The sequence below is a fragment of the Fodinibius halophilus genome, assembly GCF_011059105.1.
GTDB classification, from domain to species: Bacteria; Bacteroidota; Rhodothermia; order Balneolales; family Balneolaceae; genus Fodinibius; species Fodinibius halophilus.
In genome coordinates this window covers 1-115,343 of the sequence record NZ_JAALLS010000009.1, presented here as the reverse complement: position 1 = coordinate 115,343, position 115,343 = coordinate 1, and the positions used below count along the sequence as shown (strand labels likewise).

98 protein-coding genes and 1 tRNA gene (1 of these 99 running past the window's edge) are annotated in these 115,343 nt (G+C 41.5%); 68 read left to right on the top strand and 31 right to left on the bottom strand.

Annotated features, from left to right (window positions below):
* Positions 1–1,078, bottom strand: partial view of a proline--tRNA ligase gene (gene proS / locus G3569_RS08550; RefSeq protein ID WP_165268091.1) — the 5' portion only. It extends 389 nt beyond the left edge of the window; 1,078 of the gene's 1,467 nt are visible here — the first part of the coding sequence; the start codon lies at positions 1,076–1,078; its stop codon lies beyond the left edge, outside the window.
* 182 nt (positions 1,079–1,260) lie between these two features.
* Here proS and G3569_RS08545 point away from each other — a divergent pair.
* A tRNA-Met gene (locus G3569_RS08545) sits at positions 1,261–1,334 on the top strand.
* A gap of 353 nt (positions 1,335–1,687) precedes the next feature.
* Positions 1,688–3,427: a PAS domain-containing sensor histidine kinase gene (locus tag G3569_RS08540; protein ID WP_165268089.1), complete on the top strand. Its 1,740-nt coding sequence runs from the start codon at positions 1,688–1,690 to the stop codon at positions 3,425–3,427.
* A gap of 276 nt (positions 3,428–3,703) precedes the next feature.
* Here the strand turns inward: G3569_RS08540 and G3569_RS08535 are convergent, their stop codons facing one another.
* Together G3569_RS08535 and G3569_RS08530 are read right to left on the bottom strand one after the other, a co-directional pair.
* Positions 3,704–4,357 carry a response regulator transcription factor gene (locus G3569_RS08535; RefSeq protein ID WP_165268087.1) on the bottom strand — a complete coding sequence of 218 codons (654 nt, stop codon included), beginning with the start codon at positions 4,355–4,357 and terminating at the stop codon, positions 3,704–3,706.
* 114 nt (positions 4,358–4,471) lie between these two features.
* Positions 4,472–4,894 (bottom strand): hypothetical protein, encoded by a 423-nt coding sequence (locus G3569_RS08530; RefSeq protein WP_165268085.1) that lies wholly within the window; start codon positions 4,892–4,894, stop codon positions 4,472–4,474.
* A 100-nt stretch (positions 4,895–4,994) separates the two neighbouring features.
* On the opposite strand from G3569_RS08530, the gene aspS reads away from it, so the two are divergent.
* Positions 4,995–6,791 (top strand): aspartate--tRNA ligase, encoded by a 1,797-nt coding sequence (gene aspS / locus G3569_RS08525; RefSeq protein ID WP_165268083.1) that lies wholly within the window; start codon positions 4,995–4,997, stop codon positions 6,789–6,791.
* 11 nt (positions 6,792–6,802) lie between these two features.
* A complete protein-coding gene (locus tag G3569_RS08520) occupies positions 6,803–7,513 on the top strand; it encodes a DUF429 domain-containing protein (RefSeq protein WP_165268081.1) in 711 nt (236 codons plus the stop codon).
* Positions 7,514–7,559: 46 nt separating this feature from the next.
* Here G3569_RS08520 and sthA read toward each other — a convergent pair whose 3' ends face one another.
* On the bottom strand, positions 7,560–9,017 hold the full coding sequence (sthA, locus tag G3569_RS08515; RefSeq protein ID WP_165268079.1) for a Si-specific NAD(P)(+) transhydrogenase: 1,458 nt from the start codon (positions 9,015–9,017) through the stop codon (positions 7,560–7,562).
* A 243-nt stretch (positions 9,018–9,260) separates the two neighbouring features.
* On the opposite strand from sthA, the gene G3569_RS08510 reads away from it, so the two are divergent.
* The 5 genes from G3569_RS08510 (at position 9,261) to hflC (ending at position 15,351) form a co-directional block, all read left to right on the top strand.
* A complete protein-coding gene (locus G3569_RS08510; RefSeq protein ID WP_165268077.1) occupies positions 9,261–9,869 on the top strand; it encodes a superoxide dismutase in 609 nt (202 codons plus the stop codon).
* Between the two features lie 135 nt (positions 9,870–10,004).
* Complete coding sequence (locus G3569_RS08505; RefSeq protein WP_165268075.1) at positions 10,005–10,466, top strand: BrxA/BrxB family bacilliredoxin; 462 nt, start codon at positions 10,005–10,007, stop codon at positions 10,464–10,466.
* 304 nt (positions 10,467–10,770) lie between these two features.
* On the top strand, positions 10,771–13,308 hold the full coding sequence (locus G3569_RS08500) for a SpoIIE family protein phosphatase (RefSeq protein ID WP_165268073.1): 2,538 nt from the start codon (positions 10,771–10,773) through the stop codon (positions 13,306–13,308).
* A 77-nt stretch (positions 13,309–13,385) separates the two neighbouring features.
* Positions 13,386–14,402, top strand: a complete 1,017-nt coding sequence (hflK, locus tag G3569_RS08495) for an FtsH protease activity modulator HflK (RefSeq protein ID WP_165268071.1) — start codon at positions 13,386–13,388, stop codon at positions 14,400–14,402.
* A 1-nt stretch (position 14,403) separates the two neighbouring features.
* The gene (gene hflC / locus G3569_RS08490) at positions 14,404–15,351 is read left to right on the top strand and encodes a protease modulator HflC (RefSeq protein WP_165268069.1); all 948 of its coding nucleotides are present in this window, start codon (positions 14,404–14,406) and stop codon (positions 15,349–15,351) included.
* Positions 15,352–16,142: 791 nt separating this feature from the next.
* Here hflC and G3569_RS08485 read toward each other — a convergent pair.
* The 3 genes from G3569_RS08485 to G3569_RS08475 all read right to left on the bottom strand — a co-directional run bounded on the left by G3569_RS08485 (position 16,143) and on the right by G3569_RS08475 (position 18,925).
* The gene (locus tag G3569_RS08485) at positions 16,143–17,462 is read right to left on the bottom strand and encodes an ABC1 kinase family protein (RefSeq protein WP_165268067.1); all 1,320 of its coding nucleotides are present in this window, start codon (positions 17,460–17,462) and stop codon (positions 16,143–16,145) included.
* Positions 17,463–17,465: 3 nt separating this feature from the next.
* A complete protein-coding gene (locus G3569_RS08480; protein WP_165268065.1) occupies positions 17,466–18,164 on the bottom strand; it encodes a TetR/AcrR family transcriptional regulator in 699 nt (232 codons plus the stop codon).
* Positions 18,165–18,730: 566 nt separating this feature from the next.
* Complete coding sequence (locus G3569_RS08475; protein ID WP_165268063.1) at positions 18,731–18,925, bottom strand: hypothetical protein; 195 nt, start codon at positions 18,923–18,925, stop codon at positions 18,731–18,733.
* Between the two features lie 273 nt (positions 18,926–19,198).
* On the opposite strand from G3569_RS08475, the gene G3569_RS08470 reads away from it, so the two are divergent.
* Positions 19,199–19,645, top strand: a complete 447-nt coding sequence (locus G3569_RS08470) for a sterol desaturase family protein (RefSeq protein ID WP_165268061.1) — start codon at positions 19,199–19,201, stop codon at positions 19,643–19,645.
* Positions 19,646–19,648: 3 nt separating this feature from the next.
* On the opposite strand, the gene G3569_RS08465 is transcribed toward G3569_RS08470, so the two are convergent.
* Positions 19,649–20,215 (bottom strand): DinB family protein, encoded by a 567-nt coding sequence (locus G3569_RS08465; RefSeq protein ID WP_165268059.1) that lies wholly within the window; start codon positions 20,213–20,215, stop codon positions 19,649–19,651.
* A gap of 27 nt (positions 20,216–20,242) precedes the next feature.
* Between G3569_RS08465 and G3569_RS08460 the strand changes: the two genes are divergently transcribed.
* Complete coding sequence (locus G3569_RS08460; protein ID WP_165268057.1) at positions 20,243–20,401, top strand: hypothetical protein; 159 nt, start codon at positions 20,243–20,245, stop codon at positions 20,399–20,401.
* 195 nt (positions 20,402–20,596) lie between these two features.
* Positions 20,597–23,359: an alpha/beta hydrolase family protein gene (locus tag G3569_RS08455; protein WP_165268055.1), complete on the top strand. Its 2,763-nt coding sequence runs from the start codon at positions 20,597–20,599 to the stop codon at positions 23,357–23,359.
* Between the two features lie 38 nt (positions 23,360–23,397).
* Here the strand turns inward: G3569_RS08455 and G3569_RS08450 are convergent, their stop codons facing one another.
* Positions 23,398–24,516: a glycoside hydrolase family 3 protein gene (locus G3569_RS08450; RefSeq protein WP_165268053.1), complete on the bottom strand. Its 1,119-nt coding sequence runs from the start codon at positions 24,514–24,516 to the stop codon at positions 23,398–23,400.
* 3 nt (positions 24,517–24,519) lie between these two features.
* On the bottom strand, positions 24,520–25,965 hold the full coding sequence (locus G3569_RS08445; RefSeq protein WP_165268051.1) for a TlpA family protein disulfide reductase: 1,446 nt from the start codon (positions 25,963–25,965) through the stop codon (positions 24,520–24,522).
* Positions 25,966–26,222: 257 nt separating this feature from the next.
* On the opposite strand from G3569_RS08445, the gene G3569_RS08440 reads away from it, so the two are divergent.
* Positions 26,223–26,951, top strand: a complete 729-nt coding sequence (locus G3569_RS08440) for a tetratricopeptide repeat protein (RefSeq protein ID WP_165268049.1) — start codon at positions 26,223–26,225, stop codon at positions 26,949–26,951.
* A gap of 72 nt (positions 26,952–27,023) precedes the next feature.
* Here the strand turns inward: G3569_RS08440 and G3569_RS08435 are convergent, their stop codons facing one another.
* From G3569_RS08435 to G3569_RS08420, 4 genes are all read right to left on the bottom strand, one after another.
* Positions 27,024–30,257: a CHAT domain-containing protein gene (locus tag G3569_RS08435; protein WP_165268047.1), complete on the bottom strand. Its 3,234-nt coding sequence runs from the start codon at positions 30,255–30,257 to the stop codon at positions 27,024–27,026.
* 140 nt (positions 30,258–30,397) lie between these two features.
* Entirely contained in the window at positions 30,398–30,592 is a 195-nt protein-coding gene (locus G3569_RS08430) for a hypothetical protein (RefSeq protein WP_165268045.1), read from the bottom strand.
* 49 nt (positions 30,593–30,641) lie between these two features.
* On the bottom strand, positions 30,642–30,836 hold the full coding sequence (locus G3569_RS08425; protein ID WP_165268045.1) for a hypothetical protein: 195 nt from the start codon (positions 30,834–30,836) through the stop codon (positions 30,642–30,644).
* Between the two features lie 35 nt (positions 30,837–30,871).
* A complete protein-coding gene (locus G3569_RS08420; RefSeq protein WP_165268043.1) occupies positions 30,872–31,066 on the bottom strand; it encodes a hypothetical protein in 195 nt (64 codons plus the stop codon).
* Positions 31,067–31,520: 454 nt separating this feature from the next.
* Here G3569_RS08420 and G3569_RS08415 point away from each other — a divergent pair, with 454 nt between their 5' ends.
* Entirely contained in the window at positions 31,521–32,087 is a 567-nt protein-coding gene (locus tag G3569_RS08415; RefSeq protein WP_165268041.1) for an RNA polymerase sigma factor, read from the top strand.
* 49 nt (positions 32,088–32,136) lie between these two features.
* Here G3569_RS08415 and pdeM read toward each other — a convergent pair whose 3' ends face one another.
* On the bottom strand, positions 32,137–32,799 hold the full coding sequence (pdeM, locus tag G3569_RS08410; protein ID WP_165268039.1) for a ligase-associated DNA damage response endonuclease PdeM: 663 nt from the start codon (positions 32,797–32,799) through the stop codon (positions 32,137–32,139).
* A gap of 74 nt (positions 32,800–32,873) precedes the next feature.
* Positions 32,874–35,345, bottom strand: coding sequence for a ligase-associated DNA damage response DEXH box helicase (locus tag G3569_RS08405; protein ID WP_165268037.1), 2,472 nt, complete (start codon positions 35,343–35,345; stop codon positions 32,874–32,876).
* Positions 35,346–35,686: 341 nt separating this feature from the next.
* Here G3569_RS08405 and acs point away from each other — a divergent pair, with 341 nt between their 5' ends.
* Positions 35,687–37,585, top strand: coding sequence for an acetate--CoA ligase (gene acs, locus G3569_RS08400; protein WP_165268035.1), 1,899 nt, complete (start codon positions 35,687–35,689; stop codon positions 37,583–37,585).
* 61 nt (positions 37,586–37,646) lie between these two features.
* On the opposite strand, the gene G3569_RS08395 is transcribed toward acs, so the two are convergent.
* From G3569_RS08395 to G3569_RS08385, 3 genes are read right to left on the bottom strand one after another with little or no spacing between them, the layout of a single operon-like run.
* Positions 37,647–38,015: a hypothetical protein gene (locus G3569_RS08395; protein ID WP_165268033.1), complete on the bottom strand. Its 369-nt coding sequence runs from the start codon at positions 38,013–38,015 to the stop codon at positions 37,647–37,649.
* Entirely contained in the window at positions 37,993–38,385 is a 393-nt protein-coding gene (locus G3569_RS08390; protein ID WP_165268031.1) for a hypothetical protein, read from the bottom strand. Before G3569_RS08390 ends, G3569_RS08395 begins: the two co-directional genes overlap by 23 nt.
* An 18-nt stretch (positions 38,386–38,403) precedes the next feature.
* Positions 38,404–39,618, bottom strand: a complete 1,215-nt coding sequence (locus tag G3569_RS08385) for an alanine dehydrogenase (protein WP_165268029.1) — start codon at positions 39,616–39,618, stop codon at positions 38,404–38,406.
* Between the two features lie 166 nt (positions 39,619–39,784).
* Between G3569_RS08385 and rsmA the strand changes: the two genes are divergently transcribed.
* The 3 genes from rsmA to groL all read left to right on the top strand — a co-directional run bounded on the left by rsmA (position 39,785) and on the right by groL (position 42,857).
* Positions 39,785–40,561: a 16S rRNA (adenine(1518)-N(6)/adenine(1519)-N(6))-dimethyltransferase RsmA gene (gene rsmA / locus G3569_RS08380; RefSeq protein ID WP_165268027.1), complete on the top strand. Its 777-nt coding sequence runs from the start codon at positions 39,785–39,787 to the stop codon at positions 40,559–40,561.
* Between the two features lie 261 nt (positions 40,562–40,822).
* Positions 40,823–41,116 (top strand): co-chaperone GroES, encoded by a 294-nt coding sequence (groES, locus tag G3569_RS08375; RefSeq protein ID WP_138430614.1) that lies wholly within the window; start codon positions 40,823–40,825, stop codon positions 41,114–41,116.
* 55 nt (positions 41,117–41,171) lie between these two features.
* On the top strand, positions 41,172–42,857 hold the full coding sequence (gene groL / locus G3569_RS08370; protein ID WP_165268025.1) for a chaperonin GroEL: 1,686 nt from the start codon (positions 41,172–41,174) through the stop codon (positions 42,855–42,857).
* Between the two features lie 632 nt (positions 42,858–43,489).
* On the opposite strand, the gene G3569_RS08365 is transcribed toward groL, so the two are convergent.
* Positions 43,490–45,166, bottom strand: a complete 1,677-nt coding sequence (locus G3569_RS08365) for a beta-N-acetylhexosaminidase (protein WP_165268023.1) — start codon at positions 45,164–45,166, stop codon at positions 43,490–43,492.
* Between the two features lie 389 nt (positions 45,167–45,555).
* On the opposite strand from G3569_RS08365, the gene G3569_RS08360 reads away from it, so the two are divergent.
* The 7 genes from G3569_RS08360 (at position 45,556) to nagB (ending at position 58,286) form a co-directional block, all read left to right on the top strand.
* Entirely contained in the window at positions 45,556–47,379 is a 1,824-nt protein-coding gene (locus tag G3569_RS08360) for a sodium:solute symporter family protein (protein WP_165268021.1), read from the top strand.
* 230 nt (positions 47,380–47,609) lie between these two features.
* Complete coding sequence (locus G3569_RS08355) at positions 47,610–48,587, top strand: ROK family protein (RefSeq protein WP_165268019.1); 978 nt, start codon at positions 47,610–47,612, stop codon at positions 48,585–48,587.
* Complete coding sequence (locus G3569_RS08350; protein ID WP_205720099.1) at positions 48,584–49,744, top strand: carbohydrate-binding family 9-like protein; 1,161 nt, start codon at positions 48,584–48,586, stop codon at positions 49,742–49,744. Before G3569_RS08355 ends, G3569_RS08350 begins: the two co-directional genes overlap by 4 nt.
* Positions 49,745–49,759: 15 nt before the next feature.
* Positions 49,760–50,854, top strand: coding sequence for a family 10 glycosylhydrolase (locus tag G3569_RS08345; RefSeq protein WP_205720098.1), 1,095 nt, complete (start codon positions 49,760–49,762; stop codon positions 50,852–50,854).
* A gap of 367 nt (positions 50,855–51,221) precedes the next feature.
* Positions 51,222–54,392 (top strand): SusC/RagA family TonB-linked outer membrane protein, encoded by a 3,171-nt coding sequence (locus G3569_RS08340; RefSeq protein WP_205720097.1) that lies wholly within the window; start codon positions 51,222–51,224, stop codon positions 54,390–54,392.
* 38 nt (positions 54,393–54,430) lie between these two features.
* Positions 54,431–56,026, top strand: a complete 1,596-nt coding sequence (locus G3569_RS08335; protein ID WP_165268017.1) for a SusD/RagB family nutrient-binding outer membrane lipoprotein — start codon at positions 54,431–54,433, stop codon at positions 56,024–56,026.
* 337 nt (positions 56,027–56,363) lie between these two features.
* Positions 56,364–58,286, top strand: coding sequence for a glucosamine-6-phosphate deaminase (gene nagB, locus G3569_RS08330; protein ID WP_165268015.1), 1,923 nt, complete (start codon positions 56,364–56,366; stop codon positions 58,284–58,286).
* 325 nt (positions 58,287–58,611) lie between these two features.
* Here the strand turns inward: nagB and G3569_RS18385 are convergent, their stop codons facing one another.
* The 5 genes from G3569_RS18385 to G3569_RS08310 form a co-directional block, all read right to left on the bottom strand.
* Positions 58,612–58,767 carry a hypothetical protein gene (locus G3569_RS18385; RefSeq protein ID WP_205720096.1) on the bottom strand — a complete coding sequence of 52 codons (156 nt, stop codon included), beginning with the start codon at positions 58,765–58,767 and terminating at the stop codon, positions 58,612–58,614.
* Positions 58,768–58,797: 30 nt separating this feature from the next.
* A complete protein-coding gene (locus G3569_RS08325) occupies positions 58,798–59,820 on the bottom strand; it encodes a LacI family DNA-binding transcriptional regulator (protein ID WP_165268013.1) in 1,023 nt (340 codons plus the stop codon).
* 217 nt (positions 59,821–60,037) lie between these two features.
* Positions 60,038–60,982, bottom strand: a complete 945-nt coding sequence (locus G3569_RS08320) for a DNA-3-methyladenine glycosylase family protein (protein WP_165268011.1) — start codon at positions 60,980–60,982, stop codon at positions 60,038–60,040.
* Between the two features lie 271 nt (positions 60,983–61,253).
* Positions 61,254–63,104 (bottom strand): sensor histidine kinase, encoded by a 1,851-nt coding sequence (locus G3569_RS08315; protein ID WP_165268009.1) that lies wholly within the window; start codon positions 63,102–63,104, stop codon positions 61,254–61,256.
* Positions 63,091–63,783 carry a response regulator gene (locus G3569_RS08310; protein WP_165268007.1) on the bottom strand — a complete coding sequence of 231 codons (693 nt, stop codon included), beginning with the start codon at positions 63,781–63,783 and terminating at the stop codon, positions 63,091–63,093. Before G3569_RS08310 ends, G3569_RS08315 begins: the two co-directional genes overlap by 14 nt.
* Before the next feature lie 210 nt (positions 63,784–63,993).
* Here G3569_RS08310 and G3569_RS08305 point away from each other — a divergent pair, with 210 nt between their 5' ends.
* Both G3569_RS08305 and G3569_RS08300 read left to right on the top strand, forming a co-directional pair.
* A complete protein-coding gene (locus tag G3569_RS08305; protein WP_165268005.1) occupies positions 63,994–64,149 on the top strand; it encodes a hypothetical protein in 156 nt (51 codons plus the stop codon).
* A gap of 211 nt (positions 64,150–64,360) precedes the next feature.
* On the top strand, positions 64,361–68,434 hold the full coding sequence (locus tag G3569_RS08300; RefSeq protein ID WP_165268003.1) for an Ig-like domain-containing protein: 4,074 nt from the start codon (positions 64,361–64,363) through the stop codon (positions 68,432–68,434).
* Between the two features lie 17 nt (positions 68,435–68,451).
* On the opposite strand, the gene G3569_RS18750 is transcribed toward G3569_RS08300, so the two are convergent.
* The gene (locus tag G3569_RS18750) at positions 68,452–68,577 is read right to left on the bottom strand and encodes a hypothetical protein (protein ID WP_276611332.1); all 126 of its coding nucleotides are present in this window, start codon (positions 68,575–68,577) and stop codon (positions 68,452–68,454) included.
* A 32-nt stretch (positions 68,578–68,609) separates the two neighbouring features.
* On the opposite strand from G3569_RS18750, the gene G3569_RS08295 reads away from it, so the two are divergent.
* The 3 genes from G3569_RS08295 (at position 68,610) to G3569_RS08285 (ending at position 69,927) form a co-directional block, all read left to right on the top strand.
* Positions 68,610–68,825, top strand: a complete 216-nt coding sequence (locus G3569_RS08295) for a hypothetical protein (RefSeq protein ID WP_165268001.1) — start codon at positions 68,610–68,612, stop codon at positions 68,823–68,825.
* Positions 68,826–68,837: 12 nt separating this feature from the next.
* The gene (locus G3569_RS08290; protein WP_165267999.1) at positions 68,838–69,269 is read left to right on the top strand and encodes a hypothetical protein; all 432 of its coding nucleotides are present in this window, start codon (positions 68,838–68,840) and stop codon (positions 69,267–69,269) included.
* 163 nt (positions 69,270–69,432) lie between these two features.
* On the top strand, positions 69,433–69,927 hold the full coding sequence (locus tag G3569_RS08285; RefSeq protein WP_165267997.1) for a hypothetical protein: 495 nt from the start codon (positions 69,433–69,435) through the stop codon (positions 69,925–69,927).
* Positions 69,928–69,959: 32 nt separating this feature from the next.
* On the opposite strand, the gene G3569_RS08280 is transcribed toward G3569_RS08285, so the two are convergent.
* The 5 genes from G3569_RS08280 to G3569_RS08260 form a co-directional block, all read right to left on the bottom strand.
* Positions 69,960–71,672 carry an ATP-dependent DNA ligase gene (locus G3569_RS08280; protein WP_165267995.1) on the bottom strand — a complete coding sequence of 571 codons (1,713 nt, stop codon included), beginning with the start codon at positions 71,670–71,672 and terminating at the stop codon, positions 69,960–69,962.
* Between the two features lie 112 nt (positions 71,673–71,784).
* Positions 71,785–72,768, bottom strand: a complete 984-nt coding sequence (locus tag G3569_RS08275) for an MBL fold metallo-hydrolase (RefSeq protein ID WP_165267993.1) — start codon at positions 72,766–72,768, stop codon at positions 71,785–71,787.
* Positions 72,768–73,205 carry a hypothetical protein gene (locus tag G3569_RS08270; protein WP_165267991.1) on the bottom strand — a complete coding sequence of 146 codons (438 nt, stop codon included), beginning with the start codon at positions 73,203–73,205 and terminating at the stop codon, positions 72,768–72,770. The genes G3569_RS08275 and G3569_RS08270 overlap by 1 nt, the downstream gene beginning before the upstream one ends.
* Before the next feature lie 9 nt (positions 73,206–73,214).
* Complete coding sequence (locus G3569_RS08265) at positions 73,215–74,165, bottom strand: TerC family protein (protein WP_165267989.1); 951 nt, start codon at positions 74,163–74,165, stop codon at positions 73,215–73,217.
* 90 nt (positions 74,166–74,255) lie between these two features.
* The gene (locus tag G3569_RS08260; protein WP_165267987.1) at positions 74,256–75,194 is read right to left on the bottom strand and encodes a hydrogen peroxide-inducible genes activator; all 939 of its coding nucleotides are present in this window, start codon (positions 75,192–75,194) and stop codon (positions 74,256–74,258) included.
* 181 nt (positions 75,195–75,375) lie between these two features.
* Here G3569_RS08260 and G3569_RS08255 point away from each other — a divergent pair, with 181 nt between their 5' ends.
* The 38 genes from G3569_RS08255 to wecB all read left to right on the top strand — a co-directional run bounded on the left by G3569_RS08255 (position 75,376) and on the right by wecB (position 114,682).
* On the top strand, positions 75,376–75,651 hold the full coding sequence (locus G3569_RS08255) for an acylphosphatase (protein ID WP_165267985.1): 276 nt from the start codon (positions 75,376–75,378) through the stop codon (positions 75,649–75,651).
* The gene (thpR, locus tag G3569_RS08250; RefSeq protein ID WP_165267983.1) at positions 75,651–76,190 is read left to right on the top strand and encodes an RNA 2',3'-cyclic phosphodiesterase; all 540 of its coding nucleotides are present in this window, start codon (positions 75,651–75,653) and stop codon (positions 76,188–76,190) included. Before G3569_RS08255 ends, thpR begins: the two co-directional genes overlap by 1 nt.
* A 31-nt stretch (positions 76,191–76,221) precedes the next feature.
* Positions 76,222–77,067, top strand: a complete 846-nt coding sequence (locus tag G3569_RS08245) for an alpha/beta hydrolase (RefSeq protein WP_165267981.1) — start codon at positions 76,222–76,224, stop codon at positions 77,065–77,067.
* A gap of 1 nt (position 77,068) precedes the next feature.
* Complete coding sequence (locus G3569_RS08240) at positions 77,069–77,488, top strand: secondary thiamine-phosphate synthase enzyme YjbQ (protein ID WP_165267979.1); 420 nt, start codon at positions 77,069–77,071, stop codon at positions 77,486–77,488.
* Between the two features lie 2,113 nt (positions 77,489–79,601).
* Positions 79,602–80,507: a sulfate adenylyltransferase subunit CysD gene (gene cysD, locus G3569_RS08235; protein ID WP_165267977.1), complete on the top strand. Its 906-nt coding sequence runs from the start codon at positions 79,602–79,604 to the stop codon at positions 80,505–80,507.
* Positions 80,508–80,571: 64 nt separating this feature from the next.
* Positions 80,572–81,852 carry a sulfate adenylyltransferase subunit CysN gene (gene cysN / locus G3569_RS08230; RefSeq protein WP_165267975.1) on the top strand — a complete coding sequence of 427 codons (1,281 nt, stop codon included), beginning with the start codon at positions 80,572–80,574 and terminating at the stop codon, positions 81,850–81,852.
* 180 nt (positions 81,853–82,032) lie between these two features.
* A complete protein-coding gene (locus G3569_RS18380) occupies positions 82,033–82,443 on the top strand; it encodes a hypothetical protein (RefSeq protein WP_205720095.1) in 411 nt (136 codons plus the stop codon).
* Between the two features lie 1,208 nt (positions 82,444–83,651).
* On the top strand, positions 83,652–84,800 hold the full coding sequence (locus G3569_RS08225; RefSeq protein ID WP_165267973.1) for a Wzz/FepE/Etk N-terminal domain-containing protein: 1,149 nt from the start codon (positions 83,652–83,654) through the stop codon (positions 84,798–84,800).
* Between the two features lie 1,249 nt (positions 84,801–86,049).
* Complete coding sequence (locus G3569_RS18920) at positions 86,050–86,331, top strand: DUF4258 domain-containing protein (RefSeq protein ID WP_205720094.1); 282 nt, start codon at positions 86,050–86,052, stop codon at positions 86,329–86,331.
* 11 nt (positions 86,332–86,342) lie between these two features.
* The gene (locus tag G3569_RS08215; RefSeq protein ID WP_165267971.1) at positions 86,343–86,567 is read left to right on the top strand and encodes a type II toxin-antitoxin system MqsA family antitoxin; all 225 of its coding nucleotides are present in this window, start codon (positions 86,343–86,345) and stop codon (positions 86,565–86,567) included.
* A gap of 485 nt (positions 86,568–87,052) precedes the next feature.
* Positions 87,053–87,490, top strand: coding sequence for a type VII toxin-antitoxin system MntA family adenylyltransferase antitoxin (mntA, locus tag G3569_RS08210; protein WP_165267969.1), 438 nt, complete (start codon positions 87,053–87,055; stop codon positions 87,488–87,490).
* On the top strand, positions 87,483–87,884 hold the full coding sequence (gene hepT, locus G3569_RS08205) for a type VII toxin-antitoxin system HepT family RNase toxin (protein ID WP_165267967.1): 402 nt from the start codon (positions 87,483–87,485) through the stop codon (positions 87,882–87,884). Before mntA ends, hepT begins: the two co-directional genes overlap by 8 nt.
* A gap of 2,863 nt (positions 87,885–90,747) precedes the next feature.
* Positions 90,748–91,275, top strand: a complete 528-nt coding sequence (locus G3569_RS08200) for a winged helix-turn-helix domain-containing protein (RefSeq protein ID WP_138430279.1) — start codon at positions 90,748–90,750, stop codon at positions 91,273–91,275.
* A 166-nt stretch (positions 91,276–91,441) separates the two neighbouring features.
* Positions 91,442–91,948 carry a UpxY family transcription antiterminator gene (locus G3569_RS08195; protein ID WP_165267965.1) on the top strand — a complete coding sequence of 169 codons (507 nt, stop codon included), beginning with the start codon at positions 91,442–91,444 and terminating at the stop codon, positions 91,946–91,948.
* A 326-nt stretch (positions 91,949–92,274) separates the two neighbouring features.
* Positions 92,275–92,724 carry a type II toxin-antitoxin system VapC family toxin gene (locus tag G3569_RS08190; protein ID WP_165267963.1) on the top strand — a complete coding sequence of 150 codons (450 nt, stop codon included), beginning with the start codon at positions 92,275–92,277 and terminating at the stop codon, positions 92,722–92,724.
* A complete protein-coding gene (locus G3569_RS08185; RefSeq protein ID WP_165267961.1) occupies positions 92,721–92,921 on the top strand; it encodes a hypothetical protein in 201 nt (66 codons plus the stop codon). The genes G3569_RS08190 and G3569_RS08185 overlap by 4 nt, the downstream gene beginning before the upstream one ends.
* Positions 92,922–93,288: 367 nt before the next feature.
* Positions 93,289–93,621: a four helix bundle protein gene (locus tag G3569_RS08180; RefSeq protein WP_205720093.1), complete on the top strand. Its 333-nt coding sequence runs from the start codon at positions 93,289–93,291 to the stop codon at positions 93,619–93,621.
* A 96-nt stretch (positions 93,622–93,717) separates the two neighbouring features.
* On the top strand, positions 93,718–93,924 hold the full coding sequence (gene vapB / locus G3569_RS08175) for a type II toxin-antitoxin system VapB family antitoxin (RefSeq protein ID WP_165267957.1): 207 nt from the start codon (positions 93,718–93,720) through the stop codon (positions 93,922–93,924).
* Positions 93,924–94,310: a type II toxin-antitoxin system VapC family toxin gene (locus tag G3569_RS08170; RefSeq protein ID WP_165267955.1), complete on the top strand. Its 387-nt coding sequence runs from the start codon at positions 93,924–93,926 to the stop codon at positions 94,308–94,310. The genes vapB and G3569_RS08170 overlap by 1 nt, the downstream gene beginning before the upstream one ends.
* Positions 94,311–94,452: 142 nt before the next feature.
* Positions 94,453–95,667: a Wzz/FepE/Etk N-terminal domain-containing protein gene (locus G3569_RS08165; protein ID WP_276611334.1), complete on the top strand. Its 1,215-nt coding sequence runs from the start codon at positions 94,453–94,455 to the stop codon at positions 95,665–95,667.
* Positions 95,668–95,678: 11 nt separating this feature from the next.
* A complete protein-coding gene (lhgO, locus tag G3569_RS08160; RefSeq protein WP_165267951.1) occupies positions 95,679–96,869 on the top strand; it encodes an L-2-hydroxyglutarate oxidase in 1,191 nt (396 codons plus the stop codon).
* Between the two features lie 14 nt (positions 96,870–96,883).
* The gene (locus G3569_RS08155; RefSeq protein ID WP_165267949.1) at positions 96,884–97,903 is read left to right on the top strand and encodes an NAD-dependent epimerase/dehydratase family protein; all 1,020 of its coding nucleotides are present in this window, start codon (positions 96,884–96,886) and stop codon (positions 97,901–97,903) included.
* Entirely contained in the window at positions 97,896–99,047 is a 1,152-nt protein-coding gene (locus G3569_RS08150) for a LegC family aminotransferase (RefSeq protein WP_434084074.1), read from the top strand. Before G3569_RS08155 ends, G3569_RS08150 begins: the two co-directional genes overlap by 8 nt.
* A complete protein-coding gene (locus G3569_RS08145) occupies positions 99,044–99,685 on the top strand; it encodes a PIG-L deacetylase family protein (RefSeq protein WP_165267947.1) in 642 nt (213 codons plus the stop codon). The genes G3569_RS08150 and G3569_RS08145 overlap by 4 nt, the downstream gene beginning before the upstream one ends.
* Before the next feature lie 4 nt (positions 99,686–99,689).
* Complete coding sequence (locus tag G3569_RS08140) at positions 99,690–100,547, top strand: methionyl-tRNA formyltransferase (protein ID WP_165267945.1); 858 nt, start codon at positions 99,690–99,692, stop codon at positions 100,545–100,547.
* On the top strand, positions 100,534–101,193 hold the full coding sequence (locus tag G3569_RS08135; RefSeq protein WP_165267943.1) for a NeuD/PglB/VioB family sugar acetyltransferase: 660 nt from the start codon (positions 100,534–100,536) through the stop codon (positions 101,191–101,193). Before G3569_RS08140 ends, G3569_RS08135 begins: the two co-directional genes overlap by 14 nt.
* 24 nt (positions 101,194–101,217) lie before the next feature.
* Positions 101,218–102,273, top strand: a complete 1,056-nt coding sequence (locus G3569_RS08130; RefSeq protein ID WP_205720090.1) for a sugar phosphate nucleotidyltransferase — start codon at positions 101,218–101,220, stop codon at positions 102,271–102,273.
* 30 nt (positions 102,274–102,303) lie between these two features.
* On the top strand, positions 102,304–103,422 hold the full coding sequence (locus G3569_RS08125) for a glycosyltransferase family protein (RefSeq protein ID WP_165267931.1): 1,119 nt from the start codon (positions 102,304–102,306) through the stop codon (positions 103,420–103,422).
* A gap of 4 nt (positions 103,423–103,426) precedes the next feature.
* Positions 103,427–104,731, top strand: a complete 1,305-nt coding sequence (locus G3569_RS08120) for an oligosaccharide flippase family protein (RefSeq protein WP_165267929.1) — start codon at positions 103,427–103,429, stop codon at positions 104,729–104,731.
* Positions 104,731–105,921 (top strand): O-antigen ligase family protein, encoded by a 1,191-nt coding sequence (locus tag G3569_RS08115; protein ID WP_165267927.1) that lies wholly within the window; start codon positions 104,731–104,733, stop codon positions 105,919–105,921. The genes G3569_RS08120 and G3569_RS08115 overlap by 1 nt, the downstream gene beginning before the upstream one ends.
* Positions 105,922–105,941: 20 nt before the next feature.
* Positions 105,942–107,312: a phenylacetate--CoA ligase family protein gene (locus tag G3569_RS08110; RefSeq protein ID WP_165267925.1), complete on the top strand. Its 1,371-nt coding sequence runs from the start codon at positions 105,942–105,944 to the stop codon at positions 107,310–107,312.
* 3 nt (positions 107,313–107,315) lie between these two features.
* Positions 107,316–109,259 (top strand): heparinase II/III family protein, encoded by a 1,944-nt coding sequence (locus tag G3569_RS08105; protein WP_165267923.1) that lies wholly within the window; start codon positions 107,316–107,318, stop codon positions 109,257–109,259.
* Between the two features lie 3 nt (positions 109,260–109,262).
* Complete coding sequence (locus tag G3569_RS08100; RefSeq protein WP_165267921.1) at positions 109,263–110,141, top strand: sulfotransferase family protein; 879 nt, start codon at positions 109,263–109,265, stop codon at positions 110,139–110,141.
* A 6-nt stretch (positions 110,142–110,147) separates the two neighbouring features.
* Positions 110,148–111,167 carry a polysaccharide deacetylase family protein gene (locus G3569_RS08095; protein ID WP_165267919.1) on the top strand — a complete coding sequence of 340 codons (1,020 nt, stop codon included), beginning with the start codon at positions 110,148–110,150 and terminating at the stop codon, positions 111,165–111,167.
* 21 nt (positions 111,168–111,188) lie between these two features.
* The gene (locus tag G3569_RS08090) at positions 111,189–111,890 is read left to right on the top strand and encodes a WecB/TagA/CpsF family glycosyltransferase (RefSeq protein ID WP_165267917.1); all 702 of its coding nucleotides are present in this window, start codon (positions 111,189–111,191) and stop codon (positions 111,888–111,890) included.
* Positions 111,891–111,895: 5 nt separating this feature from the next.
* Positions 111,896–112,660, top strand: a complete 765-nt coding sequence (locus tag G3569_RS08085) for a methionyl-tRNA formyltransferase (RefSeq protein ID WP_165267915.1) — start codon at positions 111,896–111,898, stop codon at positions 112,658–112,660.
* 22 nt (positions 112,661–112,682) lie between these two features.
* Positions 112,683–113,552: a polysaccharide deacetylase family protein gene (locus tag G3569_RS08080; protein WP_165267913.1), complete on the top strand. Its 870-nt coding sequence runs from the start codon at positions 112,683–112,685 to the stop codon at positions 113,550–113,552.
* 26 nt (positions 113,553–113,578) lie between these two features.
* Positions 113,579–114,682 carry a non-hydrolyzing UDP-N-acetylglucosamine 2-epimerase gene (gene wecB, locus G3569_RS08075; protein ID WP_165267911.1) on the top strand — a complete coding sequence of 368 codons (1,104 nt, stop codon included), beginning with the start codon at positions 113,579–113,581 and terminating at the stop codon, positions 114,680–114,682.
* Positions 114,683–115,343 lie beyond the last annotated feature (661 nt).

Genomic DNA, 115,343 nt, shown 5'->3' with positions numbered 1-115,343 from the left:
TCAGTCTTAGTGGGATGCCCGCAGCTTCATGCTCATTGAACTTCCAGCCGGGACTCATATTTTCACGGTGGTCAAGTTTAATTCGAACATTCAACTCTTTGAGTTCATCCATGATTTCATGGCAGTAATCAAGCACTTGCTCTTTTTGCTCATCGCTTTTCCAGATGGGTACAATAAAAACTTGATTGGGGGCTAGTTTAGGAGGCAATACTAATCCTTGGTCATCGGAATGCGTCATTATCAAACCACCGATCAGTCGGGTCGAAACACCCCAGCTGGTTGCCCATACATATTCATGTTGCCCTTCGGAACTTTGGAACTTTACATCAAATGCTTTTGCAAAATTTTGGCCCAGGAAGTGTGAAGTACCTGCTTGCAGGGCTTTATTATCTTGCAGCAGCGTTTCGATACAGTAGGTATCTACGGCGCCGGCAAACCGTTCTGATTCTGTTTTAACGCCGGTAACTACTGGCATCGCCATATATTCTTCGGCAAAAGTGCGATAGACTTCAAGCATCTGCTTGGTTTCGTCTACTGCTTCTTCTTTTGTTGCGTGAGCAGTATGCCCTTCTTGCCATAAAAATTCCATGGTACGCAGAAACAAGCGGGTTCTCATCTCCCACCGAACGACATTCGCCCATTGGTTAATGAGGATGGGAAGGTCACGATACGATTGAATCCAGTTTCGGTACGAATCCCAAATAATAGTTTCAGAAGTGGGGCGAACAATAAGCTCTTCTTCCAGCTTTGAGTCCGGATCAACTTCTACGCCGTCATCAGAACTCTGTAGTCTGCTATGGGTTACAACCGCACATTCTTTAGCAAAGCCTTCAACGTGTTGGGCTTCCTTTGATAAGAACGACTTGGGGATGAAGAGCGGAAAATAGGCATTCTCATGGCCTGTATCTTTAAACATTTGGTCAAGCGCGTCTTGCATGTTTTCCCACAGGGCATACCCATTGGGACGAATTACCATACAGCCGCGAACAGGAGAGTGGTCGGCCAGCTTTCCTTCACGAATTATGTCTTGATACCATTGCGAAAAATCTTCGTCTTTACTGGTGATTTTCTTTGCCATGAGAAATAGAAATGTTCAGTGCTTATAGGTTTTCAAATTAATAAGCTTGAAAATAAGGTGATTTAAAGGAGCCTCAAAAAAAGATGTGTTATTTCTGAGGAGAAAGATTAAAAAAGCAGAAAAAGTACTTAATATTTATCTATTAATGCTTTATATTTGGCAACTCTTGATTTGATCGACATGCCGTGGTAGCTCAGTTGGTGAGAGCGTCGGATTCATAACCCGGAGGTCGGCGGTTCGAATCCGCCCCACGGTACTTTTTATTCTGGAGTATTTTTAAAAAAAGTACTTTAGAAGTCTTGGTTTTTTTGAAATAGTCTCTAAAGTGTTGAATGCCTCTCTCTACAGAACATTATTTGGCAATCATTGGAAAAATGTTGCGGGATATTACAAAGGCATTGAATATTTAATTTAGTTGCTAATAATTAGTACAATTATTTGGTAACAGAAAAGTGGTACGGTTGGGTATAAAAAATAGGGGTACTACCATATACATTTGCGAGGGGAGTATTTAATATTCCTCTCTTTTTGTGTAGCAATTAGCTTTCTTGCATATCAGGGTTTATATGTTAGTGAGCATTTCTTTGTTAAATAAGTAAAAATAACCTTATGGTTGGCTTATTAAATAGCATCAGCAATAATAGAAGTCGGATTGCTATTATTTTAGTATTTGTGGTACTGGCTTTGTTTATGATGGTCGGTAGCTATTATGGAATCAAAACACTTTCTTCGGTTCGTGCTTATATCGCCGGTGAAGGGCAGTGGACAAAAGCTCAAAAAGAAGCCGTTTCTTCATTATTAGAATACAGTATACATAAAGAACCTTCCTACTATAAAAAATTCCAAGATAAGTTAGAGCTACACCAGGGGTTTGAAAAGGCTCGCAAGACATTAATGTCTGATAATCCCCATTTGGATGTTGCTTACCGGGGCTTTCAGCAGGGTGTAGGCCAAGACAAAGATATAGATTTACTTATCTGGGTTACTCAAAATTTTAAGGATCTGGATCTTCTGCAGAAAGCAATCGGTATTTGGGCTAAGGGAGATACCCATATTGAAAAACTGGAAAAGCTGGGAGTACAGCTACATACTGCTATAAAAAAAGGGGAGCTTGGTGTCGAGAAAAGAGAGCAAATTGTAGCAGAAGTTTCTTCAATTGATCGTAGACTCACAGAGCTGGAGGGACAATTTTCGCATACAATGGGCGAATTGGCAAGTTGGGTAAGAACATTGATTTTTTGGACTATTACAATCGTTGGGATTACGCTTTTGTTGATTGGGTATTTGGTTGTCAATTCATTTTTTAGAGAAATAAATAATTTGAATGATAAGCTTTCCAAGAGTGAATCAAAATTTAAGAAGGTTTTGCAGCATTCTCGTGATGTTGTTTATCAGTTGGACATTCAGTCTGGGCAATACAAATACATAAGCCCCTATGTGGAAGAGATGCTGGGCTATTCTACTGATGTATTCTTGAAAAAAGGTCGATCTTTTGTATTAGATCATGTCCATCCGAAAGATATAAAGAAGATGAAACAAGAAATTATGGATATGGAAAAGGATGGCCATAGCGAATACTTCGCAGACGAAACAGAGTTTCGTATTAAAACTCATGAAGGAGATTACATTTGGGTTAATAACCAACGCGCATTGGTAACAGATGATTGTGGCGAGCCTGTTGGGGTTGTGGGAAGTGTAAGAGATATTTCAGAACGCAAGAAAAATGAGGTAGAGATTGAACAATCATTAAAAGAGAAACAAACTCTTTTAGAAGAGATCCACCATCGGGTAAAGAATAACCTTGCTGTTATATCCAGTTTGTTAGAGCTGCAAAAGCATGAATCTTCTGAGTCTCTGGTATCTGTTTTTGAAGATACGCAGTCGCGCATCCGGTCTATTGCAATGATCCACGAGAAGTTATATCAGAATGAGACGCTGTCAGCAATCAATATTCAAGAATATATCGAAGATTTTACGGGAATGGTTTCTGATGCTTTTAATTCTCAGCAAAAAAATATAGCAATTACAAAAGAGGTTAAGAGCTTTGATCTGGATATTACAAAGGCTGTGCCCTTGGGACTTATTCTTAATGAACTGTTAAATAATGCTTTTAAACATGGTTTTAAAGAGCTCAAAGAAGGGGAGATCGTAGTATCACTCGATGAAACAGATGGGATAGTGCATTTTTCAGTTGCAGATAACGGAAATAAGTTACCCAATGATTTTTCACTTCAGGAAAGTAGCTCTTTGGGGATGACGTTGGTGAAGACATTGACCCAACAGCTTGAGGGAGAAATTGATATTAGCCAAAATGGGTGGACAAAATTTGGAATCTCTTTTCAAGTATAAATTTGTCTGTATCCTTTTTGAGCTATCTAGATAGCAGTTACGTTTTTTTTGATGATTATAGCAGAGTTTCTGTAAACCTTAGGAGAAGAGTTGACGTGGTAAAGAGGTAATGACAGGCTTCAAAAAAATTAGCAGCTATCCTGTCACAGATAGCTGCTAAATATCATCTACAGACGGCTATTACCCCATTTGCACTTATAAAGTAATGGCCATGGCTATCAGCATCAATAGCGATAAATATGTATTTTGGTATACGTAAAAATACGTAGATGCTGATTATCCCACCGAAACCAAGTCGTGTTCTAGAGCATAGCGTACGAGTTCTGCAATATTTTTCAATTCCAGCTTTTCCATCAGATTTGCCCTGTGAGTGTCTACGGTACGGGGACTGATATATAATTTTTCAGCAATCTCTTTACTTGTAAAGCCATCTACAATTAACTGCAGTATTTCTTGTTCGCGGGTGGTAATGGAAAGCTCTTTGTGCTTATCTTTACTATTAGTTTGATTCAAAAAAGATTTTTTTATCAGATTGGAGATCGGGTCACTAAAAATTTGTTGTCCCTTCATAACCGCCCGAATGCCGTTTAGTATATCAGCTTTATCAGTATTTTTTAGCAAATATCCATTGATATCCGCTTCAAGAGCATCATTAAGTAGTTGTTCATCGATATGCATCGATAGGATGATGATTTTTGTATCAGCATCGAGGTTGCGAATGTTCAGTGCTGTTTCTATACCATTTTTTTTGGGCATGCTAATATCAAGGAGGCATACATCGGGTTGCTCTTTTTTGAATAGTTCAAGACATTCATCGCCACTAGATGCTTTACCTACAATATCGATATCTTTTGAAGATGAGAGGAATGTACTAATGCCGTAACGCACAATTTCATGATCGTCAGCAATAAGAACAGAGATAGATGTCATAGGTATCCCTCTTTTGGGCGATCCCGAACAACAATAGCCAATTTAAGTCCGGAGGTTCAGAATTAGTAAAGTAAGTAAAGCTCAGTAATTTGAGAAATAGTAATTTATCTCCTGTTATATAAGTAATATATATAGGCCAACCAATGATTTAAATGACCATAAAAAGGTTCGTATCCAGTTGGTGTAGACTAGTTTTTTAATAAGCCGGGGTTCAGCCAATTCTTGAAGACGCTGATGCATAGGGGCTTGTAAGATAAAAGTGGAGATCCAAATGAGAACTACAAGCACCAGACCGGCGATATTAAAATCCCATAAGGTTTTGAACGCTATAACAAGCCAGATGGAAGTTATAAGTTCAATAAGCATTGGTGGTATGACAACATAGCCTGTGCGTTTAATATGGTTTTTATGATATAAAGGAAGGTCTTGAGCGTTAATATCCAAGAAACTGGGATAATGAACAATCTGGACAAACCATATGAGCCCCGTCATAAAAAGGGAAGATGAAATATTTATCAGCAGAAGAAGATCAAACATAAATTATCACAATAACAGTAAGCGATTGGTCTTCATAATACTTATTTTCAACATTTCTAAAAAAGGATTTCAAATTTATTAGTAATAAGTAGTAACTCATATGACCTGGAAACGAAGCCATCATTGTTCTGAACTGACAACCGAAAATACAGGCGAAGAAGTCATACTTAATGGCTGGGTAGCAACACGACGTGATCTGGGTGGTGTAATTTTTATTGATCTCCGGGATCGGTATGGAATTACCCAGATTGTTTTCTATGAAACGGATAAGAACCTGCATAAAAAAGCCGAACAACTTCGAACCGAGTATGTTATCGGTATAAAGGGAGTTGTTGAAAAGAGAGGCGAAGAAAATATTAATGATGAGCTAACTACCGGTGGTATTGAAGTTCGGGTTACGGATCTCGAGATCTATTCTGAGGCAGAAACAACGCCTTTTGAAATTAAGGAAGGGATACCCACGAATGAAGAAACTCGGCTCAAATATCGTTATTTAGATCTGCGACGTCCTGATATCCAGGAAAATATGGTCGTACGATCAGATTTCTATCAGTCAACAAGGGCGTACTTTCACAATAATGAATTTCTTGAGGTGGAAACCCCGGTCCTTATGAAAAGTACCCCGGAAGGAGCTCGTGATTACTTGGTGCCCAGCCGAGTGAGTCCGGGCAAGTTCTTTGCATTGCCTCAAAGTCCCCAGACCTATAAGCAGCTGCTGATGGTTTCGGGATTTGATCGTTATTTCCAGATTGTAAAGTGTTTCCGGGACGAAGACCTTCGTGCCGACCGCCAGCCTGAGTTTACACAAATTGATGTCGAAATGTCGTTTGTGGATGAGGATGATATAATGGAGATGACAGAAGGGTTAATGCAGAAATTGCTTAAAGATACTGTTGATGAGGAGGTCACGGCCCCTTTTAATCGTATGACCTATAAAGAAGCGATGGAAACATACGGTACCGATAAACCCGATACTCGTTTTGGGTTGGAGTTTGCTGATTTTTCTGAACTGGTTAAAGATTCAGAGTTCAATATTTTTTCGAGTACTGTTGAGAAAGGCGGTGCTGTTCTTGGTATAACCGTTCCCGGACAAGGTGATATGGGACGCGGTGTTATTGATCGTTTAACAGAAAGAGTACAGAACGAGACCGGGGCTGCGGGACTTATTTACATTAAGTTAAATGAGGATGATGGCGTAAAATGCAGTGTCGAGAAATTTCTCAAAGATGAAACTGTAGATGCCATGGTAGATGAGGCTGACGCTGATATGGGAGATCTTGTATTGATTTTGGCAGGTGCTAGTCCTGATGTCTATAAGCAGTTAGGACAGCTTCGTTTGATGATGGGAGAAGAGTACAACCTTATCGATGAAGATGCTTATGAATTTTTATGGGTCACTGACTTCCCATTGGTAGAATACAGTAAAGAGGAGCATCGCTACCATGCCTTGCACCACCCCTTTACAGCTCCCCATCCTGAAGATCTCGAAGAGCTCGACGATAATCCGGAAGAGGTACGATCCAGGGGATACGATTTAGTACTTAATGGGTATGAAATTGGTGGTGGTTCTATTCGTATCCACGACCGGGAACTACAGACCCAGATGTTTGAGCTACTGGGTATTGACAAAGAGGAAGCCCAGAAGCGTTTCGGCTTTTTGCTTGAGGCCTTTAGATATGGGGCACCTCCCCACGGTGGTATCGCATTTGGTGTAGATCGTATTGTCATGATCTTAACCGGAGGCACAAGTCTTAGAGACGTTATCGCTTTCCCCAAAAACCAAAAAGCTCAGAGCTTAATGGACAACAGTCCTGACTATGTAGATAAAGAGCAGCTAGATGATCTGCATATTAATCTCAAGGAGTACGCAAAAGAAGAACAACAAGAACAAGAATAAAATCATCAGAAGTGAAAACATTAGGAATAGATGGCTGTCGGGCTGGCTGGATTGCAATTAGTTTGGATGAAGAGCATGCCGGCTATTGGCTGCTAGAGTCTGACAAAGAGCTAAAAGAGTTCTTAGAAGAGTTCGATCGCACCTTTATTGATGTGCCGATCGGGCTATCGCCCTCTGAATATGTGCGTAAGTGCGATGATGAACTGCGAGATGTATTGGGGCCGGATTACCAAGCAAGTGTCTTCAATCCTCCCATACGCCCGGCATTACATGCCCCCACTTATGGTGAGGCCTCTATGACCAGCTACGAAGAGACAGGCAAAAAAATATCTATCCAGGCCTGGAATATTACGCCTAATATTCGAACGATAGATCAATTTTTGCAGAACAGTGAAGAGCTGAGAGAGAAAGTATTTGAAAGTCACCCGGAACTGCTTTTTCGAATTTTAAATGGCGACAATTCTATTCTGCAGAAGAAGGCCACAAAAAAGGGACTTCGTCACCGTCTAAAACTTTTAAAAGATCAGAGTAAGTTTGCCGACGATTTCTTCCGTGATATCAAGGAAGAGTATCGGCGAAACCAGGTGGATGAGGATGATATCGTAGATGCAATGGCACTGGCATTGTTTGCACTCAAGTCTTTGGAAAAGGAGATAAAAACATTGCCTGATGATCCTCCGGAGGATGAAACAGGTTTACCTATGGCAATTCATTACGTATAAGAAAAAAGCAGCTTATTAACCAGGAGATGAGACACACATTCATCTATTATTGCTCCTGGTCTTCAAGGATATTTTTATATTTTACACCGGCTTTGTATACCCTATTTACGCCATTAAATGCCGCAATACGATATGCTTCACTTAGTGTGGGATAATTCATGACGTGATTTATGAAATACCGGATATCTCCATCGTAAGCCATTACCGATTGTCCTAAGTGAATGAGGTTTGCAGCTTCATCTCCGAAAATATGAACCCCCAAGAGCTTGAAATTATTGCTGTTGAAAACCAGTTTGAGTATGCCATTCGTATGGTTGGTCATATCCGCTTTAGCAATATTCTCAAAATAGGCACGTCCTACCGTTACATCCATGCCCATCTCTTTTGCTTGCTTTTCGGTAAGGCCGATATTAGAAATTTCAGGAATGGCATAAATACCATAGGGAATTTGGTCGGGAACTTCCAGGGCGGGGATGCCAAACATATTGCATGCAGCAAGACGACCCTGAGAAAATGAGGCAGAAGCAAGGCGGGGAAAGCCAATTACATCACCGGCAGCGTAAATACTATCAGTATTGGTTTTAAAAGAGTCGTCAGTAACAATGAAATTATTGTCGTCGGTTTCTATTTGTGCTGCTTTCAGGTTGAGGCCATCGATATTGGGCTTTCTTCCGCCGAGAAAGAGCACATGTTCGGTTTCCAGAACCTGTAACCGTTGATCTCCGGATTTTTTATTGAATTTGACCTCGGTATGATTTCGAAGAGCGTTAAATTCAACATCTTGGATAGCAACATCGGTTTTAATATTGATGCCCTTATCATTAAAATGTTGCTCGAGCTGTTCTTTTATTTCGTGATCGAGAAATGTAAGATAATCTTCACTGTCCGCTAAAACGGTAACACGGGTACCCAGAGCTGCAAAAGTTGTGGCATATTCAATAGCATTTACACCAGAGCCAATAACGGTTAATCGCCGGGGAATATGTGTGAGCTCAAGAATTGATTTATAGTCGAGTATCTTATCGTTATCTATTTCAAACTCTTTGGGCTGAACCGGGTTGCTGCCGGTGCAAACCAAAATGTATTCAGCGGTATACGTTTCGGTAGAGCCAAAATGTGTTTCAACTTCTACGGTGTGTTCGTCGACGAGTTTTCCGAATCCCCGGGCTACATCTACTTCATTTTTGATGAGGTCGTTTTTGACCTTTCGGTTTTCCTTTTCCAGAATCTCTTGCTTGTATTGCAAGAGATCGGCCATTCGGAACCGCTCATAGGGCTTTTTATTTTCGTGATCCCCGAACTGGTCATTAAATTCTAAAATGGTTTTGGCTGCCTCTCGAAGTGCCTTGCTGGGTACAGTTCCCGTATTTATCCAGGTACCCCCAAGATAATCTTTGTGGGATTCTACCACGAGGGCTTTTTTGTCAAATTTAGAACTCTGCATGGCACACGAAAAGCCGGCTGGCCCGGATCCAATAATAATTACGTCGTAATTGTGGCTCATAATAGAATATAAAAGCTAACAGCTATGTTTTAATTCAGTTCTTTAAAATAGGATAAAATCATCATGATTTCTCCTTTTTTCGAGACCTTATTTTTCGATACGGGATGGAACGAAGAGATCTGTTTTTTTGATTGGGACTGTGAATCTTAGATGCTAAATTTAAGGGTCTGTACCGTAATGAGTTAGCAATATTCATTATTATATTATTAACAACTATTTGAAATTTAAAACTAAAAATTAATTATGGCTTACGAATTACCTGATCTTCCGTACGATTACGATGCATTAACACCGCATATTGATGAACAAACAATGAGAATTCACCATGGTAAACATCACCAGGGATATACCAATAAGGTGAATGCTGCACTTGAAGGACATGAATTTGCCGAACTGCCTATTGAAGAAGTCTTGCAACGTATTACTGAAGTACCTGAAAATATTCGTCAGGCAGTAATTAACAATGGTGGTGGCTATGCCAACCATAAGCTTTTTTGGACTATTCTTTCTCCCAATGGCGGCGGTGAGCCTACCGGTGATATTGCTGGAGCAATTGATGAAGAGTTTGGCGACTTTGATTCGTTCAAAGAAGCATTTAATAACGCCGCAACGGGACAGTTCGGTTCTGGTTGGGGTTGGTTGTGCGTTAAAAGCGATGGTAGCTTAGAAGTGTTATCTACAGCGAACCAGAATAGCCCGTATATGAATGGGTTAACACCTATCCTTGGTGTTGATGTTTGGGAACACGCCTATTACCTAAACTATCAGAACGAACGCGGAACCTATGTTAATAAGTTCTGGAACTTGGTCAACTGGGATCAAGTGAATGAGTATTATAATGATGCTCGATAAGGCAAAGGGCACATTTTGGTAAATTACAGAAAAAGCACTCCATATTGTCATGGGGTGCTTTTTCTTCTTCAATACTTCATATTAGAATGTTATATTAACTTTTTGAATACTAAGCAGAAATAAATACGATTACTTATGCAATTTGGACTAGGAGCAGGCCCCGATGTCTCATGGATGCGCGAAGAATTAACGGATCTCGGAATTGAAGAGTTAGAGACAGTTGAAGATGTAGATCGTGCGATGGAAGAGTATGATGAGGGCACGATGTTAATGGTGATTAATTCGGTTTGTGGTTGTGCAGCCGGGAATGCACGGCCGGGTGTGAAGATTGCGCTCGATGAGTCGGACATTCAACCAGACAACATGGTTACGGTATTTGCCGGCCAGGACAAAGAAGCAACAGCCCGTGCACGCGAATACTTTAGTGAATACCCACCATCGTCTCCGGCTTTTGCATATTTTAAGGATGGCGAAATCAAGGCGATGATACCACGTCATCGTATTGAAGGTCGAACAAAAGTAGAAATTGCTGATGACCTTAAGATGGTTTTTAAAGCTTTTGACGGAGAAAAAGAAACTGAAGATGCTGAAAGTTAACATCTGATCTTTCTTTATTGATAAATGTTTCAAGCCGGTGAACAATCTGTTCATCGGCTTTTTTATGTTTATCTCAATTGTAATATTCGGGGTGGGTAACACCATATCTGTGCTCAAATAAAAACGAAAGCAGAATTAGAAAATTACAATAGAGGTAACAATTTGGCATGAGAAATCGTAAGGTTATCTCTTATGAGATTGTATATTTGAGTGTCACTTGATGGGATAGTTCGCACAGGTAAAACGAAATATACTATACAATGGATCTTGGTTGTAATAAGTACAAATATTTAAGGTCGGATTGATGGGGCAACGGTTAACATACTGGATCTTTCTTGGGGTGATGGGCTTTGCAGCTTTTTTCTTGTTGCATGCTTCTATTGCTTTTAATGCCAACGCTCCTATCGATCAAAGTAAATCTGCCGTTGAAGGGAAAACGGCACAGTTGGCAACGCAGTTGGGATTTACAACCGATAGCCTTCAGATGGTAGCTACGCGGACGCAGCATTTGAACTATTATGATGTATTAAGAGATTCGGCAGGATCCGATTTGCCACCGGCCGCGGTATTGAATGAGAGGGACGTTAATTTAACGGGCTGGCTGGTGCAAATGGGAACCAGGCAAAGTCCAGGCGCAAGAGTAGTATATGATAAAAATAGTTTTTTGTCGGAACTGGGTATCTTAGACATCCGGTACGATCAAGAGGGAAAGGTAAGACGCATTTCTGCGTATGCACAAAACCCTAACCCCACTTTTGTCGCAGGAGATTCGCTCTTTGCTATCGCAAATCGGATTGTAGGTGATATATTTGATTATGATCTGGGTCAGTACATCTTGAACTCCGTGGATGTACAGGATACCCTGAAGGGCTCAACTGAACCGGGCTTTGAAAAGCAATCCCTGAATATGTCTAACAGCAGTGTGGGCAATAATATGGTTTTCCACTGGAAGAAAAAGAATTTTGATAGTCCGGGACCACAAGAAATTTCCCTGGAAGTGGAACCTATGATCAAAGAAAATAATGCCTCCAACATGGCGAGGATCCAGTATGGAGTTGCCATTGAAGAGTTTAGAGCCTTAGACAAGTATGAGCCTGAACAACTCGATTCCGTTCAGAGCATTAGCAAATTGGATTTGGTAACGACTTTTGTATCGCTGGGTTTGTTAGCATTTCTGATCTTCTTTTTAGGCATAAAATATATCAACAAAGGTCAGGTTGAGTGGCGACGGGCCATTATTGTACTCGTGAGTATAATGGCAGCAGTTTTATTATGGCGAACCTTGTATCTGCTAAGTACAATAGATGTATTCCTGAGTATTACAAGCAAAGCTGTTTTTGTGCTTAATAACTTATTGTACGCTGCTGTCATGGGGTTATATGCGGCAATGGCTTACATCGGATGGGAGGTAATAGCTCGTTCACGAGATCAGGAGCAGCTAAATTTAGTAGATGCTTTTTGGCAAAATCAGTTTTTCTTTCGAGAAAATGGGGAAGGCCTTTTGCGTGGGTATGCAGTAGCAGGAGTGATGTTGGGTATTTTTTCCGTAGGATTGTACGCATTTGATACGCAATATTATCAAGCCGACAGTCAGTTTGGTTTTGCTGAAGCCAGCATGCAGCCCAAGTTATTGACGATTAATATTTCAATTTGGATTAATGCGGTACTGGTGGCCTTAGGCCATGTGGGTGTTGTTACTGGGTTTTTATCATCCAAGATTAATAACCGGTGGTTATACTATGGGGTTGGTACCCTTACCTTGGGTCTACTTTTTACAGGTGTTGCTAAACTCTTTGGTATCTTTGGCCCCGGCTGGTATGATTTGGTTATCTTTTCTGTTATCGGCGCGGTTGTATTATATGTGATGGAGAAGTCTGGTCTGCTCTCATTTGCAACCGGCTGGTGGGTATTTATGGCAATTGTTATGATTATGCCTTACTGGGGATCGTCAAGTATGGATGTCGCCTACATATCCTGGGCACAGTTTATCATTCTTGGGCTCCCTCTCCTTTATGGGTTTATCGCCTTTAAGTATGGAAGTTCTGTTCACGAGTTAAGTGGATATATTCCTGCATACCAGCAGCGTATGGCCGATCATTTGCGGGTGGAAAAGGAAATTGAAATTGCACGTGAAAGTCAGTTTAAGCTGATGCCTCTGAAGCCACCATCCATTGAGGGCGTTGATGTCTATGGTTTTTTTATGCCTTCATTTGAGGTCGGAGGAGATTACTTTGATTACATCGTTGGGCATAATGGGTCAGAAAATAGCAAAGTGCTGAATATGACTATTGTAGATGTTTCCGGTAAAGCGATGAAGGCCGCCATGCATGCGGTATTTACCAGTGGGCTGTTGTTGTCACGACTGCATCGTGATGCACCTGAATCTATCTTAAGGGAGATTACCCCTACTTTATATAGCCGTACTGATCCGCAGACATTTATCACCTGTCTTATTGCGCAGTTTCATTTGTGCAGTAAAATGTTAACGCTGGCCAACGCAGGACACTGCCTGCCAATCCTGAAGCGTGATGGTAAGGCCGAGTTTCTTAGTACCCCGGATCCCAAATATCCATTGGGTGTGCAGGAAGCTGTAGATTATAAAACGCAGGAAATACAAATGCATGAGGGTGACTTTCTACTGCTTTATTCTGATGGACTGCCGGAAGCGGTAAATCCTGAAGGAGAGCGTTTTGGTTTTGATAATTTAGTATCACTTGTAGAATCACTGGATACAGAAAGTCGTCCGAGCAACGAGATATCAATGGATATTAAGCGACGAGTTCAAAAATTTAGCGACTATCAATTGGCGGATGATACCACTATCATATGTCTAAAGGTTTAACAAATTATATTGGCAAAAAGTGTTGGTATATATATTAACATTTTCACAATTCTCTTTAATCAGAAAACATAATACGAATGGCTCAAAATAATTTTTCTGGCATGGATATGCCGCCACAACTTAAGAGTTTGAGTAAAAACATCCGGTACATTATTCTGGGTGCAATTGTACTCATCGTGGCTTTTTCCTCCTTTTTCACTGTTAATCCTGAAGAGGTAGGGATGGTGATGCGTTTTGGCGAATTTACGAGAACGGCCCAACCCGGCTTAAATTTTAAAGCTCCTTTTATTGAAGAGGTGCGGTTGGTTCCTATTCAGCGACAACTAAAACATGAGTTTGGTTATCGTACAACAAACGCCGGAGTGCGTTCTAACTATCAGAAACAAGGCTACAGGGATGAATCACTCATGCTCACCGGGGACCTTAACCTGGCCGATGTAGAATGGGTGGTACAGTACCGCGTTACAGATCCGTATAACTTTCTGTTCAAGATCCGTAATCCAGAGCAGACCCTGCGAGATATGTCTGAAGCGGCTATGCGACAGGTCGTGGGCGACCGAACGGTAAATGAAGTATTGACCGTGGGGCGTGCAGAGGTTACCCTCGAAGCCCAAAACCTGATTCAGGAACTTGCTGATGAATATGAATCAGGAATGCGCATTGAACAGGTTGTGCTACAGGATGTGAATCCGCCTGACCCTGTTAAAGCTTCTTTTAATGATGTTAATGAAGCACAGCAACAGAAAGAGACCCTCATTAACGAGGCAAAATCTGCGTATAATAAAGTTGTGCCTCGTGCCAAAGGAGAGGCCCAGGAAACGATCCAAAAGGCTGAAGGGTACGCTGTAAATCGTAAAAATCGGGCCAGAGGTGAAGCCTCGCGTTTTAACCAGCTTTATCGTGAGTACGTAAAAGCTCCGGAAGTTACCAAACGCCGAATATACCTTGAAACACTTGAGGAAATATTACCTAAAATAGGCAATAAAATTGTGACTGATCAAAATGGAAGCGGCGTGTTGCCACTGCTTCAAATGCAGATGGATGGTGTGAAAGTCAATCAGCCGAATTCGAACTCAAACCAACGGAATAATTAAGATGAAGAATTATAAAAGTATTGCATTATTAGTGATCCTTGGCCTTGCTGTTCTTATTGGTCTGGATGGTTTTTATATCGTAGATGAAACGGAGCAGGTTATTATTACGCAGTTTGGTGATCCCGTTGGTGATGCTGTCACTGAACCGGGTATGAAGCTGAAAATTCCATTCATGCAGACAGCCAATTATTTTGATGAGCGTTACCTGGAGTGGGATGGCGACCGCAACCAGGTGCCTACCAAAGACAAAAAGTTTGTCTTTGTGGATACCTATGCTCGCTGGCAGATTACGGATCCCCTTCAGTTTTTCAAACGCCTGCGTGACGAGCGTGGAGCCCAGTCGCGGTTGGATGATATCCTTGACGGGGAAACACGTAACGCCATTGCTTCTCATGACCTGGTTGAAGTGGTACGGTCATCGAATCGGGATCCTGAATCAGATGCAACAATTACTGATATCGTTGAAGATTCACTGGCAGAAATTGCTGTTGGACGTGAAGCCATACAGGAAGAGATACAACAGCTTGGTAATAAGCGCGCAGAAGATCTGGGTCTCGAAATCCTGGACTTCCGATTTAAGCGCATAAACTATGTGAAGGATGTGCGCCAAACCGTTTACGATCGAATGATCAGTGAACGTAATCGAATCGCTGATAAGTTTCGTTCTGAAGGAGAAGGTGAAGCGGCTCGCATTAATGGTGAAAAAGAGCGTGAACTAAATGCGATTCAATCCGAGGCATTCCGAAAGGCTGAAGAGATTAGAGGTGAAGCAGATGCAAAGGCAACAGCTATCTATGCTGGTGCCTATGATCAAAGCAGAGCTGCTCGCGAGCTCTATAACTTTACCCGTACCATGGAATCTTACGGCAAGACGTTTGATGAACAGACTTCGTTTATCTTGTCCACAAACAGTGAGTTCTTTAAATATCTGAACAGTATTCAGAATTAAAGCTTAAATTCATTTTTGAGGCCCGCAAGTGTCAAAACTTTGCGGGCTTTTTTATTTTAGGGCTATTTTGGATGAGCTCTCATCTCTCGTCGGGCGGCTGGGCGTGCCGTCCGGCGAATCATATAAAGCAATGTCACCTTGTCTCAATAGCAATTCGAGTTAAAAAAGCAATGTCATTCCGAGGGGAGCGTAGCGGAATCTTCCAGAATAAGGTTGTCTAGGAGTCTGTCGGAATTAGTGAATTGTAGCGAGAAGAAGTCGATTTGAGTCAGATTGTGGGGGGGGTGAGGCGAATAGTGGACCTATTTAACGATAAGGAGCTCACAATCTGGCCAAACTCGGATTTTTCGCAGTAGATTAGGCTAAGACCGACAGACTCCTAGCATCAAAAAAGAAGCCCTCATGCATTACCCAATCGTTTCCGGGAGTTTGCCACGTCGTACCGTCAAACCACGGTACTCCTCGCAATGACAGGCGTTGGTTTTAAAATTTAAAAGCAGTGTCACTGCGCCGAGCCCCGTTTTACGGGGAGGGATTCCGGCGATTTTTCGGAAGGCCGCGGTAGTCTCCTTTTCTTAGTTCGCGAAGTGCACCGAAGCCTTATGGCGTAGGTGTGCGTACCATCTAAAGGATATCCCTTAATATATCAAGTAGCTATATCAGGGAGATCGCCGCGCTGCGTTTCCCTCCGCTCTCCCGTAAAACGGGGCACAGCGCGATGACCACCATTTTAATAAAAGCCATGCCAGCCGTTGAAGGGGGCGAGACCAAAGCAGGTTATAACTCCCAATTTATTCTTCCATCACATCGATCATAGTATGAGTAAGCTTTTTACTGCGCTGAGTATCAATTTGGGCTTCAAGCTTCATCAGGATGTTATAAAGCCCTATATGCACTTTTGTGCTATAGATAAAGTTTTTATCGCCACGAGGTTCATTTTGAATTGGCAGTTCTTTGGCAAAGCGTGTTAATTTCTCTTTGAATTCGCGATCCCCAAAATCAAACTTATTACCCATATACGGTTGGGCAAAGATATCGCCGTAGCTCTTACAAAACTGGAAGAATTCCTCTTCTTTTTCCGGATCTTTTTGATCTTCTTTAATGATATCCAACCGCTTATAGAGATCGCGAATCTTTTGTTCATCCTGTTCAAGGTGCGTAGGCAAGAGTTTCATATAATTATGAGTAAATTCCTCTGAGAACTTTTTGACACACCCAAAGTCGATCACTCCCAGCTTATCATCTTCCCGAAAGAAGAAATTGCCGGGATGGGTATCGGCGTGAATGAAATCGCGCTGTTCAACCTGGTCATGGAAGAAATCCCACAGTAGCTGGCCAAAATTATTTTTCTCCTTTTGGCTGGGTTCGTTGGCTAAAAACTCTTTGAGATGCTGGCCCTCAATAAAAGTCATAGTGAGAACTTTCCCCGAGGACAACTCCTCGATATATTCAGGAGTAATGATCGATCCTCCTGAGAAGCGGTCGTGAAAATATTCTAAATATTCGGCTTCCTGGTGGTAATCTGTTTCCTCCATCAGGGTTTCTTCGATCTCTTCGAAATACTCATCAAAAGATTCGTTGCTATTGATAAATCTGTTCACCAACGTTTTAGCCATCGCCATATCCGAGTGGATGGTATTTTTTATATTCGGATACTGGATTTTAACGGCTACCTTTTGACCGTTTTTGAGGCGTGCTTCGTGCACTTGCCCGATAGAGGCAGCTGCAATGGCGTCAGAGTTAAACTCAACAAATAGGTTTTCGGGATAGTCACCGAGCTCTTTTCGGATAATAGAGCGGGCCAGTGCTTTGTTGATGGGGGGCACGCTGTACTGCGATTCGCTCATAACTTCAGCAAACTCTTCGGGTAGCATGCCGTCATCCATACTTAAAGATTGGGCTATTTTGAGGGCCGTACCCCGGAGCTTGGTAAACTCATTAAAAACGTGACGGGCATTTTCAGTATGAAATTCTTTACCTTCTTCTTTGGTCTCCTTCTTGCCAACCGACTTTTTGAGATATCGTTTTGCATAGTTCGTACCTACTTTGAGCCCGGTTTTAGCAAAGATCTTACCGCGCTCAAGTTTTGATGATGGAAAATCGTTACTCATAATTTATTTAATTTCGATTTTAGAACAGAGCTGTTTTACTATCGGAATATTTTTGAAAAATTCTTTACGGTTTGCATTCATAAATTTCAGTAAGTCAAAACTCTTATCAAGAACAGGATTGTATATCACCTCTTCGAGAACGGCTGTGAGCTTATCGGTGAGTTCCATGGAGAGTTCTTTATCCTCACTTGTATCATTAAGCCAGAAACGTACCAGCTCAAGGTATTGTCGGCCTAAGAACGAGTAGGCATAGGAATTAAGAACCAGTGTAGAAGCAATAGAGATCTGTGGATCATGTTCCAGAAACTGCTGGGTTAACCGTTCCACCTCTTGTTCATATTCTGTTTTGCTGTAACTCCGAATGATATACTCTTGAAACGTATCTTCGACAAAGGATTCTTTTTCGGCTAACATATCAAAGTTGGTGAATACAAAGTTTGAGAGTTTTTCTTTGAGCGTATACGAATCAAAATCGTCAATCTCACTGATCATCATTTCATAGCGAACAACCAGTGAGGCATAATAAAATTCAAGAATCGATTTTTTGTTCGGAAAATAGTTAAAAACCTCAGCAGGAGTGAGATCAACCGCCCGGGCCACATCTTTTATAAAAAACTCGCCATCACCTTCCATGTACAGATCTGTAGCGGCATCGGCCATCCGGTATTTCAATTCAAAGATTTCGGGATCAAAAGTATCCATAATTGAAGATAGCTAGGTTAATAAGGTCCTGATAGGTAGAGCCAGTTTGCGATCTTTTACTATCAACTTTGTTCCTGTTGTGAGCCTTGGGTTTTGTCAACTATTTCTTGTCTATGATATTGTAATATCAAGAATGAGCTTGCTTAAATATAACATATTGAACGATCTATAACGTAGATAAACGGCGAAAAAATCCCCTCTCTGTTATGGAAATTACCTATCGCTAAGATCATCAATCTCTATTATCCACCCGGTTCAGTCCCGTATTGTTTGGCTGGTATTAATTTTATTGATAATGTGTTTAAGGGTTGGAATATTCATTGTTTATTTAAGTGAGGAGTTTCAGATATTCCAAGTTTTTGAAACTTAGAATGTCTATACAATCTTCCTCTACTGTTAGTGGTCGGTCACGGTACCGCCGGTAGTTGCTCATGGCTCCAAGAGGGGGCTGAACCAAGTTCGTAATCCGACAAATGTGTCTTACCGTTGTGTTTCGGTTTCATCCTGATTAAAACAAAAGAAACCGCATGTTGGACGATTTGCCAAATCGTCCACTATACTTATCCTTAAGATTCTTTATGCCTTACCCCAAAAGGGCCAAGAAGAGTATCCACAAGCCAGCCCAAAGGATTGTCATCGTCAGGTAAAATCTCTGGGAGCTCGGCATAGGTCCAGCCTCCTTTGTCCGAAAACTTTTGCAGCAAAGCCTTCCGGTCCACTAATGGTGTTTTCTCTTCTATATCCAATTTATTGTCTGACATTAGTTATGCTAATGATAGTTTGAAAAAATGAAAAAGGTTGTGTGCTGGACGATTTGGCAAATCGTACGACATATTTATCCGTAAGAGTCTTCCCGCTTTATCCCAAAGGGAACTTTTTGTTCCTTAATTTGAACAAAGTGTTTTTCCTTGCAGAAGAGCTAGTCCGTCCACCGGTGGATTGATCTTCTTCTGGATTTTGTTAGCTTAACATGATTTCTTAGCCTCTTAACGCGCTATTAATAATATTCCTAAAGGACCTTTAGAAACATTGCCATGGACCTACTCATTTTTATTGGATGGATATTACTGGGTTTTGCCGGGATGGAAATTGTGTCATACCTGGTGCATCGGTTTATTTTTCACGGGCTTCTTTGGAGGATCCATCGATCGCACCACGAACCCACTCATGGTTTATTTGAGCTAAACGATCTTTTTTCTCTATTCTTTGCCGGAGTTTCGGTGTACCTGATCTATAGTGGAGTAGAAAATCCCCTTGCTTCTGCCAGCTTTGCGGTTGGAGTCGGTATTGCCGTGTATGGGATGCTGTACTTTATCATTCATGATCTTTTTGCCCATAAGCGGTTTATGCCATTTAAAAGCGACAGTAAAATAATGCGTCTTATCAGGTATGCTCACCAACGTCATCACCAGTCCATCGATAAAGATGGAGAAGAGCCGTACGGGTTGTTTTTATTTCCGTATGACAAGTACAAAGAGTAACAGCTAAACTTCAATGATTTGTAGCGTTTGTTGAGCCTGCCATTGATGCCTTCGTTGATGGGCTTCGGCAAGGGCAAAAGTTTCTGTCAGGCTCATCTTCAGGATAGAAATCAAGGGATGGTTCATCTTTGTTTGTTCAAGATCTGCATGGTTGTGCCGACCTTCTTCAAGCAGAGCGATAAAACGATCCTGCAAAGATAGATACTCATCAACTAACTGCATGCGATCAAAACCCGAGACCGGGCCTGGTTTCATCGCAGAAACTGTTTTAAGCTTGATTTTATAAGGCGGTTCGAACCAATGTACAAGCTTTCGCACAAGCCAACGAGGGGCAAAAGGCCGCTGTATCTGTTCGGTAGTAGCGGGATTTTTAATACCGGTTGCCAAATTATCATAATATAAGTTTCCATAGTTGATCAGATGACTAAAGCACTCAGCAATACACCATTTGCCTTCTGACGGTGGCTGGAGAAACTGTGTCTCATTCACAGAAAGAATGAGGCTTTCAGCATCTTTCTTGGCTTGCTGAAACTGAGAAATGTACCAGGGATAACTATATTTCTGTTCCATAATTAGGTCATTGGCTAAAAGGGACCTTTGCAAAACCAGGCAGTCATCCTGAATGTAATGAAGGATCTCCCTTTCAACGGCAGTAGATGGATACTGGAGATTCTTCGACAAGCTCAGAATGACGAAATCAAAGGTTTTGCAAAGCCCTCTAAAATGTATAAGGATGTAACTTCAAAATATGGTTAAAGGTTGAAAAACCTAACATGTATTGAGAGTACAGAGAGCATATACAGCTACGTAAAACTATTCAAAAAAATAACTAATCGGTTGCAATATCGATGATATTTGTTCTCTTTAAAAACTAATACCTTCCGTCAGTATCAGCTGTGATTATCAGTAACTGCAATAATTATAACAACTGAAAATAAATAGTAAGGAATCATGGGTTACAATAAATGGGGTTTTCATTATTTAGTTCTAGGGCTTGTCGCACTATTGGCCTTTCCTCTCATTGTCGGAGCACAGAATAAGAAGCTCACCTTTGAGGATGTGATGAAATGGGAAGATATTTCGGATCCTCAATTCTCCGATAATGGCGAATGGCTGGCCTACAGTGTTTGGCCGGATAGAGGTGATGGAGAAGTACGTATCCGCAATGTCGATAATGGGACATTTTATACTATTGAACTGGGAGATAATCCAAAAATAAACCGAACGGGCCAGTGGGTTGGGGCAAACGTAAAGCCTAAACTCGTTGATCAGATAAAGGCTAAAAAGGATAAGCCTAAGCAGGGGTTGGCATTGTTAAATACAGCCAATGGAGAAACAGTACAAAAAGACAGTGTAAAATCGTTTGAGTTTTCGAATGATGGGAAATGGGCTCTGATCCATTTCTACCAAAAAAAGAGTATAAAGGATAAAAAGAGCAAGAATGAGCACCTCGGTACCGAGATGGTGTTACGGAGTCTAGAATCAGGTGAAGAGTATAGCATGCCTTTTGTGGCAGAAGTCTCCTTTGACAGTACATCTCAACATCTGGCTTACGCTGTGGTAGACACCAGTGGGGAGCATAATGGATTGTATTATCGAGATCTGAATGCTGATGTTTCCGAAGAGAAGACTGTTGTTAAGAGTGAAGACAAGCTGTTTTCCAATTTAGAGTGGGATCATAACGATGAGAAGCTTGCATTTACCCAGGCACAGCTCGACAGTACTTTTGAAACCGAAGATGCCGATCTCAAGATCTGGAAGGCCGATAACGATGAAGTAACTACATTGGTTGCAGCCTCGGATGTTGATAAGGAATGGGCACTGCGAACTAATAATGATCTGGAATGGACGGATAATGGAGAACGTCTGTTTTTTGGACTGATGCCCCGGGAGATGGTGGAGTTTAATCAGAACAAAAAAGAGGAAGATCCGGACTCTGTAGATGTTTACAGTCGTGAACAGATCCTGGGCGAGAAGGAGGTAGATGTTTGGCATTATGATGACCCTCGTATAAAGACCCATGAAAAAGATTCGTGGAACCGGCGCAAAAAGCGAACGTACAGGGCGGTGTACCACATGGATGATGAGCAGTGGATACAACTGGCCGATCTAAAGATGCCCAATGTAGTCATCAGTCAAAATCCCAATTATGTATTGGGGCAATCCAGGGTTCCATACCTCCAGGAGATGACGTGGGACGGCTTTTTTAGTGACTATTATATTGTTGATCTCAAGACCGGGGAGCGCAAAAAGATCGTAGAGAAATTGCGTTCCGGGGCTGAATTATCCCCCAAAGGAAACTATGTGGTATTTTACAGGAATAAAGACTGGCATCTCTACAATGTTCAAAAAGATCTATATCGTAACCTGACAGAAGATCTGGATGTGCCATTCTTTAATGAAGATCACGACTATCCCTATCCGGTACAGGGGTATGGAACGGCGGGATGGCTGAAAGGGGATGAAGCCATCATGATTTATGATAAATATGACGTTTGGAAGTTCTCTACAGATGATGGGAAGGCAGTGAATCTCACAAAAGATGGACGAGATAGAGAGCTTATGTACCGTATTGAGAGGGTGGATGAGGACCGTAAAGCATTTGATGAGAATGATGAGGTCTTGATTCGCGGCTACTATGATCACCAAAAAACCTATGGTTTTTATACTCTGGAGCTAGATAAGTCGGGAACGGAAAAACGTCTGGAGACGGCTCATAAGTATGATTTTATCAGTTCGCCTGAGAATTCAGATCGTATCCTTTATAGCCGCGAAAAATATGATGAGTATCCTAACTTATGGATAAGCGAGGGTCCGTCATTTGAGGATGCAGAACGTATAACGGAACTTCATTTGAACCTCCACGATACCTATAATTGGGGATCTGCGGAGCTTATCGAATGGTCGGGCATGGAAGACGGGCAAACGATCCGCGGGGCGCTAATTAAGCCGGATAATTACAACCCGGATAAACAATACCCGGTGCTGATCTATTATTATCGGTTCTTTTCTCAGCGGGCCTATGAATTTAATAATATAACCAATGATGATCGCCCCACATTGCCGCAATGGGTGAGTGATAACTATGTGGTGTTTCTACCGGATATTCGTTTTGAAGTAGGAACACCCGGCTTTGCCTCTACGAAGAGCTTAGTGCCCGGAGTCCAAAAGCTGATTGAGATGGGCATTGCCGATCCCGATAAGTTAGGTCTTCACGGCCATTCGTGGAGCGGGTACCAAACTGCTTTTATGGTTACCCAAACCGATATTTTTGATGCAGCCATTGCCGGGGCACCGGTATCTAATATGACCAGTGCATACAGCGGTATCCGATGGGGGTCAGGTCTGGCGCGTCAGTTTCAATACGAACAAACTCAAAGTCGTATTGGCGGAAGTTTGTGGGAGTATCCGGAACGATATATTGAGAATTCACCGGTATTCTATGCTGACCGTATCGATACTCCGCTGCTGATGATGTTTGGGGATGAGGATACGGCTGTGCCGTGGTATCAGGGGATTGAAATGTACCTGGCGATGCGACGGCTCGACAAGGATGCTGTCTTTTTACAGTATCGGGATGAGCCTCATCACCTGCAGAAATATGCCAATAAATTGGATTATGCGATCAAAATGAAAGAATACTTTGATCATTACCTGCGGGGAGAAAAAGCCCCAAAATGGATTACCGATGGGGTTCCATATCGGGGCAAATAATTAATTGTCAGGCAGTGGCCTTTCGGGGCCGCTGTCTATTATTTAAATGTTGCCTTGAACTCCATTATTCGACGGTAGGATTGTGTAATCCGATCTTCTCCAATTTCCCCGTTTTGTACCAGTTCTGTGATTATTCGGTGGGCTTTTGGTACTATATCGGGATCGTAGATCGAGTTGTTACCAAAAGTGAGGATATCCACACCGGCAATAATTGCTTGTTTAATAGCTGTTTCTAAACCGTATTCTTTGCGAATAGCCCCCATCATCAAGTCGTCTGAAAAGACCACTCCATCATATCCCAGTTTATCTCTAAGAAGACCGGTAATGGTAGGTTTCGAGAGGGTAGCAGGATAGGTAGAGTCTAACTGAGCATTGAAAATGTGGGCAGTCATAACAGCATTAGCTTGCCCGCTTTTAATAAGTCGGCGATAGGGGATGAGCTCTTTCCGAGACCATGTTTCAGTTACATCCACAACCCCCAGGTGAGAATCATTTTCTGAGCTGCCATGACCGGGAAAGTGCTTCAGAACAGTTTGGATATTATGATCGTTTAAAACATCAATAAATGTGCCGGCCTGCTTTACCACCGTCGCGGGATTGGCTGAGTAGCTGCGCTCCAGTTTTCCTATGATTGGATTTTCCGGATTGACATTTAGGTCTACCACAGGCGCAAAGTTTACATTAATACCTAAATTGGAAAGGGTGGTAGCCGTTCGGTGCGCGTATTTTTGGGTACTGTCTTTATCATTAATCTCCCCAAGATACTGAGCCGAAACAGAAGGCGGGAACCCATATTTGGGCTTGAGACGGTTAACGCGCCCCCCTTCTTGGTCAATAGAAACAATGAGTGGTTCGTTTGATAGTGATTTCAGCTCTTTGACCAGAGATTTGAGCTGCTTGGGAGATCGTATGTTCCTGACCGCTTCGCCTCGTGGTACATCATAATCAAAAAGTACTACGCCCCCCAGATGATATTTTTGGATATCCCGTACAATGTGATTGGTGTCGGCTATTGCCATTCCACGGAAACCGATGGTTAACAGCTGGCCAATTTTTTTATCCAGGGAAACATCATCATAAGACTTGTTTGCAGGTTGGCTGAAAACGCGAAAGGATAAAATTAATAAAGCAATAAATGTTAATAATAGCTTGCGCATGGTTTATTTTTGATCTGTGATTAAGCTGTCTAATAATGTTGGTAAATTAAAAGAAGGTCGTGCATCGTTATAGCGTAGGATATTTCCATCGGGGCCTACCAGTATATAGAAGGGGATGCCCCCACCGCGGTACGAGCGAAAAGTTTCTTGCTGGAATCCCTTGCCTCCGTAGAGTTGGGGCCAGGGATTGTCAAAACGCTGTATCGCTTGTCTCCAGCGCAGGCTGTCTTCTTCAATAGATATTGCCAGTATCTCAAACTGGTCACGCGAATATTTGTTGTACAGTTCTTTCATATGCGGGAATTCATCAAGGCAGGGGATACACCAGCTGGCCCAAAAATCAAGCAGTACGTATTGTCCTTTATAATCTTTCATGCTTACCATTTGCTCATTTTCATTCGGCAGCGTAAAAGGAACAGCCGGTTGACCCGGCGATACCCTTTTGATCTGTTGATAGAATGTTTTGAGGAAGGAGGTATACTTGGGGAAGTCGGAATACTCCTTGAGGTAATCTTTGTAGCTGGGAGTTGCTACCTCTAAAGACATTTCACCAATACGTTCTGCTACCAGGTACATTTTGGCATAGGCCCGGGCTTTTCGTTGGTCAATATATTGGAGTACTGCTGTTCGGGCTGAATCCAGCGTTTGATACCCCAGCCGTTTAATGTCATATTGCATCAGTTCTTGTCCGAACTTTTTTTCCAGGCTGTCTTCAACACCAAAGGTGTTGGCAAATGCATTGGTGAAGTCACGGATACCGGCGCGTTGTGAATGCAACGATTTAAAAGAAAAGAAGTTAAGGGCTTTTGCTTCTTCAAGAACTTTTTGTCGCCGGCGTTCCGGAGAAACATCAGAGGTTGTACGCTGATATTTTATTTCTTCCAGTTGTTTAACCAGGTATTCACCTACTGCTTTATAGTATAATTCGATGAGTGGTGTATTGTCAAAATGCGCTTCAGTAATTTTATAGCGTCGTTTGTAGAGATCTGTGATATTGGTTTTTTTACCCTCTCGAAAATCAGGAATAATGGTTTCAATTTTTTGTTGAATGGGACGAACCTCTGTACGGTAACTCATATACTTTTGATCCCACGGTTTGGGATAGCCACGGACCGTAACAGAATCAGGAAACTCAGAAAAAGTAATATCAAGCGTTAACGATTGACCGGGCTGAACAACCACTGGATAAGTTTGTTCATTAATATTAAACTTAACCAATTGGGTAGAATCAATGGGTAGGGAAAGGGTGAACGATCCCTCCTCTGTTACATTAACAGGAAAGTGTTTTTTGGGGGCATATTTATAATGAACAGGCTGTTTAGATATGTAAATATCTGCAGAACCCACATAATCAATGGTTCCGGAAATGTTAGCCTTTTTTGGGGAATCACAAGCAGTTAGTATGAGTAGAGTGACAAAAATAAGTTGTAGTAAGTATCGCTTATCCATGAAGTTACAGAGTAATAACATTAAAAAATTTTAATATTTTGCAGAATTATGCTCCCACAGCCTGTAAAAGCCATCCCGTGTTTTGGTATAATCATAGGTACTAATTCTTTTGTAACAAATCGAGTTTAAAATACTCTTGTAATATGAATTGATGATAGTATAATTGTATGATAAAATTCAATTATACTGGTTACCACAGATATTGTAATCTGAGGGTATTTTAAGTTATTGATAAGCAAAAACAAGTGTGAAGAACCATGATTGAGAGTTATAACGAAAAACAACTGGAAGAAAAAATTGACAAGTATGTCAATGGACAGCTTTCTCCAAGAGAGACAGACGAGCTATGGGCTGAATTAATTCAAGATGGATATCATCTGGATTATATGAAAAGTGTGGCTAATGTAAAGGCGGTAATTCAACGAAAAAAGAAGGAACGCCAACAGCAAAAAAGGCGCAAACAGTGGTTTTATGCTGCTGCGGCAGCAATTATCTTCTTGGTTGGAATAGTAGGATACATGAATCTATACAATCAAGATAACGCCCGTTCGTTGCAACCAATTTCCAGCATTGAACTGGATTATTATCGTTCAACTGATGGAAGTGTAACTGAGGATCCTAAAATTATTCGTAATGCGATACAATTGGCCAATACAGGGGCAGTTGAGGAAGCTATAAACTTGTTGAATAATGAGTTGCAACAGGCTTCCAAACCTGCGTGGATTGCTGAATTGAGTTTAAATCTGGGATCTCTTTACTATAATGAGGGCGATTACAAAGAATCCGTCAATCATTACCAACGAGTGGTTGAGCATAAAAAGAACGTAGATGTTCTTATGTTGGAAAAGGCATATTGGTATATGGGGAATGCCTATTTCCATATGGATAAGCTTGTTAAAGCACGGATACACATTGAAAAGGCTTATGATTTAAATGGAGCCTATCGTCGTGTTTCTAAAAGCTATTTGGATGCACTGTCAGATTAGATGATTTCTAATTCTGAAATCGGATATTTATAAAAGGCTGGGCAGGAGTGGTTCTGTCGGGCCTTTTCTATGTTAGGCTGCTTTCTTTTCTTCGTTTTTAAAGAAGATATTCCGGTCCGCAAGGTAAGATAATCCCACCATCAACAGGAAGTAAAAGATAAAGGTACTGGCAATGGCCAAGTTTTTTGTACGGTCGGGCTTTACAATTGGTTGGGCATTGCCAATTAGCATATAAGGTCCCCAGAAGTGTGGACTTGCATTTTTGTTTGCCAGGAAATAACGTTTTGTAGCTTGTAATGCTTCTGCTTTTGACATTCCTTCATTTAGCTGGCCATAAAAGTGAATGGCAAAATCAGAGGCTAACATATCATTTACAGACCACAAGTTTAGGACAAGAGATTCGGCTCCGGCATATCGCAGGGCACGACTGATACCCATTACGCCCGTTCCCTGTATATAAGATCCTGAACCCGACTCACAAGAGTTGAGCATAATCATATCGTTATTGAGATTTAACTCGAAGAGTTCGTATGCAAATATCTGGTCTTCAAAAGTCTCGTCAGTAGTTGATTCATTTTTACTCATATAAACCGTAGAGAACATGGGATCTCGTTCTGAAACAGAACTGTGGGTGGCCATGTGTAAAATGCGTGCATTTGGAGCTGTGCGTTGAAAGGTCTCTTTGGTAGACGCCTCGTTTATAAAGGTTTCTACCTTTGCCATGTTTGTCAGTTTTTCAGCTATTGATGTAACCTCCCGTTGTGCAAATGGCAGAGGAACAAGGTTTTTATCCCGATAAGAATTGAAGTTAGATACTCCATAGCCAATGTAGCTCAGAGGATTTCTATCAGCTGTAGCTTTAGTATTTGTAGATGTAAATTCGTCAAGTGACGTAAGGTACTGTGTATTATACTTTTCAATAAGATAGGTAGCTTCTCCGTAACTGTAACTGTGAGAGGTTTTGTTGAGCGGCAGAATATCAATAGGCAGCTGGTATAAATAGCTGTCAGGAATAACCGTTATTTTTTCAATACGTTCCGGAATATTCTGTATCCCAAGTAAGGTAGTAATGGCATATAAGGAATCAAGGTTTGTTTTATGGGTAGCTACCTGCTGTACTGCACCTGATAATAGATTGCGCAGCGAAGAATCCAGCGAAACCGTATGCATCTGTATATCAGAGCGGGTGATATTGGCAATGTAGTACTGGTCCTTCAGTTCGGTCACATGCATAACCATATCGCGGGCAGAGAGCTGACTCTGGATCTCACGTATAGAAACTGATTTTGATTCTGTTTTCCGGGTCAGCTTCTTGTCAAGCGTTTGTTTTTTGAGGTTGAGCTTGCTTATTTGCTGGCGAATTTGGAACTGTTTCTCCTCCGGAGCAGTCAACAGTCGTTTCCTCGTGGCATCCAGCTGTCCGGTTAAACGCTTATATTGGGTAAGCTCTGATTCGTTGAGCAGACTTGATTTTACCAAAGGGTTCTGATAGAAACGGGAATCATTTATCGTCTTGAGCTGGTCAAGCATTTGAGTGGCTTTAGCCGGTTGTCCTTCTTCTAAATGGATAGACACCGCTAAATCAATAGCATCTAAATACTCCTCTTCGACATGCCAAAATCCGGATTTTAAATCAGCACTGCTTCGGGCCCGTACAATGATTTGATCGATAGTTGGGCTAAGAATTGATAGCGCTTCTTCAGATTTGCCCGTTTGAAATAAATAATTTGCCTCAACTGTTTTTGCTTTAACTACTTGTTGAAAATCAAGTAAATTTAAATTAGTTGATTTATAGAGTTTAACAAATGACCATGCTTTTTTTAGATTACCGATTTTGAGATAGATTACTGCTTGATTTATTAATGCATCGATATGTTTACGATTTTTTTCATCTGGTGTTAATGATACGATCTCTTTGTGCTTTTCTAAGGCATGTGTAAAGTTATGTTGTTCTTCAAAGGTCTGTGCTAGTTCATTTAGAATCTGTAAATATTCCTTTTTATTACTCTTCGGATCCAATATTTCCTGGGCTTTCGATAAAAAAGTAACAGCTTTTTTATAATCATTTTTAAATTCTCTGTAAAAAGCAGCTGTTGAAATATAGATAGTACCTAGATCAGATATATTATTTTCCTTTTGAGCAATTGTTTGAGCTTTTTCTAGATAAGAGAGGGCATTTTTTTCATCATTGGATTTTCTATAATAGATAAAAATATTATTTAAAATTTCTATCTGATGGCTATAGTTATTTGTCTGTTTAGCATTTTCAAGTGCCTGGAATTGAAGATTAAGATATTTGTTATACTGTCCGGATTTGTAGTAAGCTAATGCTAAATTATTGTAAAAAGAGGATTTAGGTATATCGATCTTTTGCCTTTCAATTTCGTTCAGAACATCTTCGTATATTGTTTTTGCAGCTTTTACTTTACCAATATTATATAAATACACTCCCTGCAGTTGTTTGAGTTGTATATATGTTCTTTTTTTTCCAAAATATTGGGATAAAGGAAGCGTGAATTTTCTAACAATTTGAAGGCTTCTATCGTAGTGTCCTAAACGATACATCGAATAACTGAGGTACCTGTATAGCTTTAATTTAAGGAGAGAGTTAGGAAATAAGTTACTTTTGATAAGTGACTGGTACTGTCCATTTGTTTGGGAGTACTTATCAAGGAGGTACAGAACCCGAAAGTAACTGGCCTCTAATATTGTGGTTGTTAATTCTTTTCTATCTGAGGTTGGGATATGCCAGCTTTTAAAAATAGCCTTTAAATATTCGTTACTAAGATAGGTAGAACGGTTGCTGTCAAAAAGTAAAAAGAAATGGAGTAATGAGAAGGTTTGAGAAGGTAGTATGGAGGGAGAAATTTCCCTGTTTTTGATGATTGCTTGGGCAACTTCCGGATAATTAATGCTACCTGAATGGGGAAGCTCAAAACTCTCTGTAAACTTGTTGTAAGCAGATTCTTTTTCACTTTTATCATCCAACGAAAGCAGGTATGCAATAAATAAACCAGGGAACCCTTTAGAAAATACAATTTTTTTAATCTGGTCCTGATAATTTTGTTCTACCTCAGTGAATAAGGAAAGCTGTTTTTTAGAAGCACTAGTGTTCTCTACATATCTTTTGAGTTCTTCGCTTGATGTCGCTACTAGGGTAAGTGCCCAAATATTTTTTTCTACATTTCTTTCATTCTGTATCTGCTCTATATAGTAATTTGTTTGTAACTTTGAGTCATCAAATAAGGTCGTGTCCTCAGATGCGGAGACTAATTGCAGGAAGCAAAGAAAAAAGGCAAACAACATCACCGAGATATTTAATTATTGATGTGCAAATAGATAGAAAGTACCGTAACTAAGTACAATCTATGACCTTGTGTTTATGAACGCAACATATCCTTATTTTTTTCAAGAGAAGAGTATTAAAATGAAATATCGGGTGAGGATTATTCAGGTTTGTCAACGATGGTGCTCATTTCTTGGTCTGTTCCAAAGCCGTCACGATCAGGAGTATCCTGGGTGAGTTCGGTGTCCTGGGTTTCCGGTGCGGTCTCAAGGGCGGAGTCGGTAACCGAAGCACAGCCGGTGAACAGAGCGATAGCGAAAGTGAAAGCGAGCAGTTTTTTTACGAGAGATTTCATAGTGATCCTTGGTTTAGGCGTTTAAATGGTTAATGGTGTTGGAAAGATATTATTCAGGTTTGTCAACGATGGTGCTCATTTCTTGGTCTGTTCCAAAGCCGTCACGATCAGGAGTATCCTGGGTGAGTTCGGTGTCCTGGGTTTCCGGTGCGGTCTCAAGGGCGGAGTCGGTAACCGAAGCACAGCCGGTGAACAGAGCGATAGCGAAAGTGAAAGCGAGCAGTTTTTTTACGAGAGATTTCATAGTGATCTGTATTTAAGAAGTTAAAGAGAGAGCGTTTATTCAGGTTTATCGAGGATAGTACTCATTTCAGAGTCGGTATCGAAGCCGTTGCGATCAGGCGTATCTTGGGTCACTTCGGTGTCTTGGGTTTCCGGGGCAGTATCGAGGCCGGGGTCGGTGACCGAAGCACAGCCGGTGAACAGAGCGATAGCGAAAGTGAATGCGAGTAGTTTTTTTACGAGAGATTTCATAGTAATCCTTGGTTTTGTTCTTATTTAAGTTGTAACGAGTATTGTGATTTGTACCATAAATTTAAATACGCAGATATTCACGAACATACTCCTTGTTGATAACAAGAGTAATGAAAGGGAGCTTTGTTACAAAAAATTTCGGCTTTTCTAGAATATTAGCGTATATAATTATTTTGTAACAGATATCTATTTTAATATAAATCTTAATATTCCCGAACAGTATATTCTATGATACAAGAGTATTTCAATTTTAATTTGTTACAAAAAATTTCAGAAGGCAAATATATAATTAAGATTGGCATTAAGATTTTATAAATCTTTTTGTATTACTGTATAATTTCGTTTGTATGATTATTGAATAGTTATATATTTGAAATATCAAATAACTGTACGCGGCTTTTTTAAATATCATTTTTCAGCAAAGTAGGTTAGCTAATAAGGCCTTTTTATCACCTTGAGTAAATCCAGAGTTGATTATTCAGAGCTTGTGCACGCTCTTCGAGAAAATAAGCAGGGCAAAGCCAACGAATTGCTCGAGGAATTGCTATATCGCCTTAAGGATTACCTGAAGGTTGTGCTTAATGCTACGGAGCGAGAAGCTGAAGAGTGTACGCAACAAGCTTTCCTGGATGTGTTTGAACAGATAAAAAAGGATAATATCAGGGAAGAGAAGTATATTTTTAGTTATATGATTCGGTCTTGCCGACACGAGTTTTTCCGGCATGCCAAAGAACAGCATCGTTTTAATAATGCGATGGAAGATCACCAAGAGCATTTGGTAGATCCTGCTGAGCAGTTTACAAATTTGATGGATGAGGATCGTCAAAGAATTCTGGAGGCTTGTTTGGAAGAACTGCGAGAAAGTTCACGCAAATTTATCGAATATTTTTTTGAGCAGCCAGATACTACAACCAAAGAGGCGAGTGCGCATTTTGATATATCAGGGGCTAATGTCAGGACTAAAAAATCGCGTATTTTAAACCGGTTGCATCATTGTTTTAAACGAAAGTGGCGCCAATAGGTTGTGCAAAATGCTCTTAATAAAACAAGAGCATTGAGAGTAAGGATGTTCAATTCACAGAGAAAACTTTATCTTCAACCACAATAAATACCTTGTCTTTTTCTGTGGGAGAAATAATGTGAGTGCCGGTGAAGGTGCCAAATGCCGGTAATATTCCATATTGCTGGCCAAAATAAAAGCAGGGAAATTTCATAGCCTGCCTTCCCTTGCCATTTAGCTTTGCTGCGGGATGAATATGTCCGCTTAGTATGTATAAGCCTTGCTCATCGGCAGAGCTATAGTTGCTCTTGTCATGGACTAATAAAAAAGGTTCCAGTTTCATCTTTTTAAAGATGTTGATCAATCCGGTGTGGTATCGTTCCACTTTTAGAATATCATGATTGCCAACAACCAGGCTTATTTGCAGTTGCCTATATCTTTTTCTCCAGTCTATAAACTGCTGCCACTCTTTGTTGATATCGCTGTGAAATAGATCGCCCAATATTATGAGATGTTCCGGTTTGATATCTTCGATTAGTTGTTCAAGGCGATTGAGATTAGATCTGCCCACCTGCTTAGGGACAGCAATACCATGCTTACGGAAATGTGCCGATTTCCCGATATGTAGATCGGCTATGAACAGTGTTTCTTTCTTTTTCCAATAAATGGCCCGTTCTGGGAGTAACCAAAAACGATTACCACAAAGGTTGAAAGTTGAGGCGTTTGAAATCATAACGTAAATCTAATAATAGCAATTGCACGATTCAAAGTGTGGATTGTATACCTCAGGTCTAACGTGGAATTAATTTATGTATGTTTTTCCAGCTGCAGTTGCATGCGTTGCACGCGGTCGGTTAAACTCTCAGAGCTGAGGCGTTCCCGAAGCCGATCTACCATGATGGGAAAGGCAAGGGGCGTAAAGCGTTCGGTATTCTTGAGGTTTATCGTTTGCGATTGTATGCGCCTGAGTGCCTTGCGAAGTCGTACTTCATCCAGCTGATAGGAAAGGACCTCATCATAAGCTTGCTGCAGGAGCAGGTTATCCGGTTCATATTGATCAAAAACATCAAAAAACATACTTGATGAAGATTGCAGGTGACGACTGGCTTTGCGTTGGCCCGGAAATCCCTTGAAAATTAAGCCCGCAATATGGCAGATGCCCCGAAAGCGTCGTTTGGCCAGCTCGGTATCATTAAGACTTGAGAAAATGTCCTCAACTAATTTTTTGTCAGAGAACAGATCATTTGTTAACGCCTTCTTTATGGGGATCTTCTTGTCTGACAAGAGTTCAAAGCCATAATCATTCATGGCGATAGAAAAGGTGATGGGCTTAAGCTGAGAAATGCGATAGGCTACCAGGGCCGATATCCCCTCATGTACATACCGGCCCTCAAAAGGGAAGAAAAACAGGTGATGCCCTTCTTTTGAAGTGGTCTGTTCGATGAGAAGCTCATCTTCATCGGGTAGGGTCGACCAGTTATGTTGGACATCAAGAATGGGTTGGATCGTTTGTAATTCTATATCATCGGCTGAACCCTCAATAGCCTCGTGAAGTTTATGGCGAAGGAGTTCTGACATGTTGGATGAAAGCGACATACGACCACCCATCCAGCTGGGGACTTTAGCTTTGGTGGTGTGGGCCCTTCTCACGTAAGCTGTCATCTGTTTGGTGCGAACCAATTCAAGACTTTTTCCTGCAAACCAAAATGTATCACCCTTATTGAGGGAGGCGATAAACCACTCCTCGATACTACCCAAATGTGCACCATTAAGATATTTTACGCTCATCATCGTATCGCTGGCAATAGTGCCGATAGACATACGATGCCGCCGTTTTATTTTGCGGTCCGTAACTTTATAGCGACCATCGTCTTCAACTACTTTAGAGTACTCATCATAGGCCGTGAGTGATTGTCCCCCAGTAGTAATAAAGTTCATGATCCAGTTCCACTCTTTACGATTCAATGTTTGGTATGCAAAAGTTGATGTCACTTCCTCATAGAGCGTATTCGGACTAAAGCCGTCTGATACAGCTAGTGTTATCAGGTATTGGGTGAGCACATCGTAGGGCTTTACAACAGGTTCTCGGTCTTCTATGGCGATCTGCTGCGTCGCTGCAGTCTTTAGAGCAGCAGCTTCTATCAGTTCCAGGGCATTAGTCGGAACAAAGTAGATACGGCTTGTAGCACCGGGTTGGTGACCGCTGCGTCCGGCACGCTGCATAAAACGTGCTACTCCCTTGGGGCTGCCTATCTGGATGACCGTTTCTACAGGGGCAAAATCAACCCCCAGGTCCAGGCTGGAGGTGCATACTACGGCTTTGAGTTTGCCTTCGTGAAGGGATTGTTCTACCCATCGCCGAATCTTCTTACTCAAGGAACCGTGGTGCAGTGCAATGGTGCCGGCCAGTTCCGGTTTGGCCTCCAGTAGCTGTTGAAACCAGACCTCGGATTGAGAGCGGGTATTCGTAAAAATTAGCGTGGATCTGTTTTCTTCAATAATCGGCAATACTTTGGGTAATAGCTTGGTGCCCAGGTGCCCTGACCATGGGAACTTTTCAACATCCTCCGGTAAAACGGATTGGACCTCCAGATTCTTCTCAACGTTGGCTTTTATGATGACAGCATTTTCTGGGTCATCGTTAACGCCCAGTAATACTTGTTTGGCTTCTCGAAGATTACCAATTGTTGCTGATATTCCCCAGATATTGAGTTTTGGTCGTAAATGTTTCAGCCGTGAAAGTCCCAACTCAGTTTGGGTGCCCCGTTTTGAACCCAACAGCTCATGCCATTCGTCAATGACAACAGCCTCCAGATCAGAAAAATAGTTTTTGTATCCTTTTTGGGCCATCAGAATATGGAGGCTTTCCGGGGTGGTAATAAGCACCTCCGGCATCTGTTCTTTCATCTTCTGTTTTTTGTATGATGATACATCGCCGGTACGTCGTGCTATTTGCCAGGGGATCTCCAGCTCATCAACAACCTTCTGAAGAGCTTGTTCAATATCACGGGCCAGGGCACGAAGGGGAGTAACCCACAGCAGTTGTAGGCCATTATCTGCTAACTCTTTATAGGTATTTGGATGTTCGTTGATCCAGTTGATTAAAACGGGCATCCACAGGGCATAAGTTTTGCCACTGCCGGTGGGGGCATTAAGCAGACCGTTTTTGCCGGATAAATACGCTTGCCATACCTCTCGCTGGTAATCAAAGGGTTGCCATTGTCGGGCTTGAAACCAGTTTTCGATGCGCTGGAGCCCGGGTTGTTCTGTTGAATTCAATTTATTCTTTTTGGTACCTAAGGTTGCAAAGTTCTGATGATAAAGTGTGTTAACGTCATTTAACCATATATAATTTGTTATTAACCGGCTTTAAAACAGAAAGTAGCTGATACTGCTCTGATTTTGGAAGGGCTTCCACAGATGGAAGATCCCATTTCACAATTTTATACATCCGGCTACTTTTCATTGAAGTTGAAATCTTGTTTATTGCAAAACAGGTAAAAAATTTATGGATACAGGGGTTAAAACAATTGGTTTCTTCTGTCGGCTTGATTATCTGTATAAATTATTTAATATGAGATTGTCAACGAACAAATACTCCCAACTCAAACTCAATTATTATGTGGCTAAATATTGATTCATTTGAAGAGTACAAAGAAGTCTATGGAAATAGTGTTAATAAACCCGAAAAATTTTGGGAGCACGAGGCCGGTACATTCTATTGGCGAGAAAGTTGGGATGAAACCTTTAGCGGTAGCTTTGAAGACGGAGATGTAAAATGGTTTGAAGGCGGAAAGCTAAATATTACTGAAAATTGCCTTGATCGACATCTCAACACGATCGGTAATAAAACAGCATTTATTTTTGAACCCAATCATCCTGACTCTTTCCGGCGGACAATCACTTATCGCCAACTACACGAGGATGTATGTCGTTTCGCAAATGTGCTGGAATCAAAAGGAATTGAAAAAGGTGACCGGGTTGCAATTTATATGGCGATGACACCCGAGCTGATGATTGCTGCTTTGGCATGTGCTCGAATTGGGGCGGTGCACTCTATTGTGTTTGCAGGATTTTCGGCACAATCGCTGGCGGAACGTATCCAGGATTGCGATGCCAAGATGTTGATTACCAATGATGGACTTCGGCGCGGAGAAAAGCATGTGCCGTTGAAAGATATTTCTGATGAAGCACTTGAAGATTGCCCTACTGTTGACAAGGTTATTGTGTGTCAGCGTACCAATCGTGATATCGACTGGGTTGAAGGGCGCGATGAATGGTGGCACCTGTTAATTCGAAATGCTTCCAAAGACCATGAAGCGGTAGAGATGGATGCTGAAGATCCATTGTTTATCCTCTACACTTCCGGCTCTACCGGCAAGCCCAAGGGGCAGGTCCATACGTGTGGCGGATACATGGTGTATACCAGCTATACCTTCCGCAATGTGTTCCAGGTTGAGGAGGAAGACGTGTATTGGTGTACGGCTGATGCGGGCTGGATTACCGGGCACTCCTATATTTTGTACGGCCCGCTGCTAAACGGAGCATCAGGTATTATTTTTGAAGGTACGCCCACTTATCCCGATCCGGGACGTTTGTGGGAGGTGTGTGATAAGTACAACGTAACCCACTTTTACACTTCGCCTACTGCTATCCGGGCGTTGATGAAAGAGGATATTGAGTATGTTAATAAATATGATCTTAGCTCATTAAAGGTGCTTGGTACCGTAGGAGAGCCTATTAACGAAGAAGCCTGGCACTGGTATCACGATCATATAGGAAATGGGCAATGTCCCATTGTTGATACCTGGTGGCAAACAGAAACCGGGGGCATCATGATTTCGCCGCTGGCTGGAGTAACGCCTACAAAACCCGGTTTTGCTACACTGCCGTTGCCGGGCATACAGCCGGCCCTGATGGATAAAAACGGGAAGGAGATCGAAGGAGATGGCGTGCAGGGGAACCTGGTGATCAAGCATCCTTGGCCGGGTATGACGCGCGGCATCTGGGGTAACCAGGAGCGCTATATGGAAACCTATTTTGAAGATTATCCCGGCTATTACTTTACTGGTGACGGCTGCCGTCGCGATGAGGATGGATATTATCGCATTACCGGCCGGGTGGATGACGTACTGAATGTTTCCGGTCACCGATTAGGAACGGCTGAAATTGAAAACGCTATTGATGAGCACCCTAAAGTGGTAGAGGCCGCTATTGTAGGGTATCCGCATGATGTAAAAGGAGAAGCAGTTTTTGCCTTTATGACATGTGATGAAGAGATCACAGATCCTGAATCTTTTAAAGGCGAAATTGATAAACTCGTCTCAAAAGTAATTAGCCCAATCGCTAAACCTGATAAAATTCAAATTGTAGAAGGATTGCCCAAAACACGTTCGGGAAAGATTATGCGCCGTATTTTACGCAAAGTAGCTGCCGGTGAGACGGACGATATGGGAGATACCTCTACATTACTTGATCCATCAGTAGTTGATGAGATAAAGGAGGGAACGGCATACTAAGGGCCGGACAATAACTTCGTTTAGTTGCAAGGGATGCGATTCTTTCGCATCCCTTTTCTATTTAAAATTGTAAAACAAGGCCTGCAACAAATAGTAATATGCTGACGACCAAAAGGATCAGCCTGAACCGGGTTCGTATCAGCATCGGATGATAGAGCAATCCAAAAGTGAGGGGGTATTCATCCAGCCAGTCGTAATAATGGTGCCGGTGTGCTTCGCCCAACGCCATTGTGACGTGCCCGTGAATAATGGTAATCATAAAGGGAATGGAAAAGAACAAGCAACCGATATAAGCCATTGATCTTTCGATCTCAGCAAGATCTGCCAGGTACAGGTAGGGCCAAGAAAGCAAAATGAAAAAAGGTACCGTCAGCACCCAATTTATTATGCTGATACGCTTAAAGTTTTTAGGACTCAGTTCCTGATTCATAACGGGTATAATAATTGGAGTTACTCACTGGAGTGGTATTCCAAATGTGCATATACCAATAAGCCGGCATAGCGAGGCCGTTTAAGGCAATGATAACCACAATCCAAAGTCCCTTCTTTTCGGTATCAAAAAGAGGATTTCGAATGATATGAATGAGATAATAGATCCCGAGCGCTAAATAAAAAAGGGAGTAGAAAAGAAGAAACTGGATCGCATAGCCAAAATATGCAAAAAGCAGGAAGGGATTCACGCCTTCGGGAGACAGGAAAATATCAAGAGCCTTATAAACGCCAAAACCGATGGCGGCCAGAATTATTATAAATGGCAAAAAAGTAAGGACGCCCAAGATAATTTGAACTGGTTTTCTCATCCTATAAGTACAGTAACATTAAATTTGGCTTGCAATGAGCATCTCAATTTCCCGATAAGGCATATCAAATATTTGGGACAGCGATTTTTTAGTCAAGTGCTTTTTGTAAACGTAGGTACCGTTACGCAGGGCGGTATTGGTCCAAAGACATTCGCGTATGCCGCCGGCATCGCCAATAGCCAGCAGGTACGGAACAATGACATTATTAAGGGCATAAGTAGCCGTACGTGCTACATTAGAAGGGATGTTGGGCACACAATAGTGAATAACATCATGTTTCATGAAGGTAGGTTTCGAGTGTGTTGTGGCCTTGCTGGTTGCAATACAACCGCCTTGGTCAATCACGGTATCCACAATAACACTGCCGGGCTTCATGCTGGTAACCATCGGTTCGGTAACCAGGCAGGGCGAGCGCTTGCCCTCGAACATTGCAGCCCCGATTACGACATCGGCATATTGAAGGGCCGAAGAGATATACTGGTAATTGGCCGTAGCCGTAATAATACGTCGATCCAGCGCATTTTCGAGATGACGAAGCCGGGCCAGGTCGTTATCCATTACAAAAACCTGTGCACCATAACCGAGTGCTGTTCGTGCAGCATATTCGGCAGTAATACCTGCTCCCAGAATAACGACGGTAGCAGGCGGAATACCGGAGATGCCGCCCAGCATGATACCTTGTCCACCATCCGCTTTTTCGAGGTAGTGAGCCCCGATCTGCACCGACATAGATCCTGTAATTTCGTGCATCATACGCACAATAGGGAACTCTTTGTCGTCTCCTTTGATGAACTCAAAGCCGATAGCCGAAATGTTTTTGTTGATAAGAGTATCAATAAACTCCTCGGTAGTGTTGCCCAAATGCAGGGCTGAGAGTAAGATATGGTCTTGTTCGAGCAGTTCCAGTTCTGATTCTGAAGGAGGGGCAACCTTAACGATTAACTCAGACTTTTTATACACCTCATCGATACTGAAAGCTATTTCGGCACCTGCATCGGCATATTCCTGATCCGTAAAGTTGGCATCTGATCCGGCATCTTGTTCTATATAAACTTCGTGGCCGTTAGAAGTTAATACGGAAGCGCCACCGGGGGTTAAACACATTCGTCGTTCATCATTGGAGACTTCCCTCGGTAACCCTATCTTTAAAGAGATTTCTGATTCGGATTTCATCAGCTGCTTTTCCAGCGTCTGAATACCAATTTTTTCCGTATCAAGTGGGTTAATATCCATAGAGTAATTATTTCTAATCTTTATTTAGGATAATTTACTTTACAAACTACCACTTAGCAAAAAATTCAATAGAACATATAAAAGATCTGTACAGCCGACCTGAAGGTTCGTTAGAAATTTTATGACCCCTGCCAAAGTAGTGCTGTAGGTTAATATCGATTATAAAATGAGTATAAAGCCAAAAAAGAGTTTAGGGCAACACTTTCTTACCGATGACAATATTATTGAAAAAATTGCGGATGCTATTCCGGCCCGTGAAGAGGATCGTGTTATCGAGATTGGGCCCGGAACGGGTGCTCTGACTGAAGCATTAGTCAGAGAATATAAAGATGTGGTAGCTGTTGAGTTGGATCAGCGGGCTATTGAAGTGCTTGAGCAGAAGTTTGATAATCTCGAAATCCGCCATGGTAATGTATTGGATGTTGATTGGAATGAATTATCAATAGGAAAGGAGAAAACGCATGTGGTTGGGAATTTACCATATTATATAACCAGTCAGATTTTATTTTCTCTGTTAGAGAATCGAGAGGTATTGTCAACGGCATTACTTATGATGCAGAAAGAGGTGGCCGAACGTATTGTCGCTGATATCCGAACAAAATCTTACGGTATCTTGAGTGTGCAAACGCAGTTGATGGCAACGCCGGAGATCTTGTTTCCCGTATCACGGCACTGCTTTAGTCCACAGCCCAACGTTGAAAGTGCCATCATGAAGCTAACTTTTGATAAGGGAGCGATGAACTGCACGGATACGAATTTAAAGACGGTAGTCAGAACAGCTTTTAATCAACGCCGCAAAAAATTGAGTAATGCTTTAAAGCCTATCGTTAGTAAAGATAAACTGCCCGAAGGCTTCGATTTTGATAAACGAGCTGAAGCCTGGGAACCTCCATTGTATGAAAAGTTGACAGCACAATTTGTAGAAGATGGCATTTTGACCTGAAATTTCGACTAGTCATAAAAGGCCAATCTCACGGCTTTAAAAAAAATCGTTGATAATATCCTGTTTTAAGACTGTATAGCCTTTTTTTGAAGTTCTTTGTGTCGTGCCTGAAAAGTTTGGTATGGTACTTGCTCACCTATTATCCTGTTGAAATGGGATATGATCTCATTGCAAGATTTTTTTACAGTATTTCCAGCAGTTACTGCTGCAGATAAAGAATTTCAAACGTCAACCAATAACTTAAACTAGGAGTCATTACTTATGGCTAAATCTAAAATCAAACCGTTAAGCGATCGCGTTTTGGTTCAGCCAGAACCTGCGGACGAGAAGACAGAATCCGGCATTATCATTCCTGATTCGGCTAAAGAAAAGCCACAGGAAGGAACTGTTGTTGCTGCAGGACCCGGCAAAGTAGAAAACGGAACTAAGATTGATATGTCAGTTGCTGAAGGAGACAAAGTACTCTATGGAAAGTATTCAGGCACTGAAGTTACGCTCGAAGGTGAAGAGTACCTGATTATGCGTGAAACTGACATTCTTGGAATCGTTTCCTAAGCAATTCTATTAAGCATTTTTTAAATATAAACTCAAAAAATTAATAAGAGGAACTATGTCTGCAAAACTAGTTCATTATGATATGGAAGCGCGCGATGCTCTCAAGCAAGGCGTTGACAAGCTAGCAAATGCTGTCAAAGTCACTTTGGGACCGCGTGGACGAAACGTAGTAATTGAAAAATCATTTGGAGCACCAACAGTTACGAAAGATGGTGTTACGGTAGCGAAAGAGATTGAGCTGTCCAACAAGCGCGAAAATATGGGCGCTCAGATGGTAAAAGAAGTAGCTTCTAAAACTAGCGACAATGCTGGTGACGGAACTACAACAGCTACTGTTCTTGCTCAGTCTATTATTCAAACCGGCTTAAAGAACGTTACTGCCGGAGCGAACCCAATGGAACTGAAGCGAGGCATTGATACAGCTGTTAAAGCCATCGTTACAGAGCTTCGTCAAATGAGTAACCCGGTTGGAGACAGCTTGGATAGCATTAAGCAGATTGGTACTATTTCTGCTAATGGCGATGACGAAATTGGCCAGAATATTGCTGATGCAATGGAAAAGGTTGGCCAAGACGGTGTTATTACTGTTGAAGAAGCCAAAGGTACCGAAACATACCTCGAAACTGTTGAAGGTATGCAGTTCGACCGCGGATATCTCTCTCCTTACTTTGTGACCGATTCTGAGAATATGGTCGCTGAGATGGAAGAGCCATATATCCTGATCTTTGACAGCAAGATCTCTAACATGAAAGATCTGCTGCCAATTCTTGAAAAAGTTATTCAAACCGGTAAGCCGCTGCTTATCATCGCTGAAGATATTGAAGGCGAAGCACTGGCTACATTGGTTGTTAACAAGCTGCGCGGTTCGCTGAAGATAGCTGCTGTTAAGGCGCCTGGATTCGGTGATCGTCGTAAGCAGATGTTGGAAGACATTGCTATTCTTACTGACGGTACTGTTATCTCAGAAGAGCGTGGATACAAGCTTGAAAATGCTACGCTTGACTTCTTGGGTACTGCCGATCGCGTAAACATCACCAAAGATGATACTACTCTTGTTGGTGGACAGGGCGAAGATGATGATATCACGGCCCGCGTGAACCAGATCAAAGGTCAAATCGAATCTTCTACTTCTGACTATGACCGTGAGAAGCTGCAAGAGCGTCTTGCTAAGCTAAGCGGTGGTGTTGCAGTATTGAACATTGGTGCTGCTTCTGAAGTAGAAATGAAAGAGAAGAAAGCTCGTGTTGAAGATGCACTCCATGCTACCCGCGCTGCCGTCGAAGAAGGCATCGTAGCTGGTGGTGGTGTTGCATTGCTGCGCGCTCAATCTGCTCTTGACGAACTCGAAGGTGAAAACCCTGACCAGGAAGTTGGATTCGATATTGTACGCCGTGCACTCGAAGCACCACTTCGATGCATCGCTAACAACGCTGGTGCTGAAGGTTCAATCGTTGTACAGAAAGTTCTTGAAGGCGAAGGTTCCTTCGGATACAACGCTCGTACCGAAGTGTATGAAGACCTCGTTGAAGCAGGCGTAATTGATCCTACGAAAGTAACTCGAACCGCGCTTGAAAATGCTGCATCTGTTGCCGGCTTAATGCTGACAACGGAAGCACTCATCTCTGATAAGCCATCTGAAAATGGCGATGATGATGACGGCGGCCCTGCTGGCGGCGGAATGCCCGGCGGTATGGGAGGCGGAATGCCCGGAGGAATGGGCGGCATGGGCGGCATGATGTAAAATAGCCGTTCTCGCTTATCCGTCTTTCGTTAGACGAATTAAAGCCTCGCTCCCTGTTGGGAGTGAGGCTTTTTTATTTGCCCCCCAAGAGGGGAATTTTACCTGCCTTTTAGCTACTACGCGAGCTTAAAAAGGGAGACTGCCACGGTCTTCCGAAAAATCGCCGGAATCCCTCCCCGTAAAACGGGGCACGGCGCAGTGACACTGCTTTTAAGTGTTAAAACCAACGCCTGTCATTGCGAGGAGTACCGTAGTTTTATGGTACGACGCGGCAATCTCCCCGGAACGATTGGGTTAATGCATGAGGGCTTCTTTTTTGACGCTAGACGAATTTATTCTGGCACATTCTTCTTCTCTACTGTTTGGACAGGATGGCATTGCTCTTACTGTGGAAAGAGGGGGATATCGAAAAAGCTATGAAGAGTATGATTAGAGTCTGATCTGTCTGCTGACGAACAGGATGATATGATGTATTTGGTCACGAGCTGGACGCAGCGTTATTCATAGAAAATTACATGTTCTGCGGGGTAAGAAAGTAAAGGTATTTTCCAATCCAGGATGTAGCACGATACGGTACCAAGAAATAGTTATCCCGAATACCCATTAGCTAGATATCCGGGATAACTGTGCAATTAGTTGCTTTGAAATTTCGGGATCTTATTTTCGTAATGTTTGGCGGCATTAACGCCCATGACATCAAAGCGGTCAAAGTGGACCTGCATGCGTCGCCAGAAATCCGTCCAGTTTCGTTTGTTATGGGGTGACCAAACTACTTCTGAAAGGGCAGAAGCGCGGGGATAAGCCATATATTCCACTTTGTCACCACTGTGCATATATTCGGACCAGATATTACCCTGCGCTCCCAGGATATATTGTGCTTCTTCAGCATTTAACTCTTCCGGTACCGGGTCGAAATTGTATATTTTTTCGAGGCTGATAAATCCACCAATAGCCAGTGGCTCTGTTTCTTCATCTGCCTGGTAGTAATCCAGGTATACATGGCTGGTGGGTGTCATGATTACATTATGTTTCTGTTTGGCAGATTTGATACCGCCCTCTATGCCGCGCCAGCTCATGACGGTAGCATTTGGGGCCAGGCCGCCTTCCAGGATTTCATCCCAGCCGATAATCTGTCGCCCATTTTTATTTAAGAACTTTTCGATACGGGTAATAAAATAGCTCTGCAGTTCGTGCTCATCTTCGAGTTCTTCGCGCTCAATCACTTGTTGGGCAAATTCACTTTCTTCCCACTGCTTTTTGGGTGCTTCATCGCCCCCGATATGGATATATTTGCTTGGGAAGAGCTCCATAACTTCAGTCAACACGTTTTTAAGAAAGGTGAAGGTTTCTTCACGGGGACAGTAGATATCTTCAAAAATGCCCCAGGTTGTTTTTACTTGATAATCTTTTCCTTCAACACATCCGTATTGTGGATAGGAAGCGAGTGCAGCAGAGGCGTGGCCGGGCATCTCAATTTCAGGAATCACGGTAATATGTTTCTTTTGGGCATATGCTACGACCTCACGAACTTCTTCTTGAGTATAGTAGCCTCCATATGTGGTTGTGTCGTAGGTGTTTGAGGTGTAATGTCCTACCAGGGTAGAATCGCGCCATGCTCCGATTTCAGTTAGTTTTGGATACTGTTTGATCTCTATGCGCCAGCCCTGATCCTCGGTGAGGTGCCAGTGAAAGCGATTCATCTTGTGCATGGCCATCAGGTCGATATACCGCTTTACAAACTCAACAGGGAAGAAGTGTCGAGCTACATCCAGATGCATTCCACGATATTCGAAACGGGGATAATCTTGGATTTCGACAGCAGGAATATTCCACTCGGTATTTTGTGGCACCAGAGTATAATCCGATTGATAGATCTCCGGCGGTAGAAGTTGAAAGAGCGATTGTATCCCGTAAAAAAGGCCGGTAGCACTGGGAGCCCTTAATTCTACTGCTTCTTCAGAAACGGACAGGTGATAGGCTTCATTACTTTCGTATGTAGCCGTATCCTCATCAATAGTAAAGGTAATACTATTTGTAGCCTTAGTTGCGTCCGTATTTTGAATGCCCAGATCATATCCCGTTGCCGAATCGAGGGTATTTTTCAGCTGGGTAACCACATTTAGAACTGCAGGGTTGGCCTTGTTGGCATAGATTGTTGTCTGCTTGTCAAGCTGAAAGGTGCCGTCCTTTAATTCCAGTGAGGCAGGTTCGGGAATAATATCGGGAGCATTGTGTTTGGTGTGCTGTTCTGGTTGACACGCACAAAAAATAAATATAGATATTGCGAAGAGTAGAATTCGAGATGTCATAAGATTGAGTTTATTCGCGATTGCCATCATACATTAATAAAAAATGGACACTGATAAAAAGGTAGGGAAGAAGGAAGTTTTAACACGGGGAACGTCTTTTTAACCCTTTTAAGAGGTGTTAAAGGGCGAATTTAAGCTATTTTATAGCTGCAATCGGATGTTCAGGTAAACATTGGAACCGCTCCCAAAGGTTGGTAAAAACAAATAAATGGTGAATAGAAGTAGATATTTTGTCTCTTATTTATAAAAATAGGGCTGCACATGAACTTCGAACAAAATTTGATTGGCATTGTTAGATGATAGTCGAATTAACAATGTTGGTATGCTATTCTTGGAGATTATCATCGTTTCAATCATATTAAACGATCTTTTTAATTAGAGTTTTTATTATGCTATTAGCCCCTATAGATTGGGCCATTATTTGTGCCTATTTACTGTTCTCACTGTGCATTGGTCTTTGGGTGGCTCGACAGGCCGGTAAGAATTCGACCCAGTTTTTTGCCGCCGGTAAAAATATGCCGTGGTGGTTACTGGGGGTTTCAATGGTAGCCACCACTTTTTCGACGGATACTCCCAACCTGGTATCGAATATTGTTCGTACGGATGGAGTGTCGGGGAACTGGGTGTGGTGGGCTTTTCTGCTTACCGGAATGCTTACGGTTTTTGTATATGCGAATTTATGGAAACGGTCGGGGGTGCTTACCGATGTCGAGTTTTATGAACTTCGATACAGTGGTAAGATGGCTGCTTTCCTGCGGGGATTTCGAGCGGTGTACCTGGGCTTCTTTTTCAATGTGGTTATTATGGCAACGGTCTCACTGGCAGCTATAAAAATAAGTGGGGTGCTGATGGGACTTACGCCCGTACAGACCGTCGTTATTACGGGTGTCGTGACGGTTATTTATAGTTCGCTTGGGGGGTTAAAGGGCGTACTGCTTACGGACTTTTTCCAGTTCTTTTTAGCGATAGGTGGTAGTCTTATCGCTGCTTATGTTGCCCTGGACCATCCCGAGGTTGGCGGCTTCGAAGGATTGCTGAATCATAAAGAGGTGGTAACTCAGCTTAATATTTTGCCCGACTTTTCTGACCCCTCCCAGGCAATAGGGATCTTTATTATTCCTTTGGCTATTCAATGGTGGAGTGTGTATTACCCGGGTGCAGAGCCTGGCGGTGGAGGGTATATTGCCCAGCGGATGTTTGCGGCCAAAGATGAAAACAACTCTATTGCAGCCGTTTTCTTCTTTAATGCCGTGCACTATGCCATTCGTCCATGGCCGTGGATCATTGTAGGATTGTGTTCAATAATTGTATTTCCGGATATTGCAGCCATGAAAGAGGCGTTCCCCGATGCAGCATCCGTTGCCGATAACGATATGGGATATCCGGCTATGCTTACTTTTATTCCCACAGGATGGCTGGGGGTTGTGGTTGCGTCGCTTACAGCGGCCTATATGTCCACAATTTCTACGCATCTGAACTGGGGATCTTCGTACTTGGTCAATGACTTTTATAAGCGATTTGTACGTCCCGAGAGCTCAGAAAAAGAGCTCGTTAGGATGGGTCGTATTTCTACAGCGGTACTTATGGTAATTGCCGGGTTTTTAGCCCTTTATCTTAAAAACGCACTCGACAGCTTCCAGATTATTTTACAGATTGGGGCCGGTACCGGGTTACTCTTTATTCTTCGCTGGTTCTGGTGGCGAATAAATGCTGCAAGTGAAGTGGCAGCCATGGTTATCTCTTTTGCGGTGGCGATGTATTTTCAGTTTGCCCATGTCCATACAGGCTTACCGGAGCTGACGAGCTGGCAAGAACTTATTGCCGGAGTCGTTATTACAACCATTGGTTGGTTGCTTGTTACGCTATATACCCGACCAACAGATAAAGAAACGTTGGTTAATTTTTGTGAGGTGGCTCGTCCCGGTGGACCCGGTTGGCAAAAAGTTATTGAGGAAGCTGAAGCAGAAGATAATGATTTAGAACCTCTCCAGGATGAAGCGTGGCGGGTACCGCAAGGTATTTTATGTATGGCATTGGGGTCTGTTGCTGTTTATGGAACACTCTTTGCCACAGGGTATTGGATATACGGGCGCTGGATATTGGCCAGTATTATTACCCTTATTTCAATAGCAGCAAGTGGTTACTTGTTTAAATCATGGAGAAAACTCATACAAATAAGGCCAGAAGACGAAGAAGAACTTTTCGAGGAGTAAACAGTTCGGTAATGGTTTAATAGATGACATTTGTTATTTACTGTTTCTATTTTCCTGTGTTGCCCAAATACTGACATGTTTGAATTAGATAAAACGACATTAGTCGGCTTTGTAGGATGTTTTTGAAGTTTGGAAACGATTCCAGTGGTTTTACTCTAGAAGAGTAGTATTGAAAATAGTAACATATATGGGTTAATTTTTTTTAACACTAAGGTAAAATAAAAGCTACGATGCAAGATGGTGTGGTCGGCGTAGACTTGGGCGGAACATGTACAAAGTTTGGATTGGTATCTGAAGAAGGTACCCTTCTGGCTTATAATGCTATTCCGACCAATTCATCAATAACATATCAGCAGTTTTTTGAACAGTTATTTGATCAGGTAAAGCGGTTAAATTCGTCTCTTGATAAAAGGTTAAACTTGAAAGGTATCGGTATTGGGGCTCCAACCGGTAATTCTTGTATGGGTACCATAGAGAGTGCATCAAACCTGGATTGGGATGATAATGTGCCTGTAGTGAGTTTGCTGGAAGAGTATACCAGTTTACCTACGGTATTAGTTAATGATGCCAATGCTTCGGCCGTAGGCGAACTGCTATATGGGGTAGCTCGAGGAATGGAAAACTTTGTTTCCATAACATTGGGAACAGGGCTGGGATGCGGTATTGTTGCCAACGGAAAGCTCGTGATGGGGCAACGGGGACATGCCGGTGAAATTGGGCATACTACTGTTTATTATGATGGACGCCCTTGTACATGTGGCCGGCAGGGCTGTTTGGAAACCTATGTATCGGCCCCGGGAATGGTGAAAACGGTGCAGCAGCTGTTATCAGAAAATGGTAGAGCAAGTATACTCCGGAATATTACCCCGAAAAAGATGGATGCAAAGAATATTACTGATGCTGCGCGAGCTGACGATGAGATAGCTCTCGAAGCTTTTGAGTATACCGGTAAAATATTAGGATTAAAACTGGCAGATATTGTAGCTTGTATGAATCCGGAGGCGATTGTCGTATCCGGCGGGCTGGCCAAAGCGGGCGATCTTATCTTAGAGCCGGCCAAAGAGAATATGGAAGCACATGTATTGGAGATTTTTAAAGATGAAGTAGATATACTGCCCTCCAGTCTCACGGAGAAGAATGCTGCTATTTTAGGGGCCGCGGCTTCTATTTGGCAAGAGCTTGAAAAAAAACGAACCCACCACGTATGAAAGTTAACATATCGGAAATAGTAAATATGGACTCTATGCAAAAAAGCGGCTTCACAGTCGCTTTTCTTATCTTAATTATTGTGTTCGTGAAACCAGGAAAGGCGCAGAATGAAGCACCTGCTATCCCATTTAATCCGAAAAAATATGTAGCACCCAAGGTTTCCTCTTCACTGGCTGTTGATGGGCATTTGAATGAGAAAGGATGGCAAAAGGCTGCGTGGACAGATCGTTTCGTAGATATTGAGGGCGGGGAGGCGCCCAAGCCAAGGTATCAAACAAGGGTTAAAATGTTGTGGGATGATACCTATTTGTATATCGCTGCTCAAATGGAAGAACCTCATGTATGGGCAACTCTTAAAAAAAGGGATGCCGTTATATTTCATGACAATAATTTTGAGGTGTTTGTAGATCCCGATGGCGATACTCACCAGTATTATGAGTTGGAAGTCAATGCCTTAGGTACATTTTGGGACCTGATGCTAACGGAGCCTTATCGTACAGGCGGTAAAGCAATTGATTCCTGGGATATGCGAAATTTAGAGATTGGTATTGACATACAGGGCACACTTAATAATCCGACAGATACCGACTCGGGATGGACCGTAGAACTTGCTATCCCCTGGAAAGACCTGGAAGAAGCTTCTGCAGATGGAGAAAGGCCTGAGATGGGTGATCAGTGGCGAATTAACTTCTCCCGCGTAGAATGGAAGCTGGAGTCCCAAGATGGTGAGTATCATAAAGTTGTAGATCCGGAAACTCAAGAGCCTCTATCTGAAGATAATTGGGTCTGGTCGCCACAGGGAGTAGTAAATATGCATTACCCTGAAATGTGGGGCTATATACAGTTTGCAGGAGCAGATGGGGCGGCATTTGAATGGAACGAAGAGGAAGATATAAAGTGGTATTTGCGACGATTATATTATCGCCAATATCGGTATAAAGAAGATTACGGTACGTTTACCTCAGATCCAAAATTATTGGAAAGCCAGTTACTGGCGAAAGAGCTGGGGCTGAAAGAACAATTCCCAAAGCTCACTGTAGCCAATATTCATAACAGTTCGCATACCTTTGAAATACAATTAAAGGAGCCTGAAAGTGGATGTCTATGGTATATCCGTGAAAATGGAAGGGTTTGGAGCACCGCATTACAACAGTAAAAAATAATTAGTGCTATGGATCGGAAGACATTTTTAAAGTATGCCAGTTCAACATTGGCAGGGATTGCAGGTGGATTTGGCCTAACAAATGCAACCAGTAGGATGGGAGGTAACTCACAACCGCATGCCCCCTCAAAGAATTGGGCCTGGATTACAGAAACAGAGGGATCTGTTGATGAATGGAAGCACCGGTTGGAGAAACTTAAAAAGGCCGGGTTCGATGCTATCCTGCCGCAGGACAATTTCGATGTCATTATTCCGGCGGCAGAAGCTACGGGTATAGAAGTGCATGCTTGGTTGGTGAGCCTGCAACGCGGTAGCGATACAGAAGCCCAGCAAAAGCATCCCGAGTGGTTTATGGTTAATAGAAAGGGGCAGTCATCATTATCCGCCCCGGCCTATGTAGATTATTATAAATGGTTTTGCCCTTCTCGGGAACCGGTACACGAATATTTGCGTAAAGAGGTATCCGAGCTGTTGGCCTATTCAGAAATTAAAAGCATCCACTTGGATTATATTCGTTACCCGGATGTTATACTGCCTATCAGCTTGCAACCCAAGTATGATATTGTGCAGGATAAGGAGTATCCCCAGTATGACTACTGCTACTGCTCGGTATGTCGTAATCGATTTAAAGAACAACATGGAATAGATCCGCTGGATTTAGAAGATCCTTCATCCTCTGGCAAGTGGAAATTTTATCGTTATAACCAGGTTACCACCCTGGTAAATAAAATAGCTCTTGATGTGCACCAGAAGAATCGGTTACTCACTGCTGCGGTATTTCCTACGCCCGATATTGCCCGTACATTAGTTCGTCAGAATTGGCCCGACTGGGATCTGGATGCTGTTTTGCCAATGATGTACCATAATTTTTATGACAAGGATATTTCGTGGATTGCTGAAGCAGTAAAAGAAGCACGAAATGAGCTTCCTAAAACAACAGCTTTATACAGTGGGTTATTTGTTCCTGCCATGAATGAAACGGAGTTGGCCCAAGCTTTTGAGTATGCGGTTGGTGCTGGTGCCGATGGTATATCACTCTTTACCGATACTGCAATGAAGGATAAGCATTGGGAAAACCTGCGGCGCGTGATTAAAAAGGGATAGCTGAGAGCAGGGGGTAGGCTTCATCTCTTGTTCTTGCTAACAATATTCTAAAACAGGTCTAGTTTTTTTGATAAAGACGTAATGGGATGGGTGTATTTGTTTAAAAGTACCTTCAGGCGGCTTAAAGACATATTTACCCTGTGGAAGCGGTTCCAAAGTAAAGGGGATTCTTGCTATATGACAGAACCCTAGTTTTTTTAGAATTGTAGAAGTCACAGTGTGGTCAAGCATCTGATCTATTAGAGGTTGGCACAAATAATCAGAGAAGGATAACATGTAATAAAAAATAGGGGATAGTATTAGACGTGGACTCACAACTCAATACGTCTTCTTAAAAAAATAAACCTAACACTAAATATATATAACTATGAAAGATCAATACGATACTCGAATTGCATCTTGCTTTGCGAAAAGCATCTTACTACGGGGGGGCATGGCAGCAATCTGTTTCATGTTCGTCTTGCTGGTAGGAGCTGTTCCCGCAATAGCACAAAGCAGTACTGTTTCGGGAACAGTTCTATCTGCTGATGATGAAAGTCCACTTCCGGGCGTTAATATTGTAGAGGTGGGTACTCAGCGAGGAACAACATCTGATACCCAAGGGGAGTTTTCACTTGAAGTATCGAGTGCTGATGCTTCTTTACGTCTTACCTTTGTAGGGTTTGCATCAAAGACCATTGATCTCAACGGTAGGTCTGAAGTTACGGTGACGTTAGAGCCAAAAACAGAAGCCTTAGACGATGTTGTTGTTACAGCATTAGGGCTAGAAAGGCAGTCAAAGTCGTTAGGTTACTCGGTCAGTGAAGTAAGTTCTGATGAGTTGGTTACTGGAACAGAAACAAATACTGCAAACCTACTTCAAGGTACGGTAGCAGGCGTGAATGTAAGTCCGACTTCTGGCGGGCCGGGTTCCTCTTCGCGTATCACTATTCGTGGTGCTTCTTCATTAGACGGTAACAATCAGCCACTATATGTTGTAGATGGGATACCTATTGATAATTCGAACTTTGGATCAGCCGGTAAATGGGGCGGTTTTGATGGCGGAGATGGTATTTCATCAATAAACTCTGAGGATATTGAAAATATTAGTGTACTTAAGGGAGCGAGTGCTGCTGCTCTATATGGTGCTCGTGCTCGTGATGGTGTTATAGTTATTACAACAAAGTCTGGAAATGGTATAGACCGTGGTCCGGTCTTGAATGTAAGTAGCACCTTCACATGGAACGATGCACTGGTTGGTTTTGCTGATTACCAAGATAAGTATGGACAAGGGAGTCAGGGTCAAAAGCCACAAAATCAAACTGAAGCACTTGCTACCGGCTTAAGTAGCTGGGGGGCTCCGCTGGATGGATCCTCGGTTGTTCAGTTTGATGGGCAAAAACGAGCATATAAGAACCATGGTGATCAATTAGAGAATTTTTACAGAGCAGGTGTTTCCAGTAAAAATTCGCTATCTCTGTCTGGAGGAGACCAAAATTCGACTTACTACTTTTCCACTACCTACTTTAATTCTGAGAGTATTGTGCCAAATTCAGGGTTAGAACGTCTGTCGCTTACCCTTCGTGGTTCTCAAAAGATTGGAAAATTCAAGGCAGATGTTAAAGCAAACTATGTTGATGAGTCGACCAATAACCGACCATGGTTATCTGACAGTCCCGGGAATGCAAATTTTGCAGTTGGTATTTTACCCCCTAATGTCAGTTTAGATGCCCTTCAAAATAACTATATGGATGAAGACGGAATGGAACAGACTCCTAGCAATAGTCCCTGGATCAATAATCCGTACTGGGTTGTGAACCAATACGATACTGATGATAATAAAGGTCGGATAATTGGTCATGTGGACTTGAGTTATGAAATTGCTGACTGGCTCAGCTTGAACGGGCGTACTGGTTTAGATCGGTATACCTTACGCCGTTCCAGTTTTACTCCTTGGGGAACTACGTACCGACCAGGTGGAGATATGACGGAGGAAGAATTCCGGGTTCTGGAGAGTACAACGGATCTGATATTAAAACTGGATCGACAGCTAACTTCGGCTATCTCATTGAATGCAACTGTTGGTGGAGCAGTTAGTTATCGTAAAAATGAAACTGTGGGATCTTCAGGTAGTGATTTTAAGGTGCCAAACCTTAAGACTATTTCTAATATGTCCAACGTTTCGCCTATTTATGCCTTTTCTGAAAAACAGGTGAATTCAGTTTATGGCTCGCTGAGTACCTCGTATAATGATTACCTGTTTTTGACAGTAACAGGGCGTAACGATTGGTATTCCACCTTACCGGCCAATGACAATGCACTTCTGTATCCATCGATAAGTACCAGTTTTGTTTTTACGGAAGCCTTTTCAGGTGTTATGCCCGATTGGATGAGCTTTGGTAAGTTACGGGCCTCTTGGGCAGAGGTTGGTAGTGATACCGATCCTTATTCACTGTTCTTGAATTACAAACTCCTGAATTTAACACATCAGGGACAATCTGCTGCTTCTGTCGGTAATATAAGTGTTCCACTGTCTACCTTAAAACCAACATCAACAAAAGAGCTCGAATTCGGTGTTGACCTCAGGTTTTTTGATGATCGTCTTGGAATTGATGCAACGTGGTATGATCGACAAACTACAGACCAAATTTTATCCACAACGGTTTCAAAAACAACGGGATATGACGAACGATTCATTAATGCGGGGCAGCTAGATAATTCTGGATTTGAGCTTTTGCTGACAGTAGTACCTGTTAATACCGATAATTTACTTTGGGAAACGAAGCTGAATTATGCTCAGAATAACAGTGAAGTTGTAGCACTGGCTGGGGAACAAGAATCGCTTAAGTTAGCAGAAAGCAGAACTACGACCGCAACGATTCAGGCAACGATTGGTGAAGAATATGGAACCATCCGAGGCTTCAAATATAAACGCGATGAAGACGGTAATATCATCCATAAAGATGGATTGCCTGTTCCATCTGATGAGCAGACCGTACTAGGTAAAGGAACTCCCGACTGGACTTTGGGTTGGAGTAATTCAGTGTCTTATAAGTCATGGAGTTTGAATGCTTTGGTTGGCGTTCATTGGGGGGGGGAGCTTTTCTCTGGAACGAATTCTTACGCTTATGGCGCTGGTCTTCATAAAAACACCCTGGAAGGGCGTGCAGAATGTGATGCCGACGGAGTGCCATATTCCGATTGTTTCGTAGCGGAAGGAGTAACTGCAAATGGTAGCAAAAATCAAACAGCAGTAGAACCAGGAGTATATTATAGTCACATTGAAGATGAAATCGCTGAGGAATTTGTCTATGATGCTAATTTTGTAAAACTGCGTCAGCTTCAGTTAAGCTACCAGTTGCCGCAATCGCTAATAGCTAAAATACCGGTTCGTTCTGCTACAGTTTCGTTAACAGGACGTAACCTGCTTTATTTTTATAATTCAGTGCCCAATGTCGACCCTGAAGCTGCTATAAACAGAGGAAATGCTCAAGGATTAGAACTAGCCGGTGTTCCCAGTGCTCGATCGTTTGGTTTAAACATCGATATCGGGTTTTAAGCGCGATAAATAAATTTCAATAATGAATATCAGAAATTATGTGTAAATCATACTTAACTAATATCATACGTATTACATCTGTATTACTACTGATAGGGCTATTTATAACCTCCTGTGATTCATTTAGCGATTTCGGGGATATGAATACAAACCCTACCACTGCTGACCAAGTAGAGCCGGCCATGAAGTTGACAACCCTTCAACTAGCTACTGCCGGAACACGTTATGAAATGTGGCGGGCTCAGTTGTTGTATGGCGAAAATGTTAGCCAACACCTTGTAAACGCATTTTACGGAGGGGGTAACAATTATACTGAGAGTATAGATTGGCTTACCGCCTTTTGGAATACCGCTTATTCTGGGAATGAGATTTCTGAGCGAGCGCAGGTAAAAGGTGTTGAGAATTTAATTCATCAGCTAAAGCAAAAAGAAGAGGCCGGTGAATCAGTCAATAACATGTTGGGGATTGCCCGGATAATGCGGGTTTTCATCTATCATCGTATTACTGATCTGTATGGGGATATCCCTTATAGCGAAGCAGGTAAAGGGTATATTGAACGTGAGTTTACCCCGGTATACGATAAGCAGGAAGAAATTTATAATGATTTCTTCTCAGAACTGGATGCCGCGGTAAACCAGCTGGATCCGAGCGGGTCTTCTTATGGAGGGAACGACCTGATGTATAATGGTGATGTGGCTAAATGGCAACGTTTTGCTAATTCTCTCCGTCTTCGATTGGCTCTCCGTCTTGTTAAGGTAGACATAACAAAGGCAGAGAATCAGGCAGTAGCAGCTATTAATGCTCCCGGTGGGGTAATGACCAGTAACGATGACATCGCGATGGTTAAACACCAGGATGGGCCTAGCAATGGACCTGCCGGTATGAATAGTAATCCCATAAGTGAAGCAATGAATGACGGTGGCGATCATGAATTTGTAGCACAAACACTTGTTGATTGGATGAAGAATGCTAATGACCCTCGTTTGGAGGTTTATGCTGAAACAGATAGTTCGGCTTACGTAGGTTTCCCAAGTGGCTATACATCTACATCTGTTCAAAACCACCCCAGCTTTAATGCAACTACGAATAACTATGCACGGGTAAATTCTATGTTAATAGATCGGGAGGATCCCACATTCTTCCAGACCTATGCCGAGGTTGAATTTATGTTGGCAGAAGTTGCAGCCCGAGGATGGACTGCTGGTAATGCACAAGATCATTATGAAGCCGGAGTGGAAGCAGCCATGAATTACTTATCGTTATATGATGCTAATGGAGGTGCTAATATTTCCTCTGGTGATATCAGTAATTATCTGGCTAACAATCCATACAATGCAAGTGGTACTCTCGACCAACAGCTAGAACAGATCAACTCGCAATATTGGGCTGCAGTATTCTTAAATGGTATTGAGGCATGGAGTAACTTCCGCCGCAGTGGATATCCAGATCTTGAGCCTGCGCTGGTTGACAGTAATGATCCACCGCCTGGAAACCAAACCGATGGGCAAATTCCACGACGTTTGACCTATCCCGAAGGAAATGAATCAATTCTCAATGCCAAAAATTATAATGAGGTAATTAAACGACAGGGTGATAATAATATGGTAACCCGTGTGTGGTGGGATAAGCAATAACCTTACGCTTAACCCTTAATTGATCTGCCGGGATTCCTGCTTGTAGAGCAGAGGCCCGGCCGGATCATTAAAAAGAAGGCTTTGTAAAACCTAGATTGTCATCCTGAATTCAGTTCAGGATCTTGGTTTTAACGCCAAAAACTGTATGTGAGATTCTGAAACAAGTTCAGAATGACAAGATGGAGATAGTTTTGCAAAGCCCTCTAAAAAAATAATTAATAATCATCTGCTTGGTGTTGCAGATTTTAATCAATGATAACACTAATTGATTGTTAAGATTCAACGGTTTTACAATCATACGAATGCGTTGCGATTTTACTTTAACTAAAAATTCACAATGAATTACCGAGCTTCAGAAACAAGATTTAGTTATTACGAAAATATTCCTACCAAGATTTTTGATGAGTCTATTCAAGGCTCTAAGTATGTGGCCCAGCTTATTGCAGATGCAATACGTCGAAAAAAAGACCAAAACGATTCGTTGGTACTGGGATTGGCAACAGGGTCAACCCCAACGGATGTGTATGCTGAGCTTATCCGCATGCATGAAGAAGAGGGGCTTTCATTCCAAAATGTAATTACGTTTAACCTGGATGAATATTACCCCATGCAGCCGAAGTCGTTACAGAGTTATGTTCGGTTTATGGAAGAGCAGCTTTTTAATCATGTAGATATTCCGGAAGATCAGGTTCATATTCCTGACGGTACCATTGAGGAAGATAATGTTGAGCAGTATTGCCGCGACTATGAACATAAAATTGCTGAGGTCGGCGGTATCGATATTCAACTTCTTGGGATTGGACGAACAGGTCATATCGGCTTTAACGAGCCCGGATCGCGACCTGATTCAAAAACACGCCTTATTACCCTTGATAAAATAACTCGTAAAGATGCAGCCAGTGATTTTTTCGGTGAAGAATATGTGCCTCGCCGTGCCATAACTATGGGGGTAGGTACTATTCTTGATGCTGATCAAATTATTATGATGGCCTGGGGAGAGGGCAAGGCCCCAATTATTAAAGAAACGATTGAAGGGGAAGTTCGTGAAAGCGTCCCGGCTACTTATCTCCAAAATCATGAGAATGCGGAAGTGGTGCTGGATAATGCTTCAGCTGATGAATTGATTTGCAAGAAGACGCCATGGCTGTTGCGCAGTTGTGACTGGGATGATCAGCTTATTCGCAAGGCGGTGGTGTGGCTCTGCCAAGAAGTGGACAAGCCGGTTCTTAAATTAACGGACGAAGATTATAATGAGCATGGCATGGGAGATCTGCTTACCCAATATGGGCCTGCTTATGATATCAATCTAAAAGTATTTAATGAGCTACAGCATACCATAACCGGCTGGCCCGGCGGTAAGCCCAATGCTGAAGATAAAAATCGACCGGAACGAGCTGAGCCATTCCCCAAAAGAGCTATAGTCTTCAGTCCTCATCCTGACGATGACGTAATATCGATGGGCGGTACATTGATCCGTCTTGTTGAGCACGATCATGAGGTACATGTTGCGTATCAGACATCCGGCAATATCGCCGTTTTTGATGATGATGTTGTACGCTTTGTCGACTTTGTTTCGGATTATAACGACACTTTTGGCATGGAGCAGGAAGAGGCTGATAATATGCTTAAAGATATTAAGCAGTTTATAAATGAAAAGGAGCCCGGGCAGGTTGATACTGATGAGATTAAGGAGATTAAAGGTCTTATCCGTCGCGGCGAAGCCAAGGCTGCAGCTCGTTATTGTGGCGTTTCGGAAGATAAACTACACTTTTTAGATATGCCGTTTTATGAAACGGGGCGGGTTAAAAAGAAACCATTGTCGCAAGATGATGTGGATATTATTGTTGAGCTTTTACGCGAAGTGCAGCCCCACCAGGTATACGCCGCCGGTGATCTGTCAGATCCCCACGGAACGCACCGTGTTTGCCTAAAAGCAATATATTCTGCCCTTGAAGAATGCTCCGATGACGATTGGTATGACGATTGTTATGTATGGTTGTATCGAGGAGCATGGCAAGAGTGGGAGATTAACGAAATTGAGATGGCCGTACCCTTAAGTCCGGAAGAGTTGGCTAAAAAGCGACGGGCTATCTTTAAGCACCAGTCACAGAAAGATCGCCCCTTATTCCCCGGCCCGGATGAACGAGAATTCTGGCAACGGTCGGAACAGCGTAACCGAGGAACGGCAAAACTTTATGATCAGCTCGGTTTTGCCGAGTACGAAGCTATTGAAGGTTTTGTTCAGTATAAGGATGAATAAAGAACGGAAGGACAACAAAAGAAAAGGTGATGCTCCGGTAAGGACATCACCTTTTTTATTTGTATACAGACCCACTCCTGTCCTCTCCCTACTCGCCGCAGGGAGAGGGACGCTTGTCTGCTATCCATGCTAACTTTTTAAACGGATACCCTTTCGGAGAATATCAGTTAAATTTCTAGCTAACTATTCCATTACCGAAGTCTCTTCCCATGCGTGCAGGGGAAGAACAAGATGGGGTCAGAGCCAGGCAGTCAACAGCAGATTGCATGACTTGTTTATGTATTTAATAACTTAATCCGTTCAACAAATATTCAACACTGTGTTGTCACGTTAACCTCATGAGGTCGGTATTTCTTAAAGAGGGCTTTGCAAAACCTTTGATTTCGTCATTCTGAGCTTGTCGAAGAATCTCCAGTATCCATCTGCTGTCGTTGAAAGGGAGATCCTTCATTACATTCAGGATGACTGCCTGGTTTTGCAAAGGTCCCTTAAAATATAAAATAGACCGCCCTTACTGGGGAGCTATGTCTGAACTTTGACGAACTACCAGTTCAGCTTCTAAGTTTTCATGTACGATATCTGCGTCCTTATTTTCAATCTGATTAACAAGCAGATTAGCAGCTCTTTTTCCTTTTTCATAGATAGGTTGCTGCACAGTGGTAAGTGGGGGAATGGTATATTGTGCAATAGGCAGATCATCAAAACCAACGACGGAAAACTTCTCCGGTACTGAAATATCTTCTTCGTGCAGAGCGAGTAGGGCTCCCATTGCCAGGGTATCACTCATACAGACGACACCTGTGATATCTAAGCCGTTTTTAATCCACTTTTTCATGGTGTTATACCCATGACGTTGTGAATAATCGTCAACGGCAATATACTCTTCAGAGATTGGAAGATTTGCCTCGTTAAGTGCCTCTTTGTATCCGTTAATTCTATCTACCGACTCTTTCATATTTGGGCTGGCCATAATCGCTCCGATACGCTTATGCCCCAAGTCTATCAAGTGATTTGTCGATTTTTTAACGCCCGCAAAATTATTGACGTCGATGGATGTAATTTCATGATTTTGTTCATCATGGCCTACAACTACCATCGGCACATCTTGTTCTTTGAGCTTATTGATGACAAAATCAGTGACCTCCTGGGTCAATAAGATATAGCCATCCAGACGTTTATCGTCAAGAATGTTTTCATTGATGTCGGATCCTTTATCCGTGGAGATAGGTGACAACGTTACGAAATAACCGTTGTCGATACATTCTTCAAAGATGCCCAAGTGCAGTAAAGACCAAAAGCCGTTACCCAGTGTTTCATCACAACGGCGGGGGGCTACGATACCAATTTCATAATTTTTATTCGTTGCAAGCCCCCGTGCAACAGAGCTGGGTTGGTAGTTATGCTCTTCTACTACCTTCATTACCCGTTCACGAGCTTCGTCACTTACATTTTTGTGATTGTTTAAAACCCGTGAAACTACCGAGCGAGATACATACGCTAATTCCGCAACTTGGTCAATACTCAGTTTTTTCATAAAACACACTTAACACTATGTTAAAACCTGCTTTTTATGTTACATAGATTTTATTAGGTATACAAGTTATACAGGTTAAAATAGGTTTGGAAGCGGTTTCAAAAAAATAAATAACCCTATAGGAGTCAGCCTAATAATAATATAAGGTCTGTTTTGCTCTTAGCTTAGAAGTTTTTAATAAGGGTAAAACGGTATATAGTAGCCAAAAAGAAGGCGGTTAGTTTTGTTTCTTTTCCTTTTCGCTGAGCACCCAATTAACAAACATAAATTCCAGCGCTGTAGCCTCATATCCCTCCCACGAGGATATCATCTGTTGAAAGTCTTCTTCTGAGATGGCGTCGGGATCTCCTCCATAGCTCATGATAATCCATTTGCGGAGGCCTTTTTCTTTCCCTCCCGACTTATTACTGGGAAAGGTAGCATCGGTGCGGTTTCTGAAAAGCATTAATTGTTGGGCGGATGTAGGCCCAACCCCTCGTACTTTTTTTATATTCTTATAAAAAGTTTTAGGATCAGCTTGTTCAAGTTCTTGAAGGTCTTGTTCTCCCGAAAGGAGGTCTTCGGCAAAACCGATAATAAATTCACCTTTTCGTTTGGTAGGGCCCAGTTTTCGGATAGCCATGGGACTTGCCTTTATTAGTTGGTGAGGTCGTGGCCAGGCCGGAATATTTTTACCTTTGGCGGTAATAAGGGAGCCATAATTTTCGCGCACCTTATAGACCATCTTTTTGGCCGTAGGTTTGTGTGAGAGGCGCATTTCTATAATACGATTAATCGTATCCTCAAAAAGATTGGCTCGTGCCATACGTTTTAGCCCGTAAAGCTCTGTTAACTTAGGCCCTATAACGGGATCATTTTCCAGCTTATCATACATTGGTCTCAGATCCAGCTCAGTACCAAAAATTCGGCTAAGGCTTTTGTTTGCCTCTTCAATCTCCTCTTTAGTTAGTGATTCGGGACTCTCGAAATGGAACTCCGGGTTCTCCGGATCCCCATTGAAAAAAGAAGTCACCAATATATCGCGATCGCCCACAGGTATAGGACGTGTAAACCCATCTTCAAAAACTTTTTCAGGATCGTGTTCGTGATCAAAATATTGGTCAACGTCCAGGCATAAAAACCAGTCGTGCGGAGGGGTTGATTTGAGGGTCCAGCTGCTCATGCAAAGTTGGTTGAGGGTTAAATATTAATGATTATATGTTTTACTATTTTACCAAATAGTATTAAGAACTCCTACCTGTAACGGAGTCACTTTCTTATATACGAAACGTTTGAATAGATTTTAAGAGATAATCTCGTTTCAGTAGTTCTTGGTAAAATTTTATTGGGGGCTTTATCTGAGTTCAAATCCATTTAAGCATATTTGTTCCTAGCAAGTGAGCTTAGATGTAAGGGCGCGGGATTGTTGCAAAGTTCCTATAAAACGGTTGAACTTACTGATTCGTTGGCAGAATAATTAAAAGATGTACCCCTTTAGAAGGAGTTGATGATATCTCTATTGAACCACCCATCTGTTTGGTACGGTATTCAAGGTTCTGGAAGCCAATACCATCGTTAGTTTGATCCGGCGGTAATCCTACGCCGTCGTCCTCAATAGTCAACACTAGTTTATCATTATGCCAGATAAGTTGAATGTCAGCATTATCCGCCTGACTGTGTTTTTCTATATTGTTAATTCCTTCTTGGATCAAGCGGTAGGTATGGTTTGCCAATTTATCTGTCAAATCGTTCGGCAGGTCTAAAATTTGTAATCGATAGCGTATTGAACTGGTACTGTTAAAATCGTGGACCAGTTTTTTGATATTTTGTTCCAGAGAGGTTAGCTGTAGTCCGGGCGGGGCCAACCGGTGCGAAATATTTCTGACTTCTTCTAAGATGTTTTTTATTTGACTTGGTAACCCATTTTTTTCGTTTGGTTTATCTCTTTCAGCCAGTCGTTTCAAATGGCTGAGACGAGCACCAACGGAATCGTGGAGATCTCTGGCAATTCGGTGGCGTTCTTGCTCTACTCCATCCACATAGGCACGGAGTTTTTCGTTCTGCAACTTATTGATGCGTGACCGGAATCGGATCTGCTTGCGATTAATTTGCCGGATCTCCCATCCCAATGCTGCCGAAAGTATAATGGTTTCGGTTAGAAAGCCGATTTGCAGTGGGGTCAGTGGATATACCACCCGGGGTACCAGTCCAAATTGGGATATTGCCTTGTATACTGCACTCAGGAGCATGGCAGAAAAAGCAGCCAGGTAAAAGGTTGCCAGTATTTGTTTAACACGGAGTTGAATAAAGCCGTGGTATAGTAAAAAAAGCAGGCAGATAAGAATGATGATATTTTTAGTCAATAGTGCCAGAATAGCATTAACATCACCGACCAAAAACCAGGTAGTAAATATCAAAAAGTGCAGGAAGGTAATTCCCAGGAGGATATTGAAAATCCTGTGACATGTGGGCAGGGTGGCAGAAGTAGAGAAGTAGTGCTGGGTAAACGGGATGAAGGTAAAAAGGAAACCATAGGTGAGGACCATCCGGGAGTAATGGGGGATTGTTGCAGAGCCGGGATATATAAATTGGTGGGCCAGTCCGGTGTCGGCTAGAATATAAAAGCTGGTAACCAGGATATAGAACAGGTACCAGAGATACACCTGTTTGCGCGTAAAGAAGAACATAAGGGACAGGGCGGTCATCACTAATATTAAAATGCCGAAATACCCTCCGTACAGCGTATATCGCACCTGCTGTTGCTGCCCAAAGTTTGTTCGCTCCCACAATCGCAGGTTGAAGTTGAGAGAAGAGTGACGTTTGTAAAGCATGATTAGCAGATCAAGCTCCGATTCCTCCGAAAGATTAACAGGGAGGGCAGGATTGTAATGGGAGATCTCCCGATTGTAGTACGGCAGGTTGTCTCCGGTTTGTTCCACCTCCTTCCATTCTCCTGTTTCCGGAGATTTTGCATATAAGGTGATGTAATCGATATGGGGATTTTCGATCTCCAGCACCCATTGGTCGGAGTCGGTATGGTTGACTAATTGCATCCCCACCCAGTATCGGTGATCAGTAAAACCGAAATCGCGGAATTGAGTCCTTCCTGAATCTTGTAGCTGTTTCCATGCCTGCTCGGGCTCAAGCCTATGTTTCGTATGAAAGATAGCAACCGAATCGGTAATCTGCTGACCGGACACCGTATCGGTTAGTTGAAGTGTGGGTAGTTGTTGGGCAGTGGCCTGTCCACAGACAATAAAGAAAAGTACCACCCATCCCCATAAAGCGCGGTTAGACCAATCCATTTTCATGTGCAAAGTTAATTAATTCTTTGACCCCGCTAATATCGAGCTTTTTATAGATGTTGCGCCGGTGCGTGTTAACGGTATGTTTACTGATGTACAACAGATCGCCCACCTCCTGTGCCGATTTGCCACTCGCGGTATATTTGATAATCTCCTTTTCACGTTTTGTCAGTTGGAGTGTACCGCTGAAGCTATCGCGTTCTAACGACTGGCGGATGCCGGGACTTACGTAGAATTTTTGTTGATCAATGGTTTTAAGAGCTCGCAGAAATTCTTTTCGCCCAAAATCTTTTAGCATATACCCATCGCCGCCAAGTTTCTGAATTTGGTCCAGGATAAACGGATCTTTATGCATGGTAAGCACGAGGATGGGTAGGTCAGGTTGCTGCTCGCGTATCTTTTTTAGCAGATCGAGCCCGTTTATATCGGGCAGTTTCAGATCCAGTATCAGCAGATCCAGCGGGTAATGTTGAACAATATGAAGACACTTCTTACCGGTTTTGGTAGTATGGAGTTGTGCCTGGCCGTTTTCTTTTGACAAAATATATTCAATGCCTTCCGCAATTACGGGATGGTCATCGCATATACAAATAGTACGGTTCATAAGTCTGGGGTCCCCGGTATTTTGCCAACTAATGCTGTTGTTTACACCACTGTCTGCACTATTGAATGAATGCATCAGATTGTTTTACACCTGCAATTGATCAAATATTCAAAAAATATGGGCCTTAGGAAAATAAAAAGCAGAAAATTACTTCTTCTACCTGTTTTACCACCTATAATTGTATAAAGAAAAAATACTTACTTCTGACTATTGCCCCACTTTTTTAGCAGGTGTATACTACTTTTGTCTGCAATTATCTATAGGCCCCAATAAGAGTTACAACGAATGAAAAAGAGAGAAGCACACAAAGAGTTTCAGCTACTTGAGCGCATTTTTTTTACTGAAGTGAAACCTGTTTACCAAACTGAGCGAAGTGGTGCTCAGGGGGATAGGAAAAGAAATTATAAATATGATGGCAGTTCTGATTTTGAGGTACAATAGTGGATTGGCCAGATATGATAACGTTCGGCAAAGGGTGTGTTTTGCCGAATTACCGGTTCATTTTTTACCTAAGAACGATTTATGGAAGTTTAACGGGAAAAGAAGCAAGCTATTTTCATCGCCCCGGCCGGAGTAATAAGGGTTATTAAAGATATATGCGTGCAATCAGATTTAATGAGCTTTAAGTTTTTTAGAAACTCAGGGGTATATTATGTCTAGCAAAAAAACGGGATTGATACGATGGATACGTTGGTTCATCATTTTATTACTGGTCGGCTCTGTAGGCTGTAAAGATAGCTCTCCGACGGGTGGAGGATCGGGTGACGATTCCGATCCGCCGGAGGAAGAATACGCGGCTTCCTTCACCGATGAAGAGGCAGAATTTGCACCAGGAGAGCTGGTCCGGGTCTATATTGAGGGCAGTAGTCTCAACAGCGAAAGATATGAGGGAACGATTGATGAGGATGTCGGTATCGAACTGGTGAAATATTCTACCGATGAGAGTGATAACATGTTGTTGATGGCTGTTCCCGAGTTGTCTGAGGAAGACCATAAGCTGCAATTTGCGTTGGACGAACAGAGCCTGGAGCTGTCTTTTTCGGTGGTGGAATATTCCTCGATTGACGACCCGGCCCAGTATGTTGATAATTATATTACCGACCTGCAGCAGTTTGCTGCAAAACAAGTTGAGCAGGCCGGCTCCGAGGAAGAGGCCAGTTGGGCTCGGGATATGGAGAACGATCTCTCAACCATTGCTGAGCAGACAACCAACCTCGAAGCCTCGCAATTACGAAAGCTGGCCTATCTGGTTCAGGCGAATTTGGCAGGTCAACAGTTGGAAGATCCCCAGGGTTGCAGTGAATACCGGGGAATCATTATCCAGCTAGCGGAGTGGATTGAATACCGACTCGGGATTGTGGTGTCGCTGGCACTTGAAAACAACCTGCCGGAATGGGATTTGCAGGAAGATTCGGCGCCGACCGTATTGTCGGTTGCCACCTATGCACGAAAGGTCACAGAAGCAAGATCAGCTTTTGGTGCGGCATTGGAATCCTGTATTCAGGATCCGGTAAACCGGTTGGTTTTTGCGGGGAAAATAAAGCAGGAACCACTCACTTATGCTGAGCTGGCTGAAACCCAGCAGTTTGATTTTTATCACAGCCAGCCGGAACGGTTTCGTGTGGAAAGCAGCTACGTACCCCCGCAGGACCTGCTGGAAGCGGTCTCCGAATTTGTAGAAAAACAGGGAGAACTCACTGAACTGTTGCCAGCAAACTACCTGGATCTGCTGGTCCAACCACCAGAGGAAGTGACTCAGCAGCGCAATCCGGCTAACTTTTCAATCGAAAATGTGTCGCTTTCGTCAGTAGAAGCTGCCGCTCAGTTTGAGGGAGACGAGCTGTTGTTGGGTTTTGCCTATAAGCAGGGACAGATGCCTGAGCAGGGTCAGGCCTTTACCTTTGAGCTGACTGATGGTGATCACCCGGAAGCCACAGTGCAAATAGAAGGATATTTGGAGACCGGAGATGTCGATATTACCACCGAGTTTGTTTCCTCTGAGCCCCGCTTTTTGCCCGGAGAGCTCTCGCAGATCCGTGTAGAAGGAGCGGCATTGAGCAAGGAGAGTTACTCAGGAATTATAAACGGTGAGCATGAGGCGAGGCTGGTGCCGGTACAGGAAAATGGGCAAGATCGGTTGACTTTTTTAGTACCGGAACTGCCTGAAGGCGAGCATACTCTGCAGGTCCGACTGGCGGGGTTAAAGCAGTCGCTTGAGTTTACTGTAAAATCCTATGAGCCTATATCTGATCCCGAGCAATTTACTACTGATATTATGGATAAGGTGGATAGCCAGCTTAAGACTATTCAAGAACAGGTCGGGGATCAAGTGGTTGCAGATAGAATCCAGCAAGCGCGGGATGAGTTGGCCAATGGCCGATCAAAGTTCGGGAATTTGACTGAGCAGGAACAGCAGAATATTGCCTATTTTATTAATACAAATCTTGATGCTTTTACAGATGTAGTATCAGGAAAACGTGCCAAAAATGGTATCGATGAACGGCGATGTAACGAGCTAAGAAATAGAGTGGTAAGGTGGAAAATAGCAGTGATTGGTAGTATAGGGGGTATTACGGCGTCTGCGGAGCTCGGAATTTTTCAGGCAGCCGGGGCAGCCGTGCTTGGGGGTGTTTCGATCGGTTCGCTTCTGATCAGCCTTGAGCGACTACTAGAGGTTCGGGACCAGTTGCTGAATAAATGCGCATATAAAATTGGTAGCGATATTTTGGCAGAACTATCCGGTCAGTCAAAGAAACAGAAAAAAGTTGGTTCGATTGGTACCTCTACATCCGGTACCGGACTAACTTTTACGCATAAGCAGTCGAAGTCATTTCAGGTTAAAACACCGTTTGATATGCCTCAGGACATCAAACAGCTGCTTAATGAAGTTCGTGAAGCCCTTAACGGGCTGTTCTCCTACTTACCCGAGAGTTGGACGGATAAGATTTCTCTTGACCAATTTTCCTATGAAGCGGTTCGTGATCCCGCGGAGTTTAGCCTGCAGAACATCTCAAAATCCAGTATCGAAGGGACTCTGAAGACAGACGGCGATCATATAGAGCTCACTTTTTCATACAAGCAAGGGCAGATGCCGGCTACGGCACAATCTTTTACTTTTGAGTTGCACGACAGTGAATATCCTGAAGCCCCCACTACCTTCGAGGCTACGCTGATTCCGGTGAACTTGCCGAACGTTGCGGACCAGCAAATTACGATTAACAAAAACGAATCCTACCAGGGAGAGCTGACGGGTGAATTTACCGACAGGTTCGAAATTGTACAAACAGTACAGTACGGAGAGCTTACGCTGGATGACGCCCAGGCTGGAAACTTTACCTATACTCCGGCCCAGGACTTAGTTACGAAAGAGGGCAATCCCGACAGCTTTACTTACCGTGGAATCAATGGCAATGGCGCTGATACGGCGCAGGTGACGATCCAAGTTAAAGATTTGAGCCCGGTAGCTTATGATGATCAGTTTACGGTGGAAATGAACAGTTACTACGAGGGTACACTGCTGGCCGATTTTGTCGAGGAATTTGTGATTGTAGAATATCCAGATGACGGCAAAGTAGATATGAATCAGGTCAATGGTGATTTTCGATACACACCAGATCAAGATTATCACGGGAAAGATCGGTTTACGTTTAAGGCGGTGAATAAGGTTGGGGAGTCAGATGTAGCGGAGGTCAACATACAGGTCAACGCCACACCTCCTGTAGCCGCTGGCGATACTCTGACTATCAAATATGATACAAGGCTGGATGGACAGCTAAAAGTACCGGGGGCGACTCGATACGAGATCGTCGATAATCCGATAAATGGTAAGATATCTACATTCGATGAACAGACGGGAGAATTCAGATATTACCGACCCTACGAGTGGAGAGATGGTACAAATTACTATGATCATTTTACCGGTCAAGACGAGTTCAGTTTTAAGGCTTTTAACAAATTCGGTGCGTCGGAAGAAGCCACGATTGTTATAAATGTGGAACTCCCGGATCTGCCGGTAGCACGTGATGATGAGTTCACCATTGAAATAAATGATGGTTATACAGATTCTTTCAAGACCGAAAACACAAGGGGATTTATGGATTTTGAAATAATTGAACACCCGGCGATGGGATCTGCGGACATTAATAACGGAGGTTTTCGCTCTTCTAAATTTACTTATGATCCTCTAAGAAGTCCAAGACCAGCACTGTATTTAGAGAATGACAGTTTTACTTACCGGGTACGAAATGTTGCTGGCTGGTCAAATACAGCCACTGTAAATATTAATATGATATATAATTACGAATTACCCGAAAACTGTTTTGCTGAGCCAGGAGACTTTTATGCTGGTGGGCGATTTACGGATAAACGTCAAATTCAAGCGATTCGATGTAACGATAGTGAGGGCAGACTCATACGTCAAGAGATACTTAATGATGAATCATCCACTAAGGGGTGGAGATATTTAATTACCACCATGAAGTATCAGGATAACGGAATGGCCACACTAAAAGAAATACAATTATATGATGAGGTTGAAGATATCGAACGTTCTACGATACAGATTCTGGAAGATTGGGTAATAAAAGATGATGTTGTCCATAAAGACGATGGTTACTTTGAATCCACTGACGTTTATGAGACCCAAAGCGGAAATCCGTTCCCAGAATTTGATTTTGAGACAGACAGCTACTTATATCAAATTCATCAGTATGAGGGTATGAGATGAGAATAGAAAAATTGATATCAAGAGGGCTTTGCAAAACCTTTGATTTCGTCATTCTGAGCTTGTCGAAGAATCTCCAGTATCCATCTGCTGCCGTTGAAAGGGAGATCCTTCATTACATTCAGGATGACTGCCTGGTTTTGCAAAGGTCCCTATCAAATAAAAAAGAGAGGCAATTATGTTTTATTTCCGCATCAATAAGTTAAAAATAATCGACAATCGTACCAGTGGATTTCTGTTTTTCAAAAAGGATTTGGCGGACGTCAAAATTATCAGTTTTGTGACAACTGGGAATGATGATTTGCCGGATATTGATTTATGGTTACAAGAGGATGACCCCGAGGAAAAGAAAAGTCTGTTAGCTTCGGCAGTTACAAATTTGGCTGCTTCATGAGTTTTAACAACAGTGGAGAGTGTCAAAGATAATCATTCACTCTTCTTTGGAGATACCGGGTATGTACTGTATCAATCGCAGCAAATTCCAGATAATTTTAACTGGTGCTTTACGGCGGTAAAAAGTAGTCGTGATCAAAATGAGTTCGGTCAGGTAATGGAAGAGGTGGTCAACGATTCAGAGTTTGATGCTTTTGCTGATAACTTGGGGACACTGGTTTGGGGAGCTGCTAACCCTGCATTTACCGCCGGAGTGGAAGTGGCTAAATATACCGTTTCTACAGTTTCTAAAATATTGCAAGAAGCCGGTGACGAGCAGGTCGGTATCCTGTATATGTCTCTTAACAGAAATCAGCACTATCTGCATGGCGAACGTAAAAAGGATGATGTGCCTGACCTTTCGGGCAATCTCCACATCGATTACTCCATTTTTGCGGTCTCTTAAGACCTACTTACTTGATGGTCTCCAATAGAACGGTCTGCGAATTTTAATTTTGTTTTCAGGTGAGTATAAAAAACAAATGGCAGTATGTATTTTGACAATTTATAAAATTATACCATTCTTAAAGAGAACTAATTTTAGAGAGCAAAAAAATAAAGGGGTACTTATGAAATCACTCATCACGAGTATGTTAATTGCTGTATTTTTAACTGTTGGTTGTGCCAGCAGTGGATCGGTTTATCAGTTACCGGATAACCAGCGGAAAGGACTTACTTTCCAAACATATCAAGAGGCACCAAAAGAGGCTTTTGATACTGTAGAGGAGGTAGTGCAGAGCTATAAATCGGATATGTTTATGGAAGAAGGTTGGGAAATCGAATCTTCTGATAAGCTAGCAGGGACACTGAAAACCAACTGGCGGAAAGCCGGTAGTTCGGGCTCTGTTAGTGGTGGGAATACTATGGGATCTGACAGTGACGAACGATATAAGCTAAATGTTAGAATTACTGAAGTTGGTTCCGGTTCCAAAGTGTCACTGCAATTAATAAAGCAGGTTAAAATGTCGCAGTGGCGAACTTTCGATGTTAAGCAAGAGACAGCTCAAAATCATTTGCAACCGCTGCTGAAGGAGTTGGACAAGAGTTTAACGGTGCAAAGCTAAAGTTGTACTATTTATACGAACCGACAAACCCCTCATTGATGAAAAACGAATGAGGGGTTTTCTTTTTGCTTTAAACGGTCTCTGTCAATTTTCTGTTGATACATCCGCTCCACATCTTTGAGTGTATTTGCATCTGTAGGAGCAAGATCCCAGCGAATAGCTTTGAAGCGCGGAAGGCGGAGGGTATAATTGGCTTTGGTACGCTTATTTACTTGTATGTCATCAAATTCAAGCTCTACTACAATTTCGGGAATAAGTCCCAGGGTAGGCCCATACTTTTCGACAGTTAAATCTTTGATTTTTTTGTTAAGGCGCTTCATCTCTTCATCGGTGTAGCCACCGTAGGCTTTGCCAATAGGAATGAACTCCTCTTCATATCGCTCATCTTCTGCGACGCGTATACCCAATGTAAAGTCGGAGTAGTATCCTCCTCGTCTGCCACTACCGGCATGGGCATACATCAATACCGTATCGAGGGTGCCACCGGGCCTCTTCACTTTGAGCCAGGATTTTCGACGCTGTCCGTATTCATAGGTGCTTTCCTTCTTTTTAAGCATGAGTCCCTCATTCCCGTGGGCCAGGGCTCGTTCGAAAAGTTCCTCTACATGGGCATGAGTCTCTACATTGAATTGATTTGTGATAGGCAGTGAATATTTTTTTGATAGTGTCACAAGCAGTTCACGTCTTTTGGCAAGGGGATGGCCAAATGTTGGCTGTTTACCATGATACAAGACATCATAGGCGATAAAGAGTACGGGGTATTTCTGTATCACTTCTTGGGATGGCTTTTTTCGTCCCATTCGTTTTTGTAATAACTGGAAGGGCAAAATTTCATCATCCTTATAGACACAAATTTCACCATCAAGTACCAGGGCCGGCAAATTGCGGGAGGTGAAAAACTGTACGATTTCCGGGAAGGAATGGGTGATATCGTTGAGATCGCGCGAATATAGTTCTACCTGTTCTCCCTTAACATGACCCTGGGCCCGCATGCCGTCGAACTTTTCCTCTGCGATATAGGGATCCAGGTTTTCAATACTACGACTTTCGATAGGGGAAGCCAGCATAAATGAAAGCGGATGGAACAGTTTAAAGCTTGCTTGATCCAGACTGTTATTTTTGCAGAGGACAGCTGTATTTCCGATACTGCCGGTTATCATATGAGCATAACGAACATTTTCCAATTTTTTCTTGAACGCTTTGGAAAGTGCAGAAACAACACTTTTTGTTTCAAAACCAATGCGAAGAGAACCGCGGCTCATAATGCGAATAAAATATTTGATTTCCAGGGCCGTCATTTTTTTCCAGCAGTTCTGCAAAACCTCTTGTTTATCGGCGCGGGAAGATAGCTGGGACAGCTTGTGATATTGTTCCTCTACCTGTTTAAGAGATAATTGGGAGGGACTCCTTTTACGACGGGCCACATCGATATTTTGCATCAATTTTTCTATTGCTTCGGATGCACTGCCCAGGGCTGTTTTGCAGGGCTTAAAGACCTTTTCATAGTCGATTTCACAAAAGTTGGCAGCGCAGGTCGAGTAGGTTCGGCTCCCTACCGAAGCACGTTTGCCCGAAAGGTCAGAAAAGGCGCCTTCACCTAAGAATTGGGCAGCCCGACGCAGGTTTTCGTCTTCAGGGATAGATCGGAAATAATCTGCACAGATAGCGATTTTCGTATTCGTACTACGTGTTTCTTTGATCGCTTGCGCTGTCTCAGTCAGTTTTTGAAAAGAGTCAGTAGCCATAATTAAATTACAATTCTGTAAAATGGAACGCGGATGGCGCTAATATAGCAGGTTTAGGCCGTTTCGTATCTGTGATAAACTGTACAATCAGTTTAATCCGTGTGTTCGATTATTAGTCATCCTCTTCAGATTCAAGGTCCAAAAAACGTGAATTTATGTTCCGTGTATCTAAGTAATGTTGAACGACATCAGCATTGGGAGTATGGGTTATATGAACTTTTTGTGGTTCTAACCTTTCACATAACCGAATAAGTTCAAAAAAGTCGAGATGGTCAGAAAGTGGAATCAGCTTATGTACGGTAAGTTGTGATCGCGTTGCTTCTCGGCTTGCCCATCCCGAACAATAGGCAATACGCTTTTTTTTCACATTTGAAGCAAAGCCATTATTAAGAGCTGAATTCGTAGTGATAAGGATATTGCCCGCACAGGTACCACGGTTGTACGTTGCGTAGGTGCCCAAATCGATTCCGGCTTCTTCATATACATCGCACATTTTATAGCCGGCCCCGTGAATCTGTACCGGGTGATTTAATGGCGACAAAAAGTGCATTACCTCTTGAGCTTTGCCCAGGTTATAGGCTAAAAAAACAGGAGTGTAATTGTCGGCAAGTGTTTTTTGGGCAAATTCTCGAATTTCGTTACCCAACTCCTCGTGTGAATCCCAACGGTAAATGGGCAGGCTGAAGGTTGCTTCGGTAATGAAATGGTCAACTTGATGGGGGATGGCAAAACCCTCAGTGGCAGGAGAGGGCGGCGTTCTGTAATCCCCGGTATAAAGTACTGAGCCTTCTTCGCTTTCAACGTAGACCATTGCCGACCCTAAGATGTGTCCGGCAGGGTATAATGTAATGCGAGCATTTTCTGTCTCAAATGGTTCTTCAAAATCGAGAACGGTGGCCTCCCCTTTGTATCCCCGGCGACGCATCAACTTCAGGGTGTTTGACGTGCAGTATACGCTGCTTTTGCGATTTCGCGGCATATGATCGGCATGGGCATGAGAGATAAAAGTATGCTGGGTATCTGTGCCACTGTAGTCGAAACCGATATTCAGATTGGGCAGCAGAATACCGTGGTATCCCGCTTTTGTGATATTCATTAAATAGGAGTTCGGTTAATTACCAAGTATGCGAGCAGGAATATCGCAAAGCCCACTGCCACCATTATGGCACCGCATCTTGAAATTACCTCTGGTAATTTTTTGCTATTGGCCTTTATTAACGGGCGATTATCTTGCCAGCGAACCAATTGAATTCCTGCAATATAGACTACTAATAAACTCCAAAGCGTAAACAGGAGTTCAATCCATGAAAAGGGCGTGAATGAGAGGACGAGTCCCGGTAGGGTAAACAGGAGGAAGTATTTTATGATTCGGATGAAAACAGGGGGCGGCTTTTCTTGCTCTGCTGCCTTTTGCAGGAGCTGACTAAGCTGTTGTTTTTTTAGGATGAGATAGCTGCCACCTGCAATAAATGAGATACCTAATACGGTATAGTACAGGGCAAACCACTTTATGGAAAAGGCTTCGAGGTTCATGATGATATATTATTCTTCATCAGGTAAATCTTCTTCATCTATCGGGGCTTCCTCTAGTGGATACATGATTGAGGCTATTACAGAGGCCGCAAGGGTAAAGGCAATAAAGCCCAGGGCAAAAGGCGTCGGTATATGATAAAAATCTGCAAGAAGCATTTTTATCCCTACAAAGACTAATATAGCAGAAAGCCCGTAATGTAGATAATGGAAGAGTCTCATAATACCCGACAGTGCAAAATAGAGTGCCCGTAATCCCAGTATTGCAAAAGCATTAGAGCTATATACGATAAATTCGTCTCGGGTAATTGCAAGAATAGCCGGAATAGAATCGAGGGCAAAAACAACATCAGTGGTTTCAATAACCACAACAACTACAAAAAGGGGCGTAGCTATAAGTTTGCCCATTTTTCGTATGAAAAAGGCAGATCCATGGTAGCTTTTGGTCGTAGGAATAATCTTTCGAACAAGTTTGAGGATGGGATTCCGCTCGGGATGAACTTCCTTATCCTTTTCAAAAGCGAGCTTAATACCCGTAAAGACGAGAAAGCCGCCGAAGATGTAAATAATCCAGTGAAAGCGTTCGAGTAGGGCAACGCCGGTGAATATAAAGAGGAATCGCATGATAAGGGCTCCGAAAATCCCCCAAAAGAGTACCTTGTGTTGATATTCTTCCGGGACTTTAAAGTAGGAGAATACCAACAGGAAGACGAAAATATTGTCAACACTTAGCGATTTTTCTATCAGGTAGCCGGTATAATAATCCAGGGCCGTTTGGGTGCCCATATAGTAGTAGATTCCCACGCCAAAAATAAGTGCTAGCGCAATCCAGACACCGGTCCATATGAGGGCCTGGCGGATGGTCTCTTTGTCGTCTTTATCGTGGAAGACGGTCAGGTCGATGATCAGCATCGCAATGATGAAGATATTGAAGACCGTCCAAAGTAAAATAGAATGATCCAAGAGGTTATAGATCTGTTTGGCAATTCAAAATAAGCCTCAAAGGTATGGAACCTACTACAAAATTACTAAGCAAGTATTTTGAATTGTTTGCTACTCTACGAGCAGTCCATTTTCTGTTTTTTTCAGCTCTGGAGGGATAACATCCATTACTTCTTTTTTAAATGCCTGGATCACGTTGTTCTTGAGATATTCTCGTCCGTAGACAACCCGTACTTTTCTTCGTGGTACCGGATCACTGAAATGACGCAGGTGGGCTTTGGCACATTGGGCATCAATCTGGTTTTTGGCCAGGTAGGGAAGCAGAGTCATGCCAAAGTTTTGCTCAACAAGCTGCTTGAGGGTAGCCAGGTTGCCACTTTCAAATTCGATATGCTGCTCATCAAGCTGGTTCTTACGAAATTTTTTACAGAGTTGTACAGTCTGGTCACGAAAGCAGTGGCCTTCGTTGAGTAGCCAGAGATCACTGCCCGCCAAGTCATCAACAGAGATCTGTTTCTTTTTGGCAAGAGGGTGGTCTTCGGATACATAACCCAGGAAAGGCTCGTAGTATAGGTCTTCTTCAAAGATGTTGCCACGATCTGCCGGGGTAGCAATAACGCCAATATCAAGGTGATCTTGATCCAGAAGATCTAAGATCTCATCCGTTATTACTTCTTCAAAAATAAGACGTACATCCGGGTATTTTTCACGAAAGTTACGCAGAAAAAGAGGAAGCAGATAGGGCGCTATTGTAGGGATGATGCCAATACGAAACGTACCCTGTAGTTTTTCGTCACGAAGCGAAGCCAGATCTTCGATATGCTTTTCCTGCTTTAGCATCTTCTTGGCTTCTTCGATAATTTTCTCCCCTATCTCGGTTGGGATAACCGGAGATTTTGATCGATCAAAGATGGTAATATCCAGCTCATCTTCCAGCTTGTGGATCTGCATACTAAGCGTAGGCTGTGTTACGTATGACTTTTCTGCAGCTGTAGCAAAATGGCGGTACCGGTCAACAGCAACAATATAGGATAGTTGTGTGAGGGTCATATCAAATATAAGGTCTTTAAAACGTCAGTATATACAATTACTTTTCTGAAAAATACAAACTTTCAACTTATAATTCGTTTTTAGTTAGAGAATTCCTATTAGATTACTACATTTGCCCTGAACGAATAGTTCTAAACCACGTTATTGAGAGTTAAAGAGTTAATAAAAGAGTGTCTGTGATATGCAACAAGCTCATGTATTTATTGAAGGAAGGGTACAAGGCGTTGGATTTCGCCATTTTGCACAAGTTAATGCCGAAGAGGTTGGTGTGTTCGGTTGGGTAAAGAATTTACCAGACGGACGGGTTGAAGCGGTATTTGCAGGACCCATTGATCATATCCGTGAAATGGTTAATCGATGTGAACAGGGACCCGGGGCCAGTAGGGTTGATAACATTGATGTTACCGTAGAAGATGCAACGCAAGAGTATGAAGATTTTGAAGTACGCTATCACTGATGCGTCTGTTTATTGCTATTCCCATACCGGAAACTGTTAAACAACGGCTTGCTGAGCTACAGCAGTCTATGGAGGGAGTTCGTTGGCAATCAAAGGAACAGATCCATCTGACACTGAAATTTTTAGGCGAAACTGAGCCGGATAGAGTCGAACAGTTAAAAGAACGGCTCTCAGAAGTCCGGCACCCGGTCTTTTCATTAATTATAAAGGGATTGGGATTTTTTTCGCGCGGCAGTAAGCCCCGGGTACTGTGGGCCGGTATTGTTAATAATGACCGTTTAGATGGGCTGCACAATAAGATCGAAAAGATATGCACTTCTATGGGATTTAAAGCCGAAGTGCGCCCTTTTAAACCCCATATTACCCTGGCCCGGTTAAAGGGAATTTCGAAACGAAAAGTAACCTCTTTTATAGATCAGCATAAACAGTTTCAGTTGCCCAAAGTACAAATTCATGAATTTGCTCTTTATGAGAGTAAGCTAGATTCAGAGGGGGCAGTTCACCATCGACTAAAAACTATAAAGCTGGGAAATAACTGATATAGGCGAGTAACTGTAAACGGAACTCCTTATGCGTATGGTGCAGACGATATTTTGGATAGGAATCAGTGTGCTGGTTGGCTATACGCTGATACTCGTATTGATGTATCTGTTGCAGGCAACAATGATATACCACCCGCAAAAAGAGCTGATTGCTAATCCCCAAAGTATAGGTCGTACTTATAAGGACGTGACATTTCGCACCCCGGATGATGTGCAGCTGCATGGATGGTTTATACCTGCGGACTCTTCGGCTCCCACCATACTGTATGCCCACGGTAATGCGGGAAATATATCCGGTCGTCTGCAGAGTATTCAGCTTCTAAATAGCATGGGTTGCAATGTGTTTATTTTTGACTACAGGGGGTACGGCAAGAGTGAGGGGGCACCCAGTGAAGAAGGGACGTATCGTGATATATCTGTTGCATGGGATTACCTCGTTGATCAAAGAAAAGTAAGTAAAGACAAGATTGTGGTAATGGGGCGTTCATTGGGAGGCTCGGTGGCTGCCTGGTTGGCAGCACGAAAAGATCCTGCTGCTGTTGTTATTGAATCGACCTTTACTTCTGCAGTAGATCTGGGAGCAGATCTTTATCCCTGGCTGCCGGTACGATGGTTGCTAAAGTTTGAATACAAAACGATAGATCATATCAAGCAAATTGAGCAACCATTGTTTATGGCTCACAGTCGAGATGACCAAGTGGTTCCATTTTCTCATGGGGAACAGCTTTTTGAGGCAGCAAATGAACCTAAAACTTTTGTTGAGTTACAAGGGGGACATGGTTCGGGCTTTTGGGAGTCGGGCGCAATCTATTCCGATGCATTACGGAAATTCCTGGGGCGTTATACTTCATTAAACTCAAAAGTGAATAACTAGCATGGATATCGTTAGCAAGCAGATAACCATAGGTGCAGAAGGGTTTTCTGACATCGTCAATATCACAGAAGAGATTGAGCGTTTTGCTTCTGATAGTAATTTCTCGGAAGGATTGATCCATATTTTCCCAATTGGATCGACAGCTTCTATTTCGACCATCGAATTTGAACCCGCCTTGGTTCAGGATATGAAAGACAAGCTGGAAGAATTTGCACCTCATGATCAAACTACCCGTCATGGTGAAACTTGGGGAGATGACAACGGCTTTTCGCATATGCGAGCAACCATGATGGGATCGGGCATAACGGTGCCATTGCATGAGGGAGAGCCGGTGCTTGGAACCTGGCAGCAAGTTGTAATTATTAATCATGATAACCGGGCTCGCGAACGACGTATTTTCCTTCAGGTATTGGGCAAATAGAGCAGGACTTTTGTATTTCTTGTGCTTATCTTATTTGCCGTCCCGACAGCTGTCGGGATCAGGATTTTCCTGAACAGGCCACTTATAATCAAGCAATAGCGCGAGCGTCTCGCTCGTGCGATATTGATCCATCCTTGCTCCCTCTGGACAAGCAAGGGGAGAAACTCCATAATTTTGGAAAAGTAATTTCTCAGAGCTAGCCTGTGTAGTATCTAAAGGATAAGAAAGTGTCCTCCTTGTGGCTATAACTATGATAGGTTTGGGAGTGTGAACTGAAGGAGGTGCAGCTATGTGCCTTGAAGTTTTTAACATAGTGGCAGAGGGTGACCGGCAAAGATTTTGAATTCCTGTCCATTTGTGCTAGGTTTCAAGCTTGTATTGACTTATGTTGTTCATTTTTTCAGTGACGATCCGCCGGTAGTCGGACCAGCAAAGCTGGAACAACCCAAAAAATTGACCGGCTGAGAATTCTGAACCTGCTTCAGCCTTCGGATGGGATAATTCTAATGGTCCTTCTCATTATGAAGGAGCATCAAAGAGATAACCGGTATAGAATTATCCTTTTCATCCTTCGGCCTCCACACAGAATTCGTTATGCCGGGGTCTAGAAACCGTGAAACGAGCAAGAAATATTCTCTCTTTCGGCATTATCTGAAAGAAAGGCATTTAGTGTAATCAGAAGGGGTTGGGGCCAGAAATGATCCTTTGATTACATGGTCAGGAGCCTCATAGCCCTAATAAAGAAAGGGACATCCACTTAATATATAACTTCTTGTCATCCTGAACTTGTTTCAGGATCTCCTGGTTAAGATTCGCGTAGTATCAAAAGGATATCCCCCCTCTTCGGGCATTATCCGAATAAAAGGCAGGTAAAATTTCCCTCTTGGGTGGAGGTGGGTATAATAAGATGTAATAGGGATTTACTTTTTTGAATGAGCAAAAAAGTAACCACGTAGAACGGGGCACAGCAAAAATATCACCGGGGAAAAGCTAGATTTTGCTCTATTCACAGCTCAAAAGTAGGGGTTGCTCGTCCTCATTAGTAATTATTCTAAAATATCTTTCCCAAGTTTTCGCCCCCCCCCCGTTTAAAACCATCATTTTCTAAATAAAAGCTGTCCCAAATGACATTAGAATTGTGAGCGAGGGCCAAAGTATGCGGTTGTGTATTTTGTACCGGTGATCTTTGAGAAATAGGTTCTTCTTGTCAAAGGACCATCAAAATACACGCATGCTGAAGGCCAGAGCTGCTCCACAATTCGCAGTATTGATCTTTTACGAGCCTTTTGCATCAAGGTAAAAGGCGGAAAAGGAATGGCACTATTTGTTTTGTTACTGTTTTTAAGCGACGAAAAAAGTAACAAAAAAAGTCGCCGGCTGTGGGTTCTTCGGACTCATGCTACTTCGTAGTTCGGGAACGAATGTGTCACTTGCTCCGGTGTCCGGAGCTTCGGACAGAACATTCGTTCTGATCCTCACCACTCATTCACATAATCGGACCCTCACAAACCTGATGCCGGGTGATTGCGAAACGTGAAACGAGCAAGAAATCTTCCCCCTTTGGGCATCGATGGAATGAAAAGCATTGGGGTAATTCAAAGGGGGCTTGGGGGATGTTATAGTTTATCTATTTATGGAAACCTCAGACTCCTGATTCGAAACCCCAAAAAAAGCAGTGTCACTGCGCTGTGCTCCATTTTACGGTGAGGGATTCCGGTGTTTGTTCGGAAGAGCGTGGCAGTTTCCCTTGCTTAGATCGCGAAGTGCACCGAAGTCATACCTACGCCAAAGGCTTCGGCAGATTTTACCTCGGCGTAGGTGTACGTAGGATCTAAAGGATATTCTTCAACATATTAAGTAGCAATATCAGGGAGTTCGCCGCGCTGCTTTTACTCCGCTCTCCCATAGAACGGGACCGGGCAAAAGTAAAGACCATTGGTAGTAGACGGTGGGCAACTAGCCTCCAAAATCCCTAAAAAGAGAACTGTAGAAGTCAGAACAACATTACTGGGACCTGCAGTTTTTAAAAAAAGCAATAAGAAGTAGTCATTCTACTTACTAATCCTTAACTTTAGCCGCTTTAATACATCTGTTTAACGTTTGAAACCCAAATATGCATTTATATAAGCTAAATCATATCCGGCAGCTTGAGTCGGAAGCTATACATATCATGAGAGAGGTGGCCGCTCAGTTTGAAAACCCGGTACTGATGTTTTCCGGGGGCAAAGATTCTATCACAATGGCGCGGCTGGCCCAAAAAGCCTTTTGGCCAGGGAAAATTCCATTTCCATTTTTACACGTGGATACCGGTCATAATTTTGATGAAACGATAGAGTTTCGCGATAACCTGATGGATGAGCTGGGTGTTGACCTTATTGTGGCTCACGTTCAGGATATGATTGATGAGGGACGGGTTAAAGAGGAGAAAGGACCTAATCCCAGTAGAAATAAACTGCAGATTCCCACCCTTTTAAGAGCATTGGAAGAAAACAACTTTGATGCCGCTTTTGGCGGAGCTCGCCGCGATGAAGAAAAGGCGCGGGCTAAAGAGCGATTTTTCTCTCACCGTGATGAGTTTGGGCAATGGGATCCCAAAAACCAGCGTCCGGAGCTTTGGAATTTATATAACGGACATAAAAGTCAGGGTGAACATTTTCGGGTATTTCCGCTGAGTAACTGGACCGAGATGGATGTATGGCAGTATATTGCAGCCGAAGGTATCGATATCCCCAACTTATACCTGGCCCATACCCGTGATGTTGTGGAGCGTGAAGGTACGTATCTTGCTAAGTCAAAGTTCATCACCTTGTCAGAGGATGAAGAATATGAGAAAAAGCAGGTGCGATTCCGTACGATAGGAGATATGACCTGTACCGGTGCTTTTAAGTCGGATGCGGATACCATTCCCCAAGTGATTGAAGAGGTGGCATCTGCGCGAATTACCGAGCGCGGTAACCGAACCGACGACAAGCGTGCTGAAGCTGCTATGGAAGAGCGCAAAAAACAAGGCTATTTTTAATTAAAAATTTAAAATTAAGAATTAGGAATTTGACAATTCTTAATTTCCAATTCTCAATTGAATAATGAGTACGAACGAAACTGAAGCAAATAAATATTTAGACATGGACCTGCTCCGTTTTACGACGGCGGGAAGTGTTGACGATGGAAAGAGTACACTGATTGGACGACTTTTATACGATTCGAAATCCATTTTTGACGATAGGATGGAAGCGATCGAAGAGTCCAGTAAGAAAAAGGGAGACGAGTATACGAACTTAGCATTGCTGACCGACGGACTTTCGGCCGAGCGCGAACAGGGCATCACTATTGATGTAGCTTACCGCTATTTTTCTACGCCCGAGCGCAAGTTTATTATTGCCGATACGCCGGGACACGTGCAGTATACCCGAAATATGGTAACCGGTGCCTCTACGGCTAACCTTGCCGTGATTTTGGTAGATGCGCGAAACGGTGTTATTGAGCAGACCTGCCGCCACGCTTTTATCGCATCACTGCTGCAGATTAAGCATATTGTACTTTGTGTGAACAAGATGGACCTTGTTGACTATAGCGAAGAGCAGTTCCACAAGATTAAAGATGAGTTTAAAACGTTTTCTTCTAAGCTTGATGTGCCCGAGATTCATTATATTCCCATCAGTGCGCTCTACGGGGATAATGTAGTAGAAGAATCGGACAATATGCCTTGGTACAAAGGATCTACGCTGCTGTATACCCTGGAAAATGTTCAGGTAAGCGGTGACTACGATCATGTAGACAGCCGTTTTCCCGTGCAATGGGTAACGCGTCCACAGTCTACCGAGTATCCCGACTACCGGGGATATGCCGGACAGATTGCCGGTGGAGTTTTTAAACCCGGTGATGAGGTTGTTGCGCTGCCATCCGGCTTTACTTCTGAAATTAAAGAGATCCACACCTTTGAGAATGAAGAGGAAGAAGCCTTTTCCCCCATGTCCGTAACGATGACCCTGGAGGATGACATCGATATCAGCAGGGGAGATATGATTGCCAAGCCCGACAACCAGCCTACCGTTGGACAGGATATCGATATGATGGTTTGCTGGCTGAACAAAGAGCCGCTTGATCCCCATGGGAAATATGCGATCAAACATACTACCAAGGATGCCCGATGCGTCATCAAAGAAGTAAAATACAAGGTAAATATTAATACTTTGCACCGTGTTGAAGGGGATAAAGAGATCGGCTTAAATGATATCGGTCGTATTAAAATTAGGACGACGAAGCCCCTTTTCTACGATAGTTACAAGCGCAATCGTAAGACCGGAAGTATCATTATCATTGATGAATATACCCATGAAACGGTGGGTGCCGGGATGATTCTTTAAGGGCAGTGATTGGGAACTAAGGTCAATGTTGGATGTTGAGTTTTGGATGTTGAGTTTTGGATGTTGGATTTTGGATGGTGAGTGATTAGGGGATTTAGTGACTGAGTTACAGAGTAACAAAGTGACTACGTAGAACGAGGCACGGCAAAGTTGCAAAGCATGATCGGGGACGGATGACCGTTGACGGTTTCTCAGTCCCCTGCTATCTTGTTCCGATGCCCTGCGTCGGGACGCATTCACCAGGGAGTATATGTTCATTTATCTCGTTCCAATGCTCTGCGTCGGGACGAATTTATTGCCGCTCTGTGGTGTGCACCTTTTAAACACACCTCGACCTTCCGGGCAACCGCGGGAAGCCCCCCCAAAGTACTGGTACTACTATGTCAAGGCTTCGTAGCAGGCAGGGAATCGTATTCCGACGGCTGTCGGGACCAGACCCCCGAATTAAATAACCTCCTTGTCATCCTGAACTTGTTTCAGGATCTCTTTGAAACGGTTCGAGTAGGATTAAAAGGGCAGGGAAAAGTCCCCCTTTGGGCATTATTGGAAGGAAAGGCGCTGGGTGTAATCGGAAGGGGGAAAGGGGGATGATAGAATTCATTAGTTTATTAAGTTTTAAGTGTGAAGTGTTAAGCACCAGGGCAGCGAAGTTGCAAAATGAGTCAGATGACGGAGGGCTGAGGACGGCTGACCGCTGACCGTTTTTTATCTCGTTTCAATGCTCTGCGTCGGAACGAATCTCCCATTGGGTGTATGTTCATTTTTTGTCAGCATTTGCCGGAAGTTGGACCAGCGGAGCTGAAAGAACCCCCGTAGAACGGGGCACGGCAAAAAAGTACTGGGGGAATCGTAGATTTTGTTCTGGTTAGAGCAGTGAGATTGAATGCTGCTCTATCTCGGTAGTTGCTATTATCACGTTTTTCCCGCGATTCGCCCCAGACCCCCGATTTAAAACCCCAAAAAAGTAATGTCACTTCGCCGTGCCTCGTTTTACGGGGAGGGATTCCGGCGATTTTTCGGAAGACCGCGGCAGTCTTCCTTTTTTAGATCGAATAGGAGCTAAAAGGCAGAGACAATTCCCCTCTTGGGAGGGGTGCCGAGGAACGAGGCGGGGTGGGTCGGTAAAGGCAACTGAAGGGTGACCGATGACCGTTTTTGATCTCTCATCGAGTGAATGTTCATTTTTTGTTACCATCCGCCGGTAGTCGGACCAGCGGAGCTGGAAGAACTCTCGTAGAATGAGGCACGCCCAAAGATAATAGCATACTTTTAGTTTGTTACTGTTTTTCAGCGACGAAAAAAGTAACCAAAAAAGTCGCCGACTGAGAATTCTGAAATCGCTGTGGCCTTCGGATGGGATAATTCTAATGGTCCTTCTCATTGAGGAGTGGTCCAAGAGAATACACCGGTATAGAATTATCCTTTTCATCCTTCGGCCTCCACACAGAATTCGTTATGCCGGGGAAGAGAAAACCAGTCCAGGATTGAAAACTAGATTAAAAGCAATGTCATCTGCCGTACGGTGGATCTCCCTATCAAGGTTCGTGCAGGATCTGAAAGGTAGGGGAAAGGCCCATTTCGGGAACGAGGTGAGATAGAGAAGTAACGATCGCTGACTGGCAATAGGGTATTGATATTTATTAAAGTTACTTTATACTGTTGCAGATTTGGCTAATCTTTAGGATACTAGCATTCATCCAAAAATAAAGCAATTCATTCTGAGTAGTCCCGAAAAACATAACAGTCCCCATCGACCGCCCCATCACAGAGGTCCTGCCGGACCGCAAGGCCAAGACTATATGCTCGTGCCTGCTGAGGAGTATGAACAGTTCAGGGCATGGTCGGAGAGTGAGATCGATATCGAAGAGATCCTCAGCTTCCTTTGGGATAAGCGATGGTTTATCACCAAAATTACCGGGGCCGCAGCCGTGCTGGGCCTCATCGTCTCACTGCTCATGGGATCGATGTATACCAGTAGCGCATCTCTGATGCCCGAATACAGTACCGAGAGCAGTGGAGGCAGTGTGCAGGGCCTGATAGAACAATATGGCGGAATGCTGGGAATGGGGGGCGGCACCTACGCCTCCAACAGCAACGCCATTCGGGTGGAGCTGTATCCCCAAATCGTAGAATCATTGCCCTTTCAGCTGGAGCTGGTCGAAAAGGAGTACTATTTTCCGGAGCACGATACCACCGCAACCCTGCGGACCTATTTTGATGAGCTGTATCAGCCCTCCGCCTGGCAATATATTACAGGATATACCATCGGCTTACCGTTTACGGTTAAAGAATGGATAACGGAGTCGATGAGATCAGAAAGTACCACCCAAAAGCAGGTGACAACTCCCACCGGCAGTACAGAAGTGCTACATATCAGTAAAGAAAAAATGGAGCTTATTGAATGGATGCGTCAGCAGGTCTCAGCCTCATTAAATGATGAAACGGCCGTGATAGAAGTGCAGGCAACCATGCCCACCGCACAGCTTTCTGCAGATGTAGCCAAAGCTACGATTAGCCAGTTGACCGGGGATGTCACAGCCTATCGCACCGAGAAGATAAAAACGGACCTGGCCTATATGAAGGAACAGCATCAGAAAGCGCAGAACCGGTTTTACGCCATTCGTGACTCCCTGGCAATTTTTCGGGATAACAACAGAAACCTGTCCACCGCCCGGGCCCAGACTGAAGAGCAGCGCCTGCAATCCAAATATGATTTAGCCTACAACCTGTATAACGGTTTATCCCAGCAGCTGGAGCAAACAAAATTGAAACTCCAGGAACATACGCCCGTTTTTAAGACCTTAGATCCGGTGCAGGTGCCGCTGGAGAAAAGCAGTCCCAATAGGCCATTAATAGTCATTATGCTAATGTTCCTGGGAGCCTTTGGAGTAGTAGGGTATCTGTTTATCAGGGAGTGGATGGAGGATTCTGTTTTATTAGACGGCTGACGGAAGACCGATGACGGTTTCCCTGCCCCCTGTTATCTCGTTCCGATGCTCTGTATTGGAACGAATCTCCCACCGAGTTTATGTTCATTTTTTGTTACCAAAAAACGAACCAAAAAAGTACTGGGGGAATCGTAGATTTTGTTCTGGTTAAAGTACTAAGATTGGGTTTTGCTCTATCTCGGGAGTTGCTATTACCATGTTTTTCCCGCGATTCGCCCCAGACCCCCGATTGGAAAACCATTTTTAAACGCCCATGTCATCCTGAACTTGTTTCAGGATCTCTCAGGACAAGGGGTTAGCCCCCCCTTTGGGCAATTTCTGAATGAAAAGCATCGGGTGTAATTCGAAGGGGGCTGGGGGATGTCGCAGTTTCTCTTATGAAAATCGAATCAACAAATTAAAAGCAATGTCATCCCGAGCGTAGTTTTGCGAAGTCGAGGGATCTCCTTTAGGAGGTTCGCGTAGCATCTGAAGGATATCCTTTAACGTATTAAGTAGCTATGACAGGGAGATCGCGGGATTTCGTTTCATTCCTCTCTCCCGTAAAACGGGGCACAGCGCGATGACAGGCGTTGATAGAGCAAGAGAAAGTCCCCCTTTAGGCATTATCCGAATGAAAGGCATTGGGTGTAATCAGAAGGGGGTAAGGGGGATGATACCTTTCATCAGTTTATTAAGTTTTAAGTTTGAAGTGTTAAGCACCAAGCTAGCGAAGTTGCAAAGTGAGTCAGATGACGGACGACCGACGAGGGGCTGATCGCTAATCCTACTCTCGCAAGTTTGCAACTTGTGAGAGTATCTCGTTATGTAGCTGTAGCAATCAATCGAACACACCGGTATTGTCTATTTTTTATCACCGTCTACTGTTCTTTACACAGAATTCGTTATGCCGGAGTTTGGGAACCGCGAATCAAGCAAGAGAAAGTCCCTCTTTAGGCATTATCTGAATGGAAGATGTTGGGTGTAATTTGAAGGGGATTTTGGAGGCAAATTATCTGTTCATGGATACCCCAAGATTTGCATTAAACCGTTTAGAATGGAGCATGATAAATTGGGACACTCCCAATCTTGTATAAAGCGGCGCAACCTTTGACTATATAAAAAATAATTTTGCTTGCTGTGGTTAGAAAAAGTTAGTTATTTGTGTTTGCTGTAAGAATGTTACTGGATTAATGAGAAACAACTGCTTATTGTAACTGGGAAAGAGTTACAATAACTGAGTTTTGTTAATATTTCATAGTGGTATATTTTGAATTGTCAAGCATTTGAATTTACAGGACATGCAATAGAACAAATGTTTGCCCGTAATATATCGATTGATGAGGTGAAAACGGTTATACAAAAGGGGGAGCAAATTGCTTCATATCCGAATGATCAACCGTATCCAAGTTGTTTGATATTATCGTATATTAATGATCGTCCCATACATGTAGTAGTTGCCACAAATTCGAAAACAGATAGTTGCATCGTAGTGACAGCTTATGAACCTTCTGGTGAAATTTGGAAGGAAGATTTTAGAACTCGAAAATAACCGATGATATTATGGAATGCGTAATTTGCAAATCCGGTACGATGAAGGCGGGCAAGGTTACCGTTACGCTACAGCGAAAAGAGAGTATTATTGTTGTCAAAAATGTACCGGCCAAAGTTTGTGAAAATTGTGGAGAATACACCCTGTCAGAAAAGGTGTCACAAAAGCTTATGGGTATTGCTGAACAAGCGGTAGCCAATAATGCAGAAATTGAAGTACTACAATATGCAGCATGATTGTTGAAATCATCATCTGAGGTTTTTCTCGTTGCCACCCCTGACTGTATCAAGTTTTATAAATTAAGTGTATTAACTATTAGTGGTTTTGGTGAAGGTAGGCTCTGTGTTGGAAGGTGTTTTATTTGGAGTAAGGTCAGAGTGATTTAAGTGACTGAGTGACAGAGTCACAAAGTAACCCCCGTAGAACGGGGCACGGCAAAGTTGCAACGCATGACCGGGGACAGCTGACCGCCGACGGGTTTCCAACACCCAGCACCCTGTTATCTCGTTCCGATGCTCTGCGTCGGAACGCCTTTATTGCCGCTCTGCGGTGCCCCTTTTCCCTTGTTCCATTTTTTGTCAGTCTGTCCGCCATTTGGAGATAAAATCTTATTATTCACAATGCAAACTCCATCTAAAAGAACTTCGGAGAAGAGTTAGAATTTTGTACATTAAAATTTAGTAGAAAGATCACGTACTATCGGTAAACAATCGAATCCATAATGAAAACAGGTACAAAAAAAGAGATACAAAAAGTACTCAGGGACTTCTTTTCAGATAAAGAACAAGTCATTTTTGTTTATCTATTCGGATCAATAGTTGATAAGAAAGTGTTTCGTGATATTGATGTAGCAGTATATATGAAAGATATTCCTGATATTATCAGCCAGGGAAAACTGCAAGCCCAATTGGATAATCTCTTGGATAAAAATGTAGATTTGGTTCTATTAAATAGGCTCCCCACTAAAAACCCCGCCTTTGCCTATGAAATCATGACAAAAGGAGAGCTGCTACAAAATAAGGATCAGAGTATTCATACTAAGTATAAAAGCCGAGTATTTAGTTATTACTTTGATACAGCTTATTTGCGAGAACAGTTTGAGGATGCTTTTAAAATGCGTATGAAGACTCAAAAATTTGGTGAGCGAAATTATGGATAGAAGGCTACAAAATTTAGAGAATAACATAGCCGAACTCCGAGAATTAAAAGCTGGGTACTCTTTTTCTGATATAAAACGTGATAAAAAAAAGGAGTGGGCTCTTCGGTACGGATTATTAGAGTCTATACAAATTGTCATTGACCTATCTTGTCATTTGGCGGTACATCAGAATCTGGGCAATGCCGAGACCTACTCTGAATGTATTCAGCTATTGGGTAAATTCGATATAATCAATCAGGAACTGGAAGACAGGTTAGTTGGTATGGCCGGATTGAGAAATATTTTAGTTCATGAATATGTTGCCGTTGATGTAGAGCGCCTAGTAGAATTTTTAGATCATTTAGATGATTTTACTGCATTTGCAAATGCAGTAAGTGAGAAGTTCTCGGAATGATTAACGATTGAATTTCTGCTTTGATCAACACTGCCGGAAGCTATCCTTTTCAGTTCCTATTCTACGAGTTGGGGGCAGTTATGTAGGCCGTACTACCAGTGCGGCCATAGCCAACTCATATTTGGACTAGCTGCTTAAATCTTTTCGGATTATTATTTTGAGTCCGAGGAATAATCATTTTTCCTTTCCCATCGAGTGTATGTTCATTTTATCTTGGTCCAATGCTCTGCGTTGGAACGAATTTATTGCCGCTCTGCGGTGCATCTATTTTTACTTGTCTATTGCTCCCGTTTTTTGATCGACAACCGCCAGTGGGCGGACCAGCGAAGCTGGAAGAACCCCCGCAGCACGGCAAAAAAGTACCCGGGGAATCGTATCCCGACAGCTGTCGGGACCAGACCCCCGTTTTAAAACAACATTTAAAAGAAATGTCATACTGAACCATGTGCTGAGCTTAGCGAAGTATCTCTTTCAGGATCTCCTAGAAAAGGTTCGCGTAGTATCTAAGGAGTCAATCTTCGTGCATTACTTATTTATCATCTGGGAGATTGCTTCTCCGCCAGTTAGCGGATCGCGATGGCGAGTATTAACAAGCAAGAAAAAGTCCCCCTTTGGGTATTATCTGAATGAAAGGCGTTGGGTGTAACCAGAAGGGGGTAAGGGGGATGATACGCAATGTTTGTCGATAGGCTTAAAGCCATCTTCAAGAGATTGTTCACAAGTGATTGAGGGGCAAATCTTTTAGATACTACGCGAGCCTGGTGGGAGGAGATCCTTCGGCTGGGCTCAGTATGACATTGCTTTTTTGGGTGTAATGGGCATCCTTTAGATTCTACGCGGGCCTAGTGGCGGATGACATTGTTTTTATTAGTTGTTAAACCAACGTTGATGTCATGGTGAGTGGAATGAGCGGAGCGAATGGAATCGAATCCATCTCCTTGACATTGCTTGCAGNAGTGGCGGATGACATTGTTTTTATTAGTTGTTAAACCAACGTTGATGTCATGGTGAGTGGAATGAGCGGAGCGAATGGAATCGAATCCATCTCCTTGACATTGCTTGCAGGTGTGTGAGGGAATCCTTCAGATGCTACGCGAGCCTAATGGTGGGAGATACGTTCGACTGTGGCCTTGGTGAACCGTAAGGCCTTCGCTCAGTATGACATTGCTTTTTTGGGTGTAATGGGGATCCTTTAGATTCTACGCGAGCCCAATGGATGGAGATCCTTCGGCGGGGCTCTGGATGACATTGCTTTTTTTGCGAGATGGTTATGGGGATCTGTCATTTAGGTTCTACGCGGGCCTAGTGGAGGATGACATTGTTTTTATTAGTTGTTAAACCAACTTTGATGTCATGGTGAGTGGAATGAGCGGAGCGAATGGAATCGAATCCATCTCCTTGACATTGCTTGCAGGTGTGTGAGGGAATCCTTCAGATGCTACGCGAGCCCAATGGATGGAGATCCTTCGGCGGGGCTCTGGATGACATTGCTTTTTTTGCGAGATGGTTATGGGGACATGTCCTTTAGATGCTACGCAGGCTTAATGGTGGATGACATTGCTCTTTACTGGTTATTAAACCAACGTTGATGTCATGCTGAGTGGAATGAGCGGAGCGAATGGAATCGAATCCATCTCCCTGACAGTGTTTGCAGGTGTGTGAGGGAATCCTTCAGATGCTACGCGAGCCCAAGGGATGGAGATCCTTCGGCGGGGCTCTGGATGACATTGCTTTTTTTGCGAGATGGTTATGGGGACATGTCCTTTAGATGCTACGCAGGCTTAATGGTGGATGACATTGCTTTTTACTGGTTATTAAACCAACGTTGATGTCATGATGAGTGGAATGAGCGGAGCGAATGGAATCGAATCCATCTCCCTGACATTGCTTGCAGGTGTGTGAGGGAGAGCCTTTAGGTGCTACGCGAGCCTAGTGGTGGGAGATACGTTCGACTACGGCCTTGGTAAACCGTAAGGCCTTCGCTCAGTATGACAGTGCTTTTTTTAGGGTAATGGGGATTCTTCAGATGATACGCGGGCCTGGTGGGGGGAGATCCTTCGGCGGGGCTCAGGATGACACTGCTTTTTTAACGAAATGGTTTAAGGGGCATATCTTTTAGAGCTATTTTCCCGGGGATTTAGAATGTAGGCCGTGCTTCCAGCGCGGCCATATCCACATTTGAACCAGTTGCCCTCCGCATTGGTATTCTTGGGTTAATTGCTTGATAGTAAGTATGGAACTTATGCACTCAGAATAACTACAATCAACCTACAAGTTTTCAGTAATTTGCTTTTTGAATACTAAGGCAGATCATTTATCTTAGCGCCTCATTTTATTAAGAGGTTTTTATTACCCCTTCAGTTTTTAAATCATAGAGTGACAAATAGATGAAACTAGCAGTAATAGGCACCGGTTATGTGGGACTGGTCAGCGGCACCTTCAAGCAGGCGACCGGCTGTACACCAGCAAGAGCTGGAATTCGCAGAGTAGATTGTTAAAGTGTTTAAGAATCTGTTGAATTGTTGAAGGTTTACTCTGCGTATAAGACTATAGAGGGTGGCGAGGCAAAGTGATTCTAATGCTACAACTTGAATACTTCTACAATGGAACGGTGTCATCTTTTATATATGCCGCCGTATAATCTGTTTAAATCTATGCAGAATTGTGGCTGATTAACCGGTAATATTCCGGTTGCGTCGCTGCACATTCTTGAGTATAATTGGTACTCATTTTTGAGGGTTTCGGACGCTTCCAATGGGAGTGACGTGGCGAAGCTGTAGGTTGGAGCGTTTAGATCTGCAACTTATATGTTATGTACTCTAAGTCTTGAGAAACTCAACATCGATAATTTAACATTTGTACAGTGCTCGACGCACTTATATCCAGTCAGTTACGAGTAAAGCTTCTGCTGAAATTCTTTATAAATCCCGAACTAAGATCTTATTTAAGAGGATTGTCGGGAGAGTTTGAAGTCTCTACAAATGCGGTGAGGCAGGAACTGAACAATCTGGAAGAAGCGGGAATAATTTCCGCCGAAAAGGATGGGAACAAGAAAATGTTCAGCGTAAACCGTGATTATCCGCTTTATAGTGAAGTGCGGACCCTGCTGATGAAAACCGTTGGCATAGAACAGGTGATGGAAAAGGTGCTCAGCCGACTGGGAGAACTTAAGAAGGTATATTTGACCGGATCTCTGGCTGAGGGATTGGATGCCCCGACCATAGATCTGTACCTTATCGGTGATGTGAACCGGGAGTACCTGCACAAGATGACAAAGAAAGCCGAAGAATTGACCGGTAAAAAAATCCGCATGGCGGTCTTTACCGAGAAGGAATGGGGCCGGGAGCTAATTGAAAACGAAACGCACGTATTGCTATTTGAACGAAAATAGTTATTAAGAGGGTTTTGCGAACCTATTTCCATCTTGTCATTCTGAACTTGTTTCAGAATCTCATATGCAGTTGTTCGCGTTTAAACCAAGACCCTAAACTGAATTCAGGATGACAAGCTAGGTTTTGCAAAGCCTATATTAAATTAGTCACAGAAACAAATTGTTTATGACGCCTTCAAAAGGGGAAAAAAGATGGATGGCCGTTTATACTGCTCCAAGAGCGGAAAAAAAAGTGTGTGAGCGCCTGGAAGAAAAGGATATTGAAGTATATCTCCCCCTGCAAAAAGAACAGCGTCAGTGGAGCGATCGTAAGAAAATTGTGGAAACCCCCATTATCTCTTCCTACGTGTTTGTGAAATGTACCGAAGCCCGGCGTAGAAAAATATTGCAGACATACGGCGTGCTCAATTTCGTCTTTTACCGGGGCAAACCGGCTGTAATCCGTGATGAGGAGATGGAGCTGATGTGGAAGTTTCTAGCTGATTATGATTATATTGATCTAGAGGTAAAGCAGCTGGAACGGGGACAAAAGGTTACCGTAGAAAGTGGTCCGTTAAAAGGAAAAGACGGAGAAGTGGTCTATACCAAAGAGAACCGGGTATGCATACAGATTGAAAGCCTCGGATTGCAAATACGTGCCGAAGTGGAAGGAGTGATGCTCAATGAGAAATAATTGTTGGAGTATTGAAGGAGGCAACCACCTGTTAAAAGTTGAAGGTTGCATGTTGACTGTTACAGCTTGCAATGGTTCACCACTAAAAATATTATCTTTATAATCGGTTTCTATCTGTGTAAATCCATGGACGAAAAAACATCTACTTCTTATTCTCTAAAAGAGCAATATTTGTTTACTATTAGCATCCTGAAAATCAAGCAGGGATGTAAGTGATAGCAAAAAAGCTTATTCTCCATTTTTAATTTATCTTTTTTCAATTTTTAATTGACAAAGCGCTGAGTAACGAAGAATCACATAGTGAAAATCAGCCCTCAAACAATAAATTGGGTTTTAAAGTTTATCTTGATAACTGTTGTTTTAATCGACCTTTTGACGATCAGAGTCAAATTAGAATTCATATTGAAACAGAGGCGAAGCTTTATATACAGCGTGAAATAGTGAAAGGAAACTTACATTTGGGTTGGTCTTATATCCTGGATTACGAAAATTCGGCCAATCCGTTTGAATTCCGTAAAACTTCAATTATAGAATGGAAGAAAAAAGCATATACGTTCGTTGAAGAAAGCGACAGAGTATTAAAGCAAGCAAAGGCAATAAGGAAAGGTCATGGATTAAAAACGAAAGATGCTTTACATATAGCTTGTGCTATTGTAGCAGAATGCACGTATTTTATTACTACTGATGATGAAATTATTAATAAAGGATCTCTCGTTACACCAATAGAAACGGTAAGCCCGGTTGATATGATAACCATTATGGAGGAACAGTTATGAGCACCAAAGAAGAAATTAAACAGCGTGGCATGAAGGCCTTGTTAAAAGAACTGGGAGACGTAGATACCGAAGTTTTTATAAAAATGCTGATCCGAGAGCCGTTTGATTATACGAAATGGCAGCGCGACTTGTGGGCTGATATGGATGTGGACGAGATAAGTGAGCAAGCGACAGAATATCAGAAGAAAAAAGGTTAAGGGTTAAGGCTAAGGTTAAGAATAAGAGTTGAAGAAGAGGCGTGATGGGTAAAACCCACTGTTAAAGGTTAAAGGCAAAACCGCCTGTTGAAAGTTGAAGGTTACAGGTTAGTTTCTTAGCATCATCCCCAACCTTTAACCTTATAACCTTCAACATCAAAAACTTTCTACCTTCAACTTATTTAAATTTATGGCGAGTGTTGAGCGTTTTGAGGATTTAGAAATATGGAAGCTGGCCAGAGAGCGGGTTCATTTGGTTTATGAAGTAACTAACAAGAAAGATTGAGGTTGAGTGTAAAGGTTAAGAAACCCTCTCAACCTCAATCTCAACCTTAATCCTTAGACAATGGTTAAGAGTTTTCGTGATATGGAAGTGTGGAAGAAAGCCAATGAATTATCTTTCCAGGTTTTTGAATTAACCAAATCACTACCTCGATCTGAAGACTACGGATTAACTTCGCAGATAAGACGATCGGCAAATAGTATTTCATCAAATATATCCGAAGCTTTTGGAAGAAAAACTAAAAAAGATAAGCGAAATTTTTATATTGTCGCTCGCGGATCAGCTTTCGAAACACAAAGTCATCTGCTGTATGGCGGAAAAGTAAAATATTTTAATGAACAAATAGTTGGTAAGCTGATTGAAGAGTATGACGACTTGATCCATCAATTGAACAAGATCATGAAAGCATTAGGTTGAGGGCTAAGGTTAAGGCTGATGGTTTTCTCAACCTAAACCTCAACCTTAATCCTGAATTTTGTATATTAGCTTAATACAAATTTTAATCCCAGGTCAATGAATGACATAGAATTATATTCCAAATTGATAGCCTTGCCTGAAGAATTAAAGCAGGAGGCAGATGATTTTGTGGAGTTTTTGAAAACAAAAATGAATGAAAAAAAAATAACGCAAAAAAAGGAGGCCGGTTTAGCAAAAGGACTTATTGAAATGACGGATGATTTTGATGAACCGTTGGAAGGTTTCGAGAGCTACAGAGAATAATGGATGTTATTGTAGATACCCATGCTGCGATTTGGTTTATTACTGATAATAAACAGCTTCCGGAAAGCTCTAAAAAGATAATTGAAGAGCCGAAAAACAATTGCTACGTAAGTATCGCAACATTATGGGAAATGGGAATTAAATATTCACTGGGAAAATTGAAACTTAAGGCTGAATTGAAAAGAATATTTGAGTTATTTTTTGAAAGTGGATTTTTGCTTTTACCTATTACACCGGATCACATTCTAACAAATGCTTCCTTGGCATTTCATCACCGGGACCCATTTGACCGACTTATTATTGCCCAGGCCAAAAGAGAAGGTTATGCACTAATTTCAAAAGATGCCGAATTCGATAAGTATGATGTCAATCTCATTTGGAACTGAGGATTAGGTTAAGTGTTAAGGTTTAGATTAAGATTAAGGCTGAGGGTTTTCTCAACCTGAATCTCAACCTTAGCCCTGAATACAATTGAATAACGTTTTATTGACAAGAAATTAGAATACAAATTACTAATACAGAACAAAGCTGAGCAAAGATAAGCCACATAACGATCATCACGACCCCAAGCCCCAGAAAGGGCAACAGTCTCACAATCCATCACCCCAAGGCTATTACGGACAGCCGCCCGAATACGGCTACCGACCGGTCGAAGAAGACGAAATCGATCTCATAGAGCTGGCGCAGACCTTCTGGGATGCTCGTATGAAAATTATAAAAATTACCGGGGCTTTTTTGGTGCTGGGACTTCTTATTGCTCTCTTTAGCCCCAAAGAATATTCCACTGAAGCAACGCTTATGCCCGAGACACAATCTGCCCAGAGTGGGGCTAGTGGGTTACTGCAGCAATATGGTGGCATGCTCGGTATTAGTGGAGCCCAATTATCCGGTGGTGGACAGGAAGGTTCTATCCCGCCCCAGCTCTATCCAAATATTGTGCAAAGTTTGCCCTACCAAATTGAGTTGATGAACACCAAAGTTTATTTCTCAGAGTATGACACCACGGCTACGGTGCACGACTTTTTTAATGAGATTCATTCCCCTTCTGTTCTAGGGTATGCCAGGCAGTTTACGATTGGGTTACCGGGACAGATTATAGGGCTGTTTAAAACAGAGGAGCAGGAGGTAAGACCGCTTCCCAAAAAAGTAGATCGCGATTCGGTATTGTCACTTACCAAAGAGCAGATGGAAACGGTAAAAACACTCCGGGAGCGATTGTCAATATCGGTGGACCAAGAGACCGGTATTTTAACCCTTACATCTGAATTTCCCGATCCGCGGGCAGCAGCAGAGGTAGGGAAAAAAGGCATACAACTGCTCCGTGAAAATGTGGAAGAGTACCGTACAGAGAAGGCGCGGCAGAATCTGGAGTTTGTGCAAGAGCAAGTACAAGAAGCCAAAAAACGTTTTGAAGAAGCACAGAATAGATTAACGGAATTTCGCGACAGCAACCGGAACCTGGCTACGGCCAAGGCCCAAAGCCGCGAGCAGGAGCTGCAGTCGCAGTACGACCTGACTTTTAATCTCTATAATTCCCTTTCTCAGCGACAGGAGCAGGCAAAGCTGGACCTGCAAGAGGAAACGCCGGTATTATCGGTTATTCAGCCGGTGAGTGTGCCACTGGAAGAGAGTTCGCCTAAAAGGTTATTGATTCTAATTGCTTCTATAATTGTAGGAGTAATTAGTGGTTTGGGATGGATTTTGATTAAGAATTTATGGGATGAAGAATACCGCGGTGTTTAGTTTTGAATAAAATGAAGTATGATATTGCTATAATTGGTGGTGGGATAATTGGTGGAGCACTAGCATATAAGTTATCAGAGAAGTATCAGTTTGAAATTGTTGTAGTTGATAAAGAGGAAGAGCCAAACCAACATCAAACGGGTAGAAATAGTGGGATAATTCATTCAGGAGTATATTACCCTGAAAACTCTCTTAAATCAAAAAACTGTATAAATGGCTATAAGCAGTTAGTTCAATTTTTGGAAGAACATAATTTAACCTATAAGATAACAGGCAAATTAATTGCAGCTGCTAATGAAAGCGAGTTTTCAGAATTAGATAGGTTATTTAAAAATGCACAAAATGTAGGGTTAGGAGTACAATACTTAACCAAAAATGAAATTTGTGAAATTGACCCAAACTTGACAATTCCCAGAGGATTTTTTGTAGAGGAGACGGGATTGGTTGATTACAGTCAAGTACTAAATAGACTAATCGACATTTCTTCTGATAATGGTGTTGATTTTATTTTTGGAACCAGTATAAATGATATTGAAGAGAATAGTAATAAATATAGTTTAAGTACGAATGAAAAATCTATACAAGCAAAATATATAATTAACTGTGCTGGGCTACAATGTGATAGGGTTTATGAGTTGTTAACTGGTCAAAATTCCCCAGTAAGAATATTGCCATTTAAGGGTGAGTATTTCGAGGTTTCTCCTGATTTGTATCAGTCTGACATCCCAGTTTATCCGGTTCCCAATCCTGATTTCCCATTTTTAGGAGTGCACCTAACACCTATGATTGATGGATCTTTAAAAGTGGGGCCCAATGCCGTATTATCTTTTGACAGGGAAGGGTATGATGGATTTGAAGTTAAGGTTGCCGATGTATTGGATATTGTTTCAAATAAGGCAATATATAAGCTTATAAAGGATTATAAGACGATAGTTTTAAAGGAAATGTTAAAACAAAAAAGTAAAAACTTTTTTGAGAAGAAGGTGAAGAAGTATTGGTCCAGATTTAGTACTTCTGAAATAAATGGTTATTCTTGTGGAATTAGAGCTCAGGCAACAGAAAATGGTGAATTATTAAGCGATTTTAGGATCGAAACATTTGATAGGCAGGTGCATGTATTGAATGCCCCATCACCGGCCGCAACTTCATGTTTAGCTATTGCTGATACAATAGTGGAAAAATTAAATGGAATAATTAAATAATTAAACGATTTATTATGTCAAAAAAGAGAATACTACTCATCGGTGGAGCAGGTTATGTTGGAACAGTACTAACCTCCCATTTGCTGAAAAAAGGATATAAAGTAAGAGTGATGGATGAATTTGTGTATGAGAATCAGTTCGCAATAAAACCATATATAGGAGATCCTGATTTTGAAATTCAAAAAGGAGATTTAACAAATAATCAAGATTTAGAAGAAGCCATTCAGGGAGTTTCTGATGTAGTTGTATTAGGAGGACTGGTAGGTGATCCTGTTACCAAAAAATACCCTGATGCCTCTAATAAAATTAATACCGAAGGAGTTCAATCTTGTATTGATTTCTTAAGTGGGAAAGATTTAGGCAAAGTTATATTTATTTCCACATGTTCAAACTATGGATTAATTGGAGAAGATGAGATGGCTGATGAGGAGTTTGAGTTGAATCCTCTATCGTTATATGCAACTGCTAAGGTAGAAGCTGAAAAGCATTTACTCTCGTATAAAGAAAAGGCTGATTATACTGGCGTAGTATTGCGCTTTGCTACGGCATTTGGGTTATCGCCACGAATGCGTTTTGATTTGACTGTTAGTCAGTTTACCAGGGATTTGTATTTCGGTAAAGAGCTTGTTGTTTACGATGAACATACATGGAGACCTTATTGCCATGTTCGTGATTTTGCTCGACTTGTCGAAAGAGTGTTAGATGCTGAAAAGGAAAAGGTTAATTTTGAGGTGTTTAATGCCGGAGCCGAAAAGAATAATTTTACTAAGAAGATGATTGTAGATGAGATCTTAAAACATGATCCAGAGGGCTCAGTGAAATATACTGGAAAAGGAGATGATCCCAGAAATTATCGAGTGTCATTTAAAAAGGTAAAAGAAGTACTTGATTTCGAACCAGAATTTACTGTCGAAGAAGGAATACAAGAGCTTATAGAAGCTTTTGAAATTGGTGTTTACGCTGATTCAATTGAAAACAAGGGTAAATATGGAAACTTTGAAATCAAGTATGATGGGGCACCAAATAATGATTAATGACTTTGTTGCATTTGTACAGGATATTTATAGCACAGATGATTTTATACCACTTCATGTACCGAGATTTGAAGGGAATGAAAAGGAGTATGTAACTAATACGATAGAATCTACTTTTGTTTCTTCTGTAGGTGCCTATGTAGATCAGTTCGAAGAAATGATAGCTAAAAAAAGCCAAACGACAAGTGGAGTAGCTGTTGTGAATGGTACTTCTGCGCTTCAGGTGGCATTGCGTTTAGCAGGGGTAAAAGAGGGCGATGAAGTGTTAACCCAAGCACTGACATTTGTGGCTACAGCTAATGCCATTGCCTATAATGGAGCTAAACCAGTATTTTTAGATGTAGGTCAGGATACAATGGGGCTGTCTCCAAAGGCTGTAGAACGGTTTTTAAATGAGTATGCAGAAGTTCGTGAGGACGGGTGCTATAATGTAAAAACAGGTAACAGAATTTCTGCCTGTGTACCTATGCATACCTTCGGATTTCCAGTTCATTTTGACGAGTTGGCAACAGTGTGTGAGGAATGGAAGATTCCAATTGTTGAAGATGCCGCAGAATCATTGGGCTCTTTATATAAAGGTAAACCAACAGGAAGTCTAGGAAGCTTTGGCATCTTTTCCTTTAATGGTAACAAGATTGTTACGGCTGGAGGCGGTGGAGCTATAGTTACAGATGACGAAGAAGCCAGCCAACATGCTAAACATCTAACAACCACTGCGAAGAAACCACATGACTATGAGTATTACCATGATGAATTAGGTTATAATTATCGAATGCCTAATCTTAATGCGGCTTTGATTTGTGCCCAGCTGGAACAGTTGGATACTTATGTTGAGAATAAACGGGCATTGGCAAAGGAGTATGCAGACTTTTTTGAGCGAAAGGGTATTAAGTTCAGAAAAGAGCAGTCTGATTCCAGAGCTAATTATTGGTTGATGTGTGTCGAGCTTGAAGATCGAAAAGAGCGAAATTCCTTTTTAGAAGAAACAAATGACAAGGGAATAATGACACGGCCTATATGGCAATTACTGTACCGCTTGCCGATGTATGAGCATTGTTTCAGAGACGAACAACAAAATGCAGAATATTTGGAAGATCGAATTGTAAATATACCAAGTAGTGTAGTGACAGAGGAAATAGTATGAGTAAAAGTGTACTAGCTGTTTCTGTACACCCTGACGATGAAACCTTGGGTGCAGGAGGAACTTTGCTTAAACATCTTGATCAAGGAGATGATATTTACTGGTTACTATTATCCAGTGGCAATGAATATCAAGAACAGGTAATAGAGGAGGTTGCAGAGGAGTTTCAATTTAAGCAGTATTTTAATTTAGAATTTGAGGATACCAAGCTGGATGATATTTCAAAGAACCAGTTAATACCACAAATAGCTTCTGTTTTTAATAAGGTAGAGCCTAATATTTTATACATACCTAATAGAAGTGATGTGCACTCAGATCACAGAGCTGCTTTTGAGAGTATTATACCTGCTACAAAAAATTTCCGATTTCCATTTATTGAGAAAATAATGATGTGTGAAGTGCTTTCTGAGACAGAGTTTGCACCGGCTTTGCCTGAAAACTATTTTAATCCAACGGTTTTTACAGATATAAGTGAATACTTTGAAAGAAAAATTGAAATTGTAAAACTGTTTGAATCAGAAATTTTATCTGAGAATCAACCTCGTTCAATAAGTTCAGTTACGGCACATAACCGGTATCGCGGAAGTAGGATTGGGGTTAAGTATGCTGAAGCTTTCCAATTGTTGTTAGAAATCAGATAATTATATGAGTAGTAGTCTTAAAATAGTTTTTATCGGTGGTTTGACTAATGGAAAAATAGTTTATGATTACCTCGATTCTAATAGGTATGTTAATATTCCGTTAGTTGTAACCTATCCAGATGACACCGATAAACCTCGACATATCGAGTTTCCTGATAGTAAATCTATTTATAAGACAGGTTCGGTTAGTGAGTACACAGAAAAAATCAAAGAAATTGATCCCGACTTTATTTTTGTTGCAGGTTGGTCAGAGTTACTATCCGAAGAGTTAATAAATATTCCGGAAAGGGGTACAATTGGTTTTCATCCATCAAAACTACCTCATGATAGGGGTAGGTCAGTTTTAGCTTGGCAGATTGAAGAGGGATATACTGAGACTGCATTGACAATGTTTTACTATAATGAATTGCCGGATTGTGGGGATATCATTGCTCAAGAGAAGATCAGTGTTCAGGCTAATGATTACATTAACGATATTCTAAATAAAGTAGATGATGCTACTTATAACTTAATGCGGGCTTATTTTCCCTTACTGCGTGAAGGAAAGGCTCCACGAAAAAAACAAAAGTTAGCTGAAGGTAATTTTCGTAGACTTAGAGATGAAACTAACTCTAAAATTTATTGGGATCGTAATTCAGAAGAAATTTTTAACAAAATAAGAGCGATCTCCAAACCCTATCCTGGAGCAATTACTGAAACAGAGAACGGCAATAAGATTAAAATATGGAAAGCTGAAATCTCAGATTTCCCATACGGGCATGATCTCAAACCGGGACGTAAGGTTGCTGAATTGTACGATGGGAAATTAATTTTTAAAACAAGAGATGGTTTTTTAACAGTAACTGAATATGAGCAATGCTAAGCAGTCAGTTGTTATAATTGGTGGTGGTGGTCATGCAAATGTAGTTGCATCAATAATTGAAAGATCTCAATATTACAGTTGTGGAGGATATACTGATTTATCTGACAAAGGGACTATTTGTAACTGTAATTATTTAGGAGATGATGAAAAAATTATTGATGACAAGGAGAATAGCTACAATCTTGTAATTGGTATAAGTTATGTGAATAGTGTAACAGACGGAGTTAGAGATGGATTGATAAAAAAGATGACTCAGTATTCTCACTTTAATTTTCCGATTATCACCTCAGACGTAGCATTTATCGACACTGATGTATCTATAAATAAGGGAACTGTTGTCATCAATGGGGCAACGATTAATACAGGTGTTGAGCTAGGTGAATTTTGCGTTGTCAATACAAATGCTACCATAGATCATAATTGCAAGTTAGGTAATAATGTACAGGTTGGTCCTGGAGCTACGGTCTGTGGGGATGTAGAAATTGGAGATGATGTGTTCATAGGAGCAGGAGCAACGATTATTGATGGTCTAGAAATTTGCGAAGACGTAATTATAGGGGCAGGTAGTGTGGTTACAAAGTCGATAACCGAACCTGGTATTTATAAAGGGATACCGAGCTCTCTCAGCAACCAAATGAATAGTTAAAAGTTCAAAAAATAGTTATTAAGAATGCAGCTAGAAAAATATAAAAAGATAAGTGTCAGCGATGATGCAACATTGATAGAAGCATTAAAAAAAATGGATGATGTTGATCATAAGCTTCTTTTGGTTTTTAGAGATGACAAATTTTATAGTCTGGTTAGTATAGGGGATATCCAAAGAGCTATTATTGATAACTACAATCTTGATACTACAGTAGGTAATGTAGTACGGGATGATATTCGAGTTGCTCAAACCAATGAAAGTATTGAACAAATAAAAGAAAGAATGTTAAAGTATCGGAATGAGTTTATGCCGGTACTTGGTTCAAGTGGTAACTTGGAGAAGGTTATTTTTTGGGAGGAGGTTTTCAAAGGAAAGGATATAGCTCCCAAAGAAAAATTTGATTTACCTATTATTGTTATGGCCGGGGGCTTTGGTACTCGTCTGAGACCATTAACGCATGTAATACCAAAACCGCTAATCCCTATTGGGGATAAAAGTATGCTTGAACATATTTTTGAACGATTTAGCAAACATGGCTCAGACAGATTTTTTATATCAGTGAATTATAAGTCTGACTTGATTAAATACTATCTTCAGAATCAGGATTTACCGTATGATCTGCAGTTTTTTACGGAAGATGACCCCTTGGGTACAGCGGGTAGTCTCTCTCTAATAAAGAATGAGATTGATGATACTTTCTTTGTCAGTAACTGCGATATCATTATTGAGCAAGATTATTCAGAGATACTTAACTATCATCGAAAGAATAATAATGAGTTGACAGTCATCTCTGCACTTAAAAATTATGCAATACCATATGGTACCATTGACACAGGAGAAAATGGTAAGTTGGAGTCTTTAAATGAAAAGCCGGACCTGACATTTCAGATAAATAGTGGGATGTATATTTTAGAACCACACTTGGTTGATGAGATTCCCGACAACACGTTTTTTCATATTACGGATCTCATTGAAAAGATAAGAAAACGTGATGGTAAGGTTGGGGTCTTTCCTGTTTCAGAAAAGTCTTGGAAGGACGTGGGGGAATGGGATAAATACTTGGATAATATTCAGATTTGATAATTACGATACTCTTTTTTCATTACTATTATGAAGAAACTTTTAATGATTGGGCCGGGGCAACGTCATAATATTAAACCTTTTCTTGACTATTTTCAGGAAGAAGATACCCCCTTTAAATTGACGTACTTGAGTACAGGACCTTTTAAGTATGATCGAAGTAATTACAATTCTATAGGAATTAAAGAGCTGAGAAGAAATCCTTTTTCTTTTATTTCATTTTTAAAATTACTTAGAAGAGACTTTGATTTAATTTGGTATCATGGCGCGTATCATTGGCCTCTAGTTTTAGCAATAAATTTAGTTAAGAGTAATGATACGAAGTTAAATCTCAATATTTGGGGAGAGCGAATACCACGAGTAGCTTTGAAAAATACAATTATGGGCCGTTTCTATAGATGGGCTTTGGAAAAGGCTGATTTTGTACAGTGCAATTGGTTTGGAACCGAAGAGATTGTAAAGGAAGCGCAGCCAAAGGCAAATACGAATATTCAGGTCTGGGGATTACATAACAGTTATTTTAAAGAGTTGCCGACAGAGGATAACTACCAAAATGAAACTTTGGAGTTTGTATCTCATTTACCTCAAACTAAAACAAAGTTTTTTTTTCCTAAGTCGTTGACTCCTGCTAATCGTCATGATTTACTTGTCAGTGCTGCAAGTAAATTGGTTTCTAAGGGAGTTTCCAATTTTACAATTTACTTTTGGCTTGGTCGTGAAGATCCGGACTTATTAAGAAAGCTAAAAACCCAAATAGAAAGAAAGCAAGTGTCGGATCAGGTGAAAATTGTTAAAATGCCGTTCTTACCGTTCATGGATATGAAATATATCTGGACAAAAATGGATTGCGGTTTACAGATAGTAGATCACGATCAATTATCATCTACAGTAATTGAACCACTGTTCATGGAAAAAGAACTTGTTATTTCAAATATACGTCCCTATCAAATATTAAATAACAAGTTTGATCTGCATCTTCAGTTAACTGATAATAATGTGAATAGCATTGCAAAAAAATTAGAAGAAAAAATTACTGGAAATAGAACTCATGAAGATGTATTAAAAAAGCGGAAAGAAATAGTAAAAACTGAGTTTTCTTTTAGAGATAATATAAAAAAAATGGTCTCATTCTATTATAAGGCAATTTAATAGTATGAAATATGAGATCTTATTAAAAAAAGTTATATCCCTTTTTAATAATATTAAGGACAAAGGATTTTTCCACTTCCTTTCGTCTAATTTTGTTGTTCATTTTGTAACCTTTCTTTCACAATTAATTGTAGCCCATTTATTAACTCCTGAAGACATCGGTCGAATAAAGTTGCTCCAAGTTTATACTAATTTAGGAGTTATCATCGCGGGGGCTGGTTTTCCGGTTGCTATACTGAAAATTTGTTCGGGGCCTAAACGTTCGGATCAAGAAAAAACGGATGTTTATATAAAGGGTGTTTTATTTACGACCTTATTTTCTGGACTTGTAATCTGTGCAATAATGATTGGATCTTATTTTCAGATATTTTCAATAGATCCAGAAGTAAACACCTTGTTTTATGTTTATGGGTTTTTAGTCTTACCGCTGGCATTAAACAAGCTTTTTATATCGGTCTATCAATCGAAGAAACAGTTTGTGTTATTAAGCAAACTCCAGGTATTAACATCTTCGCTTAACATCGTTTTTATTATAGGGGTTACCTATTACTTCTTAATATATGGTTATATTGTTTCCCTGATAGTTGGTTTTAGCTTGTCAGTTGGAATATTGATGTATAACACAGGGTTATGGGAAGAGCTTAAATCTGTTATACATTCATTATTTACTAAAATAGAAAGCTTCTCGGAGGATAAAGAGTTAAGAAACTATGCAGGCTATGGTATGGTAACAAATCTAATTGGCATAGCCTCTATGAATATGAGTTATTTGATTCTGAATTATTTTACGATAGATAGGGAAGAGTTTGGCTATTTTTCATTTGCATTTACCATTGTTATGGGATTACAGATCGTGATTACTTCCGTCCAGCGAATGGTAACCCCGTTCTTTTCAGAAAAATCGCAGGACTTTCAGGAATGGTACCGTGTATTTAAAAAATATAATCTGTTATTTTTGTTCTTATTGGCTGGAATTGCTGTTGCAGCTTATCTGATAGGCCCGCCGATTTTAGATTGGCTTTTTAATGGAAAATACAATGGTTCATTTATTTATTTAGAGTTGCTATTAATATATTGGTTTTTAAAGGGAGCCTATTCTTTAGTAGGGCCGGTCTTTATTGGACTGGGAAGGGTGGACTTGAATTTTAAGAATGTAACTGTAGCATTAATTCTTACCGCCCCGGTCGCATTTTGGCTAATTATGAAGTATGGTGTTTTAGGGGCTGCCTATTCGATGATTGTTCATTCTTTAATATCATTAGTAGTAGTTTATTCTGCTTTTGTAATGGTAATTAACAAGACAAAATAATGGCTAGATATTTTGTCATACTTTTATTAATAGCAGCTTGTTTGTTTGATAAACATTTCCAGATCCTATTTGGGTTAAATAAATTTCTGTTGGGAGAATTTATTCTTGTTGGCCTTACCTTAGCTTTATTTGCTTTAGTAGTTTACAGAAGAAAGATTGCCCAAACTAATGCATTGATATATTTATTATTATTTATACTAATGTTATATGGTGCTTTTATCAGTAATATTTTTGTTTCCATTGTGGGAGGGGTGTTTTTATTTAAAACATTGTTAGCCTACTCTGCTGGTTATTTTATTTATTCTCAGGAGGTTAATTTGAGGAAGGTATTATTTTTTCCTCTAATGATTGGTTATGCTACTTTATTAGTAAGTGTGCTACAATTTTCTGGTATTTTTGAAACAAATCCTTTTGGCATTGTACATCCTAATAATTTCGGGGATATAAATGGTATATTTAGCACCAAAAATAAAAATGCTCAGTTGATTGTATTTACATTTGTAGTACAATTGATAATTTTCAGACCGAAGAAAAAAATAGTCCGTCTAATATTTGGAGTATTATCTTTTCTTGTTGTATTGATGACAATGTCGAGACAAGGGATGATAATGTTTTTAGTCGCTATTTTTCTTATGAATCTTACTTATTTTAAAAATTATAAGCTTTATTTAACTACAGTAAGTGGAGTAATTGGTATCATAACTGTTTTTGTTATTTATCCTGAAATTTTTTTCGGATTAGTTCCAGAAGCTCAAAATATATTAGCTGGAGATTATTTTAGATTAATAACTTTTGAAAAGAGTTTAGAAGTTATTAAAGATTATCCAATTTTCGGGTTAGGGCCTGGCACATTTGGAGGTGCAGTTGCACATACTTTTTATCCTAAATTTAATGAGCTATATGGATTATTTAATTTTTGGATTAATAGTTCGATAGCACCTACTACAACTGATGTATTTTGGTCACATTTTATCGCAGAAGCTGGGTTAGTTGGTACTTTATTTATGATAATAATCTTAAAGAGAATTTATGATAAAATTGATATTCCAATTGATTATTGTAAGGCATTTAAAATATTACTAATTGCAACAATAATATTTTCATTTTTTTCAATGAATATGGAAGCGATTTTTACATCTGTAATTGTATTTTTCTTTATCGGAATGATTATAAAAAAATATAGTAGATAAGCACGTGAAAATATTAAAATTTGGTTTTTAGAGATATGTTGAGGGAAAACTTACCAGTAGACAATATTAGGGAAGTAATTATTAACCTTCCTAATTGGGTCAAACGGTATTTATTATATCTGAATACCAATCCCAACGTAATATTTGGGAAAGATTTTAAGGAGTACAGTAACTTTTTAGAAAATCAATGGAAATCGTATGATAATACTAATGATCTGCTTGAAATAGCAAATTATGCTTTAAACCAGACCCCTTATTATGCCAACCGGTATAATAATTTAGAGATTTCTGATATTAATGACTTCAGAAAGATCGAGACAATTTCAAAAGAAGATATTAAAGAGCATTTTGATCAGTTTATTTCAAGAGAGATAGATTTGAACAAGTATGAACTTGTTACTACCAGCGGAACAACGGGGAAGGCTTTAGAAATCTATTTACCTAAAAAACGATACGTATATGAATTGGCAACGAAATTCAAACTTTGGTCCCAAGTAGGTTATAACTATTCCATCAGGGGGCGAATGCGTATGTCGAGATTAGATGAAGGAAAAAAGTTTGACATTGATCCTATAAGAAGAAGTTATAACTTTGATGGTTTTCGACTCAATGACGAATATTTTTTTGAAGTCTATGAAATAATGAAAGAGAAGGATATAAACTTTTTCCACTGTTATACTTCCACAGGGTATGAGTTTGCTAAATTTTTAGAAAGAAATAATTTAGATCATTCCTTTATAAAAGCATTTATTTCTTCTTCCGAAAATGTTTATCAGCATCAAGAAAAATATTTTAAAAGAAATGGTATTACGCACTATAATTTTTACGGCCATACAGAAAAAATGATGATAGGAGGAATATGTCCCAATAGTGGTTATTATCATGTGGAGCCGACCTATGGATATTGTGAAATAATTGATGATCAAGGAAATGTAATTACCGAAAGAGGCCAAACAGGGCAAATTGTCGCTACTTCATTGCATAATTACGGAATGCCTCTTTTGAGATATGAAACAGGGGATTACGCAGAGTATCATGGAAGAAAATGTGAACATTGTGGCAGAGAATTACTGGTTTTGTCAAATATTTCAGGTCGTAAAGGTGAAAAAGTATATAATGCTGATGGTACCTTTGTAAGTACTACTTCTCTTACTATGCACGGTGATCTATTAAAAAAGATTGATGGCTTCCAGATGTATCAAGAGGAAATGGGACATCTGGAAGTACATATTGTCCCCAGTGAAAATTATAAAGATAATGATTTAAAATTATTTAAGACATTTTTTGAGAATCGTTTTAAATCGGACATGAAAATTGATTTAAAAACGAGAAAAAAATTGAAGAGGAAACCAAATGGTAAATTTTTGCTCTTAATGAGTTCAATAGATTGAAAAATGATGTTAGATAATTGGTTTTTTGCTCGTGCTCAATTAATGAGATGGCCGGAACTTTTTTTTTATAGACCAAAACAGTTAGTCAAGAGAAACTTCATTGACCGTTATTTCTCAACTAGTACTACTTCAGATGTAAAACTAAAAACTAACCCAAATTTTGAAGGTTCTTCTTTTAGTTCGAATTTTATAGAACTTAAAATTAAGACAGAAAAGGATTTAGATTGTTATTTCTTGTTTGGGAAAACTAAAGTAATTCTTGATAAACCAATTGAATGGCGCAAAGATTATAAAAATGATATTGTATCACCTATTAATTTTTATGCCGATATTTCAAGGCAGGATTTTAAAACGAATGGTGATGTAAAATATGTTGCTGAATTATCCAGGTTTCATTTCTTTCCATATTTGGCATTAAAGACAGCTAGTGACAATACCTATCTTGATGTCATAGAAAATCATTTGTCAGATTGGATTAATCAAAATCCATATTTAAGAAGTATCAACTGGTCGAGTGGAATTGAAATTGGTATTCGTAGTGTGAATCTAATATATACTCACCAGGTTCTATCCTCATTTAATATCTTAACTGATGAAATTGATAGGTTAGTAAAAAAGATTATTGCGCTTAGCTACACCTTTCTAAAAAGTCATTTGTCGAAGTACTCTTCAGGAAATAATCACAGGGTGGCTGAATTAACAGCTCTGGTGGCCATTTCATCGTATTTTACCTCTAATGAACTGAAGAGAAACCGAGAAAAGTGGAAAAATCTTTTTATTAAGGAAATAGAACACCAAACGCACACTGATGGTGTAAATAAAGAAAAGGCAGTACGCTATCATGCCGAAGTACTGGACCACTTTTTAAATGGAGTATTGTTTTTAGAGAAAGCAGATATTGATGTGCCTCAGATGGTTTATGATCAGCTGCAAGCAATGTTGGAATTTATAGACAGCTGTCATTATAACGGGAATGTTATTGAATTTGGAGATAGTGATGATGGACACTTGATTCATCCCTATTTTGACAATAACTATACTATTTACTCATCTTTGTTGCAAAGTGCCAGAATAAAATTTGGCCTGAATGTTGATTGTCCTTCAGATATAGATTTCAGGAATTACTTATTATTTGGGGATCAAGCTGAAAAAATACAAAAAGAGAAGGTTTCCCATTTAGAGTCTTCAAGAGATGATAAGCTATATACTGAGGGCGGATACTGTTTTATGTACGATAATGAGCAGAAGGTCAGAGTGATTTTTGATGTAGGCAAGATAGGAGATGATTTGACGTCAGCTCATGGCCACTCAGATCTGTTACACTTTACTCTTGAACTAAACGGGGAGCCAATAATTATTGATCCCGGAACCTATCAATATCATTCCAAAGATCGTAAATTTAGAGACTATTTTAGGGGGATTACTGCGCATAATACTATTTCAGTTAATGGCTTAGATCACGCTACACCATGTACGAGAATGGGATGGATTGACAGGCCAGAAATTGATATCCTTGAAACGGAATTCGGAAGTAAAAAAAGTATTTGTACCGGCCAACATGATACTTTTAGAAGTCACTCAACGGAGAACTCACATAAACGACGAATAATTTTTGATAAAAAGGCAAAAGTAATAACGGTCAATGATTGGCTTATTAAAGAAAATAATAAAACTGATACTTTATTCTTTTTCTTACATTTTAATCCAGCATTGGAGATAGATCACAATGGCTCAGAAATAGCATTATTTTCCCCAAAAAAATCAGGTGATAAAATCACTTTATCGAATAAAGTGTTTGAAAATGCAGAGATAATTAAGGGAGATAAGGAAAAGCCTTTTGGATGGTATTCACAATCATATGATTCAAAGATTGAGTCTCCGAGTCTAAAGTTGGAAATGGAGTTTGAGTCAAACTTGGAAATTGAAACTATTATTAAGTACGGTTAAGAGTTGAAAGAAATTATTTACATTCTGGGAGCCGGACGTAGTGGGTCAACCGTGTTAGCTACCGTTTTAAATGATCACAAAGAGATTACAAATGTTGGTGAGTTACATCACTTTTTTTCCTATCTGAAAAATAACGAGTTATGTTCATGTGGTCTTGAATTTGATTCCTGTACATATTGGGGATCGGTAAAGGAATCATTACCGCAAAAAATAAAAGACAATGTTGATGATTATGAACAATTAGCTCATCGCATGGAATATCATTCTGCTATACCCTTTTACTTGGTAGGGGCCAAGCCGGGGGGCAATTTCCAAAAATATCGAGAAGCCCAGGAACAAATAGTTCAAGCTCTCCAAACTGTGGATAGTCGATATGTGTTAGATTCAGCGAAATATATTGGTCGTTTTCTGGCGCTCCGGAAAATTTTTAATAGAAATATTAAAGGTATTTTCCTTATTCGTGATGTTAGGGGTGTTATTTGGTCGTTTAAAAAGAATGTGCAAACATATAGACCACCTTTAAGTACAATTTTATATTATTGGATAATCAATTCGTTGGGTCAAATGCTTGTTTGGCTTCTTCCCAATAAGCAGATTATTAAGGTCCGATACGAAGATATTGTAGATAATCCTAAGCAGACGTTTACTAATATTGGCGATTTTTTAGAAATTGATCTTTCAGAAACAATAAAAAAAATTGAAGAAAAGGAATCATTTGAAATTCCGCATTTAGTGGGAGGCAACAGGTTAAAAAAATCAGATGCTATTACGTTAAGAAAAGATGATAAATGGATAAAAAATATGTCGACCTTTAGAAAGATCGGATATTATCTTCTGTCATTCCCTTTAATGCTTATTAACAAGTATAAAATCCTTAAGTAAAACGTAATGAATATTGTACTTACGCTTGATTACGAATTATACTTTGGGAGCGAAACAGGTTCGGTGTCAACCTCAATAGTTGGGGCTACGGAAAAGTTACTTTCAGTCTTGGATAAATTTGATATCCAGGCGGTTTTTTTTGTGGATGTTGGCTTTGTGAAAAGATTAGCTGACTTCAAGTCTGATAATCCTGAGTTGCAGAAAGACTATGAATTAATTACAGATCAGTTAAAAAAGCTTTCAGAAAGTGGGCATGATTTGCAGCTTCATATTCATCCACATTGGGAAGACAGTGTCTATGAAAATGGAAAATGGAATATCGATGCCGGTCGATACCGTCTGGCCGATTGGTCAGAAAATAAGATTCGAGAAATTGTAGCATCCTACAAAAAATTTCTCGAACGATTTAGTGTAACTAATAACGTATTTGTTTTTCGGGCAGGTGGATGGTGTATACAGCCTTTTGAAAAAATTAAGAGTGCTCTTAAAGAAAATGGTGTTTGGTTAGATAGCACGGTTTATCAGGGGGGATATCAGGAAGATGAAGCCCGTTATTTCGACTTTCGAGGGGCGCCCACGCAAGCAAAATGGAACTTTGAGGATGATCCCTTAGACCCTGATAAGTCGGGAAGTTTTGTTGAAATACCTATATCTTCGTATAAAGTATCTCCCTTTTTTTACTGGAAGCTGGCTTTCACAAAGTTATTAGATAACCCCAAACACAAAACGTTTGGTGATGGTGGTCCGTTACCGGCATCAAAAAAGTGGATACTACAGAAGTTATTGTTGCCGTCAAATACGGTCGTTAGCATTGATGGCTATAAAGCTTCTTTTTTAGAAAGGGCATTTGACCTTTATCAAACTGATAAACCTGATGCAGATTTTGTAATCATTGGTCATCCCAAAGCACTGACGGAGTATTCACTTCAAAAGTTCGAGGAGTTTGTAGCGAAATATGAGGGACAGCATCAATTTCATACTTTTGATGGTTTACTAGAGGAAGGAAGCATTGAAAAACCTGAATAGAATTAATATCTCAATCAAATTATGTCTGACACTGTTTATTTGAATGATTATAAAACTCATCCTTTTACAAGTCGGAATGACTTTTTGAATTATTTGGGGGATGGGAATTTTCATAATATCCTAATTGCTCTTAATGCTGAAAAATTAATGAAAAATGATGAAACACTTCGAAGATTAGTTAATCAGCATATAGGGTATCCAGATGGAATCGGAACTGTTTTAGCTTTAAAACGGAAGGGATATGTTTCTGAAAAAATACCAGGGGCCGAATTTTGGCTTGATATTATTGAGAGACATTACAATAACAAAACATTTTACATGGTTGGAGGAAAACCAGAAGTGATTGAGCAAACAGTTGGACGTCTAAAAAAGGAGTATCAAGGTATTGATATAGTAGGGTATCGCGATGGGTATATGGATGATCAGGAAAAAGAGGAACTGGTAAAAGAGATTGAGGATAAAGAGCCTGATATTGTTTTTGTTGCTATGGGGAGTCCAAGCCAAGAGTTTTTAATGGAGAAGATGTTTGAAGTACATCCTGCATTATATATGGGATTAGGAGGAAGCTTTGATATTTATTGTGGACTTAAAGAACGAGCTCCAAAAGTATTTAGGAAAGTGGGATTGGAATGGTTCTATAGATTAATTACAGAGCCTTCCAGAATTCGCCGACAGATTGTTTATCTTCCATTTTTATTAAAAGTTATTACCAATAGGATTTAGATTTAATGAATGTTGTTATTCTTACCCAAGATGATCCTTTCTTTTTAGCAGAGAACCTGGATTATCTTTTATCTAATTTATCACCTGATGTAAAAGTAACCGGATGTGTAGTTTTTGGAGCTTCCCCGTTTGGTGGTAAAGAAAGTTTTTTGAGCAAGATTTTCAAAACCTGGAACATATTTGGCACTGGTTTTTTATTCAATTATGGGATCAGATTTTTGCGAAATAAGGTAGATCCCAATAAAAAAGTAAAGACTATACTTGAAAGACATTCTGTACCTGTTATCGAATTGGATAGTAGTATAAACTCACACGAGTCTTTAGAGAAGATAAAATCTCACGAACCTGATTTATTAGTTTCGATTGCAGGGAACCAAATTTTTAAAGAGGAATTAATAGATTTGGCTCCAGGAGGTTGCCTTAATTTGCACACTGCACTGTTGCCAAAGTATCGGGGATTAATGCCTTCTTTCTGGGTACTTAAAAATGATGAGGATTATACTGGGGTTTCCGTCTTTTTTGTTGATGAAGGTATTGATAGTGGTCCAATTTTAGTTCAGAGGAAATTTGAAATTGGAGATAGAACGCAGCAAGAATTAATTCAGGAAACAAAGAGGTTGGGAATGAATGCCATCATTGAAGCAATTGATTTGGTAAAAGCAGGTGATTATGAGCTTATTCCAAATCCTGATGAGGAAATGACTTATTATTCGTTCCCTGAAAGGGAAGATGTCATAGAGTTTTGGCAGCAAGGAAAAGCATTTTATTAAAAAATAGAGATCAGGTAATAAATTGAAACATGCTTTATCATTTGATATAGAAGATTGGTTCCATATCTCGGGAATACCACATGTTGAACGACGTGGAAATTGGGATTCGTTTTCTCCTTCTATCGTTGAGGATAAGACGAATCTAATTCTTGATATCCTCAATAAATATGATGTGAAGGCAACTTTTTTTGTTTTAGGTTGGGTGGCCGAAAAATATCCTGCTGTGGTTAAAAGAATTGCTGAAGAGGGTCACGAGATTGGTACACATGGTTACTGGCATTATAGGGTTAATACTCTTTCGAAAGAAAGATTTAAAGATTACCTGAAACAGTCAGTAGATATCTTAGAACAAGTAACAGGTGAAAAAGTTAAAGGTTATCGAGCGCCTTCCTTTTCAATTACGCCAGGTACGGAATGGGCTTTTGAGGTTATGGATGAGGTTGGATTACAATATGATGCCAGCTTATTTCCTGCTCAGCGTGGCCATGGTGGTTATAATATTGATCAACGTCCACAAATACTTGATTCTTCAATAACTCAAACCAACTTTGTCCAATTACCAATGAGTGTGTTGGGCTTTGGCAAAGTTAAAGTACCATTTAGTGGCGGGGGCTATTTACGTTTTTGGCATGAGAAAATATTGAGATATGGATTTTCTAAATTAGAAGAAGATGGGATACCCGGAGTTGTTTATCTTCACCCAAGAGATTTTGCTCCCGATTGTCCGCGTGTGAAGATGTCACCAATAAGGAAGTTCAAATGCTATGTTAATCTTCATACGACCCAGAGGAAATTAGAAATGTTGCTTGAAAACTATGAGTTTAGCACATGTGAAAAGGTATTAAAGGAATGGTTTCAAGTTGAGGACTTAAACGTTTTACGAAGAAGTTAATTGTAATTGAAGTTAAAAATTCACCAATGAAAATTATGAATGTGGCCAGTGCCCGGCCGAACTTTATGAAGGTGGCACCGCTGTTAGAGGAATACAAAAATCATGAAGAGATAGAATCACAACTGTTGCATACCGGTCAGCATTACGACTACGAGATGTCCAAAATATTTTTTGACGAGTTAGGGATTCCCAAACCGGATTTCCATCTGGGCGTTGGCAGTGGTTCCCATGCTGAGCAGACCGCCAAGGTTATGGTAGAGTTCGAAAAAGTATTGCAAGAAGAACAACCCGACTGGGTGGTTGTAGTTGGGGATGTGAATCCGACCATGGCGTGTACCATTGTTGCCAATAAAATGGGAATAAAAGTTGCACACGTTGAGGCGGGTTTGCGGAGCTACGATCGTGATATGCCCGAAGAAATTAACCGTGTACTTACCGATAGTATTGCAGACCTGCTGCTGACGCCTTCTATAGACGGCAATATGAATTTGATCAAGGAGGGGATTCCCGAGGAGAAGATTCGGTTTGTGGGGAATATTATGATCGACACGCTTTTTAATATGCGAGAGCGGTCGGATGAATCTACCATTCTTGGCGATCTTGGTATTGATAAAAAGGGATATGGATTGGTAACCTTGCATCGTCCTTCCAATGTGGACCAAGAAGATACCCTGTCTAACTTTGTGACTATTTTAGAAGAAACATCTAAAGATCTGTCGCTGGTCTGGCCGGTACACCCGCGATCGAAAAATAATGCCGAGAAGTTTGGGCTTTGGGATCGATTGCAAGATATAAAGGATTTACATCTGCTTGAACCGGTGGGTTATCTGGATAATGTTTGTCTAATGAATAATGCTCGGCTGGTGTTAACCGATTCCGGCGGTATACAGGAGGAGACGACTGCGCTGGGCGTACCATGTCTGACGGCCCGGGAAAATACCGAGCGTCCCATTACCATTACTGAGGGCACGAATACGCTGGTGGGTACTGATCCGGATGTGATTTTGGATCATATCGAAAAGCATTTGCAAAACGGGATAGCTGGAAATAAGGATCTTCCGAAACCGCTTTATTGGGATGGAAATACGGCGAAGCGAATTGTGAAAGCTATTTTGGAAGCTTCTAACTAAAATATGATTAGCTGCAATAATGGCGATGTCCATTTTTTGTCAGCATCCGCCGAAAGTCGGACCAGCAGAGCTGGAAGAACCAAAAAACTGCTGGGGGAATCGTAGATTTTGTTCTTATTAAAGTTTTCAGCACTGGGATAGTTCTTCAGCGTTAGTACTTATGCTAAGAACATGCTTCCCGCGATTCGCCCCAGACCCCGGTATAAAACCCGTAAAGTTGGCAAAAAAATTAATGTCCCTCTTGAAGAAGAGGGAATGAGGGTGATTGAAGGAAAGGGCTAATTGTAGAATTAAAAATAAGCTATGGCTAGCAGGGTAGATGCTTTTTAATGGCCCTTGTTTTATGAGAAATGATCAACATCAGGGAGTGGTACAAAATGCATATTCAATATCCCTTGGCTACAGTACATAATTCTTATGCCCAGTTGAAACCCGTGAAGGTGTCAAAATGTAAACCGTCCTAATAATTGTGAGCGAAAACGAAGGAAGCGGTTGTGCATTTTGTACCGGTGACAACCTTATTAACTGGCTTGATATTTGGAAGGATCATCAAAATGAACGCTTCCTGTAGATTGAGCTGAATCACAATTTACAGACGGTCAATTTTTTGGTTCGTTTTTTCTTGATTGCTGTGTTCAATCCATTAATGCAACAGAGGCTG

Bases quoted from the DNA above. Each gene is read 5' to 3' on its own strand.
- groL (WP_165268025.1), top strand. From the start codon at position 41,172: ATGTCTGCAAAACTAGTTCATTATGATATGGAAGCGCGCGATGCTCTC.
- G3569_RS08420 (WP_165268043.1), bottom strand. From the start codon at position 31,066: ATGAAATCTCTCGTAAAAAAACTACTCGCATTCACTTTCGCTATCGCT.
- G3569_RS08450 (WP_165268053.1), bottom strand. From the start codon at position 24,516: ATGCGCAAGCTATTATTAACATTTATTGCTTTATTAATTTTATCCTTT.
- G3569_RS08505 (WP_165268075.1), top strand. From the start codon at position 10,005: ATGCAATTTGGACTAGGAGCAGGCCCCGATGTCTCATGGATGCGCGAA.
- G3569_RS08310 (WP_165268007.1), bottom strand. From the start codon at position 63,783: ATGCATTCATTCAATAGTGCAGACAGTGGTGTAAACAACAGCATTAGT.
- hflC (WP_165268069.1), top strand. From the start codon at position 14,404: ATGAAGAATTATAAAAGTATTGCATTATTAGTGATCCTTGGCCTTGCT.
- G3569_RS08185 (WP_165267961.1), top strand. From the start codon at position 92,721: ATGAGCACCAAAGAAGAAATTAAACAGCGTGGCATGAAGGCCTTGTTA.
- G3569_RS08335 (WP_165268017.1), top strand. From the start codon at position 54,431: ATGTGTAAATCATACTTAACTAATATCATACGTATTACATCTGTATTA.
- G3569_RS08320 (WP_165268011.1), bottom strand. From the start codon at position 60,982: ATGAGCAGCTGGACCCTCAAATCAACCCCTCCGCACGACTGGTTTTTA.
- G3569_RS08485 (WP_165268067.1), bottom strand. From the start codon at position 17,462: ATGAGTAACGATTTTCCATCATCAAAACTTGAGCGCGGTAAGATCTTT.
- G3569_RS08105 (WP_165267923.1), top strand. From the start codon at position 107,316: ATGATGTTAGATAATTGGTTTTTTGCTCGTGCTCAATTAATGAGATGG.
- thpR (WP_165267983.1), top strand. From the start codon at position 75,651: ATGCGTCTGTTTATTGCTATTCCCATACCGGAAACTGTTAAACAACGG.
- G3569_RS08295 (WP_165268001.1), top strand. From the start codon at position 68,610: ATGTTTTATTTCCGCATCAATAAGTTAAAAATAATCGACAATCGTACC.
- cysD (WP_165267977.1), top strand. From the start codon at position 79,602: ATGCATTTATATAAGCTAAATCATATCCGGCAGCTTGAGTCGGAAGCT.
- G3569_RS08285 (WP_165267997.1), top strand. From the start codon at position 69,433: ATGAAATCACTCATCACGAGTATGTTAATTGCTGTATTTTTAACTGTT.
- G3569_RS08470 (WP_165268061.1), top strand. From the start codon at position 19,199: ATGGACCTACTCATTTTTATTGGATGGATATTACTGGGTTTTGCCGGG.
- G3569_RS08510 (WP_165268077.1), top strand. From the start codon at position 9,261: ATGGCTTACGAATTACCTGATCTTCCGTACGATTACGATGCATTAACA.
- G3569_RS08500 (WP_165268073.1), top strand. From the start codon at position 10,771: ATGGGGCAACGGTTAACATACTGGATCTTTCTTGGGGTGATGGGCTTT.
- G3569_RS08225 (WP_165267973.1), top strand. From the start codon at position 83,652: ATGCTCGTGCCTGCTGAGGAGTATGAACAGTTCAGGGCATGGTCGGAG.
- G3569_RS08365 (WP_165268023.1), bottom strand. From the start codon at position 45,166: ATGACATCTCGAATTCTACTCTTCGCAATATCTATATTTATTTTTTGT.
- G3569_RS08480 (WP_165268065.1), bottom strand. From the start codon at position 18,164: ATGGATACTTTTGATCCCGAAATCTTTGAATTGAAATACCGGATGGCC.
- G3569_RS08340 (WP_205720097.1), top strand. From the start codon at position 51,222: ATGAAAGATCAATACGATACTCGAATTGCATCTTGCTTTGCGAAAAGC.
- G3569_RS08245 (WP_165267981.1), top strand. From the start codon at position 76,222: ATGCGTATGGTGCAGACGATATTTTGGATAGGAATCAGTGTGCTGGTT.
- G3569_RS08305 (WP_165268005.1), top strand. From the start codon at position 63,994: ATGAAAAAGAGAGAAGCACACAAAGAGTTTCAGCTACTTGAGCGCATT.
- acs (WP_165268035.1), top strand. From the start codon at position 35,687: ATGTGGCTAAATATTGATTCATTTGAAGAGTACAAAGAAGTCTATGGA.
- G3569_RS08540 (WP_165268089.1), top strand. From the start codon at position 1,688: ATGGTTGGCTTATTAAATAGCATCAGCAATAATAGAAGTCGGATTGCT.
- G3569_RS08145 (WP_165267947.1), top strand. From the start codon at position 99,044: ATGAGTAAAAGTGTACTAGCTGTTTCTGTACACCCTGACGATGAAACC.
- G3569_RS08135 (WP_165267943.1), top strand. From the start codon at position 100,534: ATGAGCAATGCTAAGCAGTCAGTTGTTATAATTGGTGGTGGTGGTCAT.
- mntA (WP_165267969.1), top strand. From the start codon at position 87,053: ATGAAAACAGGTACAAAAAAAGAGATACAAAAAGTACTCAGGGACTTC.
- cysN (WP_165267975.1), top strand. From the start codon at position 80,572: ATGAGTACGAACGAAACTGAAGCAAATAAATATTTAGACATGGACCTG.
- G3569_RS08465 (WP_165268059.1), bottom strand. From the start codon at position 20,215: ATGGAACAGAAATATAGTTATCCCTGGTACATTTCTCAGTTTCAGCAA.
- G3569_RS08390 (WP_165268031.1), bottom strand. From the start codon at position 38,385: ATGAGAAAACCAGTTCAAATTATCTTGGGCGTCCTTACTTTTTTGCCA.
- hepT (WP_165267967.1), top strand. From the start codon at position 87,483: ATGGATAGAAGGCTACAAAATTTAGAGAATAACATAGCCGAACTCCGA.
- vapB (WP_165267957.1), top strand. From the start codon at position 93,718: ATGAATGACATAGAATTATATTCCAAATTGATAGCCTTGCCTGAAGAA.
- G3569_RS08385 (WP_165268029.1), bottom strand. From the start codon at position 39,618: ATGGATATTAACCCACTTGATACGGAAAAAATTGGTATTCAGACGCTG.
- G3569_RS08530 (WP_165268085.1), bottom strand. From the start codon at position 4,894: ATGTTTGATCTTCTTCTGCTGATAAATATTTCATCTTCCCTTTTTATG.
- G3569_RS08215 (WP_165267971.1), top strand. From the start codon at position 86,343: ATGGAATGCGTAATTTGCAAATCCGGTACGATGAAGGCGGGCAAGGTT.
- G3569_RS08240 (WP_165267979.1), top strand. From the start codon at position 77,069: ATGGATATCGTTAGCAAGCAGATAACCATAGGTGCAGAAGGGTTTTCT.
- G3569_RS08350 (WP_205720099.1), top strand. From the start codon at position 48,584: ATGAAAGTTAACATATCGGAAATAGTAAATATGGACTCTATGCAAAAA.
- G3569_RS08115 (WP_165267927.1), top strand. From the start codon at position 104,731: ATGGCTAGATATTTTGTCATACTTTTATTAATAGCAGCTTGTTTGTTT.
- G3569_RS08155 (WP_165267949.1), top strand. From the start codon at position 96,884: ATGTCAAAAAAGAGAATACTACTCATCGGTGGAGCAGGTTATGTTGGA.
- G3569_RS08475 (WP_165268063.1), bottom strand. From the start codon at position 18,925: ATGTCAGACAATAAATTGGATATAGAAGAGAAAACACCATTAGTGGAC.
- G3569_RS08300 (WP_165268003.1), top strand. From the start codon at position 64,361: ATGTCTAGCAAAAAAACGGGATTGATACGATGGATACGTTGGTTCATC.
- G3569_RS08150 (WP_434084074.1), top strand. From the start codon at position 97,896: ATGATTAATGACTTTGTTGCATTTGTACAGGATATTTATAGCACAGAT.
- G3569_RS08455 (WP_165268055.1), top strand. From the start codon at position 20,597: ATGGGTTACAATAAATGGGGTTTTCATTATTTAGTTCTAGGGCTTGTC.
- G3569_RS08260 (WP_165267987.1), bottom strand. From the start codon at position 75,194: ATGACCCTCACACAACTATCCTATATTGTTGCTGTTGACCGGTACCGC.
- G3569_RS08140 (WP_165267945.1), top strand. From the start codon at position 99,690: ATGAGTAGTAGTCTTAAAATAGTTTTTATCGGTGGTTTGACTAATGGA.
- G3569_RS08315 (WP_165268009.1), bottom strand. From the start codon at position 63,104: ATGGATTGGTCTAACCGCGCTTTATGGGGATGGGTGGTACTTTTCTTT.
- G3569_RS08195 (WP_165267965.1), top strand. From the start codon at position 91,442: ATGACGCCTTCAAAAGGGGAAAAAAGATGGATGGCCGTTTATACTGCT.
- G3569_RS08355 (WP_165268019.1), top strand. From the start codon at position 47,610: ATGCAAGATGGTGTGGTCGGCGTAGACTTGGGCGGAACATGTACAAAG.
- G3569_RS08345 (WP_205720098.1), top strand. From the start codon at position 49,760: ATGGATCGGAAGACATTTTTAAAGTATGCCAGTTCAACATTGGCAGGG.
- G3569_RS08430 (WP_165268045.1), bottom strand. From the start codon at position 30,592: ATGAAATCTCTCGTAAAAAAACTGCTCGCTTTCACTTTCGCTATCGCT.
- G3569_RS08275 (WP_165267993.1), bottom strand. From the start codon at position 72,768: ATGAATATCACAAAAGCGGGATACCACGGTATTCTGCTGCCCAATCTG.
- G3569_RS08090 (WP_165267917.1), top strand. From the start codon at position 111,189: ATGTCTGACACTGTTTATTTGAATGATTATAAAACTCATCCTTTTACA.
- aspS (WP_165268083.1), top strand. From the start codon at position 4,995: ATGACCTGGAAACGAAGCCATCATTGTTCTGAACTGACAACCGAAAAT.
- G3569_RS08435 (WP_165268047.1), bottom strand. From the start codon at position 30,257: ATGTTGTTTGCCTTTTTTCTTTGCTTCCTGCAATTAGTCTCCGCATCT.
- groES (WP_138430614.1), top strand. From the start codon at position 40,823: ATGGCTAAATCTAAAATCAAACCGTTAAGCGATCGCGTTTTGGTTCAG.
- lhgO (WP_165267951.1), top strand. From the start codon at position 95,679: ATGAAGTATGATATTGCTATAATTGGTGGTGGGATAATTGGTGGAGCA.
- G3569_RS08270 (WP_165267991.1), bottom strand. From the start codon at position 73,205: ATGAACCTCGAAGCCTTTTCCATAAAGTGGTTTGCCCTGTACTATACC.
- G3569_RS08440 (WP_165268049.1), top strand. From the start codon at position 26,223: ATGATTGAGAGTTATAACGAAAAACAACTGGAAGAAAAAATTGACAAG.
- G3569_RS08535 (WP_165268087.1), bottom strand. From the start codon at position 4,357: ATGACATCTATCTCTGTTCTTATTGCTGACGATCATGAAATTGTGCGT.
- nagB (WP_165268015.1), top strand. From the start codon at position 56,364: ATGAATTACCGAGCTTCAGAAACAAGATTTAGTTATTACGAAAATATT.
- G3569_RS08360 (WP_165268021.1), top strand. From the start codon at position 45,556: ATGCTATTAGCCCCTATAGATTGGGCCATTATTTGTGCCTATTTACTG.
- G3569_RS08325 (WP_165268013.1), bottom strand. From the start codon at position 59,820: ATGAAAAAACTGAGTATTGACCAAGTTGCGGAATTAGCGTATGTATCT.
- G3569_RS08180 (WP_205720093.1), top strand. From the start codon at position 93,289: ATGGAAGTGTGGAAGAAAGCCAATGAATTATCTTTCCAGGTTTTTGAA.
- pdeM (WP_165268039.1), bottom strand. From the start codon at position 32,799: ATGATTTCAAACGCCTCAACTTTCAACCTTTGTGGTAATCGTTTTTGG.
- G3569_RS08130 (WP_205720090.1), top strand. From the start codon at position 101,218: ATGCAGCTAGAAAAATATAAAAAGATAAGTGTCAGCGATGATGCAACA.
- G3569_RS08085 (WP_165267915.1), top strand. From the start codon at position 111,896: ATGAATGTTGTTATTCTTACCCAAGATGATCCTTTCTTTTTAGCAGAG.
- rsmA (WP_165268027.1), top strand. From the start codon at position 39,785: ATGAGTATAAAGCCAAAAAAGAGTTTAGGGCAACACTTTCTTACCGAT.
- G3569_RS08255 (WP_165267985.1), top strand. From the start codon at position 75,376: ATGCAACAAGCTCATGTATTTATTGAAGGAAGGGTACAAGGCGTTGGA.
- wecB (WP_165267911.1), top strand. From the start codon at position 113,579: ATGAAAATTATGAATGTGGCCAGTGCCCGGCCGAACTTTATGAAGGTG.
- G3569_RS08395 (WP_165268033.1), bottom strand. From the start codon at position 38,015: ATGAATCAGGAACTGAGTCCTAAAAACTTTAAGCGTATCAGCATAATA.
- G3569_RS08170 (WP_165267955.1), top strand. From the start codon at position 93,924: ATGGATGTTATTGTAGATACCCATGCTGCGATTTGGTTTATTACTGAT.
- G3569_RS08280 (WP_165267995.1), bottom strand. From the start codon at position 71,672: ATGGCTACTGACTCTTTTCAAAAACTGACTGAGACAGCGCAAGCGATC.
- sthA (WP_165268079.1), bottom strand. From the start codon at position 9,017: ATGAGCCACAATTACGACGTAATTATTATTGGATCCGGGCCAGCCGGC.
- G3569_RS08120 (WP_165267929.1), top strand. From the start codon at position 103,427: ATGAAATATGAGATCTTATTAAAAAAAGTTATATCCCTTTTTAATAAT.
- G3569_RS08125 (WP_165267931.1), top strand. From the start codon at position 102,304: ATGAAGAAACTTTTAATGATTGGGCCGGGGCAACGTCATAATATTAAA.
- G3569_RS08095 (WP_165267919.1), top strand. From the start codon at position 110,148: ATGAATATTGTACTTACGCTTGATTACGAATTATACTTTGGGAGCGAA.
- hflK (WP_165268071.1), top strand. From the start codon at position 13,386: ATGGCTCAAAATAATTTTTCTGGCATGGATATGCCGCCACAACTTAAG.
- G3569_RS08445 (WP_165268051.1), bottom strand. From the start codon at position 25,965: ATGGATAAGCGATACTTACTACAACTTATTTTTGTCACTCTACTCATA.
- G3569_RS08425 (WP_165268045.1), bottom strand. From the start codon at position 30,836: ATGAAATCTCTCGTAAAAAAACTGCTCGCTTTCACTTTCGCTATCGCT.